Annotated in this window: 91 protein-coding genes and 2 tRNA genes (1 of these 93 cut by a window edge); 20 read left to right on the forward strand and 73 right to left on the reverse strand. The window is 42.1% G+C overall.

The window, feature by feature from the left end; translation table 11 throughout:
* Window positions 1–293, reverse strand: the 5' portion of a protein-coding gene (locus tag AC3WTJ_RS32570) for a polyphosphate polymerase domain-containing protein (protein ID WP_492525295.1). 445 nt of this gene lie to the left of the window's left edge; 293 of the gene's 738 nt are visible here — the first part of the coding sequence; it begins with the start codon at window positions 291–293; its stop codon lies beyond the left edge, outside the window.
* 213 nt (window positions 294–506) lie between these two features.
* Here AC3WTJ_RS32570 and AC3WTJ_RS32575 point away from each other — a divergent pair, with 213 nt between their 5' ends.
* The 3 genes from AC3WTJ_RS32575 (at window position 507) to AC3WTJ_RS32585 (ending at window position 3,120) form a co-directional block, all read left to right on the forward strand.
* A complete protein-coding gene (locus AC3WTJ_RS32575; protein ID WP_492525297.1) occupies window positions 507–1,184 on the forward strand; it encodes a response regulator transcription factor in 678 nt (225 codons plus the stop codon).
* On the forward strand, window positions 1,185–2,444 hold the full coding sequence (locus AC3WTJ_RS32580) for a sensor histidine kinase (protein ID WP_492525299.1): 1,260 nt from the start codon (window positions 1,185–1,187) through the stop codon (window positions 2,442–2,444). It begins immediately after the preceding gene.
* 94 nt (window positions 2,445–2,538) lie between these two features.
* Window positions 2,539–3,120: a GNAT family N-acetyltransferase gene (locus tag AC3WTJ_RS32585; protein ID WP_492525301.1), complete on the forward strand. Its 582-nt coding sequence runs from the start codon at window positions 2,539–2,541 to the stop codon at window positions 3,118–3,120.
* Between the two features lie 57 nt (window positions 3,121–3,177).
* Here AC3WTJ_RS32585 and AC3WTJ_RS32590 read toward each other — a convergent pair whose 3' ends face one another.
* The 12 genes from AC3WTJ_RS32590 to trpB form a co-directional block, all read right to left on the reverse strand.
* Window positions 3,178–3,561, reverse strand: a complete 384-nt coding sequence (locus AC3WTJ_RS32590) for a TM2 domain-containing protein (RefSeq protein WP_492525303.1) — start codon at window positions 3,559–3,561, stop codon at window positions 3,178–3,180.
* Window positions 3,562–3,592: 31 nt separating this feature from the next.
* Entirely contained in the window at window positions 3,593–3,931 is a 339-nt protein-coding gene (locus tag AC3WTJ_RS32595) for a TM2 domain-containing protein (protein ID WP_127454005.1), read from the reverse strand.
* A 162-nt stretch (window positions 3,932–4,093) separates the two neighbouring features.
* Window positions 4,094–5,590, reverse strand: coding sequence for a M56 family metallopeptidase (locus AC3WTJ_RS32600; protein ID WP_492525305.1), 1,497 nt, complete (start codon window positions 5,588–5,590; stop codon window positions 4,094–4,096).
* A gap of 43 nt (window positions 5,591–5,633) precedes the next feature.
* Complete coding sequence (blaI, locus tag AC3WTJ_RS32605; RefSeq protein ID WP_127454009.1) at window positions 5,634–6,008, reverse strand: penicillinase repressor BlaI; 375 nt, start codon at window positions 6,006–6,008, stop codon at window positions 5,634–5,636.
* 137 nt (window positions 6,009–6,145) lie between these two features.
* Complete coding sequence (locus AC3WTJ_RS32610; protein ID WP_492525307.1) at window positions 6,146–6,733, reverse strand: YdeI/OmpD-associated family protein; 588 nt, start codon at window positions 6,731–6,733, stop codon at window positions 6,146–6,148.
* A gap of 21 nt (window positions 6,734–6,754) precedes the next feature.
* Window positions 6,755–7,225: a DUF8821 family protein gene (locus AC3WTJ_RS32615; RefSeq protein WP_492525309.1), complete on the reverse strand. Its 471-nt coding sequence runs from the start codon at window positions 7,223–7,225 to the stop codon at window positions 6,755–6,757.
* A gap of 137 nt (window positions 7,226–7,362) precedes the next feature.
* The gene (locus AC3WTJ_RS32620; RefSeq protein ID WP_492525311.1) at window positions 7,363–8,559 is read right to left on the reverse strand and encodes an MFS transporter; all 1,197 of its coding nucleotides are present in this window, start codon (window positions 8,557–8,559) and stop codon (window positions 7,363–7,365) included.
* Between the two features lie 117 nt (window positions 8,560–8,676).
* Entirely contained in the window at window positions 8,677–10,506 is a 1,830-nt protein-coding gene (locus AC3WTJ_RS32625) for a discoidin domain-containing protein (protein WP_492525313.1), read from the reverse strand.
* A gap of 257 nt (window positions 10,507–10,763) precedes the next feature.
* The gene (locus tag AC3WTJ_RS32630; protein WP_492525315.1) at window positions 10,764–12,506 is read right to left on the reverse strand and encodes an ABC-F family ATP-binding cassette domain-containing protein; all 1,743 of its coding nucleotides are present in this window, start codon (window positions 12,504–12,506) and stop codon (window positions 10,764–10,766) included.
* 148 nt (window positions 12,507–12,654) lie between these two features.
* Window positions 12,655–12,981: a type II toxin-antitoxin system RelE/ParE family toxin gene (locus tag AC3WTJ_RS32635; protein ID WP_492525317.1), complete on the reverse strand. Its 327-nt coding sequence runs from the start codon at window positions 12,979–12,981 to the stop codon at window positions 12,655–12,657.
* A complete protein-coding gene (locus AC3WTJ_RS32640) occupies window positions 12,965–13,237 on the reverse strand; it encodes a type II toxin-antitoxin system Phd/YefM family antitoxin (protein ID WP_492525319.1) in 273 nt (90 codons plus the stop codon). Before AC3WTJ_RS32640 ends, AC3WTJ_RS32635 begins: the two co-directional genes overlap by 17 nt.
* A 154-nt stretch (window positions 13,238–13,391) precedes the next feature.
* Window positions 13,392–14,552: a tryptophan synthase subunit beta gene (gene trpB, locus AC3WTJ_RS32645; protein ID WP_492525321.1), complete on the reverse strand. Its 1,161-nt coding sequence runs from the start codon at window positions 14,550–14,552 to the stop codon at window positions 13,392–13,394.
* Window positions 14,553–14,797: 245 nt separating this feature from the next.
* Between trpB and AC3WTJ_RS32650 the strand changes: the two genes are divergently transcribed.
* Entirely contained in the window at window positions 14,798–15,457 is a 660-nt protein-coding gene (locus AC3WTJ_RS32650) for an FMN-dependent NADH-azoreductase (RefSeq protein ID WP_492525323.1), read from the forward strand.
* A gap of 96 nt (window positions 15,458–15,553) precedes the next feature.
* Here the strand turns inward: AC3WTJ_RS32650 and AC3WTJ_RS32655 are convergent, their stop codons facing one another.
* The gene (locus AC3WTJ_RS32655) at window positions 15,554–16,030 is read right to left on the reverse strand and encodes a MarR family winged helix-turn-helix transcriptional regulator (RefSeq protein WP_492525325.1); all 477 of its coding nucleotides are present in this window, start codon (window positions 16,028–16,030) and stop codon (window positions 15,554–15,556) included.
* 165 nt (window positions 16,031–16,195) lie between these two features.
* Here AC3WTJ_RS32655 and AC3WTJ_RS32660 point away from each other — a divergent pair, with 165 nt between their 5' ends.
* Together AC3WTJ_RS32660 and AC3WTJ_RS32665 are read left to right on the forward strand one after the other, a co-directional pair.
* Window positions 16,196–16,891: an SDR family NAD(P)-dependent oxidoreductase gene (locus AC3WTJ_RS32660; RefSeq protein ID WP_492525327.1), complete on the forward strand. Its 696-nt coding sequence runs from the start codon at window positions 16,196–16,198 to the stop codon at window positions 16,889–16,891.
* Window positions 16,892–17,451: 560 nt separating this feature from the next.
* Window positions 17,452–17,691 carry a hypothetical protein gene (locus tag AC3WTJ_RS32665; RefSeq protein WP_492525329.1) on the forward strand — a complete coding sequence of 80 codons (240 nt, stop codon included), beginning with the start codon at window positions 17,452–17,454 and terminating at the stop codon, window positions 17,689–17,691.
* Between the two features lie 438 nt (window positions 17,692–18,129).
* Here AC3WTJ_RS32665 and AC3WTJ_RS32670 read toward each other — a convergent pair whose 3' ends face one another.
* The 11 genes from AC3WTJ_RS32670 to AC3WTJ_RS32720 all read right to left on the reverse strand — a co-directional run bounded on the left by AC3WTJ_RS32670 (window position 18,130) and on the right by AC3WTJ_RS32720 (window position 24,706).
* Entirely contained in the window at window positions 18,130–19,020 is an 891-nt protein-coding gene (locus AC3WTJ_RS32670) for a hypothetical protein (protein WP_492525331.1), read from the reverse strand.
* A 176-nt stretch (window positions 19,021–19,196) separates the two neighbouring features.
* A complete protein-coding gene (locus tag AC3WTJ_RS32675) occupies window positions 19,197–20,183 on the reverse strand; it encodes a hypothetical protein (RefSeq protein WP_492525333.1) in 987 nt (328 codons plus the stop codon).
* Window positions 20,173–20,535 (reverse strand): hypothetical protein, encoded by a 363-nt coding sequence (locus AC3WTJ_RS32680; RefSeq protein ID WP_492525335.1) that lies wholly within the window; start codon window positions 20,533–20,535, stop codon window positions 20,173–20,175. Before AC3WTJ_RS32680 ends, AC3WTJ_RS32675 begins: the two co-directional genes overlap by 11 nt.
* An 82-nt stretch (window positions 20,536–20,617) precedes the next feature.
* Window positions 20,618–21,016: a hypothetical protein gene (locus tag AC3WTJ_RS32685; RefSeq protein WP_492525441.1), complete on the reverse strand. Its 399-nt coding sequence runs from the start codon at window positions 21,014–21,016 to the stop codon at window positions 20,618–20,620.
* A gap of 44 nt (window positions 21,017–21,060) precedes the next feature.
* On the reverse strand, window positions 21,061–21,393 hold the full coding sequence (locus tag AC3WTJ_RS32690) for a hypothetical protein (RefSeq protein ID WP_492525337.1): 333 nt from the start codon (window positions 21,391–21,393) through the stop codon (window positions 21,061–21,063).
* 33 nt (window positions 21,394–21,426) lie between these two features.
* On the reverse strand, window positions 21,427–21,939 hold the full coding sequence (locus tag AC3WTJ_RS32695; RefSeq protein ID WP_492525339.1) for a YcxB family protein: 513 nt from the start codon (window positions 21,937–21,939) through the stop codon (window positions 21,427–21,429).
* 100 nt (window positions 21,940–22,039) lie between these two features.
* The gene (locus tag AC3WTJ_RS32700; protein WP_492525341.1) at window positions 22,040–22,300 is read right to left on the reverse strand and encodes a hypothetical protein; all 261 of its coding nucleotides are present in this window, start codon (window positions 22,298–22,300) and stop codon (window positions 22,040–22,042) included.
* Complete coding sequence (locus AC3WTJ_RS32705; protein ID WP_492525343.1) at window positions 22,269–22,478, reverse strand: hypothetical protein; 210 nt, start codon at window positions 22,476–22,478, stop codon at window positions 22,269–22,271. The genes AC3WTJ_RS32700 and AC3WTJ_RS32705 overlap by 32 nt, the downstream gene beginning before the upstream one ends.
* Window positions 22,479–22,743: 265 nt before the next feature.
* Window positions 22,744–23,223: a 23S rRNA (pseudouridine(1915)-N(3))-methyltransferase RlmH gene (gene rlmH, locus AC3WTJ_RS32710; protein ID WP_492525345.1), complete on the reverse strand. Its 480-nt coding sequence runs from the start codon at window positions 23,221–23,223 to the stop codon at window positions 22,744–22,746.
* 58 nt (window positions 23,224–23,281) lie between these two features.
* Window positions 23,282–23,449, reverse strand: a complete 168-nt coding sequence (locus AC3WTJ_RS32715) for a CxxH/CxxC protein (RefSeq protein ID WP_127454029.1) — start codon at window positions 23,447–23,449, stop codon at window positions 23,282–23,284.
* Between the two features lie 33 nt (window positions 23,450–23,482).
* Window positions 23,483–24,706: a S1C family serine protease gene (locus AC3WTJ_RS32720; protein WP_492525347.1), complete on the reverse strand. Its 1,224-nt coding sequence runs from the start codon at window positions 24,704–24,706 to the stop codon at window positions 23,483–23,485.
* A 181-nt stretch (window positions 24,707–24,887) separates the two neighbouring features.
* On the opposite strand from AC3WTJ_RS32720, the gene AC3WTJ_RS32725 reads away from it, so the two are divergent.
* Window positions 24,888–25,097, forward strand: coding sequence for a hypothetical protein (locus AC3WTJ_RS32725; protein ID WP_492525349.1), 210 nt, complete (start codon window positions 24,888–24,890; stop codon window positions 25,095–25,097).
* Here the strand turns inward: AC3WTJ_RS32725 and AC3WTJ_RS32730 are convergent.
* The 6 genes from AC3WTJ_RS32730 to AC3WTJ_RS32755 all read right to left on the reverse strand — a co-directional run bounded on the left by AC3WTJ_RS32730 (window position 25,066) and on the right by AC3WTJ_RS32755 (window position 32,327).
* Complete coding sequence (locus AC3WTJ_RS32730; RefSeq protein ID WP_492525351.1) at window positions 25,066–25,866, reverse strand: MBL fold metallo-hydrolase; 801 nt, start codon at window positions 25,864–25,866, stop codon at window positions 25,066–25,068. The two genes, AC3WTJ_RS32725 and AC3WTJ_RS32730, sit on opposite strands and share 32 nt — an antisense overlap.
* Before the next feature lie 75 nt (window positions 25,867–25,941).
* Window positions 25,942–26,766 (reverse strand): two-component system regulatory protein YycI, encoded by an 825-nt coding sequence (gene yycI / locus AC3WTJ_RS32735; protein ID WP_492525353.1) that lies wholly within the window; start codon window positions 26,764–26,766, stop codon window positions 25,942–25,944.
* 40 nt (window positions 26,767–26,806) lie between these two features.
* The gene (locus AC3WTJ_RS32740) at window positions 26,807–28,096 is read right to left on the reverse strand and encodes a YycH family regulatory protein (RefSeq protein ID WP_492525355.1); all 1,290 of its coding nucleotides are present in this window, start codon (window positions 28,094–28,096) and stop codon (window positions 26,807–26,809) included.
* Entirely contained in the window at window positions 28,093–29,925 is a 1,833-nt protein-coding gene (walK, locus tag AC3WTJ_RS32745; protein WP_407870053.1) for a cell wall metabolism sensor histidine kinase WalK, read from the reverse strand. The genes AC3WTJ_RS32740 and walK overlap by 4 nt, the downstream gene beginning before the upstream one ends.
* Window positions 29,926–29,927: 2 nt before the next feature.
* Window positions 29,928–30,647 carry a response regulator YycF gene (gene yycF / locus AC3WTJ_RS32750; protein WP_127454036.1) on the reverse strand — a complete coding sequence of 240 codons (720 nt, stop codon included), beginning with the start codon at window positions 30,645–30,647 and terminating at the stop codon, window positions 29,928–29,930.
* A gap of 135 nt (window positions 30,648–30,782) precedes the next feature.
* Window positions 30,783–32,327, reverse strand: coding sequence for a peptidoglycan DD-metalloendopeptidase family protein (locus AC3WTJ_RS32755; protein WP_492525358.1), 1,545 nt, complete (start codon window positions 32,325–32,327; stop codon window positions 30,783–30,785).
* Between the two features lie 311 nt (window positions 32,328–32,638).
* Between AC3WTJ_RS32755 and AC3WTJ_RS32760 the strand changes: the two genes are divergently transcribed.
* Window positions 32,639–32,902: a hypothetical protein gene (locus tag AC3WTJ_RS32760; protein ID WP_407870055.1), complete on the forward strand. Its 264-nt coding sequence runs from the start codon at window positions 32,639–32,641 to the stop codon at window positions 32,900–32,902.
* A gap of 29 nt (window positions 32,903–32,931) precedes the next feature.
* Here AC3WTJ_RS32760 and AC3WTJ_RS32765 read toward each other — a convergent pair whose 3' ends face one another.
* From AC3WTJ_RS32765 to rpsF, 10 genes are all read right to left on the reverse strand, one after another.
* A complete protein-coding gene (locus AC3WTJ_RS32765) occupies window positions 32,932–33,588 on the reverse strand; it encodes a hypothetical protein (RefSeq protein WP_492525360.1) in 657 nt (218 codons plus the stop codon).
* A gap of 142 nt (window positions 33,589–33,730) precedes the next feature.
* Window positions 33,731–35,017, reverse strand: coding sequence for an adenylosuccinate synthase (locus tag AC3WTJ_RS32770; RefSeq protein WP_407870057.1), 1,287 nt, complete (start codon window positions 35,015–35,017; stop codon window positions 33,731–33,733).
* Window positions 35,018–35,482: 465 nt separating this feature from the next.
* Window positions 35,483–36,847, reverse strand: coding sequence for a replicative DNA helicase (gene dnaB, locus AC3WTJ_RS32775; protein WP_127454043.1), 1,365 nt, complete (start codon window positions 36,845–36,847; stop codon window positions 35,483–35,485).
* A 98-nt stretch (window positions 36,848–36,945) separates the two neighbouring features.
* Window positions 36,946–37,395 carry a 50S ribosomal protein L9 gene (gene rplI / locus AC3WTJ_RS32780; RefSeq protein WP_127454045.1) on the reverse strand — a complete coding sequence of 150 codons (450 nt, stop codon included), beginning with the start codon at window positions 37,393–37,395 and terminating at the stop codon, window positions 36,946–36,948.
* Window positions 37,392–39,356 carry a DHH family phosphoesterase gene (locus AC3WTJ_RS32785; RefSeq protein WP_492525363.1) on the reverse strand — a complete coding sequence of 655 codons (1,965 nt, stop codon included), beginning with the start codon at window positions 39,354–39,356 and terminating at the stop codon, window positions 37,392–37,394. The genes rplI and AC3WTJ_RS32785 overlap by 4 nt, the downstream gene beginning before the upstream one ends.
* Before the next feature lie 18 nt (window positions 39,357–39,374).
* Window positions 39,375–40,289, reverse strand: coding sequence for a DUF2232 domain-containing protein (locus AC3WTJ_RS32790; protein WP_127454049.1), 915 nt, complete (start codon window positions 40,287–40,289; stop codon window positions 39,375–39,377).
* Window positions 40,290–40,295: 6 nt separating this feature from the next.
* Window positions 40,296–40,607: a MazG-like family protein gene (locus AC3WTJ_RS32795; protein WP_492525365.1), complete on the reverse strand. Its 312-nt coding sequence runs from the start codon at window positions 40,605–40,607 to the stop codon at window positions 40,296–40,298.
* Window positions 40,608–40,771: 164 nt separating this feature from the next.
* Window positions 40,772–41,059, reverse strand: a complete 288-nt coding sequence (gene rpsR / locus AC3WTJ_RS32800) for a 30S ribosomal protein S18 (protein WP_029196139.1) — start codon at window positions 41,057–41,059, stop codon at window positions 40,772–40,774.
* Between the two features lie 23 nt (window positions 41,060–41,082).
* The gene (ssb, locus tag AC3WTJ_RS32805; RefSeq protein ID WP_127454052.1) at window positions 41,083–41,562 is read right to left on the reverse strand and encodes a single-stranded DNA-binding protein; all 480 of its coding nucleotides are present in this window, start codon (window positions 41,560–41,562) and stop codon (window positions 41,083–41,085) included.
* A 35-nt stretch (window positions 41,563–41,597) separates the two neighbouring features.
* Window positions 41,598–41,885, reverse strand: a complete 288-nt coding sequence (gene rpsF, locus AC3WTJ_RS32810) for a 30S ribosomal protein S6 (protein ID WP_127454054.1) — start codon at window positions 41,883–41,885, stop codon at window positions 41,598–41,600.
* 232 nt (window positions 41,886–42,117) lie between these two features.
* On the opposite strand from rpsF, the gene AC3WTJ_RS32815 reads away from it, so the two are divergent.
* Window positions 42,118–42,300: a YjzC family protein gene (locus AC3WTJ_RS32815; RefSeq protein ID WP_127454055.1), complete on the forward strand. Its 183-nt coding sequence runs from the start codon at window positions 42,118–42,120 to the stop codon at window positions 42,298–42,300.
* A gap of 16 nt (window positions 42,301–42,316) precedes the next feature.
* Entirely contained in the window at window positions 42,317–42,586 is a 270-nt protein-coding gene (locus AC3WTJ_RS32820; RefSeq protein WP_492525369.1) for a hypothetical protein, read from the forward strand.
* Between the two features lie 63 nt (window positions 42,587–42,649).
* On the opposite strand, the gene AC3WTJ_RS32825 is transcribed toward AC3WTJ_RS32820, so the two are convergent.
* The 15 genes from AC3WTJ_RS32825 to AC3WTJ_RS32895 form a co-directional block, all read right to left on the reverse strand.
* Complete coding sequence (locus tag AC3WTJ_RS32825; protein ID WP_492525443.1) at window positions 42,650–43,345, reverse strand: response regulator transcription factor; 696 nt, start codon at window positions 43,343–43,345, stop codon at window positions 42,650–42,652.
* A 17-nt stretch (window positions 43,346–43,362) separates the two neighbouring features.
* Window positions 43,363–44,790 carry a sensor histidine kinase gene (locus tag AC3WTJ_RS32830; protein WP_492525371.1) on the reverse strand — a complete coding sequence of 476 codons (1,428 nt, stop codon included), beginning with the start codon at window positions 44,788–44,790 and terminating at the stop codon, window positions 43,363–43,365.
* Window positions 44,791–44,802: 12 nt separating this feature from the next.
* Entirely contained in the window at window positions 44,803–45,555 is a 753-nt protein-coding gene (locus tag AC3WTJ_RS32835) for an ABC transporter permease (RefSeq protein WP_157326146.1), read from the reverse strand.
* Window positions 45,542–46,267 (reverse strand): ABC transporter ATP-binding protein, encoded by a 726-nt coding sequence (locus AC3WTJ_RS32840; protein WP_492525373.1) that lies wholly within the window; start codon window positions 46,265–46,267, stop codon window positions 45,542–45,544. Before AC3WTJ_RS32840 ends, AC3WTJ_RS32835 begins: the two co-directional genes overlap by 14 nt.
* A 65-nt stretch (window positions 46,268–46,332) precedes the next feature.
* The gene (locus AC3WTJ_RS32845; protein WP_492525375.1) at window positions 46,333–47,574 is read right to left on the reverse strand and encodes a hypothetical protein; all 1,242 of its coding nucleotides are present in this window, start codon (window positions 47,572–47,574) and stop codon (window positions 46,333–46,335) included.
* A gap of 162 nt (window positions 47,575–47,736) precedes the next feature.
* Window positions 47,737–48,174 (reverse strand): hypothetical protein, encoded by a 438-nt coding sequence (locus AC3WTJ_RS32850; protein WP_492525377.1) that lies wholly within the window; start codon window positions 48,172–48,174, stop codon window positions 47,737–47,739.
* A 250-nt stretch (window positions 48,175–48,424) separates the two neighbouring features.
* Window positions 48,425–48,512, reverse strand: a tRNA-Ser gene (locus AC3WTJ_RS32855).
* Between the two features lie 538 nt (window positions 48,513–49,050).
* Window positions 49,051–50,052, reverse strand: a complete 1,002-nt coding sequence (locus AC3WTJ_RS32860) for a restriction endonuclease subunit S (protein ID WP_492525379.1) — start codon at window positions 50,050–50,052, stop codon at window positions 49,051–49,053.
* A 2-nt stretch (window positions 50,053–50,054) separates the two neighbouring features.
* The gene (locus tag AC3WTJ_RS32865) at window positions 50,055–52,109 is read right to left on the reverse strand and encodes an HsdM family class I SAM-dependent methyltransferase (RefSeq protein ID WP_492525381.1); all 2,055 of its coding nucleotides are present in this window, start codon (window positions 52,107–52,109) and stop codon (window positions 50,055–50,057) included.
* Window positions 52,110–52,486: 377 nt separating this feature from the next.
* The gene (locus AC3WTJ_RS32870) at window positions 52,487–52,684 is read right to left on the reverse strand and encodes a ribbon-helix-helix protein, CopG family (RefSeq protein ID WP_492525383.1); all 198 of its coding nucleotides are present in this window, start codon (window positions 52,682–52,684) and stop codon (window positions 52,487–52,489) included.
* Window positions 52,677–53,069 carry a hypothetical protein gene (locus AC3WTJ_RS32875; RefSeq protein WP_492525385.1) on the reverse strand — a complete coding sequence of 131 codons (393 nt, stop codon included), beginning with the start codon at window positions 53,067–53,069 and terminating at the stop codon, window positions 52,677–52,679. The genes AC3WTJ_RS32870 and AC3WTJ_RS32875 overlap by 8 nt, the downstream gene beginning before the upstream one ends.
* Window positions 53,070–53,072: 3 nt before the next feature.
* Complete coding sequence (locus AC3WTJ_RS32880) at window positions 53,073–53,267, reverse strand: hypothetical protein (protein ID WP_492525387.1); 195 nt, start codon at window positions 53,265–53,267, stop codon at window positions 53,073–53,075.
* Between the two features lie 1,260 nt (window positions 53,268–54,527).
* Window positions 54,528–55,409: a hypothetical protein gene (locus tag AC3WTJ_RS32885; RefSeq protein WP_492525389.1), complete on the reverse strand. Its 882-nt coding sequence runs from the start codon at window positions 55,407–55,409 to the stop codon at window positions 54,528–54,530.
* Window positions 55,406–55,687, reverse strand: coding sequence for a helix-turn-helix transcriptional regulator (locus AC3WTJ_RS32890; protein ID WP_492525391.1), 282 nt, complete (start codon window positions 55,685–55,687; stop codon window positions 55,406–55,408). The genes AC3WTJ_RS32885 and AC3WTJ_RS32890 overlap by 4 nt, the downstream gene beginning before the upstream one ends.
* A gap of 174 nt (window positions 55,688–55,861) precedes the next feature.
* On the reverse strand, window positions 55,862–56,326 hold the full coding sequence (locus tag AC3WTJ_RS32895; RefSeq protein ID WP_492525393.1) for a hypothetical protein: 465 nt from the start codon (window positions 56,324–56,326) through the stop codon (window positions 55,862–55,864).
* A 137-nt stretch (window positions 56,327–56,463) separates the two neighbouring features.
* Between AC3WTJ_RS32895 and AC3WTJ_RS32900 the strand changes: the two genes are divergently transcribed.
* Window positions 56,464–56,799 (forward strand): helix-turn-helix domain-containing protein, encoded by a 336-nt coding sequence (locus AC3WTJ_RS32900; protein ID WP_492525395.1) that lies wholly within the window; start codon window positions 56,464–56,466, stop codon window positions 56,797–56,799.
* Between the two features lie 223 nt (window positions 56,800–57,022).
* Here AC3WTJ_RS32900 and AC3WTJ_RS32905 read toward each other — a convergent pair whose 3' ends face one another.
* The 5 genes from AC3WTJ_RS32905 to AC3WTJ_RS32925 form a co-directional block, all read right to left on the reverse strand.
* Window positions 57,023–58,066: a tyrosine-type recombinase/integrase gene (locus AC3WTJ_RS32905; RefSeq protein WP_492525397.1), complete on the reverse strand. Its 1,044-nt coding sequence runs from the start codon at window positions 58,064–58,066 to the stop codon at window positions 57,023–57,025.
* Window positions 58,067–58,200: 134 nt separating this feature from the next.
* Window positions 58,201–58,288 (reverse strand) — tRNA-Ser (locus AC3WTJ_RS32910).
* Window positions 58,289–58,359: 71 nt separating this feature from the next.
* Window positions 58,360–58,575: a DUF951 domain-containing protein gene (locus AC3WTJ_RS32915; RefSeq protein ID WP_315954342.1), complete on the reverse strand. Its 216-nt coding sequence runs from the start codon at window positions 58,573–58,575 to the stop codon at window positions 58,360–58,362.
* Between the two features lie 22 nt (window positions 58,576–58,597).
* On the reverse strand, window positions 58,598–59,437 hold the full coding sequence (locus AC3WTJ_RS32920; protein ID WP_492525399.1) for a mechanosensitive ion channel family protein: 840 nt from the start codon (window positions 59,435–59,437) through the stop codon (window positions 58,598–58,600).
* Between the two features lie 17 nt (window positions 59,438–59,454).
* Entirely contained in the window at window positions 59,455–59,691 is a 237-nt protein-coding gene (locus tag AC3WTJ_RS32925) for a putative Se/S carrier protein (RefSeq protein ID WP_492525445.1), read from the reverse strand.
* A 98-nt stretch (window positions 59,692–59,789) separates the two neighbouring features.
* Between AC3WTJ_RS32925 and yyaC the strand changes: the two genes are divergently transcribed.
* A complete protein-coding gene (gene yyaC, locus AC3WTJ_RS32930) occupies window positions 59,790–60,413 on the forward strand; it encodes a spore protease YyaC (RefSeq protein WP_492525401.1) in 624 nt (207 codons plus the stop codon).
* On the opposite strand, the gene AC3WTJ_RS32935 is transcribed toward yyaC, so the two are convergent.
* From AC3WTJ_RS32935 to rpmH, 12 genes are all read right to left on the reverse strand, one after another.
* The gene (locus tag AC3WTJ_RS32935; protein ID WP_492525403.1) at window positions 60,388–60,879 is read right to left on the reverse strand and encodes a DUF4446 family protein; all 492 of its coding nucleotides are present in this window, start codon (window positions 60,877–60,879) and stop codon (window positions 60,388–60,390) included. The genes yyaC and AC3WTJ_RS32935 overlap by 26 nt on opposite strands.
* Window positions 60,880–60,894: 15 nt before the next feature.
* A complete protein-coding gene (locus tag AC3WTJ_RS32940) occupies window positions 60,895–62,055 on the reverse strand; it encodes an aminotransferase class V-fold PLP-dependent enzyme (protein ID WP_492525405.1) in 1,161 nt (386 codons plus the stop codon).
* 106 nt (window positions 62,056–62,161) lie between these two features.
* Complete coding sequence (locus tag AC3WTJ_RS32945) at window positions 62,162–63,034, reverse strand: ParB/RepB/Spo0J family partition protein (protein WP_157326154.1); 873 nt, start codon at window positions 63,032–63,034, stop codon at window positions 62,162–62,164.
* Window positions 63,031–63,789: a ParA family protein gene (locus tag AC3WTJ_RS32950; protein ID WP_127454079.1), complete on the reverse strand. Its 759-nt coding sequence runs from the start codon at window positions 63,787–63,789 to the stop codon at window positions 63,031–63,033. Before AC3WTJ_RS32950 ends, AC3WTJ_RS32945 begins: the two co-directional genes overlap by 4 nt.
* Before the next feature lie 157 nt (window positions 63,790–63,946).
* On the reverse strand, window positions 63,947–64,765 hold the full coding sequence (gene noc / locus AC3WTJ_RS32955; RefSeq protein WP_157326155.1) for a nucleoid occlusion protein: 819 nt from the start codon (window positions 64,763–64,765) through the stop codon (window positions 63,947–63,949).
* 244 nt (window positions 64,766–65,009) lie between these two features.
* On the reverse strand, window positions 65,010–65,738 hold the full coding sequence (rsmG, locus tag AC3WTJ_RS32960; RefSeq protein ID WP_492525408.1) for a 16S rRNA (guanine(527)-N(7))-methyltransferase RsmG: 729 nt from the start codon (window positions 65,736–65,738) through the stop codon (window positions 65,010–65,012).
* A 3-nt stretch (window positions 65,739–65,741) separates the two neighbouring features.
* A complete protein-coding gene (gene mnmG / locus AC3WTJ_RS32965) occupies window positions 65,742–67,634 on the reverse strand; it encodes a tRNA uridine-5-carboxymethylaminomethyl(34) synthesis enzyme MnmG (RefSeq protein ID WP_492525410.1) in 1,893 nt (630 codons plus the stop codon).
* 48 nt (window positions 67,635–67,682) lie between these two features.
* Window positions 67,683–69,059, reverse strand: coding sequence for a tRNA uridine-5-carboxymethylaminomethyl(34) synthesis GTPase MnmE (gene mnmE, locus AC3WTJ_RS32970; RefSeq protein ID WP_492525412.1), 1,377 nt, complete (start codon window positions 69,057–69,059; stop codon window positions 67,683–67,685).
* Between the two features lie 73 nt (window positions 69,060–69,132).
* A complete protein-coding gene (gene jag / locus AC3WTJ_RS32975) occupies window positions 69,133–69,750 on the reverse strand; it encodes an RNA-binding cell elongation regulator Jag/EloR (protein WP_157326159.1) in 618 nt (205 codons plus the stop codon).
* Window positions 69,747–70,520 carry a membrane protein insertase YidC gene (gene yidC / locus AC3WTJ_RS32980; RefSeq protein WP_246239727.1) on the reverse strand — a complete coding sequence of 258 codons (774 nt, stop codon included), beginning with the start codon at window positions 70,518–70,520 and terminating at the stop codon, window positions 69,747–69,749. The genes jag and yidC overlap by 4 nt, the downstream gene beginning before the upstream one ends.
* Before the next feature lie 71 nt (window positions 70,521–70,591).
* Window positions 70,592–70,951, reverse strand: a complete 360-nt coding sequence (rnpA, locus tag AC3WTJ_RS32985) for a ribonuclease P protein component (protein WP_181646286.1) — start codon at window positions 70,949–70,951, stop codon at window positions 70,592–70,594.
* 136 nt (window positions 70,952–71,087) lie between these two features.
* On the reverse strand, window positions 71,088–71,222 hold the full coding sequence (gene rpmH / locus AC3WTJ_RS32990; RefSeq protein ID WP_028557239.1) for a 50S ribosomal protein L34: 135 nt from the start codon (window positions 71,220–71,222) through the stop codon (window positions 71,088–71,090).
* 636 nt (window positions 71,223–71,858) lie between these two features.
* On the opposite strand from rpmH, the gene dnaA reads away from it, so the two are divergent.
* The 8 genes from dnaA to AC3WTJ_RS33030 all read left to right on the forward strand — a co-directional run bounded on the left by dnaA (window position 71,859) and on the right by AC3WTJ_RS33030 (window position 81,849).
* Window positions 71,859–73,223 carry a chromosomal replication initiator protein DnaA gene (gene dnaA / locus AC3WTJ_RS32995; RefSeq protein ID WP_127454092.1) on the forward strand — a complete coding sequence of 455 codons (1,365 nt, stop codon included), beginning with the start codon at window positions 71,859–71,861 and terminating at the stop codon, window positions 73,221–73,223.
* Window positions 73,224–73,401: 178 nt separating this feature from the next.
* A complete protein-coding gene (dnaN, locus tag AC3WTJ_RS33000) occupies window positions 73,402–74,544 on the forward strand; it encodes a DNA polymerase III subunit beta (RefSeq protein WP_127454094.1) in 1,143 nt (380 codons plus the stop codon).
* 13 nt (window positions 74,545–74,557) lie between these two features.
* On the forward strand, window positions 74,558–74,773 hold the full coding sequence (gene yaaA, locus AC3WTJ_RS33005) for a S4 domain-containing protein YaaA (RefSeq protein ID WP_492525416.1): 216 nt from the start codon (window positions 74,558–74,560) through the stop codon (window positions 74,771–74,773).
* Window positions 74,774–74,801: 28 nt separating this feature from the next.
* Window positions 74,802–75,920: a DNA replication/repair protein RecF gene (recF, locus tag AC3WTJ_RS33010; protein ID WP_127454098.1), complete on the forward strand. Its 1,119-nt coding sequence runs from the start codon at window positions 74,802–74,804 to the stop codon at window positions 75,918–75,920.
* 5 nt (window positions 75,921–75,925) lie between these two features.
* The gene (gene remB, locus AC3WTJ_RS33015; protein WP_127454100.1) at window positions 75,926–76,174 is read left to right on the forward strand and encodes an extracellular matrix regulator RemB; all 249 of its coding nucleotides are present in this window, start codon (window positions 75,926–75,928) and stop codon (window positions 76,172–76,174) included.
* A gap of 68 nt (window positions 76,175–76,242) precedes the next feature.
* On the forward strand, window positions 76,243–78,159 hold the full coding sequence (gene gyrB / locus AC3WTJ_RS33020) for a DNA topoisomerase (ATP-hydrolyzing) subunit B (RefSeq protein ID WP_407870067.1): 1,917 nt from the start codon (window positions 76,243–76,245) through the stop codon (window positions 78,157–78,159).
* 46 nt (window positions 78,160–78,205) lie between these two features.
* Entirely contained in the window at window positions 78,206–80,698 is a 2,493-nt protein-coding gene (gyrA, locus tag AC3WTJ_RS33025) for a DNA gyrase subunit A (RefSeq protein WP_127454103.1), read from the forward strand.
* Between the two features lie 83 nt (window positions 80,699–80,781).
* Window positions 80,782–81,849 carry an HD-GYP domain-containing protein gene (locus AC3WTJ_RS33030; RefSeq protein ID WP_492525420.1) on the forward strand — a complete coding sequence of 356 codons (1,068 nt, stop codon included), beginning with the start codon at window positions 80,782–80,784 and terminating at the stop codon, window positions 81,847–81,849.
* The last annotated feature ends 292 nt before the right edge of the window (window positions 81,850–82,141 follow it).

Consider the following 82,141-nt stretch of genomic DNA (forward strand, 5'->3'; position numbering starts at 1 on the left):
TTCACTAAGCCGAATACCTTCTTTTTAAGCTCCAGGTACACTTTGCCGTCTTTTTCAGGTATGCCGTAAGCTCTTATTCGCAGCTTCTCCCTGTATTTAGGCTTGGCCAAGCTGTTTCGGATTAAAGAATCATGTTCCGTATCGTAATACATGTTGCTTATCGAGTAGAATTTATCATTCTTGTTGTATTCATCAAGCTCCATATAAGCCAGCAGTTCGTTATACAACGTGGAAAATGATTTGGTATCCATGAGATATTTATTTTCATATCGGTTAAATACTTCTATGGCCATTAGGCTGCGCCCCTTTCGCATTTGCGTGTGTTTGCTGCTTCATGTCTGTATCTTAGCGGTCGAACCTTTAGTGAAACTTAAATGAGTATCGCTTTGTAAATTATTTGTTAAGCTCTGGGCAAATGCTAAGATTAAGTTTGATTAAAGGTTCGCTCCCTATAATGAAGGCATGCAATCGAGCTTCATCACACTGGTACAAAAGGGGAAACGTAAATGAGACTATTAATTGTCGAAGATGAAATTCATTTGGCTGAGGCTTTGACCCAGATTCTTAAAAAACATAATTATTCCGTTGATACGGTACATGACGGTCAATCGGGGTTGGATAACGCATTAAGCGGTATTTATGATCTGCTATTGCTCGACATTATGCTGCCTGAGATAGACGGCATTACCTTATTGAAGACGATTCGCAGCAAAGGAATTGCGACTCCGGTGATTTTGCTGACTGCGAAAGGTGAAATTTCGGATAAAATCACTGGTCTGGATTACGGTGCGGATGACTATGTGGCTAAGCCGTTCTCGACAGAGGAGCTGCTCGCGAGAATCCGAGCGGCCTTGCGGCGCAAGGGAGAAGTCGTCGCGGAGGATGCTTTGAAATTCGGAGATATCGAGTTGCATACAGGGACGCTTAAGCTGACGTGCAGCGGGAAGGAACTTAAACTCATTTTAAAAGAAAGTGAGTTATTGGAGCTTCTGATGTCGAGGAAACAAGCGGTCATCTCCAAGGAGCAGATCATTGAAAAGCTCTGGGGGTTCGATTCTGAGGTAGAACATAACAATGTGGAAGTGTACATTTCTTTTTTGCGGAAAAAACTCACGTTCTTGCAGTCATCTGTCCGCATCACGACAATCAGAGGCGTAGGCTACGTATTGGAGGCGAGCTCCTAAATGTTCCGTAAGCTTCGCAATCGATTTCTTATCGTCAATCTGGTCATCATCACGTTCATCATGCTTCTGGCCTTTGCCTCCATCTATACAATTACTTATCAGAATGTACGCAAAGGTATCGATATGGAGCTGCATCGTGTCACTGATTTCTATCATAATCCTGATGGGAACAAAGGCGTGCCGCGGCCAGGCGGGAGTCCTCTCCCCCAGCAAAGCTATAATACCGCCGGTCCCCCGCCGGAGCGTTCCGTCTCTTTCTTGCTGCAAGCGGATGACCAGTGGAATCTTGTAGCCGCGAACTCCCGGTTCGACATGGATACGGATTTCTATACCCTTGCTTTACAAAAAGCCGCCTCTAGCAAGTCGGATAACGGCCAATTTCATTTGGAAGGCAATACGTGGGCTTATCTGGTACAAAAAAATGGCACAGGAAACTCCGTCGTCTATTTGGATATCACTGCTCAAATGAACATTCTTACGAATCTCATCTATGCCTTCTCCGTTGTGGGATTCATTATGCTGATCGTCATCTTCTTTACGAGCCGGTTTTTCGCAAATCGGTCCATAGCGCCAGTTAAAGAAGCTTTTAATAAACAAAAGCAGTTTATCGCGGATGCCTCTCATGAATTGAAAACACCGTTAGCCGTCATTAATACGAATGCTGATGTTCTTTTGGCCAATAGCGATGACACCATTCACAATCAGGTGAAATGGCTGCATCATATCAAGTCCGAGACGGAGAGAATGAAAACATTAACGGGCGATCTCCTGTATTTGACCGAGATGGAGAATTCCAGAGCCGACTTGATGTTCGCCAACTTCAATATCAGTGAAGCCGTTGAGAGTGTCATCCTCACGATGGAGGCGGTTGTGTATGAGAAGGATATCTCACTCACCTATGAGATTGAACCCGATCTCAGCCTGCGCGGCAGCTGCGAGCAAATCAAGCAGGTGGCCATGATCCTTTTGGATAACGCGATCAAATACACCAAACCGAAAGGTTCGATTGCGCTTACCTTGCAGAAACGGCATAGCAATATTCTGCTCACGGTGACCAACACAGGCGAGGGTATTCCCTCCGACCATATAGAGAGGATTTTCGACCGCTTCTATCGCGCCAATCAATCCCGTTCGCGCAAAAGCGGCGGCTACGGCCTCGGACTAGCCATCGCCAAATCCATTGTCGAACAGCATAAAGGGAAGATTTATGCGAAAAGCGTGCTGAATGAGACCACTTCGTTTTATGTTCAGCTTCCATAAGGCACCGATTATTTATCGCTTTTTAAGTTGCTCTTAAGGATCATAGGATACAATTTTCCAAACGACCATCCTACTACAAAGGAAAATAATTCAAATGATGCATATGGAAGCCTTATTTTCCTCTTTCCCTTTCATTTATACCGAACGGCTCGTCTTACGGCAAATGGATGTCGCGGATGCGGAAGATATCTATGCTTTTTACACCGACCCTCAAGTCACCAAGCACTTGGATTGGCATGGCCCCTCTTCGATCGAGGACACCCGTATGCTAATCGATTCGTGGAATCAGGCTTTTGCAGACAGAAGGTTAATCTCTTGGGGAATTTCCTTCTATCCTAACGAATCGCGGCATATTATCGGAACCATTACACTTATGCCTACAAGAGGCATATTCGATGCCGATCACCGTTATCCTCTAACTGTCGGATATGATCTAAAGACCGATTATTGGGGCAAGGGCATTATGTCCGAAGCCATGCAGGCGGTTATTCATTTTAGCAAAACACATATAAGTCCTCATAGAATTCAAGCCGAAGTTTACCCTGAAAATGTGGCCTCACTGAAACTATTAAAAAAGCTGGGTTTTCAAGAAGAGGGACTGTTGAAGCAGTATTTAATGCACGAGGTTACGAAGACCTTTCTTGACGTGGTTTTACTTGCGTTGTTGATGAATTAGCGTGTGTATATAAAAGAGAGGCCGTTTGAAACCTTGTGGTTTCTGGCGGCCTCATTCTTATTTGTTCGTACTTGTTGCTTTGATACGACGAATCACTACACGTTCCTGTTCCTGATTCATCTCTTCTATTCTTCTGTTTAGAAAGAATGCATCGATCCAGCTCCAAAGCAATGATCCAGCTAATATGGTTATGCTAAACCATAAAAGAAAGTAACTAAATGCTTCTAACTCTGTGTACACCGCCAATAGAATGATTGCAAGACCAGGAACGACTGTAGCCGTAAACATCAAGCTTGCATACAGATAATTCTCTGTATAATAACGGTGAGCTCCAAAATAATGCAGCACAGACCATAGTGCCCATACAACTTCCTTAGATTTGCGCTTCTTCAGCAGTTCTGCTTCTAAGATAGCTAGTTCTTCCAGAGTTAGCGTACGCAATAAATTTAAATTATCCATAATATTATGTACGTTATGCCTGTGCTACAGCAGCTTCTGAATTTGCTCGCGCTTGGTGGATCAGGCGGATTTCGGAAATGATCTCATTCTCAACTTTTTCATTCGTATCTCTAATCATCCCAGATAATAAGAACAAATCAACGAGTGACCAAATACCCAAACCGCCTAGTGTGAGTAACATAGCTACTCCTGTTCCAATTCGACCTAAATAAAAACGGTGACCTCCAAATGAGCAAGTGAAAAACCAGAGTAGCCATGCTATACCACCTGATTTCTGTTTCTTACTCATCTCGGAAGCAAGCAATTGAAGCTGTTCCGATGTTAAACTCTGTTTTTGCAATAGTGACGACATAGTTCGACCCCTTCTCGTATAATGTTTAAATTATACCGTGAGGAGGTATCATTTTATATCAATTTTCCCTAAATTTTGGTCAAGTTTTCATAAAGATTGGTATAGGAAAAGAAGAAAACACCAACAAAGGTGTCTTCTTCTTTTTTAACTTTGCCCCGAAATTTATTGAGCCGCTCGCTCCGGAGTTAGCACGCTGGCTGTTGGCTCAGCCTGTGCCGGCCGAGTATCCGGTACCGGCGCAGGTACTGCCGTAGGCCTTTTGACATCTCGGGATGCAGGCACTGCCGTTACCTCACTCGCTTGTCGTGACGCAGCAGGTGCTTGTCTTGGACTCTCCGCTGCCTGAGCCGCGGCACTTCGTCTTGCCTCCGTGACGGATGCTACCGGTGAAGGCTTCGACTCGTTCGTTCTTGAAGCTGCTGCGTTTGATCTCAACTCTTCCGCGGTAATCGTTGACGGTACAGTCGGTGTCACTGTGTCAACAGATTTTGTATCATCTGTTGTTTCCGTCTTTTTATCTGTATCCGTTGTCTGCGTACTTGTATTTGTTGTATTTGTTGTATTTGTTGTATCTGTTGAGTTTGCAGTATTTGTTGTTTCTGTTGTCTTTTGATCAATAGCCGGAGAGCTCGGTGGAGCCGAAGCTTGCTTATCCGTATTCGTCGCATTCGTCAATGAACATCCGCTAATTATCAAAACAGCAGCTAAGCCAACGAACGACCAGCGGTACGAATGAAATTGAAACTGTTTAATCATGATAATTCTCCTTTTTAACTGTGACTTGCTGCCCGATAAATTAACATTGCCAGGTACACTTACAGGACGTATATAGCTCTCTAATAATTGAATGAGCGTATATCCGTAACTGTCTCTTCCCGCTGGTTCAAGATAAGAAAGCGCTAACGCGTCGCTTGCAATTTCCTGATCTTCACGCATGCGTTGATTCGCGTACCATAGTACAGGATTAAACCAGTGAATAATCAATAAAAATTGCATAATCCAATTGATTCCAATATCATTCCGTTTGCAGTGGGCCAGCTCATGCAGAAAGATATGCCGCAGTTGTTCCTGGCTCAAGCTGTTAATCACCTTCAGCGGTATAACTAACCGTGGTTTCCAGAATCCAAAAAGCGTGGGCATCGTCAATTGGTCCGATACGACTAGAGTGATTGGTTTATGTACCGACATTAGCTTTTGACATTGGGAGAATAACTGCAGGATGCCGGTGTCTGTCATCGGACTCGTTTCTTTTGTTATTTTCCGCGCGAATCTACCGTTAATCACCAATGTGTATATGCCAAATACGGCAATACCAAGCAGCCATACATACATGGAGTACCTGTACAAAATAGTGCCTACGGAGTCCACAGCAGCCAATCTCTCTTGTGCTCCTATCTGAACTACGGAGTTGATTTCGTGAATGCCGCCAGAGTAAGATAGCCAATTGTAGATGCTTAAATCGCTTTCCAGATCCCAGGGCAGGAGCAGCCGCACCATGACCAACAACCACATGAGATAGTGCCATCTAGGTTTTATCCGTTTATGCAGAATACGTTGGGTTAGTATGATCAACACGGCCGTAATGGCGGCCATTACCGATACCGACAAAATCCACTCGAAAATACCTTTGAGAAGTTCATTGGTTGGGTTCACTTTCACCCTTTCCTTCCTGAAGCCGCGCCGCCTGTTCCGGCATCGCTGTTTATTTGGATTTATTCTCGAGAAGTTGTTTTAGTTCTTTAATATCTTCCTCCGACAGCTGCTCCTCCTTCAAAAAGTTAACCAGCATCGGCTTAAAGGCACCGCCATACATTCTTTTCAGAAAAGATTGCGTCTCTGACTTCACACATTCACCCTCAGAAACTAAAGGGAAATAGGCGTACACTCTGTTTTCTTGCGTAAATGACAACGCCTGCTTCTGCGTTAATCGATTCAACAGGGTTCGAATCGTTTTCGGCTTCCAATCCGTCTGATCCTGCATTGCTTCAATCACTTCATTCGCCGTGCGTGGGGACTGGTTCCAGAGCACCTTCATTACTTCCCATTCAGCATCCGTAATATGTGGGACAGTTTTCACAGTAGCTACCTCCTTTCCACTTGGATTACAAATGTAATACACACTTAGTATTACATTTGTAATCCAAGCTTGTCAAGTTCAACGACTAGGTCATAAAATAACGAAAAAACCACCCTGCAGAAGGATGGTTTTCCTTTTTAATCGTTTAATCCCTTGCCTTCGAGAATTTTCCGCACATTTTTTTCCACCCGCGATTCTCGCGTTTTGGATTGCTTCGGCTCAGAAAAGTGAAGCAGATAATTTCGTTGCCGTCCAGGTGTCAAGGCTTCAAAAGCCGTTTTCAAGGCAGGGTTCTCATCCAGCTTCATTTGAAACTCTTCGGCAACGGTGAATTCTGTATGCTTTTTAAAACTTACTTCCAAACCGGCATTTTCAACTTCAATCGCTTCGTTAATGTAAGCTTTCAAAATCGGCTCCATGGCAAGGACTTCCCGAACATGCGTGAACCGAATCTGGCGCCCCGCCTGAACATTCTCCGTTTGTTGAATCAGGATACCTTGAGTATCCTTCAACAAAACTCCTTTGTGAAACAGAAGCGCGCAATAGTCTTTAAATCCGTGTATGAGAACAACGTTTTTATCCTGAATCGTGTAACAGGGATGCATCCACTTATATTCCTCGGTTAGTTGGCAGTCAAGAACGATTCGCCTCAACTCTATGTATTCATCCTTCCAGGTTTTGGCCTTACTGATAAATTCGTCAACCTTAGGATTGGTTTTTGCCATGAAAGATCACCTCACCAAGCTTTAGATATATGCATATTCTCCCTTGATGACGAAAAACGAACCCCGAATCGTTCCAGCTAATTTAGACTTCTGCCTAGCGAACTTGAACTTCGGCTCTAACTCCTTAGGTATCTCCATCCCCTCGGAAAGCTTAAACCCAACTGCCCGCTTCTTAGGGTCATCCACCGTATACATAACGTTAATTGAAAGACCATCCTCATAAAAAACATAGGTAAACTGAATATTCTCCACTTGAAAATGTGAGGTTTCCAAAGGTTTGGCGGCAAACTCAATGTCACGTTCTTTTAAAACTTTATTCGCATAATCAAGGTTCTTCTGACTTTCACTGGCGGGTACAACCTCGAATTCGTGCTTGTATTTGTTCATGAAATAACGGGCTTCATTCGCGCGTAAACCCGCAAGCGCTTCTGCTACTGGTGAAGTTTCCAAACCTACTGTAGATACATTTTTAAAATCAACGATATACGACATTTCCATCCCTCGTTTTCTCTCATTATTTGATAGTACTAGGATTCCATATTTAACTAAAAGATAAACCGTCCCGCTGTTCCTATTATAGCAAAAAGTAGACCATCCTGAGGAAGGACGGCCTACTTTCGTGGTTTGATTTACTTGGCATAGACCATTCTCTTCGTGATCATCATCGTAGACAGCAGCGTAATAAGCGCAATTGATCCGACTATAAGAGAAAGCATCCATATTGCGAAGCTAAAGCCATAAATAGTGGAAGCCAAACCACCGCCATATGCGCTGGCTCCTTGGAACAGATAAGAGACGACAAAAACAGAAGATAAAAACTGCGCTTTGTTTTCAGGTGACGCATACATGTTGGCAAGGCCAATCCCTCCGGTTACAGAGAATCCATAACCAAGACCTCCGGTAATCGACGACGTTACGAACAGGCTGAAAGAATGCATTTCCGACGCCATGACAAGAAGAACCAATGTCGAGCTTATCAGAAGCGTTCCGATCCGAATTGAAGGCAGCGGACTCATTCGCCCTGCAATCGTAGCCCCCACCGCAATTAGCAAACTCAAAATCGATAACACCATACCGATCACAAGAATATCTTTCGTCCCAACGACATCGCGCGCAATTTGAGCCCCAAGAGATAAAAATATTCCCCCGTAGGCAAAACCGATTCCTACAGCTAATGCTGCCAGGAGATAAATGCCCCATAATGCTTTCGGTACCTTAATCCCCGCCGGTTTCCAGTTCGATTTACGGCCAGATCGAGATGTTTGATTTTTCGGAAGGAATAAGCACAGCAGGATACTGACAAATATGAGCAAGGATAAAACCCAATAACTTAAATGTAGCGGGAATGGCTCATATTTAATCAGAATTGCCCCAAGAATTAATGCAATGAACACACCAGTTGCCTGGGTAATCGTGTTTATCGATCCGGGCAATTTCGTGTTCGATGTCGGATTAAACTCTACAAGCGCTGCGGCCCCCGCCCCCGATGTCAATCCAACCCCAATACCCTGAAGTGCCCGGGCCACAAACAGCCAGTGCAAATTAGGAGCTAATGCAAAAACGATTGCGCCAAAAAGGAGGAACATAAGTCCGATCATTAACGTCATTCGGCGTCCGATGTAATCTGAAATATTACCTACTATTACAAGCACGAAGATGATTGCAATAGGATACATGGCAAAGATACCAGTCGTTGTTGCTTTCGAGAGATGCCAATCCGTTGCATATAATGGAAACACAATGGAAGGGGCTGCACTCGACCACAAACAGAGCACGAGCACCCAGGCGACTATCCAAAATGCTGCATTGGTTGACTTGCCTTTCATTTGTCATCCTCCAAGAAATAATAAGGTTTTGGCGAAAAAGCGATATCGTGTAGTCTTCCCTTTTTCCAATTACTTATTATAAGAAGGCGACGCGTTATTTAAGTCGTAAAACTTGCTCTAATTTGCTCCGTATACCTCAAACTCATAGATTCTTGCCGCAACGTTTGACGTCTGGGTAGGCGTCGTGACGTTTAACTTGATATATCTTGCTGCTACGGAAGCGATATTATCTATGGTTACGCCTTTCGTATTATTGGTCACGTTGACCACTGTGCTCCAGTTCGTACCGTCCGTGCTGACCTGGATATTGTAAGCCTTCGTGTTATAGGAGGCAGTCTCGCCACCTTCTGATGCGTGCTTGATGACAAATTGGTTCACTTGCTTCACGGTGCCGAGATCGATCTGCAGCCAACGGTTGCTGGATAATGAACACCATTTGCTATCATTGGTGACGCTGCCGTCCACGGCTTTGGCCGCGATCTGCGAGACGTTGCACGCGCTGTCAGCTGTCGTGGGTTTATTTACTGCCAAATTGGGAGGTCCGTATACCTCGAACTCATAGATCCGTGCCGCAACGTTCGTCGTTTGGGTAGGCGTCGTGACGTTTAACTTGATATATCTTGCTGATACGGAAGCGATATTATCTACAGTTACCCCTTTCGTATTAGTGGTTACGTTGACCACTGTGCTCCAGTTCGTAGCGTCCGTGCTGACCTGGATATTGTAAGCCTTCGTGTTATAGGAGGCAGTCTCACCGCCTTCTGATGCGTGCTTGATGACAAATTGGTTCACTTGCTGCACAGAGCCAAGATCGATCTGCAGCCAACGATTGTTGGATAATGAACACCATTTGCTATCATTGGTGACGCTGCCGTCCACGGCTTTGGCCGCGGTCTGCGAGGGATTACACGTACTGTCAACCGCCGCGGGTTTATTTAGTGCCAAGTTCGGAGGTCCGTATACCTCAAACTCATAGATTCGTGCCGCAACGTTTGTCGTTTGGGTAGGCGTCGTGACGTTTAACTTGATATATCTTGCTGATACGGGAGCGATATTATCTATGGTTACGCCTTTCGTATTATTAGTTACGTTGACCACTGTGCTCCAGTTCGTACCGTCCGTGCTGATCTGGATATTGTAAGCCTTCGTGTTATATGAGGCAGTCTCGCCGCCTTCTGATGCGTGCTTAATGACAAATTGGTCAACTTGCTTTACGTTGCCGAGATCGATCTGCAGCCAACGGTTGTTGGATAATGAACACCATTTGCTATCATTGGTGACGCTGCCGTCCACGGCTTTGGCCGCGGTCTGCGAGGCGTTGCACGTACTGTCAACCGTCGCGGATTTATTTAATGCCAAATTAGGAGAAATTACCGTAATCGTGTACGTAACTATACTCGTTCCATTTTGCGAAGTTACAATGATCTTCATGCCCGTCTCTAGCGTCGTCGCTTTCGTTATTCCGTCTGCTTGGTAGATATCGAAAGTTGCATTCGCTGCAGGCGTGATCGCAGCCTTCAACTCAGCTAACTTGATGCCACTCCCGATCGTTATCGTCTCATTCACAGTCCCTCCGGTACTTACCTTACCGATCGAAGAGGTCATTGTAGCAGTGCTGCACTGCGCATTTGTACTCAAGGCCGCCCACTTCGCATACAGCGTTAGGTCTCTAGTAATTCGATCTGACGACTTGTAAGCTTGCGTGAAGGCGATGTCGTAAAACCAACCTTCGAAACTGTAGCACTCTTTCACAGGGGTATGCTGAAACAACACTGTACCTCCGGACGAAGCTACAAATTCAGGACTAATCGTTGAGCCACCGTTCGAGTCATAAGTCACGACCAGTTGGGAGTGGATATCCCCTGGAATGCCTCCGGCAAATACAGGTACTCCGATTGTCATCAATGAAACAATGATTGTTACCACCATCAAGTAACCTCTTATCATCTTTGTAATCCTTCTCTTTCGCTGCCTATGTCCTGACCCTTCCATCATTCATGCCCCTTTCTCCTACCCTTATGAGTGCTTCAGCAGCATACAGACTACTGCACCATTCATAATGTTATTCACATAAACACAGAAGAATGCTTGGTTATTATGGATTTAGAACTGTATGTTTGGGTGGAGGTTTGCGAAAAAGGGCCGCTGCGCCAAAAAGGGCTTTTCCTGTGTTAGGAAGAGCCCTTTGTCAATTTTATTACAACCTAAAGCAACTTAATAAGCTCCTCTAACTCATCAACCAATACTTTTGCAAGTTCAAAATTCGTATCTTTTAAAGCCAATTCTATTTTCATTTCAAGTGATTTTTTATTTTGTTCATGTTCTAGATAGTCTCTATCAAAATGGCTAGCGTAAATCATCTGTCTAAATTTTCGCATACTCATTTTTCTAATCGTCTTATCGTCAATGATTAAAACATAATCCATACCATTTACAACCGAATAGAAATCATGAGAAATCATTAGAATAGCACCTTTATAGTCTTCAATGGCTTTCTCCAGTGCTATTTGTGTATAGGTGTCTAAATGGCTTGTCGGTTCATCTAGAAGCAATACGTTTGCTTTACTGGCAGAAACTTTAGCCAATTGAAGCAGATTTTTTTCTCCACCAGATAAAGATTGTATCTTTTGATTAATGATTTCCCCTTCAAAGCCATAGTTTGAAAGATACGATCTAACCTCATCATACGTTTTAAATCCAGCATCGATAAACTCTTCTAGGATTGTATTAGAATCCTTTAGCACTTCACCTTGATTCTGAGATAAATAAGCCACTTTAACATCAGCGTTTATTTCAATTGCATCATGCTTATTTATAAAAATATCTCGGAGTAAAGTCGTTTTCCCGGTACCGTTTGGACCAATAATGGCTACTTTATCCGTAGATTTTATCTCAAAATTAACATTGTCTAGAAGCAATTCATCAAAAGTAACACTGTAATTATTGACTTTTATAACAACGGTGTCTTCAATTTCATTATCCATGCCAAAACGAATATTGGGTTGTTTAATATCAACGAATGGCGCTTTAATTCTACGCGCTTCCAATCTTTCTTGAAACCTAACTCTAGCTTTTAATGCTCTGCCTCTAGATGCTTCTGAATTAATAGTTGCAATAACTCTAAGATTATCAATAATGTTATCGTATCTCTCAATTTCTTCTTGTTCAGCGACTGCGATTTCTTGCAACTCAACTTTTGTCTGAAGCAATGAGAAAGTATACGCCAAATATCGCCCATCAAACTCTTGGATCTCCATGTTTTCAAGGTGTATGATTTTATTGAAACAATGATTCAATAGATATCGGTTGTGCGTAACAACTAGCAGTATTCCTTTGTGAGAATTAATAAGATTTTTAAGCGCATTTAGGTTTTCGAAGTCTAAAAATACGTCTGGTTCGTCCATAATCATCAAATCTGGACTACTAAGCATTTCCTTCATCACTTGAATAAGTTTGAATTCCCCGCCACTCAAGTCGGATACCCTAAGATCCTTTAGCTTCATGAGGTTGGCTAGATTTAGTTTCTTATTTATATTACTTTCAAAATCAGCCCCACCGATTGAATCAAATGTGTCTAAAGCTAACTGATACTTTTCTAGTAACGAATCCATATCATCCGGTGATGTTTCCATTTCCGTACAAATAGATGTTATTTCATCTTGTATCTTAATGAATTCTTCCCCTATATATTCAAAAACGGTTGTTTCTTTGGTTTTGTCGAATTGTGGGAATTGACTTACATGCCTAATTTTGCAAGTCGGATCTATTTCTAACTTGCCCTCGAACAAATATCTTTCCGGATCCATAAGTATGTCTATCAATGTACTTTTTCCACTGCCGCTTGTTCCTATAAAAGCGCAATGTTGTGCCTCTTCAAGCGTAAATGAAATGTTTGTATATAGTGCTTTTTGCGGAAATGAGAAGGATAAGTTTTCAACTTTTATCATAGTGTTACCTTTCTATGCAAACGTAGATTATGAGTTTACCGTTGTAAGAGTAACACTGTTTACTATCAACTACAATCCCGCTCAGCATATTAAATATGGTAAAGCAGCAAAAAAGCCACTCTAATTTGAGCAGCTCCAAATCAAAATATTATTCAAATGAACTAAATAATTCACGAAGGTAATCCCTACGCCCATGCAAAATACGATGGATAATCACAGTATCTTGGATTACTCGATAGAATACCAGGTACGGATTCACCAAAATAAAGCGGTAGCCTCGTTGTACAAGGGAATATTCATCTTCTGATATAACAGAACCCATTTCTGGGAAGTCCGCCAGGCCCGAAATGTGATGATCCAGTTTTTGCAATAAGTTTTCTGCGGAGGAAACGTCATCCTTGGATATATAAGAAAAGATTTCGTCCATATCATCAACTGCTGCTGGAGAATATTTACCCTTATTCTTTGGCGGCATCGATTTTCCTCCGCATTTTTGCAATTACTTGATCATGGTCAAGTAACTGTTCTCCTTCGGCTATCTGCTTTTCTGCAAGTAAGAGCTTAGATTGGAGCTTAATGCGCGCTTCCATTCTTCGATATGCTTCGTGACTCATCACAACTAAATCTGCTTCTCCGTTACGCGTTAAGATCACTGGCTCATCAATCTGATGACAATACTTTGAGAAACCATTGTAATCCTGTCTTATTGTGGTGGAAGGCTTAATATTCATTTTAACCACCCTTTCCAGATAACTTTATTCTGACTATATTATATCATTAAAATAAAATTTATTGCTACCGCCGCTTTACCACTACTTGTGATACGGTTCAGCATATCGTCTGCAGAACGAATAAAAGGCGCCCAATTGGACGCCTTTCATCTCTCTATTTAAGCATTTGATAAACTTGCTCGACATCCTTATCCCCGCGGCCTGACAGATTGACGATCATAATTTGATCTTCGCTCATCGTCGTCGCCAACTGCTTCGCGTAGGCAACCGCATGCGCGCTCTCTAAGGCAGGAATGATTCCTTCCGTGCGCGACAGTTCCTGGAAGGCTTCCAGCACTTCCTCATTCGTGACCGTTGCATATTCAGCCCGGCCCGACACCTTCAGATGGCTATGCTCCGGCCCAATGCCCGGATAATCCAGTCCTGCGGCGATGGAATAGGTCTTCTTCGGCTGTCCTTCCTCATCCAACAGCACTAAACACTTAAAGCCGTGTATGATGCTCGGAACGCCTTGGGTCAAAGAAGGCGCTTGATCGGGCTCGACTCCGATTAAGTGAACGCTCGGCTCGTCGATGTAATGAGCGAACGCGCCAATGGCATTGCTGCCGCCGCCTGTGCAGGCCACAACCGCATCCGGCAAACGGCCTTCTTTCTCCACAATCTGCCGCTTCGATTCTTCACTAATAATGGCCTGGAAGTGCTTGACCATCGTCGGAAACGGATGCGGACCAACGGCGGAGCCTAGCAAATAAAATGTATTTTTATAATTGCGAACCAGATCGTCCAGCGCCTCGTCTACCGCATCTTTCAATCTTCCTTGTCCTTTATGTACAGGTACAACCGTCGCGCCCAGCAGCTCCATACGGAACACATTAAGCGCCTGCCGACGTGTGTCCTCCGCTCCCATATAGATGACGCATTCCATATTAAACATAGCGCAAGCCGTTGCCGTAGCCACACCATGCTGTCCGGCACCCGTCTCAGCGATGATCCGCTTCACTCCCATCCTCTTAGCGAGCAGGATTTGGCCAATAGCGTTGTTGATCTTATGCGCTCCGGTATGATTCAAATCCTCGCGCTTTAAGTATATTTTCGGCCCTCCCCAAGCTTTGGTCAGCCGCTCCGCATACGTTAATGGATTCTCACGTCCAACATATTCGCTTAGATAATAACGAAGCTCTTCCTTAAACTCCGGATCGTCTCTAAACTTGTAAAATTGCTCACTCAAATAACTCAACACTTCCTGTAATTCCGGCGGGACGAAGCTGCCGCCAAACTCCCCAAAGTATCCCTCTTGCTGCAATTGTTGGTCCATAAGTAAGCGCCTCCATTTTATGAGATAGGAATGGAAATCTCTTCTTTCATATTACCATAATTTTCTGGTGTCGTATTTAAAAGAAAATAGGCAAACTATGTCCTGATAGTAGCATCAATTTCATTATGTTTATTTACATAAACTTCTTGGTTTAATAAATTGACATGTAACAGTGGAAGATATATTATGGATTATATTAATCGTCGATTTATTAAGTCCACAATAAGTTCTAGGAGGAAATATACATGAGTAAATTACTTATTATCAATGCGCACCCGGATTTTGATTCTAAATCCTCTGCAAGTCTCGATGTGTTTAACTACTTTTTGAAAGTATACAAAGAGAAACATTCAAATGACGAGGTCATTGAACAAATTAATCTATACGACGACGAAGTACCTGCACTTGATAAAAATGTATTGAGCGCATGGTCGAAACTAGCAGCAGAGAAAGAATTAACTAGTGAAGAAAAAGAAGTAACAAATCGCATGAATACCCTGTTAAAACAATTCAAAAGTGCTAATAAATACGTCATTGTATTTCCAATGCATAACTTCAGTATCCCCTCGAAACTAAAGGATTATATAGATAATGTTATGATTGCGCGGGAAACATTTAAATATATTAGTCCCCCCATGAGTAACGGAAGAGCATCCGTCGGACTTCTCGATGATGGAAGAAGCGTCGTTACCATTCAAGCCAGTGGGTCCATTTACACAAATAATGACTTTTATTCTGAACTGGAGTACTCGAATAAATTTTTGAAGTCCATGTTTGAATTAATGGGAATCGAAGATTTTGAAGCAGTTCGCATACAAGGCACAGCATTTTTGGACAGAAATGAAGTATTGCAAAAGGGATATCGAGATGCTGAGGAGCAGGCTTTAAAGTTGGCGGCTAAGTAATGACCCAGACTCCCATATCCTTTATAGAGCGAAAGAAAAGGCACCCGATATTGGGTGCCTTCTCTGCATTGCTGCATAGTAAGTATTCCCTTGACTCTATTCCTCTGCGTAGTACGCACGATCGTCCGATAGTGTCTCCACATTCATATTTTTCTTTAGATTTTCACTTACTTTTTTTAAGTTTTCCTTTAAGCTATCTATTTCTGAATCATGCAAGGAATTTACTATCACGTTTTCCAAGTCCAAGAAAATTTTTTGAATAAAATGAGCTAGCTTTTCCCCTTCTTCCGTTATATATAATTCTTTTTGCCTTTCATTACCCACCGTAATATTCCGTTTTATATATTTCTTTTTTTCTAGATTTTTTAAAATATTTGTAATTGTAGCATTCTGTTTTCCTAGATATTGAGCTAAATCTCTTTGTATAACCCCAGGATAAGTAAAAACATAATTTATTGTTCGTGCTTGTATCTCATTAAGCTCTATTTTGCTTAACTGATCAAGAATAAAATTTTTTTGTAAAATATTAAGAATGTGGATTTGTTCTGAAATATCATTAGATCCTTTTATCATATATGAACTCCTTTTTTAAGAATCATATCACAACAATTAGAAAAATAAACAGTTAAAAATACAACAATTAAATTGACAACAGTTTAAAATGGTAGTACGATTCTTTTCGAGTAAACGATTGTATTTCTCGATTTCACAATTCGTGCTTAAAGGAGCGTGCTTATTATGAAAGTTACCTTGATAACTGGCGGAAATACAGGTTTGGGGTTTGAAACAGCCCGACGGTTAAAAGACTTAGGACACAAAGTGTATATCAGCTCGCGCGATGAAATGAAAGGAAAGCTGGCTGCCGAATCTCTAGGAATAAATTATGTTGTTCTAGATGTTACAGATGACGGATCGGTTGCAAATGCAGTTGATGAAATAAGTCAACATGAAGGCCGCTTAGATGTTCTTATAAATAACGCAGGAATCCCTGGACCCTATGCAAAACCTGAAGAAATTACGTCGGACATGATGTTGCAAGTGTATGATACCAATGTTTTTGGAATCGTTCGCGTTACAAACCACTTCCTCCCTCTTTTAAAAAAATCGGAGGAACCTGCCATTGTAAATGTGAGCAGCGGGCTTGGCTCATTTGGACAAGTGCTGAATCCGGAAAAAATTGAGTCCAAGGTTAATGCCCTTGCCTATAGTTCATCGAAGGCCGCCGTTGGCATGCTTACCGTACAATATGCAAAATCCCTTCCCGATATAAAAATTAATGCCATAGACCCGGGTCCAACTAAAACGGGAGAAAAATTTAGCAACGGTATGCAAACATTACAAGAAGGCACCGATGCCGTTGTAAAAATGGCTACAGTAGACAAAAATGGTCCAACCGGAACATTCACCAATAGAGATGGTATTATTCCCTGGTAATAAAAATATGATGGAGCCTAAACATGAGCTTAACTAAACAACAAATTATCGATACAAGCAGTGAGCTAAAAACTAATTACTTTATATCTGGTTTAACTCTTACATGGAAGATAAGATCAAAGAATCCGGTAAAGAGCCTCATCCTTACTCTGTACTGATTAATAACATTTGGTACAGATACAAGTGACAAAATCGTAGTTTTTCAATACGGGTTTATAGGCAAAAATATGAAAGGAGCTGCCGCGGCAGCTCCTTCTTTGATGTTTACAGATTTTTATTTCATGATCTGCTCAGGCTGATGATTCAGTGGCGGGGCACTCTGAAAAGTTGGCCTTTTTCTCGATTTACCTTGTTGAGATAACCGGCACGTTATCATAATCCCCAAATCGCGTCCCGTCAAGAGATAATGTGCGAATGAGCGACATAGCACGGAATCCCCCCTTATGCTTTCTAAATAGGAATGAAATTCCGCGTTTGCAGGGCGATATCACTTTTTCCATTTCATCCGATGTCACGTAAAATATTCTTCAGATCATTGAGGAATAAGGAAGGAGATCTGCATGAACAGCTTGTACAAAATCAGATTTTTGCTCTTTTACGGCGAAGCGCCCGATACAACTTGTTACGGATACATGGAGCTGAATCAGGATGGCAATATGATCGCGCTCTACAATAGTAGCGGCGAGGAAATCGACATGTTTGGCGGACATGAATTTATCAGAATACGGGCGATTGGCAAATTCGATAATGAAGACCGCGATAATTTTTACTCCTTGTTAGAAAGTGATGGGGTAGGATAACCTGCACACAGACAGACGATATGAGGAACGCGATGAATAGGCTCATCTTAACGGGTTTATCGGCGAAAAATGCGAAAAGAGCTTGCCACGCAAGCTCCTTCTTTTTAAGATCAACTATCGAAACTAATTCAAAATTCAGTTACATCGACAAATATTTTTTAGGTTCTTCGTGCTGTGCCGCGGGAGTATTACGAATCCAAGGTCTCGGGAATATTACAAGGAAGCAACCAAAAAAATCCATCTAATATTACCATCTGATTTACCCATCTTTTTTTAAATATTGCTGCATAATGCCTCCGCTACAGCGGCGGCTCGGCCGACGAATGCTCCAAGTGTGGGGTACATACTTTTCTGAGCTAGTGTTTCCCACTAACGTAATGATTACGGCAAAATGTTCCGCTTAATATCCTGAAAGCTAAAGTTCACTACCCACTATATCTAGTCCGAATAACCTGACAGTTGAAGCATTTGATCAATAATGTCTCCACCTACTTTAAAAATAGCTACCGAATTACGTAATGCATCTGCACTTGTCACAGACAATATCTGTTTCATTTCATAAATGTGCCGATCTTTCTCCACTACTAGACCTTCTTTATTTGCCAATATTGTCAAATACGATTCAAACAGAAACCTTAAAACGCCAATTTTGAAATTATCAAATGGGTCAACAACAATGTTTCTGCTCTTCCCTGTCATAACATTGCCAAGTTTATAGTCGTTAAAATCATAATAGTTATATTTATTTCTAAAATCGCTATATACCTTATCAACGTGATTGTATGTTACCTCATCTAAATCAGTGATTCTTAACTCAAGGAAGTAATAATAGCTGCTTAATATTCCTGAGTTCTTAATACTCTCCTGTAACTTTTTTAGATTATCTATCTGCAAATTGCCATCATTGGAATACTTGTTCATAAAATAACTACCTAATTGAATTAGACCCATTTCGTAGTATTTACTACTTTTTTCAATACTATTAAAATAAGACTCTGGATTTCCTAAAGTCGGATTATAAACAGTATCTATTCCGAAATAATAGCGATAAATGTTTTTCAACTCATCATGTGTTTCAATTTTCTCGAGATATTTTGTCATTCCAGGCCAGTTTTCATCTAAGTATAGCTTTTCTAGTTTTTGCTCTACCATTGGTACAGAATAGGTTGTATCTTGAAAAGGATTAAGAAAAGGAAAAATGGTAAAAACAGCTGAAACAAATCCAATAACCCCAACAATAATAGTAATAACTTTTGGGATCCGAGACCATTCTCTATATGGTTTGATTCTTGATAATAGTTCTCTAATGACCCTTTTTAGTTTGTTCATAACAAATACCTCTCTTCATATGTTATAGCCCTGAATCTGAAACCAATTACCTACTTACTATCACTAATATCCTAACACATATTGGAAAATGATGGACTATTCTCTAGTAAAAACGAACTAAAAAGCTCTTTTACAAGACAAATAAACCGCTCAATAAATGCAGCGGCAAATAGATTTCAGAGCGACAATCGGAAATCCTCAATCTTTTGTTTAATTATTTCCTCAGGATTTGTAACATTTTTCTTTGCACTTAACATTTGCTCCAGATCAGTATCATTAATAAAAATTATTAGTTTATTAAAAGCCATCCAAATTTCTCTTTGAGTATGAATCGCACTTTCTTTGGGTGCACTACGACAAGAGATAATACCAAATAATCCTGTACCGTATTCCTTTAAATAATTCGCCATCTGCAAAACGGCATTTTTGTCAATTTTAGTGCTATAATTTTTAGCGTCAATAACAATAAAATCAGCATAATATCTTTCTCGTAAGTAATACCAAAAACCACTTTCAGCGTAGTTCGCCATAATTATATCTCTTCTGTTTGCTTTTGCATAATCAGGTAGCTCTGTTATAGGTCGACCTAGCTCAGGACTAAATAGATGTTCGAAAATATTAGCACAAACCTTTTGATACTTTGACCATTGATTTCGTCCAGCTACACATGATTGTAACTCTTCTAATAGAGCGTCCTCTATTGAATGAATCTGTACAATTGAAGCTTGCAAAGAAGTTCTTAGTTCTTCATCTTGAATATTCTGTATATGATTTAAAAATAACGTAGATATTACATTAATATCCCATACTTCTACCATGTACCCGCTTAATTTCAATTTTTGGATAGATGTTAATTCTCCTGGAAACGCTAGTATAACTTGAGTCGGTTGCCTCTGAGACATTTTTATTCTCAACAACCTTTTTAGTATCTCCTCTAATCTTCCGTTGGAAAAAAAGTTGCCTGCTTTGCACTCAATAATAATTTGAGTAGAATTGTACGTAGCCACAATATCGGCACTTTCCCCGTTTCCTACATCGACTTCAGTCTTTACATCAGTAAATAAGTGATGGTTTCTCATCAAATTCGACAATTCATATTGGAAAATATAACCTTTAAAGCTACTGCTTGATCCCACCTGTCTAGTAGCACTCTTATTGACCAATATAATTCACCTCTTGTTCCTTATCTTGCAATCGACTTCTATAACTCTTCAAACTATACAAGCCATCCAACTCATAAAGATTCTGTCCTAGACTAACAAGTTCCTGATCCCCCACACCCATCAATACGTATTCACGTCTTAACGCCGAAGCTTTTCTAACAGAAGCCCATATGTTAACGTAATGTCGCATTATTGGGTGAATTAGATCAAGAAATGCGCCTGCTTCTTTAATTTGATTCTGGTAATACATATTTTTCGTTTGTTGTTTTATCCACTCATCGGTTATTACTTCCTTAAACTTATCAATGTATATGTCTTCTCTTTCTCTACTGCTAGGTATTTCATACCCCATTAACCCTCTTACTCCTTTAAGTACTTAATCTCCGCAACCACTTTCGTCAGAATTCCAATCAAACTTCTCTTTTATTGAATCTCTATTTTTCAATTGTCTTAAATAGTTCCCTCATGTAAAGTGTTACTGCGAACCCATCCTCGAAATCTTCATTAAGTATTGCCCAGTAGGAAATAACATCTATATACATACTCACATTTCCCATAAGATGGATACTGATTCTGTCCCATATCCCAGACAGAAATTTTCCTTCTACAAGAGCATCATCATAAGAAGAAATAATAAGGTTCATTAAGGCAAACCTTTCTTCCATGTTAAGCTGATCATTTTCGTAAAAAGATACAAATTCAGTTACCCTAGTTGAATCACACGCTTCATACTCCCAATCTTGAGAATATTCATCAAGTTTAGCTAGCTTTAATTTATCTGTCAGACTTTCGATTGCTTTTCTCGTAACACAATATCGTGGTAAGTTCTCCATTTTCACACCCAGTCTCTTATTTCTTCTTATATGAAATCCATGTTTTATTTATACTTGCCACATTCGGCACATAGTTTCGCACTAGGCGTTCTTAATGGTTTTTCGCAATATTTGCATGGGTCTCCATAAAGCGAAAACCTATGGTGCATTATTGCATTATGATGCACCCCTGCAATCCCTGTTATTTTCTCATATTCCCTAACAACAGGACTAAATCTCTCATTCATCGAAATCCTATCAAGTGGCAGACTATGCTCTTGTCTAAATTCTTTTGTTGCTTTGAAACATTCCCCATAAAGTTCATATATCCTTGTGTATTCATCTTCTTCTAACATGGGCATTTCACTATTGCATCGCCAGCACCATAACATTTTCATAACGAATCATCCCCAACGAATAAAATTGCTCTTTTATGATTCAGTAGCTAAATAGTCTTTCTTATAAAAATTTGATAGATTGATAAATTCGTTAAAACCTGCTTCGTTATTAAAGGACTTTCTAGGAATGATAAAGGCACATTGTGGATTAGTGTAGAAGTAAACACCATTTTCGTCATTTGCGATCTCAATTATTGCATCCCAATTAATTGTTGTTCTCATCGTTATCTTATCTACTTCTATTCCTCTAGGGGATATTTCAATAGTTTGCTTTTTTCCTAAACTATTCGATGTTTTGATCATACTCGAAACTATTGTTTTATTGATTGTCTTTATTAGAATAAGTCCAAAGACAAGACCAATGATCGAGGAAACATAAATATTTACTTTTAATTGTAAATGTAATATTGAAAAAATTAGCAATGCGAAAATGAAAACTTGAAGTGTTTTTTGTAAGACTCTTCTTACTTTGTTCTTTGTTTTATATGTATGATGAGTTAAAAAGTTATCAAAATCTTGTTTTGATAAATCATAATTAATCTTCATCCAATACTCTCCTTCAAAAATTTTGTCCATCTCAGTTAATCATTTCTGTTTGCTCAACCTTAAAGTCTTTGGTCAACTTCACCTTAATAAAATCGTGCTTTCATTTAATTCGCTTTGTCTTTCCGTCAATCACGTTTTGTATGTCTTTATATATGGATTCAAATTCCTTATGAACCCATATTGTATTTGACACTAATCCTCCACCCATTCCGCCAGCAATACCTTCTCCAATTAGTTTTATCTCATAATAAATCCCCTTACCGTCACCTTCGTTACATCCCCATGCAATCTCATCCAAATCATTTAATAAGTCTTCTAACGTTTCTTTATCACATTTTATTAAGTCCATAGGACAAACCAAATAAAATTTGTCCTCCCCAATCTCCTTCCATGATTACAACTGCATTTTTTGTTATCTTTGCTTGTTCGTAATCTTCAATAAACTTATGCTCCAAATTATAAGCTTCATTTATCATATGTCTTACAGGACTGTGCGACTCAGGGATAACTTTTTCATTTTTTTTATCACTTCCATCCATTTTTTTAACCCCATTTCTTCAAACAAAATTAGTCTTTTCTCGTATAGCTACCTTTCGCTACCTCCATATTATATCACCAGCTTACAAATTAAGGATATTAGCGAAATTTATTTTTGAATGATAAGATGTATTGCTGCTTAACGTAAAAAAGCCCCTTAAGAGAGGCAACTCAACATTTCAACTAGTTATCGTTTCGGTAGTTATAAGTGAAAGACTTCTTTCAATGACATTAAAATCAATTACTACTTCTACTCTCTGCTTACCACTACTTATGGTAAGGCTCCCCCCGATTTATCCGCATAGCGCGATAAATCTGCTCCACCAGCACCAGCCGCATCAACTGGTGCGGCAGCGTCATGCGGCCAAAGCTCAGCCGCATATCCGCACGGCGCAGCAGCTCGCTAGAGAGCCCCAGCGAGCCGCCGATCACGAAGGCCACCTGGCTCCGCCCATAGGTGGCCAACTTATCGAGCGAGGCCGCCAGCTGCTCGCTCGACCACATCTCGCCGTCGATGGCCAATGCCACGACGTACACATCCTGGCGCAGCGCAGCCAACAGGCGCGCGCCCTCACGATCGCGCACCTGCTGCTCCTCAGCTGCGCTCATGTTCTCCGGTGCCTTCTCATCCGGCACCTCAATCATTTGCACCTTGGCATAAGGCCCAAGGCGCTTGACGTACTCCGCGATCCCATCCACGAGATAGCGCTCCTTCAACTTCCCAACCGTTAAAATCTGTATCTGCATAAACGAATACGCCCTTTCTTAATCTATTCAAAAACAAAAAGGAAGGCCTAAGCCTTCCTCATACAACTAGAAATCGCGCCAACTCTTGGCAATGCTCACAATGGGAAGGAGGCTCCCAGTTCGCGAAGTGGGTTTTCAGCAAATCCACAACGTCCGGCGCTTCCTCGTATTCATCGACAAACTCATCAATCGCGATTTCCACATGATCCTTACAAACTACGTGCATGCAACTACCTCTCATCCGCATTGTTTCTATATCTTATTTATCCGTTGCTTCCACTAACGTTACGACCGCATTCATCTTCTTGCCGCCGCGATAGAAAGTGACGTTCACTTTATCACCAATATGTTTCTCATTGTATAAATATTTACGCAGCGTGATCGTATTATCAATCTTCCGGTCATCCAACAACACGATGACATCCTGCGGCTTCAGACCCGCCTCTTTGGAAGGACCGGAAACTTCGAAGACGATAACTCCAGTTTTCACATCTGCGGGCAGCTTTAATACATCCGTCCCTTTAAAAGCTTGCAATTCCTGCGTCGAGACACCCATCAGCGGTCTTTTGACCTTGTGATCCGTGATCAGATTATCGATGATCGGCTTAGCGCTATTAATAGGAATCGCAAAACCTAACCCTTCAACGCCGGTATCTGCAATTTTCATCGAGTTAATCCCAATCACTTTACCGTCGATGTTGACCAGGGGTCCGCCGCTGTTCCCTTGGTTGATCGCCGCATCCGTCTGGATGACATCCATCTCCCAGTCATAATCCGTACCCTCGCGGGACAAAGCAACCGGTATCGTTCGCTTCGGCGACGAGATGATGCCCTGCGTGACGGTTGGCGAGAAGCCAAGCCCTAGCGGGTTACCGACGGCAATCGCCATTTCCCCAGCCCGAAGCGTCTCGGAATCGCCAAATTCCGCAAGGACCTTAATATCTTTGCCATCGGCTTCTAAAACTGCTAAATCCGTGATCCGGTCACGGCCGACCAGCGTAGCTTTGCGATGCTCACCCTGGAAATTAACAATTTCAAACTGGTTCCCATTCTCGACAACATGGCTATTGGTTACGATACGCACTTTATCCCCATTCCGGGAAAAAATGACGCCCGATCCGATTCCGATCCCGCTCTCTTGACCCTTATCATCCTTCTTGGAGGAGATCACGCTGACCACAGCCGGCTTGATTTTCTCCGTTGCCGCCACGACAGAGTCGTTGATGTTCATAGGACGCGTCTCTGCATTCGCGACTGCAGCCGGTATCGCTATCGCATCGGCTTGTGATTCATGATGACCCAAACCGCTAACTACCCCAACTAGCAAAAGCATCGATAAAGCCCCGCCTACACCTGCGATAAGGGCCACATTGCGTCTGCGTTCCGTAAAGCCTGCAAATCCTCCCGACCGTTTAGGACGCCACACAGGCTCTCGCTGCTTGGTTCTTTTGGTCGAATAAAAATCATCATCAAACAAACTCACAGGGTGTCCCTCCTTGCTGACAGGGGGCGGGTCATGCCGCTCTTGCCTCAGAATTCTTATTTGCAAAAAATAGGAATGTTTCGTTCCGTTCTTGCCTACAATAATAGTAAACCAAATCTCTCAAGGAATTACTAGAGTTAACCGTAACTTTAAATTAGAAAACCAAAGGAGAATGCACATTATGAATCGAATTCCATCCCATATGGACGAAATCAATATGATCGGGAAACTTGCAGATCTCAAGGAAAGCCTTTACCACCAATCCCTCGTGCTTTCATCTCTCATTCAAACACTTGTTGATAAGGGCCTGATCACGCCGCAGGAAATACAGCTCAAATCCAAAGAAATCGACGCCGCGCTTACTCCGAATCCAATACATCCCATTTCGTAGAACGGTCAAAATACGTATCCATTAATCGTAACTGCTTAGACTCCGGGGCGCGCTCTTGTACTATGTTATTCACCGTTAGCCTGGCCAAATCCATTAAATTATGGTCACGGCTTAAATGGGCCATATAAACGGACTTCGTCTTATTCGTCATCACGTCACAGAGCGCTTCCCCCGCGGCTTCGTTGGATAAATGCCCCTTATCCCCGAGAATGCGGCGCTTAATGCTCCAAGGATAGTGCCCTACGCGCAGCATGTCTACGTCATGATTCGTTTCTAGCACCAGAGCATCTGAATCTATGATCTTCTCTTTCACTTTCTCGCTCATATAGCCCAGGTCCGTGACAACACTTATTTTCTGCTCCCCATCATAAAAGCAATAGCCCACCGGTTCCGCCGCATCATGCGAAATCCCGAACGATTCCACGCGCAGCGTACCGAATTCTTCGATGCTGCCGGTTTCCATGACCCGCTTATTCTCTTCCGCAATCACACCGATTTGGCGGTCCAATTCCACCCACGTCTTCTCGTTCGCATAAATAGGCAAATCATACTTACGGGCCAGCGCGCCTAAACCTTTGATATGATCCGAATGCTCGTGCGTGATCACAATGGCGTCAATGGTATTCGCGGCAAGCTCGCGTTCCTTCATCAACGCCTCCATCTTCTTCGCGCTGAAGCCCACATCGATAAGCACCTTGGTCTCCCCATTGTCAACGACCGTCGCATTCCCCGTCGAACCGCTCGACAGCACTGTAAACCTCATACCCATCCTACCCTGCTCCTCTATGCATTCATGTACACATGTTATAGTTATTTATGTAAAACGCTACGCTACCACTCTACTCTACTTCTTATCCGGCTTGTTCTTATCATCGTTGTTACTTGTATTACCTGGTTTGCTGCCTTCCGGTGTTCCAAATGGAACGGGATCCGACCCTTTTTGCGGAGACTCCACCGCGCCGTTGAACGCTTGCAGATAATAAATATCGTGATTATCGATCGTAATCCGCCAATGCGGGAACATCGGCTGTGTCTGGGAATTGTAAGGCTGTCCATGGTACCCCAGTCTGACCTCTGTAATAACCGAACCTTCACTTAAATAGTTGTCTACAAGGCTGCGCACCGCTAACTGAGCTGGAATCAGCTTTTGCTCCGTTTGTTCTACTCCTGATTCTACTTCAACGTAGGCTTGACGGTAACTGGTAATTTCTCCATTTTCCTCATTCAGCTCCACCGTCACATCAAAAAGCGGAAGCTTGCCATACAGCTGATTAAATACATAAGTACCATTTGTTCTTACCGCCGAATCCAGTTGATACAGGTTAAAATTCGGAATTTCCGACTGAGCCTGAACTTCTTTGCTTGCCCCTTTGCCGAGCAGCGCGCTCATGCTTAACGGCGTTTTCAGCATTTTCTTGTCTCCAGGTTTTATACTATCATCGTATTTCACCGTAATTACCTTCAGCTTCGTAACATCCGTCGGCAATTCATCGGCTAATCGAATATTTTTACTGTGGAGTGCGCGATTCAGCTCCTCGATCGTCCCTGACGTGTCTAGCGAGATTTCCGTCTGATTGGAGCGATTGGTGGACCACAGCTGGAAGCCAAGAATCATATTGAGCAGCAAAAAGGAGCAAATCAAGATCGTTTTAGCCCTGCTCCAATTCATGGTCTCACCAACCTTTCCATAAAGATAGTTTTAATCAACCTTATTCGATGAAATCATACGTCCCATCTCGCAGCTCCAGCACCCATGCAGGGACTAACGTGAGGGTCTTTTCCGAAACAACCGGATGGTACGCCGGAAAAATAGAGACGATACTAGACCGCCGCTGATAATACTGCAACCGTTCTTCTAACGCGTCACCGGATAATATTTCCCCGTCACGCCGCTGAGCTGTCTTCAGATCCGGAATAATCATGGAACGTTCGAATCCAGAGATGATTCCCTTCTGTACCTGCATTTTCAGAGAACCATAGCCCTCAGGTTGTGACGTCACAATCGGCAAAGATTCATAATACTGGCGGAATGTGAAGGCCTGATTATCAAAAAGCTGCTTCTGTGGCGTCCGAGCCACCATATATTTACCGTCCCAACCAATATGTTGGTTGATGAATTTAATACCTGCAAGCAAGTTCTCAAGCACTTCACTTTTGCTCTCCACAGGAGCGACAGGGTCCGAGTACGTCACCCATCGCAGGTCACGATTAAGCTGAAAACCGCGTTTGCTATCCGTGTAGATTTCAGAACCATCGCGCTCTTTGAGATAGCGGGTGATGCCAGGATCTACGAACAGGCTTTGCTTCAATTGATCCGCTGTAAGCAGGGTGTAATTGAAGGTATAACTCGGCAGCCTGAGCGGCTTGACCGGAAGATAGTAATCGCCGCTGTTCGTCGTCTTATACAGATTCGTAACATCACCGAAGGCCGCAAAATTCTCCACGTCTTTACTTGTAAAATCGGCCCCGATCACCTCATAGCCTACGCCTGGTGAATCCGTAAAGAAGAAAGCGCGAACATCTTCGTTATTGCCTTTCGAGTAAATCCATATCCGCGTCACTTTATCGTTATCCGCCGGCAGCTCGCCTTCAATCCGCAGCACCTGCTGCAAAATGGTGAACGGGATGCCGTCCCGGAACCGGATCTCGACGCCTTGCTGTTTATTGCGAACATCTTCCCAATTCACGTTCACCAAATACATCGATGTCTTGCGGAAGCCCTTAAAACTCCGCTGCTTAATGTTATCAAGCAATCTTGTATAGTAATAATTCGTGGGATACAGCACGGAATGCTGTTGATTGCCCAAATGGACAATAATCTGATCGGGAAAAAGCATATCCTGCAGCTCTGCCTGCTTCCCAAGTGTCTCTGTCTGCACATAGTTGCTTTGTTGAATGGGCTCAATCTTAGGCGGGCTGTACGACGCCAGCAAAAAGCTTTGATACAGCGAGGTACCAATCAGGATGACAAGCGCGATAGATTTTAAACTCTCAATCATAGCTCATCCTCCTCCTCTTGCTGAATCGGCAGCGTAAATACAACACGAGTCCCTTGTCCCAACTCGGATTCTAAACTAATCGTACCGCCATGCGCTTTGACTATTTCCCGGGCAATGGACAACCCAAGTCCTGTACCGCCCATATTCCGAGAGCGCGCTTTGTCTACCCGATAGAAACGGTCAAAGATACGGGTCAAATCCTTTTTCGGAATCCCAATCCCATTATCCTGAACGGAAATCTCCAGCATATCCTTTTCGATCTTCCGAGCTTCCAGCCGGATGGCGCCTTCATCGCCCGTATACTTAATGGCATTGGACACCAGGTTATCGAGAACCTGATCTATTTTGTCACGGTCAAGCAGCAGGCCGGTTACGCCTTTCTCAACCCGAATCACAATCTCAATCTTGCGCTGCTGCAGCTGAAAAGAGAACCGATCGGCCACTTCCTCCAGCATTTCGCTCACAAGTGTTGTGGACTTGCTCATCATCGATTGCTTGGAATCCAGCCTCGATAAGTGTAAAAGATCCGTCACCAAGCGGATCATCCGCTCTGTCTCGCTGCGTGTCACGCTGATAAAGCGAGAGGCCAACTGCGGTTCCTCGATGGCGCCGTCATCCAGCGCTTCCAGATAGCTCTTGATCGTCGTCAGCGGCGTGCGCAGCTCATGGGACACGTTCGCGACGAACTCGCGTCTGGCTTGCTCCAGCTTCTCCTGATCCGTCACATCCTGCAGTACCGCAATAATCCCGCTCTGCCCTTCTCCCCGGCGATGAATCGGTGTGAACGTAATCCTTACGGAAAACTGCTCATCATCATCCGGCAGTTCAATATTGAGAAGCGTCGTGCGCACCTCACCCTGAAGCAGCCCCTGAATCGTCTCGTCCGGAATCCCGAGCACCTTGGAAATATCGAGGCCGATTGTCGTCTCTTCTTCCGCCTGCAGAATTTGCTTCGCCCTGCGGTTCAGGACGATGACATGGCCCTTATCGTCCGTTGCGATGACTCCGTCGTTCATATTCGTCAAGATGGAGGCCAGCTTCTCCTTCTCCTCTTCATTGAGGGACAGGGCTTCCCTGAGCCGATTCATCATGAAATTAAACGTATGGCCAAGCTGGCCGATCTCATCGGTACCTTGAATAATGACCTGTTGATCAAAATTCCCCTCCGCAACCGCTGTCGCCTGTTTCGTAATCTCTTTGATCGGATTCGTAATCGTACTGGTGAGGATGACACCAAGAATAGCCGTTAATCCTAGCGCGATTAGAGTCCCCGAAATCAGGATGCGGTTAATGGAACGGATCGTCTTATAGACATCCTCCATGGACGCAATCAGATAGACAGCGCCCAGAACGCGCGCACCGCTGCCCACAGGTTTAGCGATAATGACTTTCCGATAACCATCCTCGTCGGTAAAGATCCGCTGGTTGTCCTTAATCCCTTGCAGTGCCCGGATGACTTCCGGCTGCGTATTTTTTTGCTTTAAATGATTGGGAACCGACGTGCTAATGACGTTCCCGTTGGCATCTATAATTTGAATTTCAGCATTATTAATCGAAAATAAATTGCTAACGAACTCGTTCAAATCCGCGTACGTTTTCTTGCCTTCAGCAGCGTTCTTGCTGTCTTGATCTCCTGTGAGGTATGACCCCACGAAACCCGCCAGCAGCGTAACCTGGCTATTGCGTGAAACCAAGAAGTCGTTCTTGAAATACGTCTCCACCGTTTTGTAGAAATACACCCCGATCAGCTGCATTGCAATCAAAATAAGCAGAACATACACAATTATCAGCTTCGCTTGGATCGATTGAAAGAAGCGGATGCCCTTCATGCTCAGAAGCCTCCGGCTTTAGGGCTGCGCATTAAATAGCCAAGCCCCCTGCGCGTCATGATGTACTCCGGACGGCTCGGGTCCGTCTCCAGCTTCTCGCGCAGCCGGCGAATTGTTACATCGACGGTGCGCACGTCGCCGAAATACTCAAAGCCCCACACCGCTTGCAGCAGGTGCTCGCGCGTCATCACTTTGCCGGAGTTTTTGGCCAAATATTGAATCAACTCGAATTCGCGATGCGTCAAATCGAGCGGAACCCCATCTTTATACACCATGTACATGTCGTTATCGATGAATAAAGCGTGAATTCGCATCCCGTTGCGCTGCGTATCCGACTCCGTCGGAGCTGTCTGCACTTTCGTCTGGCGGCGTAAATGCGCCTTGACTCGGGCCAGCAGCTCTCTGGTGCCGAATGGCTTGGTGACATAATCGTCCGCGCCCATCTCCAGGCCAAGTACTTTATCCAGCTCGGTATCTTTGGCTGTTAACATAATAATCGGTGTGTTCAGTTTCGAGCGCACCTCTCGGCACACATCCATCCCATCCTTCACGGGAAGCATGAGATCCAGCAATATAAGATCGGGCTGCTCTGAGAACGCAAGCTCTACAGCGCTTCCGCCGTCATAGGCGCAAACCACCTGATAGCCCTCTTTTTCCAAATTAAATTTCAAAATATCTGCAATCGGTTGTTCGTCATCCACCACGAGAATTTTCCCAAACAAACCTACCACCGCCTACTCCAGGATAAACTGCGAAGTCGTCCTATTCCTTGCATACTACCCTTTATTTTATCATATATTCAACTAAAAAGAGACAAGGTCCCCGAGTTGTCCGGTTTGACCTTGCCTCTATGTACATTAACGATTTAAATACTTCAATGGATTCTCCAAGCTGCCGCTTTTGTGCACTTCGAAATGCAAGTGAACGCCAGTGGAATCGCCCGTGCTTCCCATAATACCGATGGCATCACCTTTTTCAACGATTGAACCTTCGGTAGCAATAATTTTGCTCATGTGGCCATACAGCGTCTCGTAGCCATTCAAATGATTAATAATTACATAATTGCCGTAATCTGATTTATATCCTGTTTCGGTTACTTTTCCATTGTCGGCTGCCATGATGTTTTTGTTACCCGTAATATCGATTCCCTTGTGAAGCTTGCCCCAACGCACGCCGAACGTACTGGAAATACTCGGGGAAATAACAGGCCATGCGAATTTTCCTGTGCCTTCGCCTTTCACGACCTTGGTCCCTTTTTTCACCTTCGCCGTGACAGGTTTGTCAATAATTTCTTCGTCCACGAGCTGCTCGTTGGTCATTAACCCATCGACCTTCGTCACTTGGATTGTCACCTTCTTTAGCCCGTTTTTGCCGGGTGAAATCGGTTGAACAACGCCTACGCGCTGTGAATCATCTTTTACATATTCCGTATCGTATTGAATCTCTTGATTCTTCACAATTTTTTCTGTCGTTTTGACGGACAGCTTGGGTTTAAGCACCGTAACATCAAGCTGATTGCCAATCTTCAGCTTGTCATCCTGAAGGCCAGGATTTTTATCGTAGATGAATTGCTTCGTAATTCCTAATTTCTTCGCGATGCAGGAGACGCAATCTCCCTCAACAACCGTGTATTTCGCAGGCGTCACATCGCCAGTCGTCAACTTCTTCACAACATCTTCCGGTTTAGCCAAATCTTCCGGCTCAATCGGCACTTCGACTTTATCGACTTTCTGAACAAATTCCACTTTCTCCAGCTCTGACGGCGCAGTGGAAATATCCTCGCCCTGGCTTGCAGATAGAACAGAGACTTTAGCTGTTTCCTTGGCTTTTGGTGTAAAAGGCGCACTGACTTGTTCCAAAATCTGATCAGCTGTCTGCTGATCCTTCACAATCGCGATGGTATTCCCATCTACCTTCAATTCGACCCCGACCGGTTGGGGCACTAATGCCTTATTAAGCGTGGCGATTACAGCTGAATCATCCGTAACCGGATTGTAAGCCTTTTCAGGCGTGTAGGTGACACCGTTTGTCTTAAGAACGACATGAACATCTGGGAAATTCTTTTGCACTTCTTCTGGCCTTTGTTGCTTATATTCATCAATCAATTTATTATCGCTCACGACACCGACTTCTTTGCCGTTGAGCATAACGTGATATACATTTACCATATTCGCTTGCACATACTGATGACCTGCAAACGTAATAGCCCCTGTTAGCGCTACCGCACCAACTCCCAGAACTAGAGACCATTTATGTCGTTTGATTACCGTTAGCGTCGTAGTTGTCGATACTTCTTCCAGCTGCTTGTCTGATATTGATTCATTTCCGGTCAAGCTTTCTCGCTTCGGCGTGAATCTCTTGATGAGATCCTGAACAAAGCGCATACCCCTGAAACCTGTCATGATCTTCTCCCTTTGAACGGTTTTGCATCCATGAAGTAATCATTCAAATACATCCTAATGATTAATTACTCCAAAATACATAAATAAACCTTAATTAGACATAATATCCGTGAAGATATCTACCTTTTGTTAAATTTAACACACTTTCTCTGCTTATTTCAACAAAATACTCGATCTCCATGTGATAGATTCGTGTCCACCGCCAAAAGAAGCCGTTAAAGTTTCATTTTTTTGTACATAAATCCAATAGATTTACACCCAATTACGAGAAATGACGAATTTGAGTGAAAAATTGAAAGGGGAGCTTATGCATGGAAATTAATTTGGAAGCTACGTTCACAGATCGGTCTACAATGGAGAAAACAGCTGAAGTCCTTAGATCTCAAGGTGTGCTGGATATCAAGTTCAATTATGGCGGTGAACCACATACGGACGACTTTGCCGGCGGTTTACTGCAATCGGTTGATAGCTTTTCGGCAGCTGAACCCTCTTACGCGCTCATCGTTTGTGTAGAGAAATCGCGCTACCGTCAAGCTGAGGACACGATTATGAAATTCGGCGGACAGCTCCATTAAGGCTGATCTAAGATCTCGAATGAGGAAAGCTAGTATTTGTTCAGGATAGCTGTTAATTGTTGAAGTTCCGTCTCGCTCAAATATTTCTTGAGCGTATCATTAACCTGCTTAAGTTCATCCGTTGTAATCCCGTCCTCAAGCAAAGCAGACAGATGCTGCACCTCATTTTGCGGCAGCTTAGCAACAACAAGAGAAAATATTTTCATCTTATCATCGCTGGATAACGCTTCTTTCTTCTTAGCGAAATCCTCGGTCGACATGACAAGTTCCTTCTTCTGCTCGTTTGCATCACTTACACGCCCCATGACGGCTACGGCATCATCATCCTTCACTCCTTGGGAAGCCGCTTCACCAGATGTTCCTGCGTCCGAATGTAAGGGATCACTCGAATTGGAACCAGGTACGCTTCCAGACGGGCTGGGATTAGGACTAGGCGTAGCTGCCGGCGGTGTTTCCACCGGGGTAGCTTGCTTCCCCCCGTCTCTACGCATAACTATATTCAAGTCTCCCGCCAATCTTGCAGCAAAATCACTAAATTGAATCTTTTTACCCAAAGCCGGTATCTGATATTGTCGAAATATATCCTCTACATACATGTTAACAACATACCATGTCGTAAACATCGTGATTGATGTAATAAGTACACTACTTATGACGATTTTGCCCAGCCACGTTAATACTTTCATTCTCTCTATCACTCCTGACGCTTAAATCTGTTCCCTCCTTCCCAGTATTGACGAAATCGTGCCCATTAAATCCCAATGGACAAAAAAGAAATCCTCTAGGCTGCTGATAAGCCTAGAGGATTTTGTATTTATCTCGATTGAATTAAGCGTAGATTGGACGAACCAAATTCGTTTGCTCACGGTTACGGCCTACGGAGAAAATCGCGATTGGAATGCCTGTCAGTTGAGAAACACGCTCAACGTAGTGTCTTGCATTCTCAGGCAGGTCACTCAATGTACGCGCCCCAGACACATCCTCTGTCCAGCCCGGAAGCTCTTCGTAGACAGCTTCACACTCTGAGATGGCTTTCAAGCTAGCCGGGTAGTGCTCGATAAGCTCGCCGCGGTACATGTAGCCTGTGCAAATTTTAACCGTTTCAAGCCCTGTCAGAACGTCGATGGAGTTCAAAGACAGGCCTGTAATGCCGCTAACGCGTCTTGCGTGACGGACAACCACGCTGTCGAACCAGCCAACACGGCGCGGACGGCCTGTTACTGTGCCGTATTCGAAGCCTTTTTCACGGATCCAAGCGCCAATTTCGTTGTCGAGTTCCGTCGGGAACGGACCGTCGCCGACACGAGTTGTGTATGCTTTGGCTACACCGATGATGTTGTGGATCTTCGTTGGTCCTACACCGGATCCGATACATACGCCGCCAGCCGTTGGGTTGGAGGAAGTTACATACGGGTATGTGCCTTGGTCAATATCCAACATAACGCCTTGTGCGCCTTCGAACAGGACTCTGCGCCCTTGATCGATGTACTCATTCAGAACGACAGAAGTGTCCGTTACATATGGACGAATGATTTCTGCGTATTCGAGGTACTGCTTAAGAATCGGCTCTACATCTAGTCCTGTGGAACCGTATACTTGCTCGATCAATACGTTTTTCTCTGCGACGATGCGTCTTAGTTTTAATTCAAACTCTTCCGCATCCATTAGGTCCGCGATACGAATCCCGTTGCGTGCTGCTTTATCCATATAACAAGGTCCGATCCCTTTGCGGGTCGTGCCAATTTTGCTATCGCCTTTACGATCTTCTTCCAGACCGTCAAGCACCAGATGGTACGGCATGATGACATGCGCGCGGTCACTGATGTTTAAATTTTTTGTCGAAAAACCATTATCATGAATGTAGTTAATTTCTTCAATGAGTGCAGCGGGATTAATAACCATACCGTTCCCGATAACACATGCTTTATCTTGGTAAAAAATACCGGAAGGAATCATCGTCAGCTTATACTTCTTCCCGCTGATAATAATCGTATGGCCTGCGTTGTTACCACCTTGGTAACGAGCTACAACCTCAGCAGATTCCGCTAAGAAATCCGTGATTTTCCCTTTCCCTTCATCTCCCCATTGCGTTCCGACAACAACAACCGTTGACATATGCACTTACCTCCGTACGGTGACGAGTCACCCATAATGAGCCGTTATGGCTTTCGTATCACTGAAAAACATGGACTTCATTAAAGCACTAAAGTGTTCAGCGTCCACTACTCACCGAAGGAACCAGGTCTCCTCGGCAGTAATCTGCAGGAAGGGCACCTACCTTTCGGCATGAAAAACGACCTTAACTCGAAGCTGCCCTGCTTAGATCTGATCATGCAGGCAGACGAACAAGGTTTTTTTCACCGTCTTTAGTGTAGCAGTCCCCCTACGCAAAGTCAATGAAAAACGAACAATAATAAGTGCTCCTGTATAATCGTTCGGATATTGGTCATACTATGAAGTTGCGTCCGACTTGCCCCATAAAAATAAACGACTTCGTCGTTCTTATGTGAAACCTGTTTTCCGCGAATAGCTCCCTCTAGCTTCCTTATTTCCATGAGCAAGAAAAAAAGCAGCAGGCCGTTAATACTGCGCGGCCGCTGCTTCTTGATGACTACGATCCATGTTCACGAATTTGTTAAATTGCTTCAAGAACGCCAACTCAACGGTTCCTACCGGACCGTTACGCTGTTTGGCGATGATAATCTCGATAATGTTCTTCTTCTCGGATTCTTTATCGTAGTAATCGTCCCGGTATAGGAAGGCTACGATGTCGGCATCTTGCTCGATGGAGCCCGACTCCCTAAGGTCAGACATCATCGGACGTTTGTCCTGCCGCTGCTCAACACCCCGGCTGAGCTGCGAGAGCGCGATAACCGGTACATTGAGCTCACGCGCGATTTGCTTCAGCGTACGGGAGATCTCAGAGACCTCTTGCTGACGGTTATCGCCTTTGCCTCGGCCGGCAATCAGCTGCAAGTAGTCGATGAGGATCATGCCGAGCCCCTTCTCCTGTTGGAGACGGCGGCATTTCGCACGAATATCCGCAACCGTGATCTGGGCCGAATCATCGATGAAAATATTCGCCTCCGACAAGGCGCCAATGGCCATCGTCAGCTTCTCCCAGTCGTCGCCTTCGAGATACCCCGTCCGCATGCGGTTCGCATCGACGTTCGCCTCGGCGCAGACCATACGTTGAACGAGCTGCGCCGCGCCCATCTCGAGCGAGAAAATCGCGACGGTTTCCTTGGCGCGTACCCCGACGTTCTGCGCTACGTTCAGCGCGAACGCGGTTTTACCTACAGAAGGACGCGCTGCCAGAATGATTAAGTCGGAACGCTGAAAGCCCGACGTCATCTTGTCCAAGTCGATAAAGCCCGAAGGAACGCCTGTGGATCCGCCTTTATTCGAGTAGAGAGACTCTACCTTCTCGAAGACTTCCATGAGCACATCGCGAATGACCACGAAACCGCTCGAGCTGCGGCGCTGCGAGATCTCAAGAATCTTCGCCTCCGCTTCGCTCAGCATGGACCCTACATCGTCTTCATTGGCATAGCCATTGGTGACGATTTGGGTGGCTGTGCGGATCAAACGGCGAAGCATCGATTTCTCTTCGACGATAGCCGCGTAATAGTCGATGTTAGCAGCTGTCGGCACCGCGTTCGCTAGCTCGGACAAATACGTAACGCCGCCGATCTCTTCCAGCTGCTGTTTGTTCTGCAGAAGCGATGTTAGCGTGATCAGGTCGACAGGCTCTTGATCCTCCGCCAGCTCAACGATCGCTTCAAAGATGCGCTGATGCGCTCCCCGATAAAAGTCGTCGCTCGTAATCCGCTCCATCGCGGTAATTAAAGCGTCACCGTTAATCAAAATGGCGCCGAGTACGGCTTGCTCGGCTTCTATATTTTGAGGGGGTACGCGATCCATAAACATGTTGTCTCCGCTCATGCTTCAGTACCCGCCTTTCTTTTCATAGTTTAGTAGTCTTGGTACCAGACAATAGATAAGAGCCCCTCCTAGGGACTCTCATTTGCCTTCTCAGTCACTTATTTCTCTTCCAGAACCTGTACGTTCAAACTTGCTGTAACTTCGCTGTGCAGCTTCACAGGGACCTTCGTAACGCCTAGTGTACGAATTGGTTCGTCAAGGACGATTTTGCGTTTATCAATCACAATCTTGTACTGTTTCTCCAAAACTTCTGCGATTTGCTTGCTCGGAATTGCACCGAACAATCGGCCGCCTTCACCGGCTTTTGCTTTGATTTGAACCGTCATTTCGTTCAACTTCTCGCCTAGCGTTTTGGCATCGGCTTTCTCTTGATCCTTTTTGCGTTGTTCCGCTTTTTTCTGATTATCCAGCACCTTCACTGTCCCCGTTGTCGCGGGAGCTGCAAGCCCCTGAGCAATGAGGAAATTCTGTGCGTAGCCCTCGGATACTTCTTTGATTTCGCCTTTTTTGCCTTGGCCTTTAACATCTTTTAGTAAAATGACTTTCATTCGAAAAGTCCCTCCTCTTCCTGCATCTCATCGAGTACTTTCTTCAATCGGTTCGTTGCTCCCTCTAATGTCGTGCCATCGAGCTGAGTTGCCGCATTGGTCAAATGACCGCCGCCGCCCAGCCGCTCCATCACGAGTTGGACGTTCATCTGCCCCAGCGATCTGGCGCTGATGCCGATCAGTCCATCCGGCCGTTCTGCGATGACAAAGGAAGCCATAATATTCGTCATATTCAACAATGTATCAGCAACCTGTGCAATCATCAACTGAGAATATTTGCGATTAGGCTCAGCAACTGCCAAAGCGATATGCTCATGGATAGTTTCTGTATGCTTGATCACTTCAGCTCGCTCGATGTACGAATCGAGGTCTTCCTTCAGCAAACGCTGAATCAGCGCGGAATCTGCGCCATTACGGCGCAGATAGGAAGCGGCTTCGAAGGTCCTCGCCCCCGTGCGGAGGCTGAAGCTCTTCGTGTCGACTACGATGCCGGCCAGCAAAGTCGTAGCCTCGAGCACTTCCATCGTCAGCTTCTCATTGATGTATTGCAGCAGCTCGGTCACCAGCTCGCAGGTAGAGGACGCATAAGGCTCCATATAGACGAGTGTCGCGTCATTGATGAACTCTTCGCTGCGGCGATGATGATCGACCACAACGACCCTGTGTGTCTGCTGGAGCAGCTTAGGCTCGGCTACCATTGAAGCCTTGTGCGTATCGAGCACCACAGCCAAGGTCCGCTGCGTAGTAATCTGCATCGCCTGCTCCGGTGTTATGAACCAACGATGCAGCCGCTCATCACCGGCAATCGTCTCCATCACTTTCTGGATCGAGGGATTCACTCCCTCAAGCACGATGTAACCTTCCTTGCCAATCACTTGCACAGCCTTCAAGATGCCGATCGATGCGCCGATGCAGTCCATGTCCGGAAAGCGGTGTCCCATAATAACCACTTTATCGCTATCCTTCATCAAATCCCTTAAGGCATGGGATATGACTCTGGCCCTAACCCGCGTGCGCTTCTCAACCGCATTCGTTCTTCCGCCATAAAAGCTCAGCCTCTGGCCCACTTTCACCGTCACCTGATCGCCGCCGCGGCCTAAAGACATGTCCAGGCCCATCTGCGCCATTTGACCAAGCTCCATTAATTGCTCCGCACCAGATGCGATCCCGATACTTAGCGTCATCGGCAGCTTGTTCTCTATCGTCAGGTCCCGGACATCGTCCAGAATTTCAAATCGCGTTTGCTCTAATTGACGCAGAGCTTTCTGATCCATCAGAATGAGGAAACGGTCAGAGGATGTCCGGCGCAAATAAAGCTGATTTTTCTGAGCCCATTCGGTAATCTCACCTGTCACTTTGGCCAGCATAATGCTGCGCGTTTGATCATCCAGACCTTGCGTTGACTCCTCCAGATTATCCATCATGACGATACCGATCGCCGTCTTCTCATCTTCGTACTTTCTCGCCAAGTTTGCATGCTCCGTGATTTCCCGGAAATAGAGCAGTCTTTCTTCGGCCCGAATCGAGACTTGATAAATGGACTTCCCGATGGTGAGATCTACTTTATCGCTTTTATCTTTTCGGTTTTTCAGGTCTGGCAAATATTCGTACAACGGCTCGCCGATGACGGAATCCTGCCCAAGCATTTTCGCCACAAACGGGTTGTGCCATTCGATGCGCTTCTCTTCATTATATAAAATAATTCCGATAGGAAGGCCGCTCATCACTTCATTGCCGGCTTTTTTGACCCGATGCGTAATCGTTCCGACATACATATTCAGCTCTTTGCGAAAAGCTGTTTCCGCTTGGAGCGTGAAGTACGCCAGAACAGCGCAGACCAGGAAGGCCGTAACACCCAGCCACCATTTGAACATATAGATGGTAGCTGACATGATGATGAGCAGAACGAAAATCCACACGATGTGTTGACCGTGCCATCGCTTCAAAAGGAACTTCGGCATTCGAACTAGCTCCTAATCCTATAAATTTTTCTTAAACCGTTCACGGATTGGAAACGCAACATCAAATACCCCTAGTAAGCTGTAAACGATAAAAAGTGGCGGCATGAAACAAAGAATGATCATCGCCACGATCGGCAGAATTGGCTTCCACTTGTTCGCATGCGCAACAAAGAATAGAAAACAGATCGCTTGAATAGCGAACGCCAGCATCAATAGTGGCATCGCATTCATCATCAGCGTCGGAATGAGTGAATTGGAAGCTGGATTCATAAAGAGATCGAGCACAAACACGATCAAATAAATCCACACCAACGATTTCTGCAGCATCCACTCCCGCATTGGGCGCAGACCTGGAATGCCTTCTCCTGTTTTGTTGAGCAGCCAGCGGCTGATGCCGTGAGTGACAAAGGTGTAGAACAACGCCACAAAGATCAGATACAAAGGTATTACTTGCACAATGAAATTCACATACCAGTCCTGGTCCTTCGGTAGAACCTCCCGAATGCCCGGCGGCATACTTGCAATGCTGTCCATCATGAAAAGTTTGAATTTCGCTACCGGATCGAATCCGAGGGAATACCCAATGAGCAGACTAAGCAGTGACTCTGCCAGAATGGTGATAATTCCTGCTGTAAGTACGGTTCTAGCGGCGGCTTTGCGTTTATATAAGTTACCCATGACCAGCACCGGCGGCAAGAAGAACAGCGATACGGACATGAGGGATATCCCATGCCACTGGGTAAGCAAATAAACGACGAGCAAGCTGATGACATAACTGATGACGAAACGTTTGGTGCTTGATTTTACATATAACATCAATACAGGAATCATGAGAAAACTAAATGTGAAAATAATAAAAGGCGTCATTAGAGATAGCAATGAAAGGATCGTCACCGCACTCCAAATGATGCTTTGCCAACTTCGATTCCCCAACCGGGCTCACCTCTTACGTAAATGTTCTTCGAGCGATGAAATGTCGCCGTACCAGTCCTCAAGTTGATGGCCCTCTTGGCGGTGCTTCTTCATTTTCTCTACAATGGCTTCGTCCAAATCGCGATAAGATATACCCAGTCTTCTTCCCAAAATATAGCCGCTTGAAATTAAACTGGCTAAGCCATCCACGATTCTGGCATGGCTGCCTTCCCATATGCCTTTAAGCAGGTGCGCTACGTGATCTACGACTTCTGTCTTGAGCCACTCAATGACTTTGGCTCGTCTGGCTAGGTCTACATCCTTTTCCCTATTCAGCAACCGTCATCTCTCCTCATCCTACAAAAGACTATAGCGTTAATTATACCACAAAATAGGGGGAGAAAAGAAAGCCTCTACAAAGCCGTGCGTTCTCCCCTCTCGCCTATGGACTTCTCGGCATACAAAAAAGACAGCCGTATAAACAGCTGCCTTCTTAGTAAACCCTATTCCGTTGTGTAAGGCAACAATGCGATTGTACGGGAACGCTTGATAGCGATCGTCAATGCACGTTGGTACTTAGCGGAAGTACCAGTTACACGTCTAGGAAGAATCTTCCCGCGCTCACTGATGAACTTTTTAAGAGTTTCGATGTCTTTATAGTCAATGTGCTTGATTTTGTTAACTGTGAAGTAACAAACTTTACGACGTTTACCTTTACCGCCTTTACCACGAGGAGCAAATTTGCGATCGCCGCGATCTTCACTATTGTTATCTCTTTTTTGGAAAGCCATGAATTTGTTCAGTCCTTTCTACTTTAGAATGGCAAGTCATCATCAGAAATGTCGATCGGTTTTCCGTCATCGATGAAAGGATCTTGCTGCTCGCGTGACCCACCGCCACGATTGCCACTGCCTCCGCCGCCGTAGCTAGCGTTTGCGTTCGATCCACCGTCTTCACGATTTCCGGCACCGTTACTGGATTCAAGGAAGCGTACATTATCGGCAATCACTTCGGTCACGTAAACTCTCTTGCCCTCATTGTTGTCGTAATTACGTACCTGAATTCGGCCTTCCACTGCTGTCAAACGACCTTTACGCAAGTAGTTCGCGCATGTTTCGGCAAGCTGCCTCCACGTGACGATATTGATAAAGTCCGCTTCGCGTTCTTTCGAACCTCCGCTTGTGAAAGGACGGTCTACTGCAAGAGTAAACTGTGTAACCGCAACGCCGGCTGGCGTATAACGAAGTTCTGGATCTCTGGTCAATCTACCGATAAGAATGACACGGTTCAACATAGAACATTCCCCCTGACGAAAATACTGGCATGCAATTAAGCTACGTCGTTTGTGATTAAGTGACGGATAACTTCATCCGTAATCTTAAGTACGCGATCAAGTTCAGTTACAACAGCAGGTTCTGCGTTGAAGTGTACAAGCACGTAGTGCCCGTCACGGAACTTATTGATCTCATACGCAAGACGGCGTTTGCCCATCAGGTCATGTTTGGAGACTTCGCCTCCACCGTTCGTGATGATGCCTTGGAACTTTTCTACTGTAGATTGAACAACTTCTTGCTCAACGTCAGTACGAATGATGTACATCAGTTCATATTTGCGCATGTATGTCACCTCCTTTTGGACTAAGCGGCTCCTGTTCAAACTTGTTCGCACAAGCGAAGGAGCAAGGAGCGAGGATTCTTTTTCAAAACTCGCACCTGAATACTATAGCAAATTGAACACCAGATTACAAGTCTTTCTCTCAAGGATGAACATGGCAACGCCTATCGTACATGCTTCCCCTTCAGGAGGGTAATCTAAACCTGATTGAAAATCTTCCGAAGAGGTGATCAATGTGGGTGAATGGACACAGTTCAATGAAGGCGATCATGTACCTAACGACGGCGTATACATCGAGATGGGTGAGAATGCCGTCCACATGGGTATTGAGAACCCGAAAATAGTCACGTTAAAAAAAGGAGACAGATTTCCGGCCAACAGCAACCATAATCGGAAATGGCACCGCAAAAAGCCTTAACTAGGAGAAATTCACCATGAGAACATCCACTTTTACTTGGCTGTTTACCTTCATTGGTGCAGCCCTCTGTTTAGGTCATTATTTATTTCACGATCATGATGCCTTTTACATGATCTTCTACGCACTTAGCGTTCCTGCCTGGTTTGCATCCACATTCACGGATATCTATGAGATCTCCATGTCTCGGATGCTTGTCATCTATGTATTAACGATCGCTACATGGGCGCTAGTCGGCTATGTCATTGATCGATTCTCTATCAGTTACAGAAACCGCAGGAGCTATTAGCGGCTGAAATGAAGGAAAGCTGGCCCCTAGGTAGTTTAATTTACCTGCTTAGGACCAGCTCTTTTACACAATAAACCTGTACCCTGAACCCCAAACTGTACCTATGTACTGAGGTTTCGACGGGGTCTCTTCGATTTTCTCTCTGATTCTGGCGATATGAACCGTGACGGTCGAGGCATCACTCATCGCATCCAAGCCCCAGATTCTCTCAAAGAGCTCTTCCTTGCCAAACACCCGATTGGCATTCTGCAATAAAAATAGAAGCAGGTCAAATTCTTTTTGCGCCATAACGACTTCATTTCCGTTCACAAAGACGCGCCTTGCCTCCTTCTGAATCTCCAAACCTCTAACTTGAATCGTGCTTCCTTCATTCCCTTTGCCAAACCGCTCTTTCATCCGCTCAAACTTTTTCAAATGAGCCCCTACCCGCGCAACCAGCTCGCCGGAGCTGAAAGGCTTGGTAATATAATCGTCCGCACCAAGGCCCAAACCGTTAATTTTATAAATTTCCTCTGCTCTTGCCGATACCAGAAGAACGGGAATATCGTCATGCTCGCGCACTCTCTTCAATACTTCAAATCCATCGATATCCGGCAGCATGATATCTAAGATGATCAGCTCAAAGTCTTCATCCTTCAGAGCTTTCAATCCCGCTAATCCACTGTTCACCGTCTTAACAGAGTAACCGCTCAACTCGAGGTAATCTTTCTGGAGATTGGCGATACTTTGATCATCTTCAATAATCAGAATTTTTTTCATCATAACCTCCAAGCCTACTAGAACTTCTTCAGAGATATCATTATCTGAGTACCCTCTCCTACGGCACTTTTCGCCCATATTTTCCCGTCGTGCCCTTCTATAATTTGCTTGGCGATGGCAAGTCCTAGTCCACTGCCGCTTTTTCTTGAAGGGTCCACCTGATAAAATCGCTCAAAGATATGGGGAAGTTTATTTTCCGGTATTCCTTTTCCATTGTCCTTAATTTCTATGATTGCAGATGTTCTTGTTTCCCTGAGAATAATCTCAATCTTTCCATCCGCTTTCTCTACATATGTCATGGCATTATCAAGAATGTTCTGTATGACCCTCTTTAATCTTTCACGATCAATTAAAACTTTGACTGGCTCATTAAGTTGATTTATTAACGATAACGATAGGTTCGCCTTTTCGTATTCATATTTATGATCCGCGACACAATCCTCAAAATAGCTCGCCAAATCACTCTTTTCAAAATGGTAAGGAAGCTGGTTCAAATCAAGCTTGGAGTATAGAAGCAGATCATCGATCATAGCGTTCACGAGAATTGCCTTGGATCGTGCCGTTTCCAGATACTCGTCCATCTTCTCAGGTGTCTTGGCTACTCCATCGATAATTCCTTCAATATACCCTTTGATCGATGTCACAGGCGTCTTTAAGTCATGGGATATGCTTGAAACAAGAAACTTCCGGTTATCATCATATTTTTCCTGCATATAAACCGATTCTTTCAGCTTAATTCTCATGAGCTCCAGCGTCCTGCATAACTCGCGAACTTCACCCTCGCCCTCTTCAGCAATCCCTTGGCTTAAATCACCTTCGCTAATTTTATTAGCAGCAGCTTTGAGTCTGGAGATCGGCTTAATAATGCCGCGGGAGAATCGATACGACACCCAAAAGTTCGTTAACAAGAAAACAACGGTGAACACACTGACTGTAAATATGCCGAGCAGCATAAAAAAGTTCGTTTTCAGCTTGATTGGCGCAAGCAGCAGCAGAACACCGGGATCGCCAGCCTGCACCTTATAATCCACTCTTGTAATCATATAGGTTTTACCGGCAAGTTCGACCTCATCGCGGGTTGCCTGGTTGTCTGAGAGCATAAGGCTTCTCTCAATATCGATCCTGTTGAAATTTTGCGTAGCGTATACAACTTCTCTATTTTTCAAAATAATCGCACTGGCATCCAAAGCGTTAACCCGATTAGCAAGCTCTTGTTGAAATTTCGTATCCAGTAGCTGCTCGAACTTAAGGGGCTGTGCTTCTCTTTTGATCTCGCTGATCGCCGCTCGAACTTCGAAAGCCTTTTGAAACTCCTTCGTATCGGCTTCGCGGCCAAAAACCTTCGTATAAGCAGCAACGAAAATAATGACAGCCAGAACTGTCAAACCAATGGAGAGCAGCACAGCCAGCGCATTCATCGTGAAGAAACGTTTGGTTAAATGCATAAAGATCCCTTCCTATATATCCTTACTGTCAAACAAATAATACCCTGTTGTAAATAACATCATACCACAGCCCGACATGATTAGAATCTGACGGAATATTTTAAACACATTCATCGTTTCCGATATCCATAATGTATACCAATCCAGCATCGAAGTAATGAAAAAACTGGAGTAGGATGAGAAGACAATACCCAATGAATTAAAAACAATAAATATCAGAATCGAAAGGAAAAATACAGCTAGTCCCCCTTGTATCACGTTAGACAACAAGACGACAATCAACGCAAACACAAATACGGGGAAAAAGGTTAATCCGTACGATAAAACAACCTTCAAGATCCCTGGCAAACTTGCTGATGAGGGATTAAAAATAAACCCCGCTAGTAATGAAAGAATCATCACGAACAGAAGATTGCCCGCAATAAATAAAGCTAAATTCAACACTTTTGCGCTAAACACACTGAATCGGGAGACTGGTCTCAAAAGTGTTATTTTCATTGTATTCGATGAAGATTCACCGTTAAACATATCGATCGCCACAAAAATGGCAAACAGCGGTAAAAGCGTATAAGTAATAAATGATAGAACGACGATAGGAAATTCAACGCTTCCTACAACCCTTAATCCCAGCCCATGCTTGATTGTGGTTACAGCGATCTGTCCAACCAAAACAGCAAGGATAGATAAAATGGCAGCCGCCATCATTTTTTTCTTTTTCAACAACTTCACGGATTCATTGATAAATGCGGCCTTAAACCCTTCCATTCCGGTCCACCTCACTAACAAAAAAGTTCTCCAACGAAGAATAATACGAGAGGATATTCTGCGTATATTCTACATTAACAAGCTTGCCTCCATAAATGATGCCGATTCTTGTGCACGTTAGTTCCACATCATGAATCAAGTGGCTTGAGATAAAAAATGTCGTGCCTTCCTGAGAAAGTTGTTTGATCAATTTCCTCATCTCCAGCATCCCTTCAACGTCTAGACCGTTTAGGGGCTCGTCCAATATTAATAATTTAGGTTTTGACAGTATAGCCGCCGCGATCCCCAGTCTTTGTTTCATCCCCAGTGAAAACTTCTGAGATTTCTCATTTTTATATTTCAACATGCCTGTAAGTTCCAAGCACTCATCAATTCTCTTCTGATCAACATGCGGATAAAATCTAGCGAACATCTTTAAATTATCATTAGCTGTTAAATAAGGATAAGATTCCGCTGTTTCAATCAAGCAACCCACATGCTTCATGGCATTTACATAGTCGTCTAAAATGCTGGCACCGAAAATTTTCACATCGCCACGGTCTGGCTTCATCAGTCCAGTTATCATTTTCATAGCTGTCGTCTTCCCTGCACCATTCGGCCCCAGGAATCCGAATATATCGCCTTGATCAACATTCAGGTTTAACTCTGTGATCCCTCGGCCATTTTTGAATGCCTTCGTTAATCCACTTATTTCAATCGCCTTGACTGTCAATTTCCATCATCTCCCCAAAAAAACGCTCAGGAAGCCGCACCGGCAGCCTCCTGAACCTCTCTCTTCTATTCAAATATGCGGCTAAACTCTCCATCGTAATATGGTTTTGAGATAGATCTGTATGAATTTTCGTTAACAATCTCAACATTCATTTCAAAATAAACTTTGCCTGTAGCGCCTTGATGAATGGAACCATTCTTCTGCTCGCCTTTAGCATCCTTATACGTGAATGTTGAGGACACGGCTGGATCATATTCAAAGTCGAAAACATCTTTATTCGGATATTCGCTCTCATAACCCGGAATAACCGTTTCGGAATATTTCCCTTTCACTTTATCATTGTCTACGCTTGTGATCTCAACCATTCTTTCGCCGATTTTCACAAACTTGCCGTCTTTCTCCATCACGATATCGTTTTTATATTTACCTACATACTTGCTGCTAAATCCATTGGAGTAGCTAACTTTTTCAACTTTTGCGCCAGTTAGATCAGGTAGTGTGATTTTCGTATTGTCAACTGCAGAAAGCTTTACAATGACATTCAGGTTCAAATCATGTTGAACACCGTTTTTATCTTTTCCTGACAGCGTAATATCGCCTGTTACATTTTCAAGGTAACCGGCTTTATTCTCATTTGCCGAGCCTACCACCTTTTTCACAAATACATCGCTTTCTATAGTCGGCAAATCGCGCTCATCGTTCAGCATCTGTTTGATACCAAAAGAGGAGACAGCATTCAGGACGGCTGGTACCTGAGTTTCGGACAAGCTGCCTGAATATACTTTTCCACCTTCAGGTCCTTCCTCTACTTGCACGTAATCTTTCAAACCGCCAACGACAGCGTCAACGATTTTTTCAATTTCTGGTGCTCCCTTTTCTTTAAAGGGGTTCTTGAAATCTACAGATCGAAACTTGCTCTCATTCGCTGGATATTCCGTTACATAATAAGTATTGTCGGTTCCATTTTTATTAACTGATTTCGTTATGTCAGAATAATAGTATCTTGAAGTTGTTTCGCCATTGGCGTCTTTCGTCGTTGTATTCTCTTCCTTCATATGGTTCTCAACATCCATCTTTTGCGACGTTGATCCTTGAATTAAGGTTTTATCGTTATCTTTCAACGTATACAGCGCTTCGAGCGTGTAATTCTTCATATCCTTTTCCATCATGTTTGCAGTTGTTTTTGCTGAACCTTTTAACCGGTCATAACCCGATCCAAGCAGCGTATCGGCAAATGCCGTGGATACGAATAAACACGCTCCAATCGTAAAGGACAGTACAGTAACAGATTTTTTACTAAGTTTCATCTCTTTTCTCCTTTTAACACAATGTACGGGAAACGTTTCCTTATATTTATATTAATATAACCTTATTGAATCCATCTAAATGGAATATTAACAAAGTATAAACTCTTTTTTATGAGGAAGGTACTAAAAAAGCCGCACAGCTTTCACGCTGCACGACTTGATTTATTTCCTAAATACTTTCTTTTCAGAAATCTTCCCATCTGCAAAATAAACGATTTCCGCAATGTAGCCAGGTTGATTGGAAATGGCGAAATCATAAGTTTTCTTACCATTCTCGTCTTTCACCAACTTGCCCTTTGCTCCTGTTTGCTTCACCAAATCATCATAGGTGCTTGTCATGCTTATTTTATCAGCTTGCTCCTTCGTTATCTGAGGAAGCGGCTCATCTTTCGTTGTATCGTTGCCACCAGCTGCTGGCGTTGCTGTGGCAGATGTTCCACCGCCTGTCCCACTTGTTGCACCAGGCGTCGCTGAAGCCCCTGTGGAAGGCGCTACGGTCGCTCCTGCTGTTGGGCTTGGCGATGCACTCTCTTCACTCTTTTTAGCGCATCCTGTGGCTACTACAGCTAGTACCAGAAATATCATCATCCATCTTTTCATTACGCTTACCTCCTTCTTGTTGCCAACACATCAATATGAACTTATTCTGCTTTTCCTTTAGCCTTTTTATCCCTACTAGTTAGACAAAGGACAGAAAGCAAAATAGCCTTCTACACCCTAATAGACGGTTTAAACCCCTAAAATGTTTCACGTGGAACTTAATAATGGAATTAATATGGTTCTGGACAAAATAAAAAAAGCCTCCTGCAGAAACAGAAGACTTTCATTCCTTAGCTAGTAATAGCTTGTACGGAAAGAGTGGGATTCGAACCCACGCACGCCTCGCGACGCCTAGCTGATTTCGAGTCAGCCCCCTTGGGCCTCTTGGGTACCTTTCCAACTTAAATCCCAAAGGATTCAATGACTTATGCTATTATTTATTACCCTTACTAATTTAAACCTGCCTACATAATCGAATTATTACCATGTCCATTGTAACTCGAACAAGCTTAGTCAGCAAGAGGATTTTACTTATTGTTCTGCATTTGATATTTTCCACCACAATGAGAATAGTTCCTATAACAAATCTTATCGGAAGTTCATCCAATGGGGGTGGGGCTAATTCAAACAAACCAACCCAAGGTAACCCTGTTTTGTCATACGCAGGGTCAAATATGCAATATTGAGATTTTGAGTTCTTTTATAGCGTATCCCCTTTGTATATGTAAAAAAATAACGGAAGGGTCAAAAAAAAATGGCGCTAATTCACTAAAACTCTCCAATCAGATTTGCCCATAAAATATATCCATAATAAAGACAAAGCCACTCCTAATAATGGAGTGGTTTCTTTAGATAGAGATTTTCTTTATTTTTGGAGAGTCATCTTTATCAGAAAAGACGTATTTAATAGTTGACGGATTCAGTTGGCTTTTGAATCTATTTTTCTATATTTTTAGTGAAAGGTAAGGTTTTTATATAATTTCTCATATATTCATAATCTGGAGTATAGTTCATATTTTCATTCATCATTGGAAGTCCATTACCTTCCACAACTACTGGAAGAATGATTTCAGAATTCAATAATCTCCCACCGTTCCACTTTCTTCCATAATTATACCTAAACCTATTTGCTGAAAACATGGCTGATAAAAATAATCCAACATATCTATCTATTGAATCACTATATCCAGCGTACAAAGTTGTTGAGCCAATAAAATCATTATCCATATAATTAGCATATCCAACACTACCTTGACCATCACTAATCATAATAATACAATTTCCTTTAGATACAAGATGTTCTTCCTTTTTTACTTTTTTCATTAGTCCATTTTCTCTTTTTTTTGCACCAATATACCAGATATCTTCACCTTCAATTAATTCTCCTGCATTTCCACATTTACATTGTTCTATCTTTTGAAATAATTGGGATACTTTAAATGGTTTCCAATTTTTTATATCAAGTATCGGTATTGGTGTATTTAATAAAGCACCTTGATAATATGAAATATCCTTTACTTCTGTTGTTTTTACCCAGTCAGGAATTTCATCAGGAGCAGTTATTTCAATTTGTCCTATTCTCTCAGGAGTAACTTGTCTTCCATAAGCATATCTATACCTATCAAGCCTAATTAATAATGAATAATAAATCATTTCCTGTTGAGTTAGTTCACATTTTGGTGTTAGCACCAAACAATTATCATCAATACAACAGTGATTTGGTTGATATATTGCATATCCAACAGTTCCTTGCCCCGTATTTGGTACTGAAATAACATGTTTATATTTAGGAACAATATTGAAATAACCATATATCCCATTATTTGTACCTTTTGCTGATATTAGAGGGGTTCCATTTTTACTTGGAGTTAGGTGATTTTTTGAATGGTACTCTCTTTGCCCATAATCAGCATCAAAAATTGTATCTAGTCTAACCATCTTTATTCCCCTTCTATTTCATCAATCTCATTAAATTCCTCTTTGTTTTCAGTATCTTCAACAAAATCACCTAATGACATTTCTTTTAATTGATATATCATGAAATTTTTAATTTCATCTTCGAAAATTTCCTTTGTTATTTTAGAATAGTCAGTTTCAGCATATCTTTCCCAAACACATTCATCTTCGCCATCAAGGCATTTCCATATTCCAATTTCTTTATCTTCTATAGTTCTTTTAAATGATTTCAACCATTTTTCTTTAATTTGTTCTGGATTGTTTCCGTCTGGAATTCTCCCCAGTCCTTTCCTCCAAATGTATCCATCGTTTTTCCAATTTCCCAAATATGTTGGTATTTCTGAATCATGCGGTGTCCCTGCTCTTAATAACACAATACAAGAAACTGTATTAATAGGTCTAAACAACTCTATAGGCATACTCATAACAGCAACTAGTGTGTTCTTTTCTAAAAGTTTTTTTCTTTGTCCTTTATACTCATCAGAATGCATATAAGATACAGGAATAATTGCGCAAACCAAATTTTCACCTTTAGTTCTATTTTTGCCAATGATATTTCCTTCTTCATCTTTGTGCTTAATACAAGAGCAAAGAAAATCTATAAATTCTAAACAAGAAATATCAGTTCCACTATAAGGTGGATTTATCATACCAACAGTTGCTTTATTTTCAAGTTCTGATTTATGGTCCATACAAGAACCATAATACATATTTGCCTTTCCATCTCCTCTAAGAATCATATTAGAACAACCTAGAGCAAACATCTGTTTGTCATCATCACAACCATATAATTGTGATTCTTTTATTCTTTCTTTGATAGAATCAGGGTTTGGCTGTTTGTCAGCTAAAGCATATAATCTATTCATTCCAGAAATTAAAAATCCTGCCGTGCCAGCACAAGGGTCTAATATTACATCATCAACGTTAAGATTAATTAAATCACAAAACAGTTCTGTAATATGAGAAGGAGTTAATACAATACCACTTGATTTATCACCTTTAGCATATCTTAAAAATTCGCTGTAAAACTTACCGACAATATCCATCGAGAACTCACCAGTCATATAAGGAGCTACTGATTCTTCTATTGTTTTCAGTACTTCTCTTAAAATTCTCGCATTATCTTTTAATAATCCCTGTTGGTGGAATACATCTTTAAATTTAGTCTTTAACATTTCTTTTTTAAAGGTGTCTGCTACACCCAAAAATTTCAATATATCGTCAATTGATGTATCAAGCAATTGCACCAATTTTTCATTTGAAACTTTTTTGTTTTTATATGTGTTTAAAAAAACTTCATCCTTCAAAACTAACAATAGACCACTTACTAGCAAAGACCTTTCTATAGGAGGAACACTTGCTTTGTGTAACGTTTCATTTAATTCTCTTGCAATTGCTAGTGCATTTGTTTCAATTAAATTCTTTTTTACAATATTTAATTTAGAAAAAACTTTTAAATAATCATTATAGGACATTAGAGAATCTACTTTTAAATTAATAAATGGACCAGCCTTTTCTTCTTCCCACTTTTTGTTTTTCTCCCAAGCATAAGTGGTAATGCATAAATTTGATACACTCTCATCTTCTAAGATATCACCTGTTATACCTATAGCAATGACATCATAATTCTCTGATAAGAACTTAGCATAGTGTAACGCCCCTTCAACAGCATTTCCAGCAATTACACTTTGTCTCTTTTCAAGTATATTTTCATCTCTCAATTTTTTGCCAATATGCTTTTGGGATATATTCACTTTACATTCAATTACTATAGCTAAGTTTTCTTTTGTATTGATAATTACAAATTCTGGCTTTCCAAATTCAGCTTCATTTGTCCACAATTTATCTTTTGCTGGTTTACTACATTTACTACTGTGTAATAATAAGTTAGATAATTCAATATTTGCTTTGTAACTATCTTGTTCATACACAATTAAGTTATTTCTGTCTTCCTTTGTTGACGGAAATGGATAACCATATAAAGCACATAATATCTCTCTTGTTTTATCTACAATAGGTTGTTCTATTCTTTTTGCCATTCTATTTTACTCCCAACTATTTTTTAAATAATATTTATTATACTTTATAAAAGTACTTACTTCGTCATATCAAAAATAGGTCTTACGAATTACAACTTCCATGTTAATGGAAAAGTGAATAGCTGTATACAACATTGTTTTTACTTTATATGATTAAACACAAGGTTCCTTCACTTAACTATATGTAAAGACCTATTATTCTCTACCATTTTACTTACTTTTTGTAAATTAGATTGCAAAAATATTAGAAGTAAACGCCCTAGATACGGCTCATAGTAGGATGTTTCCTGTCTACAATTCCCCTATAAAAGAGGCATTTACTGTAGAAGATATACCAATGAACAATTAGATGATGTTATAGAAATTGATGGATAAACTCAACGGGTTTCTACTTCTCTCTGAACTAATTCTTTACTGATTAAGTCTGCATAATTCTTTAACATCCCTTTGTCACCCTCTACTTTGGATTTAATTAACAAGCGTATAATTTCGGAGCGTGACTTTGAGCTTTCAATTGCAATTAGTTTCAACATTTTATCAGTAAATTCATCGAGCGTAAGATTAACTCTAACCATGATACATCCCCTCTTCCATGGTGCCGCGAATCAATTCTTCGACATTCTTAATTTCTTTGGTTATTTCTAGTTCTGGACATTGACCAGTTCCATATAACTTTCTAAGTAAAGCTGGTATCGCATCGGCATTAATCATAAATGTTCGTTCGATTCCGTTTGAAGTCTCTTTCAACTCAACGGATAATGCATCGTTAAAACCTAAGTCATATGATGCAACCATGTCTAATAGCTCCATTGTTATGTTCCATTGCTTTGCAAGTGAAGCCAATTCAAAGCACAATGTAGTCTGACTACTAGTGCCGTACTCAATAAAAGTTGAAGGGCTAACTGCCATCATGATGTATGATTCATGTTTATAAGTCTTTTTGATTTTTACTTTTTCCATTATCTAAACTCTCCCTTGCAAATGCTCGAATGGTATTTTCTCCTGTGTTGCTGACTTGCTTTGTGTTGTAGTAAGTGAAGCAATAATTTGTTCTAATGTTTCTTGGTCTTGATTCACCGTTGCAACAATGAATTTATCTATTAGGTTCCTGCTGTTTAAATGGCATCTGTCGACTCCATAAGCGATTTTGTATGGCATTATCAGTACCCCTTTCGATTGATGTGTTAGGAGCTTAAAACAGCCCCATTTGAAGCTTAAAACTTTACAACAATAAACCGAAATATTGCTTTATATCCATGTAGTTCGTAAGAGTTATTGATTCTCTTTACGTGGGAGAATCAGTGAATCAAGCTGACTCTCTAAATAAAACACAAAGGATTTCGTCAAGAGATTGGCAAGCTCTTGGACGTTAACAGGGACATAGCCCTGACCAATTAGGAGATGGAAAGGGGTAATTAATCACTGTTTAGATGCTCACAATTGCCCCCATGTATTCGTTATTTGTGCGGGAGAATTGGTTATTCATGATAATGTAACACGCCTTAGAACGGCTCCTAGACGGCTTAATCAACGCTTGATATACGTAAGCGTCAAATAGCCCACACCTTGAAATCAAGATGAGAGCTATTTATGCTTACTGATATACATTATCAAGTTAAAGTGTTGAATTATACTCACATGTACATATAAGGTTTCTGTAGGAACAATCATGTGAAAGGAGAATTTGTTTGCCAATGCTTATTTAACTTAGATTTCAATTGCAATTATCAGTACGAACAGACTTCTTCCCCGACGCAAAATTAAGTGTTATTGGAGGGGGTAGAAGTCCTAATCACTTCCTGTTAATAATAATTTGCATTGGCAGGAAGTGGCAGAAAGTGATTAGAATCTTTAATGTTTATGCCTTTATTTTTCTTTAGCTTGCTTGCCACTGTATTTTTTTGCCCCGCGTAATCTATTCCTTTACAGGAAGGACTTTAGCTACCTATATTAATTCCCTTGCCAATGCTATCTTGTACTTGAAAAATCATAATAGTACCTTCACTTCTTTTCCCTGCATTAGCATTTGCTCATATATGGAGCAGGGATATTAGAAGTGATTCGCTCTAGTTGTTTTCGCATTGGCAATAAGGAGCGAATAAGTTTTCTTTTGCTTTTTTAACTTTGTCTTATTTACTGCCTATGCAAACTTTATTTCAATCAGCCAAAGGCTGATTATCCATCTATGCTTTGACTTTAAAGTTGTTATTCTATTGTCAAAGCAGATGATATGTAGGAAAGAATTCCTTTTTTGAGAATCAAATAATATATCCTTATATAATACTAATATAGAATTACGAGCATTAAAACCCGAAATCCCTTATGGCTCTGTGGCTCAACCCACTTTCAAGCAGTCCGAAAAAAGTCATATGAATGGCTGTTTTAGTCCGAGAAAAGTCATATGATAATTATTATCAATTACTTTCCCTTCTTTTTACCGCTAAATATAGCTCTTAATGTTGCATCTGGCTTGGATGTATCCACTTCCATGCCTAACATTTCATCACTTGGGATTGTTCTAATTCTAGCCATAACCCAAGGATTAAAAATGTACGAGTCTTCATTGTTATCCAGCTTGATTGTTGCTATTGCTTTTTGACCGTTAAACTCGATTTTCTTAAATTTCCTTGTAAAAGTGGCAGGGTCTATACCAAGTAGTTCACTTATTTCTGTTCTGTTCAGCTTCTCTAGTTGTGTCGGGTCTTCCTCATAAGGATTCGCGCAGAGAAAATTTGTCTGATAATGCACATACGGTATAAGCAAATATAGCAAACCCAATTCCGCTGGTTTAAGTTCCTTAAAAGCTGTTCTAACCTCAGTGTTATAAATCCTAACCACCTTTTTTTCCCCTTTCAATTCCCCATTAAGATGATACTCACTGTTAACCTTATAGAGCCCTTCTTCTGTCTTGCTCATAATATTGTTCTCTAAGCAGACCTTAACAAAGTCATAGAATGTTTGTTTTGACATTCGTAATGTCTTAATTATGTCTTTGTTTGTCATAGGGCTTTTGTCAGTGTTCCTGATAATGTTATCTCTATAACTAATGAATGTTGTTAGCATGAGCAAATGTCCTAGTTGAGCATGTGTTAGAAACCTTACTACCTCCCTAGTTGCCTCCATTTTGGCAAAGGTAAACAGTTCTCTTCTAACTGCCCACCTATGAACATTCTTCCTTGCCTTTGCGTTTTGCTCCTCTTGAATCTCTTCCATGACATTGTATAATGTATTTTCTACTTCCTTTGTATGACGATGAACTACAAGGTAGTCATTTGCGTAATCTGGTACTCTAGTTCTCATTCTGCTCCTACCCCTATCTGTTCTTCATTCCTGGCTTTAACCCAAGTCATAACTTCATCTAAGTCATATCTCACAGTTCTGTAAGCCATCTTTATATATGGCATGCCTTCACTTCTGAAACGGGCAAGCGTTCGCAATGAAACGCTCAAATTCTCACATAGTTCTTTTGTCGTTACAAGGTTCTTCATTGTCTCTGCTCCTTTTGGATTTAATTTCCTACACACAACTTCTTCAATGCATAAAATTAATGCCATTGAAAGCACATCAAAGCGCATCAAAGCCTATGTATCCATATATTTAAGAATCCCCGTCAAAAGTTCCCCACATGGACAAATTTTTTACGGCGGCGGCAAAAGAACGCAAAAAAGCGGCTTACCTACAACTAGGCAAACCGCTTAAAGTCTAAAGTCTAATATTCTATTCCAAGCTTAAGCTCAAACTTGCTAAATTATTTATTTTTGAAGCTGTTCTCTGTAGTTTTCCAGTACTTTTAAATTTGTAAAACCGCGGTTAGCATAAGCCGCAACTTCATTCTTATAATCTTCATTTCCTGTGTTTGATAAACGAATCATACTTTTCATCGAATCTTCCATACATTGCAAACCAAACACAAGCATATCCTGATTTGATTTCCAAGTGTCATCAACTGGCTTAACCTTTTCAATACGTTTACGAATATCTTGAATTTTAGCATACGCTTTCTCAGCAGGTGCATTTAATTCTTTGTACTTAGATGTATCACTAAGATATTCTTTGAACTTTGGTGTAACTTCATCATAGGCACTTCCAAACTCTTTCATAATGTTGTTTATCTTAGTAAAGTACTCTTCATCACTTTGCGTGACACTTTGATTTGAGGAACATGCTGTAAATATCACGAATATTAGTAATCCCAACAATTTTGTTCTAACCTTCATCCAATTTCCCCCTTTTAGACCTCAATAAGAGCGATTAAAACAGAATAGTCCTTATTGTGACTATTATTAAATTTTCATCCTTTTTGTCACTTTGGCTATGTAACATGTTGTCCTACCCTTTACTTAGGGTGATATAAATGGACGTACTTAAAGCCGTTGGAGAAAGAATACGTAACTACCGTAAAGAACTAAAATGGACACAGCAACAATTAGCTGAAGTTGCCGATGTAAATGAAAGCTATGTAGGTAAAATTGAGCGCGGCGAGAGAAATATAACTATGGACAGTTTACTAAAAATAACTGGTGCCCTAGGTATTACACTTGAACAACTTTTTCGTAATATTCAACCAGCTAGTGATGATGACAAATTATATGTTTTGACACAAATTAATAACCGATTACAGGGTAGGAATATTAATGAGCAGACGAAAATACTTGCATTAATTGACGTTGTAATAAACGATAGATTTTGATAAAAAGGAGCCTACACAATAATGTTGGTCTCTTGATTATTAACCCAGTAAAAGTCGCTTACGTTCCTCTCTAAGCCCTTCTATTTCCTCAATAATCGCCTTCTTACGTTCTGAGAGGGTATCCTTAGCAAGCCAATTTTACATGCTTACATGCGATTTGAAGCAGTCTTTCAGTAGTTAAATCATCCTGCATAGCAACTGTTAGTAACTTTTTCTCCATTGCTTAGTTTCTCTTTAAAATTCTTGCTAATGGAGAATACAAGCTATGTTGCTCAAATAAATCGGAATCACTAACTTGAACATATTTTCTCGTTGTCTTTATGTCTGAGTGTCCCAGTATCTTCATAAGATGAAATACAGACATCCCATTGTTTGCTGACATTGTAGCAAAGTTATGACGTAATACATGGGGAGAAACAGCCCTTTGAATCTTGGCTTTCTCAGCATATTTTGTGAATGATTTCTGTATGGTTTTTTCGTTCAATGGCTCTCCATAATTTGTTGTAAATACATACGTCGATTGAAAATATTGCTCTGATTCTGAAATCAATCTTTTCAATAAACGTGTTGATTCTGTTGACATTGGCAGAACGCGTGATTTACGATTTTTATTTTTTATTGCTGGCAACGTAATTTTTTTTCTCAAGTAATCTATCTCTGTTTTCTCTAATGAACATATCTCATTAATTCTCAGACCAGTATCAATAATGAGCGTCATAATTACATAATCCCTATATTGTGCGAAATACTTCTGATTCGGCGCTTTCAAAAAGCGTTTCAGTTCTTCATCGGTTAACGGTTCCACTGTATCTATCTCCTGCCGCATTAAAGCAAGGTTAGATGCAGGATTTTGATTTATGATACCCTCTGCATATAGTTCATTGAAGAATGTCTTTATAACGCGTATACGGACGTTTACAGACGATGCAGATAAACCCTTTTTACCTGCCGCGTAATCCTCTTTAAAGGGATGCCCTCCATAATAATCCTTTTCTTTCGCACACCAAATTACATATTCACGTAAGAGTGTGGAATCAATTTCGTGTATTGAGATATTTCCATACCTTCTCTTTATCCATTCAACAAGATAATTCATGTTTATCACATAATCGTTAATAGTTCGTTCCTTCAAATTCTTGGCACGTTTCAAAATCACCACACGTTCAACCGCTTCTTTTAATGTTAAACTGGATAGTATTGCATCTCCTATCATTACACGTGTTGTTACTTGTTTCTTTCCTGTACGTTTGTCCGTCCTTTTTTCCATAACAAAAAACCTCCCACAATTTTTGTAGGAGGTCTAAATTAGTCAGGTATGTAGAATCATCTAGCTATATTACGCTGATGACTCGTATAGCAGTAAGCCGCTAACTCCTTATTAGATAAGGAGTTTAGCTTCTACGGAAAGAGTGGGATTCGAACCCACGCACGCCTCGCGACGCCTAGCTGATTTCGAGTCAGCCCCCTTGGGCCTCTTGGGTACCTTTCCAATAAAACGCGAGAACAGGATTCATTATATCAAAAAATTCCTGTCCCCGCAAGTGCTTTTCCACAGCATTTTTATGAGGATTCTTCCTCTTTTTCTGCGTTGGATCGAAGCACTTTCTTCAGTTTACTTTCGAACTTCGTTCTTGGTACTAGAACACTGTGTTTACAACCTACACACTTAATTCTAATATCCATCCCCATCCGTATGATTTCCATTTCATTCGTGCCACACGGATGGGGCTTTTTCATTTGCACAATATCGCCAAGTTGATACTGCTTTTTCTCCATACGTCCGCCACCGCCTTTTCAACTACATCGTCTCAATTTGCACACTATCGAGCCTCTTCTTAATTTCTATGTTCAAAAGCCTCGTTACATTAAATTGTCGCGTTGGTTTACACTCTGCAATAATGCGAATCTTCAGATCCGTCGTACCCACCACTTGAACACCCAACACTTCCGGCTGCTTCACAATATCCTCCGTAAGCTCTTGCACGTGCTTGACGGTATCCTTGAGAATTTGTGTAGCATCGTCAATATTTATTTGATGAGGAATCGTCACATCGACCACGGCTAAAGAATTGTACGTAGAAAAATTGGTCACCTGTTTAATATTTCCGTTCGGAATAATATGGACCTCACCCGTCCAGCTTTTAATCCTTGTGACTCGGATGCCAATCTCTTCAACGGTCCCTTTAAATGAATCAATTTGAATGACATCCCCTACACCAAACTGATCCTCAAAAATGATAAAGAAACCCGTAATCACATCTTTCACCAAACTCTGCGCTCCGAAACCTATCGCGAGTCCAAGCACACCTGCCCCTGCCAGCAGAGGCCCAAGATTTAAACCAACCTGCCCAAGGATCAACATAATACAAATGAGATTCACGGTGTAGGCTATTAAATTATGTATAAGGCTTCCTATCGTATTCGTTCTACGTCTATCAAACTTCAGTGGCGACTTATCTCTAGCAGCCATCATATGTGCAATCGTTTTATCCGCAATTTTGATACATACTCTTGCAACAACATATATAAGAACAATTTTTACAATAATCCAAAATAGGGAAGCTAGTATTTCGGGGTTCGATAGATGCTCTCGAATCCAGTTCATCAAATCCGTGAAATACTTTGTAATAAAGGCCACGGTTTAGACCTCCTTTTTCATTCCATGGTAACATATATATCTTCTTTTTTAAAATAGATGCCTCTGATTTCTACGTTCTCAGATTCAATAATCTCTTGAACTTGTGCTAGATTTTCTCCAGGAAATTCAATAGAAAGAGCGCAGCCGGCTGTAATTTCTTTCGGAGTAGGTCTGATGTCAATTTCTATGTCCGCGTACTCTAGCAGCATCTCGGCGCGCAGAGCCTGCTGCGTAGAATCGAAGGCTAACAACATAACGGAAATATTCAAGGAAAATCCCTCCTCTCCTACGTATAAATGTCTCTATCTATCCATATACTAGTAAAAAAGAAGAAGTACTTTGGAGGGATATAATGAAATTCCAAATTGGTTTCGACGGAATGAAAGACACGGAACTGACCCCACTCAAAATTCAGCACACAGACGCCGATACCCCTTTTCTTCTCTCTAAGCATTTGCAATCCATTTTTAGTAAGCTACCAACCTATCAACCTATCGTTGTTATCTGTGTGGGCACCGACCGTTCTACAGGAGATTCACTTGGTCCATTAGTTGGCTCTCATTTGAACCGTACGACAAATCTTCGTAACCTTCACTTATTCGGTACTTTAGATGAACCTGTCCATGCCATGAACCTATCTGAAACCGTTGATAAAATTCAACGTCAATTCGATAACCCTTTTATCGTTGCCGTCGATGCTTGTTTAGGCCAAGTATCCAGTGTAGGCTGCATTCAAGTTGCTGATGGTCCGCTTAAGCCTGGTGCCGGCGTTAATAAAGATCTTCCTCCCGTTGGCAATATTCATGTGACGGGGATCGTCAACGTAGGCGGCTTCATGGAATATTTCGTCCTACAAAATACGCGGCTCAGTCTTGTCATGAACATGGCGAATGTCATTGGCGATGCGCTTCACTCAGCATTACGTCGCACTCAAGCCTATGTACCAAGCGCTAAGACGGCTTTACAGATTGATTAATTGCCTCTTTCTCTTCTGGACTTAATGTGTAAGTAGATTGTCCATTTTGAATCGGCTTCGCATACAAGTACATCTGCTCACGGCTATGTATTCCTGTCAAAACTACACCATCTTGAAAATCATCCAAAATGGCAATTGTGAAGCTCAGGTTACTTCCTCCATCATTGAAGGCGTTGTATCGATGAATCGCAACTTTGGATTTCATCTTCGTTAGGGATTGACGAATTGTATCAACCTGGGCTGACGTCATTGCTGACTCGGCCTTTTGATCGTTGATGGCTTGCTGCATTTCAATGAGGAGCTGCTCCATATTATCTGAACTTGAACCATTCATCATTTGCGTATATCGTTTACGCAAAGATGATAATTTCACTGAAAGTAAAATGACGATAAAGAATAATACTAAAATCAATGCCAATATGGCTAATACAACAAAATTGCCATTCAATCCGAACAGTTCCCCCATGGTTGATCCCTCTTTCTACTTAGCATACTGCGATTGGATCTCTTTCACTGCATAAACAAGAGCTTCCACTTCTTCATCTGTTGTAAAAAAACCTATGCTTGCTCTTACCGCTCCACTAGCTAATGTACCTGCCGATTCATGAGCAAGCGGCGTACAATGATAGCCGGATCTAACGGCGATTTGAAATGATTGATCCAATATGAAAGCGACTTCCGATGAATCCGCATTGTTCACATTAAAGGAAACAATCCCTGTTTTATTTTGTCCAAGAGCCGGGCCAAGAATCGTGACTCCTTCAATTCCCAGTAATCCTTCCATCAGCATTTGCGTTTGACGCCACTCTTTTGAATGAATCTTCTCAATCGTTTCCGCTATTACAAATTTCACGCCTTCGTTTAATCCAGCAATACCAACTGTGTTTTGCGTACCTGCCTCATAGCGATCAGGCCTTACTTTTGGTTGATGAATAGCCTCTGATTGACTACCTGTTCCCCCGTGTAAGAGCGGCTCCAAATCAATGTCAGGATGGATGTATAAACCACCCGTTCCCTGAGGCCCTAGAAGCCCTTTGTGGCCTGGGAAAGCCAGCATATCAATATTCATATCGCCTACGTGAATAGGCAGTATACCAGCGCTCTGAGCCGCGTCTACAAGCAGCTTAGCGCCATGTGAACGGCATATCTCCCCGATCTCTGCCACAGGCATAATCGTCCCTAATAAGTTAGAACTGTGATTAACAACTACAAGTGATGTATTTGACTTTAAAGCCTTTCTGAAATCATCCAGTTGGATATTTCCTTCTTCATCATTACGGATATAAGTCAGTTCTATTCCAATCGTAGCCTTCAAATGTTCCAATGGTCTGCGAACAGAGTTATGCTCAATATTCGTGCAGATCACGTGATCCCCGGGTTTTACAAACCCCTTGATCGCTTGGTTCAGCGCATGTGTCGTATTCAATGCAAAGGATAGATCATTCGGGTTTTTGATCCCAAACAAGCGAGCTAAATTTTTTCTCGTTTCAAATAGCACCCGGCTAGCTTTTACAGCCATCTGATGGCTTCCCCGCCCTGGATTAGCCGCATAATCTTGCATACACATCATCATCGCATCCATTACAGCAGGTGGTTTTGGCCAGGAAGAAGCAGCTTGATCGAAATACATAACACCTTTCATATGTTCACCCACCCTTTCTCTCGGATTCAGAATTCCACTCATAAATATAGCATACCTTAGTTTGATCTTTCTGCTCGAAAGAAAACCATCGGTATGCTATCTAATTTCAAGAGATTTTGCCTTGAAGCAATTCTAGCAAACGGTTCAAGTCGTCTTTCGAATAGTAGAGAAGTTCGATTTTACCTTTATCCTGCTGATTCTTGATTTTCACCGTAGTCCGGTAAATATCTCTTAACTGATCTTCAGCTTGGTTGATATAGGGATCTCTATTCTTTTCTTTTTGCTTCGTTTTTTCTTTTTCTTGACCTGGTGATTCCTCAAGCATTTTCACGGCTTCTTCAAGTTCGCGAACACTCCATTGCTTACTAATGGTGTTTTCCGCAAGCTCTTTTTTTACCTTGTCATCTTTGACTCCAACAATAGCTCTTGCATGACCCATGGATAATGTTCCACGTGAAACATATTGTTTAATTGATTCCGGCAATTGAAGAAGTCTAAGGAAGTTCGCAATATGCGAGCGACTCTTACCAACCTTAGCAGAAAGCTCTTCTTGAGTTAACGAGAACTGATCAATAATTCCCTGATAAGCAAAAGCAATCTCCATTGCGTTTAGATCTTCCCGCTGAACATTCTCAATCAAGGCAATTTCCATCACTTGTTGATCCGTGAAGTTTCTCTCAACAGCAGGAATTGTTGCAATTCCCGTAACCTGAGAAGCTCGGAATCGACGTTCACCGGCAATGATTTCATACCCTTTAAGAACTTTACGAACAATAATAGGCTGAATAACACCATGTTCTCTAATCGAATCGGCTAACTCTTTAATGCTATCTTCGTTAAAATGCTTTCTAGGTTGATAAGGGTTAGCTCTCAATTGTGCTAAAGGAATTTGAATGACTTTATCGCTCTCATCAATATGTAAAGATGTGATTAAAGCATCCAACCCTTTACCTAAACCTTTGTTTAGGCCTTTGGTCATATCGAGATCACTTCCTTCGCAAGCTCTAAATACACTTCCGCGCCTTTTGATCTAGGATCATAAGTAATAATCGATTGTCCATGACTGGGAGCCTCGCTCAAGCGAACGTTCCGCGGGATAATCGTTTGATATACCTTTGTTTGGAAGTATTTCTTAACTTCCTCAATGACTTGAATGCCGAGGTTTGTTCTAGCATCAAACATCGTCAATAAAACACCTTCAATTTGAAGCCCTGTATTAAGATGCTTTTGGACCAACCGAACTGTATTCAACAGCTGGCTTAATCCTTCAAGCGCGTAGTATTCACATTGAATTGGAATGATAACAGAATCAGCAGCAGTTAAAGAATTAATTGTAAGAAGACCTAAAGATGGTGGGCAATCAATAAGAATATAATCGTACATGTGCTTAACAAGTTGCAAAGACTTCTTCAAACGCACTTCTCTTGAAATCGTTGGAACAAGCTCAATTTCAGCCCCTGCTAGTTGAATCGTCGCAGGTACAATCTTAAGATTTGGAACATTCGTATCCACTGTTGCATCTTTGGGGTGGACATCGTTAATAAGCACATCATAGATGCAATTCACGACATCGGCCTTGTTAACCCCGATCCCACTAGTCGTATTCCCTTGTGGATCGATGTCAACGAGAAGCACTCTCTTCCCTAGTGAAGCCAAGGAAGCACCCAAATTCACAGAAGTTGTCGTCTTGCCGACGCCACCCTTCTGATTCGTTATTGCTATAATTTTAGACAAAACCATTTCACCTCAATCGCTTATGTTCCAAATGCCATACTAAAGCAGTATATCTATCTTATCATATCTATCATTCAGTTACCTTATCTATATTTGATAGTTTTATCTCATAAGATGCAAAAAAACGGCTTGCGCCGTTTAAGGTAGCAATAAATGCTCAATTATTCTTAGGAATTTTAATTATAATTTCGTAGTGATCCTCATGATCTTTTTCAGACGTGTTAATATTCAGGCCCGAGCTTGTAACCATTTCAACGGATTGGCGAATGGTGTTCAAAGCGAGTCGAACATCCTTTGAAAAGGATACGCGACGTGACTTTTTAATCTTTGTTGCTTCCTTTAAAAAGTTAATCTTAATCTCTGTTTGTTTCACGTTCAGCTCTTTAGCAATGACTTCTTCAAGAATTTTCACTTGCAGTTCTTCTTGATCCAAAGCAAGCAAAGCTCTCGCATGACGCTCCGTGATCTTCCGCTCCATCAATGCCATCTTAACAGGTTCGCTTAGATGTAAAAGCCGGATCTTATTCGCAATCGTTGATTGGCTCTTGCCAAGACGCTGAGCTAAGCTCTCTTGCGTCAAATCATGCATCTCAATCAATTGCTGATAAGCAGCAGCTTCTTCAATTGCAGTCAAACCTTCCCGCTGCAAATTTTCGATAAGAGCAATCGAAGCTGCTTGAGAATCATTGAAATCTCTCACAATTGCAGGGATTGTATCAAGACCTAGCTTCTTAACTGCTCTAAGGCGCCGTTCTCCGGCAATGAGTTCGAATGTATTGTTTTTGACTCTGACAACGATTGGCTGAATAACACCATGCGTTCGAATCGTTTGGCACAATTCATCAATACGATCATCATCAAATAAGGTTCTAGGTTGATATGGACTTGGAATAATAGTATTAACCGGTATGTTTTTGACCTCATCCGTCGACGAACGATCAGCAAGTCCAAATAGCTTTGAAATTTGTTCTTTCATAGGAAAACCTACCACCAACTCTTCCCGTAGTTTAAGCGACCATTACGATCCAAAGATAGACGACCTCTTCGTCCTACAGAACGAAAACGCTTGTCAAGAATACGGCGAAGTATGACAAGTGCAATCACATAAACTCACTACAAATAGAATAGATTCTTACTATAATATATTCTTCATCGAAGCAAGATTTCCTGCTTTAAGCAATTGTGAAACTTAATTGAATAATGTTTCACGTGGAACATTATCATTTTTTCATAAGAGGCTCTTTCAGAGGAAGTCCAGCCTTTCTAGGATACTTAGCTGGTGTTGCAGCAAGCTTTTGAATTTCTACAAAATGCCTCAGCGATTCCTCAACAGGCAACTGCATCTTAAGAACTTTTATAATTTTTCCCTTCAACTCAGATAAACTATAAGAGGATTCACTTAGCTCATCTTCAATCTCTGAACCCTTCATTGCAATAAACGTACCATCCTTTTTCACAAAAGGAAGACAAAACTCATTTAGCACTTGAAGTCTAGCAACAGCTCTAGCTGTAACCAGATCGAACTGATCACGATATTTAGGGAGTCTAGCGATATCCTCTGCTCTGCCATGAACGCATTCTGTATCCGATAGACCTAATTGTGAAACCAACTCTTTTAAAAACAAGATTCGCTTATTCAAAGAATCAATGATCGTAACTTTTAGGTGAGGAAATGCGATCTTCAAAGGAATGCTTGGAAACCCGGCGCCAGAACCAATGTCTGCAATCGTAGATATGGAGCTCATATCAAAATTAAAAGAAACAGAAAGAGAGTCGTAGAAATGCTTTAAGTATACTTGCTCTCTCTCCGTGATACCTGTTAAATTCATTTTCTCATTCCACTCTACAAGAGTCTTAAAGTATTGCTCGAACTGTTCCAGTTGTAGAGTAGAAAGAGTTATTTGTTGTTTCTCTAAAAATTGAACAAATTGTTGTTGAGTAGCATCCATATGTTAACCTCTAGCCGCCGTGACTCTGTTATAGTGTTCAAGATATACAAGAAGGATAGAAATATCAGATGGTGTCACACCTGCAATACGCGATGCTTGACCAATCGAAATTGGACGGATTTTAGCGAGCTTTTGCTTAGCTTCCGTTGCAATCCCATGAATTTCACTGTATTCGATATCATCGGGAATCTTCTTCTTCTCCATTTTACGGAGACGCTCTACTTGATTGCTTTGTTTCTCAATGTAACCGGCATATTTAACTTGAATCTCAACTTGCTCTTTCATTTCATCGTCCAGCTCAAGTGGTGAAGGAGACATTTGTTCAATATGTTTATATTCAATTTCAGGGCGACGAAGCAACGCGATTGCTGGAACAGAATTATTCAAAACTACACTTTCCAAGCTTTCCAAAAGCTGTTGAACATGCGGTTCCGGTCTAATTTTATCCGTATTCAGACGCTCGATTTCTTGGTCAACTAATGCTTTTTTATTTAAAAACGTCGCGTAACGCTCCTCCGAAATCAGCCCAATATCATGGCCAATTGGTGTTAAACGCAAATCAGCATTATCGTGGCGAAGCAGCAAACGATATTCCGCACGGGACGTTAATAGACGATATGGCTCGTTTGTCCCTTTTGTAACTAAGTCATCAATAAGTACACCGATGTACCCTTCGGAACGATCCAACACAACTGCTTCTTTACCTTGAACTTTGCGGGCCGCATTAATTCCAGCCATAACCCCTTGCCCAGCTGCTTCTTCATACCCCGATGTCCCGTTAATTTGTCCAGCAGTAAACAAACCGCTAATAAGCTTAGTCTCCAAAGACGGCTTCAATTGAGTTGGAACAACCGCATCATACTCGATGGCATAACCGGTACGCATCATTTCTACTTTCTCAAGGCCTGGAATGGAGCGCAAAATACCAAGCTGCACATCTTCCGGCATACTCGTTGATAAACCTTGTACATAGTACTCAGATGTATTACGGCCTTCCGGTTCCAAGAAGATTTGATGCTTCGGTTTATCGGCAAAACGAACAATTTTATCTTCAATGGATGGGCAATATCTCGGCCCAGTACCTTCAATCGCACCTGAAAACATTGGAGCACGGTGCAGATTCGAATTAATAATGTTATGAGTCTCTTCAGATGTGTACGTTAACCAACAAGGCAATTGCTCATTAGCAGCCCCTGATTTTGTCTCAAACGAGAAAAACTTAGGTTCATCATCACCAGGCTGAATTTCCGTTTTACTAAAGTCGATTGTATCTTTATGAACCCGCGGCGGAGTTCCTGTTTTGAAACGCACGAGATCAAAACCTAATTTGCGAAGCGACTCCGATAGTTTCACCGAAGGTTGTTGATTGTTCGGACCGCTCTCGTACATAAGCTCACCCATGATAACTTTCCCTCTTAGGTAAGTTCCTGTTGTAAGGACAATTGCTTTCGCATAATACTCAGCGCCTGTTTTAGTAATAACACCTTTGATCGCGCCATCTTCAACGATGAGATCTTCAGCCATACCTTGACGTAACGTTAAGTTTGGCGTTGCTTCAATCGTTTCTTTCATTTTGTGCTGATATGAGAATTTGTCGGCTTGTGCACGAAGAGCGTGCACAGCTGGACCCTTGCCAGTATTCAGCATGCGCATTTGAATATAGGTTTTATCGATGTTGCGGCCCATTTCGCCGCCGAGTGCATCGATCTCCCGAACAACGTGGCCCTTTGCAGGACCACCAATAGATGGATTACATGGCATGAAAGCAACCATATCCAAGTTAATTGTTAAAAGTAGTGTATTACATCCCATCCGGGCAGATGCCAGAGCAGATTCGCAACCTGCGTGTCCAGCGCCAATGACAATAACATCAAATTCACCAGCATGATATCCCATAGTTCAAAGTCCCTCCCTCTTTTATGAAAACGAAAATGCTGTCGGTTTTCATTTACCTAAGCAGAATTGTGTAAAAATTTGATCGATCAACGACTCACCAACAGAATCACCAATAATCTCTCCAAGCTGCTCCCAAGCCGCTCGAATATCAATTTGTATCATATCAATTGGCACGTATTGCTCGTTTGCTTCAAGCGCATCATGCAACGAGCGTTTTGCTTGCTTCAATAAGGATATATGTCGAACGTTGCTAACGTACGTCAAATCACTTGACTCTAGTTTGCCCTCAAAGAAAATTGCCGCAATCGCTTTTTCTAAATGATCGATACCTTTATTCTCAATCAGGGATAGCTCGACAATACGTTCCTGTGGAAAATAACTCAACACTTGGTCGATATCCAGCTTACGACTGAGATCAATCTTATTCAAAATAACAATCGTTTGCTTATCCGATAATTGCTTCATTAGAGCAAGCTCATCCAATTGAAGTTCTTCATTGCTATTCAGCACCAGTAAAATCAAATCCGCTTCAGCCAAAGCAGTTTTCGATCTTTGCACTCCGATTTGTTCCACAATATCTGTCGTTTCGCGAATCCCCGCTGTATCCAACAGCTTAAGCGGAATACCGCCAACATTAACAAATTCCTCGATGACATCCCTTGTTGTTCCTGGAATATCGGTTACAATTGCTCGATTCTCCTGCGCCAATTCATTTAACAACGACGATTTGCCTACATTCGGTCTGCCGACAATCGCTGTTTCAATACCCTCACGCAAAATTTTACCTTGCTCTGCGGTCACCAAAAGACGGTCAATTTCAAGCATTACCGTGTCACATTTACTCTTTATGAAAGCATTCGTCATTTCTTCAACATCATGCTCTGGATAATCAATATTGACTTCCACATGAGCCATTAATTCAACCAACACATATCGTAAATGTTTGATTTGCTTCGACAAATTTCCTTCAACTTGCTTTAATGCCACTTTAAAAGCTCTGTCCGATTTGGCGCGAATTAAGTCGATAACAGCTTCCGCTTGCGTCAAATCAATCCGACCATTAAGGAAAGCTCGCTTCGTGAATTCACCGGGTTCCGCCAAACGTATCCCCTGCTGCAGCAATAAATCCAGCACCTTCTTCACAGAAACAATGCCCCCGTGACAACTAACTTCGACAACATCTTCCATTGTAAAAGAACGCGGAGATTTCATTAAAGTAACGAGAACCTCCTCTACCTTTTCGGAAGAAGCAGGTTCTATAATGAATCCATAATGTACCGTATGCGTTTCAGCATCAGATAATTTCGTTTTTGAGCGAAAAACACGCTCCACTAATGGAACTGCTTCATCCCCGCTCACACGAATAACCGCTATCCCACCCTCACCGAGCGGCGTAGAAATAGCAGCAATCGTATCATTTAACATAGTATTAACACCTCGAATTTACCTCATCTTAAAGAAAAAGCAATGACTTATGCTCATGTCATTGCGGCTAAGGTTATTTGACGGCGATCACGACCCGACGGTTCGGTTCTTCGCCTTTGCTATAAGTTTTGACAACAGGATGCCCTTGCAATTCAGCATGAATAATCTTGCGTTCCTGCGAATTCATCGGCTCCAAAATAACTTCTTTTTTCGACTTTATGACACGATTCGCCAACCTTAAAGCTAGCTCCTCTAACGTCTTTTTACGTCGATCTCGGAAATTTTCTGCATCTAAAATAATCCGGAAATGCGAATTAGCATAACGATTTGCGACAATATTGACTAAATACTGCAGCGCATCGAGGGTTTGTCCTCTTTTACCGATCAAAATACCAAGCTCCGAACCACTCATATTCAACTGGTAGCCTTCGCGATCCTTTGTCGTGTCTATGGTGATGGAAATTTTCATCGCTTCGAACATATCTTGTAAGAAAGCAATGGCTTCCTCAAGCGGATCTGGTATCAATTCAAGCTCAACCTTAGCTTCTTTGGAACCAATAAACCCAAACAACCCCCGGGAGGGCTGTTCCAAAATATGAATCTTAACACGATCTTCCGAAACCTGCCATTGAGAAAGACCGGCTTTCACCGCTATCTCAATAGTTTTTCCAGTCACCACAATTTTTTTCATTTGGACAGGCCACCCTTATTATTTTGAGATCCAGGATTTTTTTGTTTTCCAGGAGAACCATAAATAAAGTAAGACTGAATAATGGTGAAGATGTTACCGTAGATCCAGTAAAGTGGCAGCGCAGCTGCGAAATTCATGGACATCACGAAAATCATAACCGGGAAAATGTATAGTAAGCTTTTCATTTGTTGATTCATTTGAGAAGACATAAACATTTGTTGAACGAATGTGGTTGCCGCGGCAATGATCGGAAGAATGTAATAGTGATCGGGCTGTCCTAAATTCATCCATAAGAAAGTATGCTCTCGAATATGGTCATTACGCATGATAGCTTGATAAAGCGCAATCAGAATTGGCATTTGAACAATGATTGGAAAACACCCAGCTAACGGATTCACACCATTTGACTGAAATAACTTCATTGTTTCTTCCTGCTGCTTCTTCGCATCATCTTTATACTTTTCTTTAAGCTTCTTCATCTCAGGCTGCAACTCTTGCATCCGTTTGGAGCTCTTATACTGTTTCAGCGTCAGAGGCAAAATAATGAGACGAATAATGAGGGTTACGACCAGAATAGATAAGCCATATTGACCCCACAACTTGACGGCGAACCAGTCGAGTGTCTGCGAAAGCGGGTACACAAAATATTTTACAAAAAAACCTGCCGTATTAGGATCAATTGGTGCCATAGCAGAGCTACTAGGACTACATCCTGACAACAATAAGATCAACGCAGAAAGAGCTGCAAGCAAATAAAGTCGACGAGTCAAAATGAGATCCTCCTAAATATCTTTTCCAACATAAACTATAACACAATTTAAGCGCGAAAAGAAATAATGCTTCACTTTTTTATTGTGTCATTTCTTTTTAATAAAGAAGCCTTTCGGATTACATGCCAAATGCTTTTCTCCATCTCGGCATATTCCATATCTACCGCGGGTTTCCTAGCCAGCAAAATGTAATCATAATGCGGCGTCAAATTCTCTTTTTTCAAACGGATGATCTCTTTCACCATTCGTCTCAAGCGGTTACGGACAACCGCGTTCCCCACCTTCTTACTCACCGAGATGCCAAGTCGGAAATTTTCCATTTTAGGCTGAGGTAAATAGTAAAGAACGAATTGATGGTTGGCCATTGATTTGCCATATCGATAAATCTTATTGAAGTCTTCTCTTTTAGCTAATCTATATTCTTTTTCCACAGACATGTACGCTCCAGACCGTTAACTTCAGATAAGCAAATTACCACTTAGGCATCTTATCTATTTTTGACCGAAATGACGGCATATAAACTGTCCATCCAAATGCAAAAAAAAAAGCCCCTTCCGGAGCCTCTTTTTACGCGCTAAGAACTTTTCTTCCTTTAAGACGACGAGCTTGTAGAACTTTACGGCCGTTCTTCGTGCTCATTCTTTTACGGAAACCATGATTCTTCTTACGCTTTCTCGTATTAGGGTTAAACGTCGGACCCATCTATAGCACCTCCCTACCTGAGGATATCCATCCTACAAAATTTCTACTACTCATTAAATCATATATCACTCAAGAAAGTCAACCTACCCGAGCGTGCAGAAGGAAATGCCAAAAAGATCACAATAAATCGAAAAAGAATAACCTGTGTATAAATTTTATCCACCGAATAGAGAAGCTTGTCGAAAATCAACAGAATATTAACAATATCTTGTGTTGTGAACAATTTCTATGCACAACTTGTTGTAATTGTGGATAATCCCAAACAATCCGTTGATTAACAAGCTATCTTTTGTTAAGATGATAATGTTTCTGTTGTGGATATACACGACCACTTCTCCGATTTATCAACAGTCTGTGGATAACATTGTGAACAAAATTCCCTCTACAAGAATAAGTCATTTTAACCGATTCTTAATAATGTGGATAAAACGACAAAAGCCGTCCTTTTTTGACCCCATCAGACATGTTGGTTCTTTTCGCAATAAATCGCGCAGAATATACTCTGATTGCGTTCAATCTATGCGTTTTTCGGATCGCTCCAGTTAGAGATTCAACCATAATGATTTATACACAGATCGCATTATTAGGAAACCTGGCCTTTACGCCACATGTTTGATTTTAAAGGAGTGAATTACTGTGGAAGGCCATTCTACGGACTTATGGCAGCAAATCTTATCGATTATACAAACTAAGCTCAGCAAACCTAGCTTCGATACTTGGCTAAAATCAACCAAAGCGACAGTTTTTAATGACTCGACTGTCGTTATTTGTGCGCCCAACAATTTTGCCCAGGAGTGGCTGGAAAGCCGCTATACCAAGCTGATTGAAGGTACAATTTATGATTTCACCGGCAAACACGTTTCCGTGAAATTCATCATCGAGACCGAAGAACAGAAAGCGCAGTCTGCTGCGACTCAACCGGCCGTTATACCGCCTAAAGGTCCTGCCATTGTGGCGGGTGAAGAAAATTTCACGAATATGATGAATTCGAGATACACGTTCGATACTTTTGTCATCGGATCAGGCAATCGATTCGCGCACGCAGCTTCATTGGCTGTGGCGGAAGCGCCAGCTAAAGCCTATAATCCGCTCTTTTTATACGGAGGCGTTGGTTTAGGCAAAACCCATTTGATGCATGCAATCGGTCATTATGTGCTGGAACATAACCCTGGGGCTCGTGTTTTATATATTTCATCAGAGAAATTTACGAATGAATTCATTAATGCTGTTCGTGATAACCGCGGTGAAGGATTCCGTAATAAATATAGAACGATTGATGTACTACTAATTGACGATATTCAATTCCTCGCCGGTAAAGAAGGTACACAGGAGGAATTTTTCCATACATTTAACGCTCTTCATGAAGAAGGTAAGCAAATTATTATCTCCAGTGACCGGCCTCCCAAAGAGATTCCAACGCTGGAGGACCGCTTGCGCTCTAGGTTTGAGTGGGGCTTAATTACCGATATTCAGCCGCCTGATTTAGAAACGCGCATCGCGATTTTGCGGAAAAAAGCGAAAGCCGAAAATCTCGAGATTCCAAATGAAGCGATGATCTATATCGCAAATCAAATCGATACGAACATTCGTGAACTTGAAGGTGCTTTAATAAGGGTAGTTGCCTACTCTTCTCTAATTAATCAGGATATTAGCGTACATTTGACTGCCGAAGCTTTGAAGGATATTATTCCGTCAAATCGGCCAAAGGTTATAACCATACAGGATATTCAGCAGCGTGTTGGTGAATTCTATGGATTAAAGCTTGAGGATTTTAAAGCGCGTAAACGAACGAAAGCCGTAGCTTTCCCCAGACAGGTCGCTATGTACCTGGCACGGGAGCTGACGGACTTCTCTTTGCCGAAAATCGGAGATAATTTTGGTGGCCGCGACCATACCACGGTTATCCATGCCCATGAAAAAATATCGCAAATGTTGCAAGCGGACCAGGAGCTCTATAAGATTGTTCATAATCTCACGGAGCGTATCAAAAACCCCTCTTAATAACATTTGATTTCGGGTGAGCCTATACACAATCTATTCACATGTGGATAGGCTTGCTTTATATATGGTTCATCCACATATCCACATATCCAGAGCCCCTACTGCTATTACTAATAAAGAATGTTATTATATAAAGATATGCTAACGCACCCCAAAAAAGAACTGCAGGAGTGAAGTCATGAAATTAACGATCCTTAAAGACCATTTAATAGAATCCATTGGTCACGTTTCCAAAGCAATTTCCTCACGTACAACAATTCCAATCCTTACAGGGATCAAAATAGATGCAACCTTAAGCGGTGTAACCCTTACGGCCAGCGATACCGATATTTCAATTCAAAGCTTTACGCCTAGCGAAAATGGTACAAACAAAATCATTCAGTTATATCAAGCCGGGAGTGTTGTGCTTCCAGCTAAATTTTTCGTTGAAATTATCCGTAAGCTCCCTGCTCAACTCATTGAAATTGAAGTAGGCAACAATTTTCAAACCATCATTCGTTCAGGTTCTTCTGAAATTCAAATTATGGGACTTGATCCAGATGAATATCCGCTGCTGCCGGAAATCGAAGAAAGCAAAATGCTGCGTCTTCCAAGTGATTTGCTTAAAACAATGATTAAACAAACGTCTTACGCGGTATCAACAAATGAGTCTACGCCGATTCTTACCGGTGTACTTTGGAATATTACTGGTGATAAACTGAAATTTATTGCTTGTGACCGTCATCGACTTGCCAGCCGCGAAGTTACTGTTGATAACGATAATGCGCACAATTTGCCTAATATTGTTATTTCAGGCCGTACCCTGAATGAATTAAGCAAAATTTTGCCTGATCAAAACTCACTTATAGATATAGTTATTTCGGACAATCAGGTTTTATTCAAAATTCATTCGATTTTATTTTACTCACGCATTTTGGATGGTACGTATCCGGATACATCAAAGCTCATTCCTCAGTCTTTCCAAACGGAAATGGTCGTTCCGACGAAAGAATTGGCTGAAGCCATCGATCGCGCTTACCTCCTTTCCAAAGAAGATAAGACGAATATTGTTAAAATGATGATGCTGGAAGACCAAACCATCGAAATTTCATCCAGCTCCTCCGAGCTGGGCAAAGTAACGGAACAAATTAACCTGCAGCATATTGTCGGTGATTTACTCAAGATCTCTTTTAACTCCAAATATATGCTTGATGCGCTCAAAGTTCTCGACTCAGAGTTTATTCATATTGGATTTACTGGAGCTATGCAGCCTATCATCATGAAGCCGCAAGATTCGACAAACATTCTTCAGCTGATCTTGCCATATCGAACAACGAATTAAGGAGTGCTCCAGTATGAAGCAAATCGCTATTAACACGGACTACATTACGCTCGGGCAGTTTCTCAAATTATCGGATTGTATATCCACAGGTGGACAAGCCAAATTTTTTGTTGTGGAAACAAAAATCGAAGTGAACGGACAGGCAGAAAATCGCAGAGGACGGAAACTCGTTCCGAAAGATATCGTTACCGTGGAGGGTTTCGGACAATTCGAAGTCGTTAGCTCCTGATTGGGCCAAGCCAGGAGGATGAGTAATCATGTTTTTGAACAGACTCGCGCTTAAGTCTTACCGAAATTACGATCAGATCGAGTTGACCACGGATAGCAATGTCAATATTTTCGTAGGACCTAACGCACAGGGCAAAACGAATTTATTGGAGTCCATCTATGTCTTGGCAATGACCAAATCACATCGTACTCATCAAGACAAAGAACTGATCGGCTGGAACGGTGATCAAACGCAGCTGCATGCACAGATCCAAAAGCGATATGGCAGCTGTCAATTGGATCTCTCCATTTCAACCAAAGGCAAGAAAGCAAAAATTAATGGGCTCGAGCAAAAAAAGCTCAGCAACTTTATCGGAGCGCTTAATGTTGTTATGTTTGCACCGGAAGATTTAGAAATTGTCAAAGGCACGCCTGGTATCAGACGAAGATTTCTCGATATGGAGATTGGTCAGGTTCAGCCCTCTTATCTCTATGATTTATCGCAATACCAGAAAATTTTGCTTCAGCGTAACAATTATTTAAAGCAAAATTTCGCTGGAAAAGGCTCACCTGACGCGATGTTGGACATCTGGAATGAACAATTAGCACTGTATGGTGTTAAAATTATGAAAAAGCGTCAAAACTTTATAAAGAAGCTGCAACAATGGGCTGAAACGATCCATCGAGGAATAACGAATGACAGTGAAGAGCTACTCATCCGCTATTCCCCTTCGTTTGACATGGGCTCGTTTGAAGATGAATCTGTTTTATTAAACCAATTTATGATAAAGTTATCTTTGGTCAGAGATCAGGAATTCCGAAGAGGCGTTACACTTGTGGGCCCTCATCGCGACGATCTTCTTTTTTACATCAACGACAAAGAAGTGCAAACCTACGGCTCCCAGGGGCAGCAGCGCACAACTGCACTCTCCCTTAAGCTGGCGGAGATTGAACTCATCCATGAGGAAGTTGGCGAATATCCTCTTTTATTGCTTGATGATGTGCTTTCAGAGCTTGATGAATATAGGCAGACGCAGTTGATCCGCACGTTCCAAGAAAAAGTGCAAACGTTTATCACCACGACGGGTCTAGAGAGTGTCCATTTGGACCAACTGAACCATGCTTCCGTGTTTCATGTTTTGAAAGGAAATGTAAGTGGCAGGAGCTGAGGAGCATGTTTATTCATTTGGGTGGAGAAAAAATTATTCGAGCTTCCGAACTGATTGCTATATTCGATATCTCGATAGAAAAATCCTCAAAAATATCGAAACAATTCATTCAACAAGCTGTTAAGGATAAAAAAACAGAAAAAATCGGTGAGGAAGAATGCAAATCTCTCGTTGTTACGAAGAGTAAAGTGTATTATTCCCCGATCTCCTCTACCACGCTCAAGAAAAGAGCGCATCTTTTGTTAACGAACTAACCTTTTGTTGTTCACATAAGAGAGTATAAGAGGTTTATCTCACTATAAAAAAGCAGGTGGAGATTAACATGTCTGTGAATCAAAATGCGTACGATGACAGTCAGATTCAGGTTTTGGAAGGGTTAGAAGCCGTTCGCAAAAGACCGGGTATGTATATTGGTTCAACCAGTGCCCGTGGACTTCACCATCTCGTTTGGGAAGTTGTCGATAACAGTATTGATGAGGCGCTTGCCGGCTTCTGTACGAAGATCGATGTAATTGTTCATAAAAATAATAGTATTACCGTCGTTGATAACGGACGTGGGATTCCGGTCGGGGAAAATGCGAAGCTCAAACGTCCAACGCTTGAAGTCGTTCTTACCGTCCTGCATGCGGGTGGTAAATTCGGTGGCGAGGATTCCGGTTACAAAGTATCCGGGGGGCTGCACGGTGTAGGTATTTCCGTAGTTAATGCTTTGTCCGAGCATTTAACTGTAAAAGTAAAGAATAAAGGTCAAATTCATCAACAAGAATACCGCCGCGGAACACCGCAATATGATGTGAAAGTGGTTGGGGAGACGGAAGAAACCGGCACGACGGTTACGTTCCAGCCAGATCCGGAGATTTTCAAAGAGACAACGGAATATGACTTTGATGTCCTTCAATCCAGGATTCGCGAGCTTGCGTTCCTCAACAAAGGCATCGAGATTAATTTAATCGACGAGCGTACGGATACGGCCACAACCCACATGTATGAGGGCGGGATCATTTCCTTCGTTCAGCATTTGAATAGAAATCGCGAAGTTGTCAATGAATTGCCGATCTATGTAGAGGGTTCCAAGGATAATATCTCTATTGAGATTGCCCTTCAGTACAATGACAGCTATACCGAAAATATTTATTCCTTCGCCAACAACATCAACACACATGAAGGCGGTACGCACGAATCAGGCTTCAAAAGCGCGCTTACACGGATTCTGAACGATTACGCTCGTAAATCGAACTCCCTGAAAGAAAGCGATTCAAACCTTTCCGGTGATGATGTCCGTGAAGGGCTTGCTGCGATTATTTCCGTGAAAATTCCGGAGCCTCAATTCGAGGGGCAAACGAAAACGAAACTAGGAAATAGCGAAGTCCGCGGTATTGTCGAGTCTTTATTTGCTGAGAAATTGCAAACGTTCATGGAAGAAAACCCGGCGGTTGCCAAACGCATCCTGGAAAAAGGGATTCAAGCGGCTAGAGCCAGGGAAGCAGCACGCAAAGCGAGAGAACTGACTCGCCGTAAAAGTGCTCTGGAAGTCAGCGCTCTGCCAGGTAAACTCGCAGATTGCTCCTCTAAGGATGCTTCGATCAGTGAGATTTACATCGTAGAAGGTGACTCTGCGGGCGGATCGGCTAAGCAAGGACGTGATCGTCACTTCCAAGCGATTCTTCCACTTCGCGGAAAAATTTTGAACGTAGAGAAAGCCAGATTGGATCGTATTTTATCGAATACGGAGATTCGGGCGATGATCACAGCTTTCGGTACGGGAATCAGCGATGATTTCGATATCAATAAAGCTCGTTATCACAAAATCATTATCATGACAGACGCCGACGTTGATGGAGCGCATATTCGTACACTCCTTCTCACGTTCTTCTACAGATACATGAAAAAGTTAATTGAGTCCGGTTACGTATATATCGCACAACCTCCTCTTTTCAAATTAGAGAGGAATAAAACGGTACGTTATGCCTACAACGAAAAGCAAAGAGAAGCGATCATGCAAGAGTTTGGTGAGGGTGCCAAAGTCAATGTACAGCGTTACAAAGGACTTGGTGAGATGAATCCTGAGCAACTATGGGAAACTACGATGGACCCAGAAAGCCGAACTTTGCTGCAGGTGACGATTGAAGATGCGATTGAAGCGGATACGCTCTTTGATTCTTTGATGGGAGATAACGTTGAGCCTAGAAGAGATTTCATCGAGGAACACGCAATTTACGTGAAAAATCTAGATGTCTAAACGTCTTAGACGTTGTTAACGATGTAAGCTTTCAGGAGGAACATTCATGAGCGAAGAATTACGTTCGCAAGTCAAAGAAATTGACATTTCTACCGAAATGCGTACATCCTTCTTAGACTATGCGATGAGTATCATTGTCAGTCGTGCACTGCCAGATGTAAGGGATGGTCTGAAGCCGGTTCATCGTCGTATTCTTTACGCGATGTCAGAACTGGGTATGTCTCCAGATAAACCATATAAGAAATCAGCGAGAATCGTCGGCGAAGTTATCGGTAAGTACCATCCACACGGGGATTCCGCTGTTTATGAAACCATGGTTCGGATGGCGCAGGACTTCTCTCTTCGTTACATGCTCGTTGACGGTCATGGTAACTTTGGATCGATTGACGGAGATATGGCGGCAGCTATGCGTTACACGGAAGCCCGTCTGTCCAAAATTGCGATGGAACTTCTGCGTGATATTAACAAAGAGACGATCGATTATGCGCCCAACTATGATGGCGAGGAACAAGAACCTGTTGTTCTCCCATCCCGTTTTCCTAACTTGCTTGTGAACGGAAGCTCAGGTATTGCGGTAGGTATGGCTACGAATATTCCTCCGCATAACCTACGGGAAGTTATTGAGGGTATTCAAATGCTGATCCAGAATCCTGAAATAACGCCTTTGGAGCTGATGACAGCGATCAAAGGGCCGGATTTCCCGACAGCTGGATTTATTCTGGGCCGTGAGGGCATCAGACAAGCCTATACGACAGGTAGAGGCTCAGTTACGATGCGGGCTAGAACCGTCATTGAAGAAAATAACAATAAGGCTAGAATCATTGTCAATGAGCTGCCTTATCAAGTAAATAAAGCTAGATTGGTTGAGAAGATTGCCGAACTCGTTCGCGAGAAAAAGATTGATGGTATCACGGATCTTCGCGATGAATCCGACCGTAACGGAATGCGTGTTGTGATTGAGCTTCGCCGGGATGTGAATCCGAATGTCGTTCTCAATAACTTGTTTAAACAAACGGCTATGCAGTCCAACTTCGGTATCATCATGTTGGCGCTTGTTAATGGCCAACCAAGAGTATTGAATCTTCGTGAGATGCTTCAGTACTATCTCAAACACCAACAAGAAGTCATTCGTCGCAGAACCGAGTATGACTTGCGCAAAGCTGAAGCACGCGCTCATATCTTGGAAGGCTTGCGAATCGCATTGGACCACCTGGATCAAGTTATCGCGTTGATTCGTGCTTCCAGAACTACTGAGGAAGCTAGAGATGGCCTCATGAACACGTTTAATTTGAGCTATGATCAAGCTCAAGCTATTCTGGATATGCGCCTACAGCGTTTAACTGGATTAGAGCGTGAAAAAATTGAAGCTGAATACGAAGAGCTCATGAAGAAAATTGCTGAACTTAAAGCGATTCTTGCTGACGAACAGCTGATTCTAGCAATCATTAGTGAAGAGCTCAATGAGATCAAAGAGAAATTCGGTGACGAACGCCGTTCCGAAATTACAATTGGTGAGGAAAGCATCGAAGATGAAGACCTCATTCCACGTGAAGATGTCGTTATTACGATTACGCATACAGGTTACATTAAACGGCTACCGGTCACTACGTATAAAAACCAGAAGCGTGGTGGTCGCGGGATTGTCGGAATGGGAACCAAAGACGACGACTTCGTGGAACATTTGTTCGTAACCAATACACATCATTACCTCATGTTCTTTACGAATAAAGGTAAAGTGTATCGGTTGAAAGCTTATGAGATTCCAGATTTGAGCCGAACTGCGCGCGGGACTCCGATTATTAACTTGATCCAGATCGAGCAAGGCGAGACGATCAATGCTGTGATCCCAGTTGAGAGCTTCGAAACAGATCAATACTTATTCTTTGCGACGAAGCAAGGTGTTGTGAAGAAGACGCCAATTGACGATTACTCCAATATCCGTAAAGGCGGTCTAATCGCGATTAATTTGCGTGAGGACGACGACCTTATCGGCGTTAAATTAACCGACGGCAATCAAGGTATCATCATGGGGACCAAGTTCGGTATGTCGATTCATTTCCCAGAGCAAGATGTGCGTTCAATGGGAAGATCGGCTACTGGGGTCAAAGGTATCCAGCTTGATGAGGAAGATGCTGTAATCGATATGGACGTAGTCCATGAAGATAATAGTGTATTGATTGTAACGACTAAGGGCTTCGGAAAGAGAACGCCTGTTTCCGAGTATCGTATCCAAACACGTGGTGGTAAAGGGATCAAAACCTTGAACATCACGGATAAGAATGGTCCTGTTGTGGGTCTTAAAGTCGTTCAAGAAGACGAAGATCTCATGATTATTACTGCTTCAGGTACGGTCATTCGGACAAGTATGGATGGTATTTCGGTTATGGGTCGTAACACGCAAGGTGTTCGTCTAATCAACATTCGTGAGGATGATGAAGTAGGCACCTTGGCCAGAGTACAGAAGAACGAAGACCAAAATGAGAACGAAGAAGACGGCGATTGGGAAGAAACCGATACGGAATCGACGGATACAGAATAATAATTTGCAGGGATGGGCTTACAAACCCATCCTTTTTATTTTACAATAGCATGTATAAGATAAAGTAAGGTGAGTGAGCGATCGTGCCGACAGTAGCCGTTTCTCAATTAAAGTATGGCGAAAAACTAGGAGACAATGTAACAACGAAATTAGGGAATGTCCTTTTCAATAAAGGTAAAATCCTGAATGAGAGAGATCTTGAGATTCTTAAAGCTTTTTTCATTGCTTCTGTTTATATTGAATCAAAGAACGGCATTGAGCCCGAGGGGGCCATTGAGGATGTGAAAGTAAAAGAAGTTGCTTCAGTTCCTCCTTTTTATATAGAGTATCAGAACATGTTAAAGCTACTTAAACGCGTTTTTCTACTTGCTAATGGCGGGCAGCCTGTACCTATCCTAGACATTCGAAACGGACTTGAAGCACTTATTCAGCATATCGATACCTACAAAGTACTCACTTTTACTCCCAAAAATCGTAGTTTGCAAGATTACATATACCACAAAAGCATTATGGTCAGTTTGACCTCGTATTGTTTGGCTAGATGGCATGGCCTTCCCCAAAAGGATTTAATGCAAATCGCACTAGCCGGCCTCCTGCATGATATCGGCATTTCCAAAGTAGATTCAACCATCCTGGAGAAAAAGGGCCGTTTGATGGAGTCTGAGATGGAAGAGATCAAACAACATACGTTGATAGGCTATCAGATTCTAAAAAACATTTCGGGAATCAATGAGGGTGTTAAATTAACAGCTGTTCAGCATCACGAGCGCGAAGATGGGTCCGGTTATCCTTTAGGAGTGAAAGGCGATAAGCTTCATATTTATGCTAAAATCGTCGCAATTGCTGATATTTATAATGCGATGACAAACGAACGTCATCACAAAACAGCTATGTCTCCTTACCTCGTGTTGGAGCAGCTTTTTACGGAATCATTCGGAAAAGTGGATCCGACCCTGGTTCAAGTGTTTATAAACAAGTCTACACAAATTAGCAATGGAACCCTGGTTAGACTTAGTGATAATCGTGTCGGAGAGATTATCTTCTCGGATCGTTCACAGCCGACAAGACCTTGGGTGAATGTCAATGGAACGATCGTCAATTTAACAATAGAGAGAAGTTTATTTATTCAAGAAGTAATCGGACAAGTATAGTGTAGAGAAGCCCCTTATTCAGGGGTTTTTCTTTTTTTAAAAAGATTATAGAAAAATGCTTGCATTCTGTTTCTAGATTTGTTATATTACTCCTTGTCGCTTCGGCGGTCGAACGAAAGAACGAAAGAAACTGAAAAAAAGTTCTTGCAATCGAATAGGCTGATGTGATATATTAATCAGGTCGCTTTTGAAGGCGATGGATGAATAAGGAAGAAATTGATCTTTGAAAACTGAACAACGAGTGAGTAAGCACAGTCGAGTAATCGACTATAAATGAGATTGTAAAATCTCG

The organism is Paenibacillus sp. FW101-FHT12H11 (genome assembly GCF_058790355.1).

Excerpts from the sequence above, each read along its gene's own strand:
- rplI (WP_127454045.1), bottom strand. The coding sequence starts at position 37,395 with ATGAAAGTCATTTTACTAAAAGATGTTAAAGGCCAAGGCAAAAAAGGC.
- gyrA (WP_127454103.1), top strand. The coding sequence starts at position 78,206 with ATGAGCGAAGAATTACGTTCGCAAGTCAAAGAAATTGACATTTCTACC.
- AC3WTJ_RS32895 (WP_492525393.1), bottom strand. The coding sequence starts at position 56,326 with ATGAAGGTTAGAACAAAATTGTTGGGATTACTAATATTCGTGATATTT.
- AC3WTJ_RS32650 (WP_492525323.1), top strand. The coding sequence starts at position 14,798 with ATGAGTAAATTACTTATTATCAATGCGCACCCGGATTTTGATTCTAAA.
- AC3WTJ_RS32575 (WP_492525297.1), top strand. The coding sequence starts at position 507 with ATGAGACTATTAATTGTCGAAGATGAAATTCATTTGGCTGAGGCTTTG.
- AC3WTJ_RS32850 (WP_492525377.1), bottom strand. The coding sequence starts at position 48,174 with ATGAAAAGATGGATGATGATATTTCTGGTACTAGCTGTAGTAGCCACA.
- AC3WTJ_RS32785 (WP_492525363.1), bottom strand. The coding sequence starts at position 39,356 with ATGCCGAAGTTCCTTTTGAAGCGATGGCACGGTCAACACATCGTGTGG.
- remB (WP_127454100.1), top strand. The coding sequence starts at position 75,926 with ATGTTTATTCATTTGGGTGGAGAAAAAATTATTCGAGCTTCCGAACTG.
- AC3WTJ_RS32825 (WP_492525443.1), bottom strand. The coding sequence starts at position 43,345 with ATGAAAAAAATTCTGATTATTGAAGATGATCAAAGTATCGCCAATCTC.
- trpB (WP_492525321.1), bottom strand. The coding sequence starts at position 14,552 with ATGGACCAACAATTGCAGCAAGAGGGATACTTTGGGGAGTTTGGCGGC.
- AC3WTJ_RS32760 (WP_407870055.1), top strand. The coding sequence starts at position 32,639 with ATGGAAATTAATTTGGAAGCTACGTTCACAGATCGGTCTACAATGGAG.
- AC3WTJ_RS32680 (WP_492525335.1), bottom strand. The coding sequence starts at position 20,535 with ATGGGGTATGAAATACCTAGCAGTAGAGAAAGAGAAGACATATACATT.
- AC3WTJ_RS32730 (WP_492525351.1), bottom strand. The coding sequence starts at position 25,866 with ATGGGTATGAGGTTTACAGTGCTGTCGAGCGGTTCGACGGGGAATGCG.
- AC3WTJ_RS32875 (WP_492525385.1), bottom strand. The coding sequence starts at position 53,069 with ATGGAAAAAGTAAAAATCAAAAAGACTTATAAACATGAATCATACATC.
- AC3WTJ_RS32925 (WP_492525445.1), bottom strand. The coding sequence starts at position 59,691 with ATGTTGTTAGCCTTCGATTCTACGCAGCAGGCTCTGCGCGCCGAGATG.
- walK (WP_407870053.1), bottom strand. The coding sequence starts at position 29,925 with ATGAAGGGCATCCGCTTCTTTCAATCGATCCAAGCGAAGCTGATAATT.
- AC3WTJ_RS32715 (WP_127454029.1), bottom strand. The coding sequence starts at position 23,449 with ATGCACGTAGTTTGTAAGGATCATGTGGAAATCGCGATTGATGAGTTT.
- rpsR (WP_029196139.1), bottom strand. The coding sequence starts at position 41,059 with ATGGCTTTCCAAAAAAGAGATAACAATAGTGAAGATCGCGGCGATCGC.
- AC3WTJ_RS32870 (WP_492525383.1), bottom strand. The coding sequence starts at position 52,684 with ATGGTTAGAGTTAATCTTACGCTCGATGAATTTACTGATAAAATGTTG.
- AC3WTJ_RS32610 (WP_492525307.1), bottom strand. The coding sequence starts at position 6,733 with ATGGCAAAAACCAATCCTAAGGTTGACGAATTTATCAGTAAGGCCAAA.
- AC3WTJ_RS32915 (WP_315954342.1), bottom strand. The coding sequence starts at position 58,575 with ATGGAGAAAAAGCAGTATCAACTTGGCGATATTGTGCAAATGAAAAAG.
- AC3WTJ_RS32845 (WP_492525375.1), bottom strand. The coding sequence starts at position 47,574 with ATGAAACTTAGTAAAAAATCTGTTACTGTACTGTCCTTTACGATTGGA.
- AC3WTJ_RS32620 (WP_492525311.1), bottom strand. The coding sequence starts at position 8,559 with ATGAAAGGCAAGTCAACCAATGCAGCATTTTGGATAGTCGCCTGGGTG.
- dnaN (WP_127454094.1), top strand. The coding sequence starts at position 73,402 with ATGAAATTAACGATCCTTAAAGACCATTTAATAGAATCCATTGGTCAC.
- AC3WTJ_RS32585 (WP_492525301.1), top strand. The coding sequence starts at position 2,539 with ATGATGCATATGGAAGCCTTATTTTCCTCTTTCCCTTTCATTTATACC.
- dnaB (WP_127454043.1), bottom strand. The coding sequence starts at position 36,847 with ATGAGCGGAGACAACATGTTTATGGATCGCGTACCCCCTCAAAATATA.
- AC3WTJ_RS32630 (WP_492525315.1), bottom strand. The coding sequence starts at position 12,506 with ATGATAAAAGTTGAAAACTTATCCTTCTCATTTCCGCAAAAAGCACTA.
- jag (WP_157326159.1), bottom strand. The coding sequence starts at position 69,750 with ATGAAAAAAATTGTGGTGACTGGAAAAACTATTGAGATAGCGGTGAAA.
- AC3WTJ_RS32755 (WP_492525358.1), bottom strand. The coding sequence starts at position 32,327 with ATGACAGGTTTCAGGGGTATGCGCTTTGTTCAGGATCTCATCAAGAGA.
- AC3WTJ_RS32615 (WP_492525309.1), bottom strand. The coding sequence starts at position 7,225 with ATGTCGTATATCGTTGATTTTAAAAATGTATCTACAGTAGGTTTGGAA.
- ssb (WP_127454052.1), bottom strand. The coding sequence starts at position 41,562 with ATGTTGAACCGTGTCATTCTTATCGGTAGATTGACCAGAGATCCAGAA.
- noc (WP_157326155.1), bottom strand. The coding sequence starts at position 64,765 with ATGAAAGAACAAATTTCAAAGCTATTTGGACTTGCTGATCGTTCGTCG.
- gyrB (WP_407870067.1), top strand. The coding sequence starts at position 76,243 with ATGTCTGTGAATCAAAATGCGTACGATGACAGTCAGATTCAGGTTTTG.
- AC3WTJ_RS32690 (WP_492525337.1), bottom strand. The coding sequence starts at position 21,393 with ATGAAAATGTTATGGTGCTGGCGATGCAATAGTGAAATGCCCATGTTA.
- AC3WTJ_RS32835 (WP_157326146.1), bottom strand. The coding sequence starts at position 45,555 with ATGGAAGGGTTTAAGGCCGCATTTATCAATGAATCCGTGAAGTTGTTG.
- rpsF (WP_127454054.1), bottom strand. The coding sequence starts at position 41,885 with ATGCGCAAATATGAACTGATGTACATCATTCGTACTGACGTTGAGCAA.
- AC3WTJ_RS32580 (WP_492525299.1), top strand. The coding sequence starts at position 1,185 with ATGTTCCGTAAGCTTCGCAATCGATTTCTTATCGTCAATCTGGTCATC.
- AC3WTJ_RS32820 (WP_492525369.1), top strand. The coding sequence starts at position 42,317 with ATGAGAACATCCACTTTTACTTGGCTGTTTACCTTCATTGGTGCAGCC.
- yyaC (WP_492525401.1), top strand. The coding sequence starts at position 59,790 with ATGAAATTCCAAATTGGTTTCGACGGAATGAAAGACACGGAACTGACC.
- rpmH (WP_028557239.1), bottom strand. The coding sequence starts at position 71,222 with ATGGGTCCGACGTTTAACCCTAATACGAGAAAGCGTAAGAAGAATCAT.
- AC3WTJ_RS32640 (WP_492525319.1), bottom strand. The coding sequence starts at position 13,237 with ATGAATATTAAGCCTTCCACCACAATAAGACAGGATTACAATGGTTTC.
- AC3WTJ_RS32625 (WP_492525313.1), bottom strand. The coding sequence starts at position 10,506 with ATGATAAGAGGTTACTTGATGGTGGTAACAATCATTGTTTCATTGATG.
- AC3WTJ_RS32940 (WP_492525405.1), bottom strand. The coding sequence starts at position 62,055 with ATGAAAGGTGTTATGTATTTCGATCAAGCTGCTTCTTCCTGGCCAAAA.
- AC3WTJ_RS32945 (WP_157326154.1), bottom strand. The coding sequence starts at position 63,034 with ATGACCAAAGGCCTAAACAAAGGTTTAGGTAAAGGGTTGGATGCTTTA.
- recF (WP_127454098.1), top strand. The coding sequence starts at position 74,802 with ATGTTTTTGAACAGACTCGCGCTTAAGTCTTACCGAAATTACGATCAG.
- AC3WTJ_RS32830 (WP_492525371.1), bottom strand. The coding sequence starts at position 44,790 with ATGCATTTAACCAAACGTTTCTTCACGATGAATGCGCTGGCTGTGCTG.
- AC3WTJ_RS32900 (WP_492525395.1), top strand. The coding sequence starts at position 56,464 with ATGGACGTACTTAAAGCCGTTGGAGAAAGAATACGTAACTACCGTAAA.
- AC3WTJ_RS32695 (WP_492525339.1), bottom strand. The coding sequence starts at position 21,939 with ATGAAGATTAATTATGATTTATCAAAACAAGATTTTGATAACTTTTTA.
- AC3WTJ_RS32655 (WP_492525325.1), bottom strand. The coding sequence starts at position 16,030 with ATGATAAAAGGATCTAATGATATTTCAGAACAAATCCACATTCTTAAT.
- AC3WTJ_RS32595 (WP_127454005.1), bottom strand. The coding sequence starts at position 3,931 with ATGTCGTCACTATTGCAAAAACAGAGTTTAACATCGGAACAGCTTCAA.
- AC3WTJ_RS32660 (WP_492525327.1), top strand. The coding sequence starts at position 16,196 with ATGAAAGTTACCTTGATAACTGGCGGAAATACAGGTTTGGGGTTTGAA.
- rlmH (WP_492525345.1), bottom strand. The coding sequence starts at position 23,223 with ATGCAGATACAGATTTTAACGGTTGGGAAGTTGAAGGAGCGCTATCTC.
- AC3WTJ_RS32635 (WP_492525317.1), bottom strand. The coding sequence starts at position 12,981 with ATGCCGCCAAAGAATAAGGGTAAATATTCTCCAGCAGCAGTTGATGAT.
- yycI (WP_492525353.1), bottom strand. The coding sequence starts at position 26,766 with ATGAATTGGAGCAGGGCTAAAACGATCTTGATTTGCTCCTTTTTGCTG.
- AC3WTJ_RS32765 (WP_492525360.1), bottom strand. The coding sequence starts at position 33,588 with ATGAAAGTATTAACGTGGCTGGGCAAAATCGTCATAAGTAGTGTACTT.
- AC3WTJ_RS32725 (WP_492525349.1), top strand. The coding sequence starts at position 24,888 with ATGAATCGAATTCCATCCCATATGGACGAAATCAATATGATCGGGAAA.
- AC3WTJ_RS32770 (WP_407870057.1), bottom strand. The coding sequence starts at position 35,017 with ATGTCAACGGTTGTTGTTGTCGGAACGCAATGGGGAGATGAAGGGAAA.
- yaaA (WP_492525416.1), top strand. The coding sequence starts at position 74,558 with ATGAAGCAAATCGCTATTAACACGGACTACATTACGCTCGGGCAGTTT.
- rsmG (WP_492525408.1), bottom strand. The coding sequence starts at position 65,738 with ATGGATGCTACTCAACAACAATTTGTTCAATTTTTAGAGAAACAACAA.
- AC3WTJ_RS32905 (WP_492525397.1), bottom strand. The coding sequence starts at position 58,066 with ATGGAAAAAAGGACGGACAAACGTACAGGAAAGAAACAAGTAACAACA.
- AC3WTJ_RS32705 (WP_492525343.1), bottom strand. The coding sequence starts at position 22,478 with ATGGATGGAAGTGATAAAAAAAATGAAAAAGTTATCCCTGAGTCGCAC.
- AC3WTJ_RS32685 (WP_492525441.1), bottom strand. The coding sequence starts at position 21,016 with ATGGAGAACTTACCACGATATTGTGTTACGAGAAAAGCAATCGAAAGT.
- AC3WTJ_RS32865 (WP_492525381.1), bottom strand. The coding sequence starts at position 52,109 with ATGGCAAAAAGAATAGAACAACCTATTGTAGATAAAACAAGAGAGATA.
- AC3WTJ_RS32740 (WP_492525355.1), bottom strand. The coding sequence starts at position 28,096 with ATGATTGAGAGTTTAAAATCTATCGCGCTTGTCATCCTGATTGGTACC.
- mnmE (WP_492525412.1), bottom strand. The coding sequence starts at position 69,059 with ATGTTAAATGATACGATTGCTGCTATTTCTACGCCGCTCGGTGAGGGT.
- AC3WTJ_RS32935 (WP_492525403.1), bottom strand. The coding sequence starts at position 60,879 with ATGGGGGAACTGTTCGGATTGAATGGCAATTTTGTTGTATTAGCCATA.
- mnmG (WP_492525410.1), bottom strand. The coding sequence starts at position 67,634 with ATGGGATATCATGCTGGTGAATTTGATGTTATTGTCATTGGCGCTGGA.
- AC3WTJ_RS32860 (WP_492525379.1), bottom strand. The coding sequence starts at position 50,052 with ATGGTTAGACTAGATACAATTTTTGATGCTGATTATGGGCAAAGAGAG.
- AC3WTJ_RS32885 (WP_492525389.1), bottom strand. The coding sequence starts at position 55,409 with ATGAGAACTAGAGTACCAGATTACGCAAATGACTACCTTGTAGTTCAT.
- AC3WTJ_RS32880 (WP_492525387.1), bottom strand. The coding sequence starts at position 53,267 with ATGCCATACAAAATCGCTTATGGAGTCGACAGATGCCATTTAAACAGC.
- AC3WTJ_RS32665 (WP_492525329.1), top strand. The coding sequence starts at position 17,452 with ATGAACAGCTTGTACAAAATCAGATTTTTGCTCTTTTACGGCGAAGCG.
- AC3WTJ_RS32670 (WP_492525331.1), bottom strand. The coding sequence starts at position 19,020 with ATGAACAAACTAAAAAGGGTCATTAGAGAACTATTATCAAGAATCAAA.